General features: G+C 73.6%; 105 protein-coding genes (2 of these 105 only partly in view). 40 read left to right on the top strand and 65 right to left on the bottom strand.

Annotation, left to right across the window (positions count from 1 at the left end; all coding sequences use genetic code 11):
• The 4 genes in view from RF640_RS06890 to RF640_RS06875 are tightly spaced (at most 26 nt apart) and all read right to left on the bottom strand, a layout consistent with a single transcriptional unit that may run on beyond the window.
• Nucleotides 1-635: the 5' end (the start) of a sulfate adenylyltransferase subunit 1 gene (locus tag RF640_RS06890; protein WP_017833016.1), read on the bottom strand. 757 nt of this gene lie to the left of the window's left edge; only the first 635 of its 1,392 coding nucleotides appear in the window; its start codon is at nt 633-635; its stop codon lies off the left edge, out of view.
• A gap of 2 nt (nt 636-637) precedes the next feature.
• Entirely contained in the window at nt 638-1,570 is a 933-nt protein-coding gene (cysD, locus tag RF640_RS06885) for a sulfate adenylyltransferase subunit CysD (RefSeq protein ID WP_031282790.1), read from the bottom strand.
• Nucleotides 1,571-1,596: 26 nt separating this feature from the next.
• Entirely contained in the window at nt 1,597-2,364 is a 768-nt protein-coding gene (locus tag RF640_RS06880) for a phosphoadenylyl-sulfate reductase (RefSeq protein ID WP_017833014.1), read from the bottom strand.
• Complete coding sequence (locus RF640_RS06875) at nt 2,361-4,055, bottom strand: nitrite/sulfite reductase (RefSeq protein WP_017833013.1); 1,695 nt, start codon at nt 4,053-4,055, stop codon at nt 2,361-2,363. Before RF640_RS06875 ends, RF640_RS06880 begins: the two co-directional genes overlap by 4 nt.
• A 288-nt stretch (nt 4,056-4,343) precedes the next feature.
• On the opposite strand from RF640_RS06875, the gene RF640_RS06870 reads away from it, so the two are divergent.
• Together RF640_RS06870 and RF640_RS06865 are read left to right on the top strand one after the other, a co-directional pair.
• Nucleotides 4,344-5,813, top strand: a complete 1,470-nt coding sequence (locus tag RF640_RS06870) for an NCS2 family permease (RefSeq protein ID WP_017833012.1) — start codon at nt 4,344-4,346, stop codon at nt 5,811-5,813.
• Nucleotides 5,810-6,199, top strand: a complete 390-nt coding sequence (locus RF640_RS06865) for a YchJ family protein (protein WP_368827232.1) — start codon at nt 5,810-5,812, stop codon at nt 6,197-6,199. Before RF640_RS06870 ends, RF640_RS06865 begins: the two co-directional genes overlap by 4 nt.
• 10 nt (nt 6,200-6,209) lie before the next feature.
• Here RF640_RS06865 and RF640_RS06860 read toward each other — a convergent pair whose 3' ends face one another.
• The 3 genes from RF640_RS06860 to RF640_RS06850 all read right to left on the bottom strand — a co-directional run bounded on the left by RF640_RS06860 (nt 6,210) and on the right by RF640_RS06850 (nt 8,606).
• Complete coding sequence (locus tag RF640_RS06860; protein ID WP_017833010.1) at nt 6,210-6,575, bottom strand: VOC family protein; 366 nt, start codon at nt 6,573-6,575, stop codon at nt 6,210-6,212.
• Between the two features lie 9 nt (nt 6,576-6,584).
• The gene (locus RF640_RS06855; protein ID WP_017833009.1) at nt 6,585-7,469 is read right to left on the bottom strand and encodes an SDR family oxidoreductase; all 885 of its coding nucleotides are present in this window, start codon (nt 7,467-7,469) and stop codon (nt 6,585-6,587) included.
• A 111-nt stretch (nt 7,470-7,580) separates the two neighbouring features.
• A complete protein-coding gene (locus RF640_RS06850; RefSeq protein WP_095649955.1) occupies nt 7,581-8,606 on the bottom strand; it encodes an AraC family transcriptional regulator in 1,026 nt (341 codons plus the stop codon).
• A gap of 69 nt (nt 8,607-8,675) precedes the next feature.
• Between RF640_RS06850 and RF640_RS06845 the strand changes: the two genes are divergently transcribed.
• Complete coding sequence (locus RF640_RS06845; RefSeq protein WP_052132842.1) at nt 8,676-10,223, top strand: NAD(P)/FAD-dependent oxidoreductase; 1,548 nt, start codon at nt 8,676-8,678, stop codon at nt 10,221-10,223.
• The gene (locus RF640_RS06840; RefSeq protein ID WP_081994315.1) at nt 10,220-11,155 is read left to right on the top strand and encodes an alpha/beta fold hydrolase; all 936 of its coding nucleotides are present in this window, start codon (nt 10,220-10,222) and stop codon (nt 11,153-11,155) included. Before RF640_RS06845 ends, RF640_RS06840 begins: the two co-directional genes overlap by 4 nt.
• 152 nt (nt 11,156-11,307) lie before the next feature.
• Here the strand turns inward: RF640_RS06840 and RF640_RS06835 are convergent, their stop codons facing one another.
• Nucleotides 11,308-12,183: a helix-turn-helix domain-containing protein gene (locus RF640_RS06835; RefSeq protein WP_095649856.1), complete on the bottom strand. Its 876-nt coding sequence runs from the start codon at nt 12,181-12,183 to the stop codon at nt 11,308-11,310.
• Between the two features lie 193 nt (nt 12,184-12,376).
• On the opposite strand from RF640_RS06835, the gene RF640_RS06830 reads away from it, so the two are divergent.
• Entirely contained in the window at nt 12,377-13,399 is a 1,023-nt protein-coding gene (locus tag RF640_RS06830) for a zinc-dependent alcohol dehydrogenase family protein (protein WP_206539732.1), read from the top strand.
• A 58-nt stretch (nt 13,400-13,457) separates the two neighbouring features.
• Here the strand turns inward: RF640_RS06830 and RF640_RS06825 are convergent, their stop codons facing one another.
• From RF640_RS06825 to RF640_RS06800, 6 genes are all read right to left on the bottom strand, one after another.
• Nucleotides 13,458-13,754, bottom strand: a complete 297-nt coding sequence (locus RF640_RS06825) for a DUF1801 domain-containing protein (protein WP_206539731.1) — start codon at nt 13,752-13,754, stop codon at nt 13,458-13,460.
• A 134-nt stretch (nt 13,755-13,888) separates the two neighbouring features.
• Nucleotides 13,889-14,788, bottom strand: coding sequence for a macrolide 2'-phosphotransferase (locus tag RF640_RS06820; protein WP_368827226.1), 900 nt, complete (start codon nt 14,786-14,788; stop codon nt 13,889-13,891).
• Entirely contained in the window at nt 14,778-15,677 is a 900-nt protein-coding gene (locus RF640_RS06815; RefSeq protein WP_368827224.1) for a spermidine synthase, read from the bottom strand. The genes RF640_RS06820 and RF640_RS06815 overlap by 11 nt, the downstream gene beginning before the upstream one ends.
• Nucleotides 15,674-16,141: an N-acetyltransferase family protein gene (locus RF640_RS06810; RefSeq protein ID WP_368827313.1), complete on the bottom strand. Its 468-nt coding sequence runs from the start codon at nt 16,139-16,141 to the stop codon at nt 15,674-15,676. The genes RF640_RS06815 and RF640_RS06810 overlap by 4 nt, the downstream gene beginning before the upstream one ends.
• 71 nt (nt 16,142-16,212) lie before the next feature.
• On the bottom strand, nt 16,213-16,530 hold the full coding sequence (locus RF640_RS06805; RefSeq protein WP_133408913.1) for a thiamine-binding protein: 318 nt from the start codon (nt 16,528-16,530) through the stop codon (nt 16,213-16,215).
• Between the two features lie 132 nt (nt 16,531-16,662).
• The gene (locus tag RF640_RS06800; protein ID WP_035925495.1) at nt 16,663-17,232 is read right to left on the bottom strand and encodes a rhodanese-like domain-containing protein; all 570 of its coding nucleotides are present in this window, start codon (nt 17,230-17,232) and stop codon (nt 16,663-16,665) included.
• A gap of 122 nt (nt 17,233-17,354) precedes the next feature.
• On the opposite strand from RF640_RS06800, the gene RF640_RS06795 reads away from it, so the two are divergent.
• The 4 genes from RF640_RS06795 to RF640_RS06780 all read left to right on the top strand — a co-directional run bounded on the left by RF640_RS06795 (nt 17,355) and on the right by RF640_RS06780 (nt 21,659).
• Nucleotides 17,355-17,612, top strand: a complete 258-nt coding sequence (locus RF640_RS06795; protein WP_017832999.1) for a metal-sensitive transcriptional regulator — start codon at nt 17,355-17,357, stop codon at nt 17,610-17,612.
• A gap of 81 nt (nt 17,613-17,693) precedes the next feature.
• On the top strand, nt 17,694-19,787 hold the full coding sequence (pta, locus tag RF640_RS06790; protein WP_035925493.1) for a phosphate acetyltransferase: 2,094 nt from the start codon (nt 17,694-17,696) through the stop codon (nt 19,785-19,787).
• A gap of 67 nt (nt 19,788-19,854) precedes the next feature.
• Nucleotides 19,855-21,012, top strand: coding sequence for an acetate/propionate family kinase (locus tag RF640_RS06785; RefSeq protein ID WP_095649858.1), 1,158 nt, complete (start codon nt 19,855-19,857; stop codon nt 21,010-21,012).
• Between the two features lie 143 nt (nt 21,013-21,155).
• On the top strand, nt 21,156-21,659 hold the full coding sequence (locus tag RF640_RS06780) for a hypothetical protein (RefSeq protein ID WP_017832996.1): 504 nt from the start codon (nt 21,156-21,158) through the stop codon (nt 21,657-21,659).
• Nucleotides 21,660-21,690: 31 nt separating this feature from the next.
• Here the strand turns inward: RF640_RS06780 and RF640_RS06775 are convergent, their stop codons facing one another.
• From RF640_RS06775 to RF640_RS06765, 3 genes are read right to left on the bottom strand one after another with little or no spacing between them, the layout of a single operon-like run.
• Complete coding sequence (locus RF640_RS06775; RefSeq protein ID WP_095649860.1) at nt 21,691-22,152, bottom strand: MarR family winged helix-turn-helix transcriptional regulator; 462 nt, start codon at nt 22,150-22,152, stop codon at nt 21,691-21,693.
• Nucleotides 22,149-22,844, bottom strand: coding sequence for a CE1759 family FMN reductase (locus RF640_RS06770; protein ID WP_336649552.1), 696 nt, complete (start codon nt 22,842-22,844; stop codon nt 22,149-22,151). The genes RF640_RS06775 and RF640_RS06770 overlap by 4 nt, the downstream gene beginning before the upstream one ends.
• Nucleotides 22,841-24,028: an LLM class flavin-dependent oxidoreductase gene (locus tag RF640_RS06765; RefSeq protein ID WP_035925487.1), complete on the bottom strand. Its 1,188-nt coding sequence runs from the start codon at nt 24,026-24,028 to the stop codon at nt 22,841-22,843. The genes RF640_RS06770 and RF640_RS06765 overlap by 4 nt, the downstream gene beginning before the upstream one ends.
• 126 nt (nt 24,029-24,154) lie before the next feature.
• On the opposite strand from RF640_RS06765, the gene RF640_RS06760 reads away from it, so the two are divergent.
• Nucleotides 24,155-26,569, top strand: a complete 2,415-nt coding sequence (locus RF640_RS06760) for a TIM-barrel domain-containing protein (RefSeq protein ID WP_368827220.1) — start codon at nt 24,155-24,157, stop codon at nt 26,567-26,569.
• A gap of 70 nt (nt 26,570-26,639) precedes the next feature.
• Here the strand turns inward: RF640_RS06760 and RF640_RS06755 are convergent, their stop codons facing one another.
• A complete protein-coding gene (locus RF640_RS06755) occupies nt 26,640-27,197 on the bottom strand; it encodes a hypothetical protein (protein WP_368827218.1) in 558 nt (185 codons plus the stop codon).
• Nucleotides 27,198-27,323: 126 nt separating this feature from the next.
• Between RF640_RS06755 and RF640_RS06750 the strand changes: the two genes are divergently transcribed.
• The 3 genes from RF640_RS06750 (at nt 27,324) to RF640_RS06740 (ending at nt 29,333) form a co-directional block, all read left to right on the top strand.
• Nucleotides 27,324-27,788, top strand: coding sequence for an OsmC family protein (locus tag RF640_RS06750; protein ID WP_336649549.1), 465 nt, complete (start codon nt 27,324-27,326; stop codon nt 27,786-27,788).
• A gap of 155 nt (nt 27,789-27,943) precedes the next feature.
• A complete protein-coding gene (gene ppk2 / locus RF640_RS06745; protein ID WP_035925478.1) occupies nt 27,944-28,879 on the top strand; it encodes a polyphosphate kinase 2 in 936 nt (311 codons plus the stop codon).
• A gap of 10 nt (nt 28,880-28,889) precedes the next feature.
• Complete coding sequence (locus tag RF640_RS06740) at nt 28,890-29,333, top strand: anthrone oxygenase family protein (RefSeq protein ID WP_336649548.1); 444 nt, start codon at nt 28,890-28,892, stop codon at nt 29,331-29,333.
• 48 nt (nt 29,334-29,381) lie between these two features.
• Here the strand turns inward: RF640_RS06740 and ppc are convergent, their stop codons facing one another.
• Nucleotides 29,382-32,198, bottom strand: a complete 2,817-nt coding sequence (gene ppc / locus RF640_RS06735) for a phosphoenolpyruvate carboxylase (protein ID WP_368827215.1) — start codon at nt 32,196-32,198, stop codon at nt 29,382-29,384.
• Nucleotides 32,199-32,423: 225 nt separating this feature from the next.
• Between ppc and RF640_RS06730 the strand changes: the two genes are divergently transcribed.
• Complete coding sequence (locus RF640_RS06730) at nt 32,424-32,954, top strand: hypothetical protein (RefSeq protein ID WP_176337306.1); 531 nt, start codon at nt 32,424-32,426, stop codon at nt 32,952-32,954.
• A gap of 42 nt (nt 32,955-32,996) precedes the next feature.
• On the opposite strand, the gene RF640_RS06725 is transcribed toward RF640_RS06730, so the two are convergent.
• A complete protein-coding gene (locus tag RF640_RS06725) occupies nt 32,997-33,500 on the bottom strand; it encodes a phosphoribosyltransferase (RefSeq protein ID WP_017832986.1) in 504 nt (167 codons plus the stop codon).
• A 124-nt stretch (nt 33,501-33,624) separates the two neighbouring features.
• On the opposite strand from RF640_RS06725, the gene RF640_RS06720 reads away from it, so the two are divergent.
• Together RF640_RS06720 and RF640_RS06715 are read left to right on the top strand one after the other, a co-directional pair.
• Nucleotides 33,625-34,200: a cysteine hydrolase family protein gene (locus RF640_RS06720; RefSeq protein ID WP_035925476.1), complete on the top strand. Its 576-nt coding sequence runs from the start codon at nt 33,625-33,627 to the stop codon at nt 34,198-34,200.
• A gap of 158 nt (nt 34,201-34,358) precedes the next feature.
• Nucleotides 34,359-36,311, top strand: a complete 1,953-nt coding sequence (locus RF640_RS06715; protein ID WP_368827212.1) for a hypothetical protein — start codon at nt 34,359-34,361, stop codon at nt 36,309-36,311.
• 123 nt (nt 36,312-36,434) lie between these two features.
• On the opposite strand, the gene RF640_RS06710 is transcribed toward RF640_RS06715, so the two are convergent.
• The 6 genes from RF640_RS06710 to RF640_RS06685 all read right to left on the bottom strand — a co-directional run bounded on the left by RF640_RS06710 (nt 36,435) and on the right by RF640_RS06685 (nt 42,416).
• Nucleotides 36,435-37,151, bottom strand: coding sequence for a cation diffusion facilitator family transporter (locus RF640_RS06710; RefSeq protein WP_035925669.1), 717 nt, complete (start codon nt 37,149-37,151; stop codon nt 36,435-36,437).
• Entirely contained in the window at nt 37,148-37,480 is a 333-nt protein-coding gene (locus RF640_RS06705; protein WP_176337302.1) for a helix-turn-helix transcriptional regulator, read from the bottom strand. Before RF640_RS06705 ends, RF640_RS06710 begins: the two co-directional genes overlap by 4 nt.
• Before the next feature lie 41 nt (nt 37,481-37,521).
• The gene (locus RF640_RS06700; RefSeq protein ID WP_176337301.1) at nt 37,522-39,204 is read right to left on the bottom strand and encodes a heme peroxidase family protein; all 1,683 of its coding nucleotides are present in this window, start codon (nt 39,202-39,204) and stop codon (nt 37,522-37,524) included.
• A gap of 165 nt (nt 39,205-39,369) precedes the next feature.
• Nucleotides 39,370-39,909, bottom strand: coding sequence for a signal peptidase I (gene lepB / locus RF640_RS06695; RefSeq protein WP_368827209.1), 540 nt, complete (start codon nt 39,907-39,909; stop codon nt 39,370-39,372).
• A 69-nt stretch (nt 39,910-39,978) separates the two neighbouring features.
• A complete protein-coding gene (locus tag RF640_RS06690; protein WP_368827207.1) occupies nt 39,979-41,829 on the bottom strand; it encodes a multicopper oxidase family protein in 1,851 nt (616 codons plus the stop codon).
• Between the two features lie 35 nt (nt 41,830-41,864).
• Nucleotides 41,865-42,416, bottom strand: coding sequence for a hypothetical protein (locus RF640_RS06685; RefSeq protein WP_368827205.1), 552 nt, complete (start codon nt 42,414-42,416; stop codon nt 41,865-41,867).
• 331 nt (nt 42,417-42,747) lie between these two features.
• On the opposite strand from RF640_RS06685, the gene RF640_RS06680 reads away from it, so the two are divergent.
• The 3 genes from RF640_RS06680 to RF640_RS06670 all read left to right on the top strand — a co-directional run bounded on the left by RF640_RS06680 (nt 42,748) and on the right by RF640_RS06670 (nt 45,919).
• The gene (locus RF640_RS06680) at nt 42,748-43,707 is read left to right on the top strand and encodes a BTAD domain-containing putative transcriptional regulator (protein ID WP_176475250.1); all 960 of its coding nucleotides are present in this window, start codon (nt 42,748-42,750) and stop codon (nt 43,705-43,707) included.
• Nucleotides 43,708-43,865: 158 nt separating this feature from the next.
• Entirely contained in the window at nt 43,866-44,531 is a 666-nt protein-coding gene (locus tag RF640_RS06675) for a response regulator (RefSeq protein ID WP_368827203.1), read from the top strand.
• Nucleotides 44,528-45,919 carry a sensor histidine kinase gene (locus tag RF640_RS06670; protein ID WP_368827201.1) on the top strand — a complete coding sequence of 464 codons (1,392 nt, stop codon included), beginning with the start codon at nt 44,528-44,530 and terminating at the stop codon, nt 45,917-45,919. Before RF640_RS06675 ends, RF640_RS06670 begins: the two co-directional genes overlap by 4 nt.
• A gap of 29 nt (nt 45,920-45,948) precedes the next feature.
• On the opposite strand, the gene RF640_RS06665 is transcribed toward RF640_RS06670, so the two are convergent.
• From RF640_RS06665 to RF640_RS06640, 6 genes are all read right to left on the bottom strand, one after another.
• Nucleotides 45,949-47,001 carry an LLM class flavin-dependent oxidoreductase gene (locus RF640_RS06665; RefSeq protein WP_035925458.1) on the bottom strand — a complete coding sequence of 351 codons (1,053 nt, stop codon included), beginning with the start codon at nt 46,999-47,001 and terminating at the stop codon, nt 45,949-45,951.
• A gap of 91 nt (nt 47,002-47,092) precedes the next feature.
• Nucleotides 47,093-47,794 carry a hypothetical protein gene (locus RF640_RS06660; RefSeq protein WP_368827198.1) on the bottom strand — a complete coding sequence of 234 codons (702 nt, stop codon included), beginning with the start codon at nt 47,792-47,794 and terminating at the stop codon, nt 47,093-47,095.
• 162 nt (nt 47,795-47,956) lie between these two features.
• Nucleotides 47,957-49,807, bottom strand: a complete 1,851-nt coding sequence (gene ggt, locus RF640_RS06655; protein ID WP_368827196.1) for a gamma-glutamyltransferase — start codon at nt 49,805-49,807, stop codon at nt 47,957-47,959.
• A gap of 45 nt (nt 49,808-49,852) precedes the next feature.
• Nucleotides 49,853-53,383 carry a proline dehydrogenase family protein gene (locus tag RF640_RS06650; protein ID WP_368827194.1) on the bottom strand — a complete coding sequence of 1,177 codons (3,531 nt, stop codon included), beginning with the start codon at nt 53,381-53,383 and terminating at the stop codon, nt 49,853-49,855.
• Nucleotides 53,384-53,514: 131 nt separating this feature from the next.
• Complete coding sequence (locus RF640_RS06645; RefSeq protein ID WP_035925446.1) at nt 53,515-53,988, bottom strand: DUF2867 domain-containing protein; 474 nt, start codon at nt 53,986-53,988, stop codon at nt 53,515-53,517.
• A 54-nt stretch (nt 53,989-54,042) separates the two neighbouring features.
• Nucleotides 54,043-54,441 carry an NUDIX hydrolase gene (locus RF640_RS06640; protein ID WP_251356289.1) on the bottom strand — a complete coding sequence of 133 codons (399 nt, stop codon included), beginning with the start codon at nt 54,439-54,441 and terminating at the stop codon, nt 54,043-54,045.
• 155 nt (nt 54,442-54,596) lie between these two features.
• Here RF640_RS06640 and RF640_RS06635 point away from each other — a divergent pair, with 155 nt between their 5' ends.
• Nucleotides 54,597-55,670, top strand: a complete 1,074-nt coding sequence (locus tag RF640_RS06635; protein WP_017832976.1) for a low specificity L-threonine aldolase — start codon at nt 54,597-54,599, stop codon at nt 55,668-55,670.
• An 83-nt stretch (nt 55,671-55,753) separates the two neighbouring features.
• On the opposite strand, the gene RF640_RS06630 is transcribed toward RF640_RS06635, so the two are convergent.
• Nucleotides 55,754-56,377 (bottom strand): TetR/AcrR family transcriptional regulator, encoded by a 624-nt coding sequence (locus RF640_RS06630; protein WP_368827191.1) that lies wholly within the window; start codon nt 56,375-56,377, stop codon nt 55,754-55,756.
• Between the two features lie 239 nt (nt 56,378-56,616).
• On the opposite strand from RF640_RS06630, the gene RF640_RS06625 reads away from it, so the two are divergent.
• Nucleotides 56,617-57,330, top strand: a complete 714-nt coding sequence (locus RF640_RS06625; RefSeq protein ID WP_368827189.1) for a DUF899 domain-containing protein — start codon at nt 56,617-56,619, stop codon at nt 57,328-57,330.
• Between the two features lie 8 nt (nt 57,331-57,338).
• On the opposite strand, the gene RF640_RS06620 is transcribed toward RF640_RS06625, so the two are convergent.
• The 5 genes from RF640_RS06620 to eat all read right to left on the bottom strand — a co-directional run bounded on the left by RF640_RS06620 (nt 57,339) and on the right by eat (nt 63,251).
• Nucleotides 57,339-58,115, bottom strand: coding sequence for a 3-oxoacyl-ACP reductase (locus RF640_RS06620; protein WP_284563174.1), 777 nt, complete (start codon nt 58,113-58,115; stop codon nt 57,339-57,341).
• 82 nt (nt 58,116-58,197) lie between these two features.
• A complete protein-coding gene (locus tag RF640_RS06615; RefSeq protein WP_368827187.1) occupies nt 58,198-59,559 on the bottom strand; it encodes an aldehyde dehydrogenase in 1,362 nt (453 codons plus the stop codon).
• On the bottom strand, nt 59,556-60,386 hold the full coding sequence (locus RF640_RS06610; RefSeq protein ID WP_017832970.1) for a gamma-glutamyl-gamma-aminobutyrate hydrolase family protein: 831 nt from the start codon (nt 60,384-60,386) through the stop codon (nt 59,556-59,558). Before RF640_RS06610 ends, RF640_RS06615 begins: the two co-directional genes overlap by 4 nt.
• A complete protein-coding gene (locus RF640_RS06605; RefSeq protein ID WP_017832968.1) occupies nt 60,367-61,749 on the bottom strand; it encodes a glutamine synthetase family protein in 1,383 nt (460 codons plus the stop codon). Before RF640_RS06605 ends, RF640_RS06610 begins: the two co-directional genes overlap by 20 nt.
• A gap of 71 nt (nt 61,750-61,820) precedes the next feature.
• Nucleotides 61,821-63,251, bottom strand: coding sequence for an ethanolamine permease (eat, locus tag RF640_RS06600; protein ID WP_144836404.1), 1,431 nt, complete (start codon nt 63,249-63,251; stop codon nt 61,821-61,823).
• A 181-nt stretch (nt 63,252-63,432) separates the two neighbouring features.
• Here eat and RF640_RS06595 point away from each other — a divergent pair, with 181 nt between their 5' ends.
• Nucleotides 63,433-63,573 carry a hypothetical protein gene (locus RF640_RS06595; protein WP_186374918.1) on the top strand — a complete coding sequence of 47 codons (141 nt, stop codon included), beginning with the start codon at nt 63,433-63,435 and terminating at the stop codon, nt 63,571-63,573.
• A gap of 170 nt (nt 63,574-63,743) precedes the next feature.
• Nucleotides 63,744-64,502, top strand: a complete 759-nt coding sequence (locus RF640_RS06590) for a FadR/GntR family transcriptional regulator (RefSeq protein ID WP_017832965.1) — start codon at nt 63,744-63,746, stop codon at nt 64,500-64,502.
• A 178-nt stretch (nt 64,503-64,680) separates the two neighbouring features.
• Here the strand turns inward: RF640_RS06590 and RF640_RS06585 are convergent, their stop codons facing one another.
• Entirely contained in the window at nt 64,681-66,129 is a 1,449-nt protein-coding gene (locus RF640_RS06585) for an OFA family MFS transporter (protein WP_368827184.1), read from the bottom strand.
• A 170-nt stretch (nt 66,130-66,299) separates the two neighbouring features.
• Nucleotides 66,300-68,603 carry a glycosyltransferase gene (locus RF640_RS06580; protein ID WP_368827182.1) on the bottom strand — a complete coding sequence of 768 codons (2,304 nt, stop codon included), beginning with the start codon at nt 68,601-68,603 and terminating at the stop codon, nt 66,300-66,302.
• Nucleotides 68,604-68,988: 385 nt separating this feature from the next.
• On the opposite strand from RF640_RS06580, the gene RF640_RS06575 reads away from it, so the two are divergent.
• Nucleotides 68,989-69,639: a LuxR C-terminal-related transcriptional regulator gene (locus tag RF640_RS06575; protein WP_109269226.1), complete on the top strand. Its 651-nt coding sequence runs from the start codon at nt 68,989-68,991 to the stop codon at nt 69,637-69,639.
• A 382-nt stretch (nt 69,640-70,021) separates the two neighbouring features.
• Nucleotides 70,022-71,443: an FAD-binding oxidoreductase gene (locus RF640_RS06570; protein ID WP_368827180.1), complete on the top strand. Its 1,422-nt coding sequence runs from the start codon at nt 70,022-70,024 to the stop codon at nt 71,441-71,443.
• A gap of 9 nt (nt 71,444-71,452) precedes the next feature.
• On the opposite strand, the gene RF640_RS06565 is transcribed toward RF640_RS06570, so the two are convergent.
• Genes RF640_RS06565 through RF640_RS06555 form a run of 3 tightly spaced genes read right to left on the bottom strand, consistent with a single transcriptional unit; the run spans nt 71,453 to nt 74,549 of the window.
• A complete protein-coding gene (locus RF640_RS06565) occupies nt 71,453-71,764 on the bottom strand; it encodes an AzlD domain-containing protein (protein ID WP_035925411.1) in 312 nt (103 codons plus the stop codon).
• Nucleotides 71,761-72,495, bottom strand: a complete 735-nt coding sequence (locus RF640_RS06560; RefSeq protein WP_109221832.1) for an AzlC family ABC transporter permease — start codon at nt 72,493-72,495, stop codon at nt 71,761-71,763. Before RF640_RS06560 ends, RF640_RS06565 begins: the two co-directional genes overlap by 4 nt.
• The gene (locus RF640_RS06555) at nt 72,492-74,549 is read right to left on the bottom strand and encodes a glycoside hydrolase family 15 protein (protein ID WP_229586907.1); all 2,058 of its coding nucleotides are present in this window, start codon (nt 74,547-74,549) and stop codon (nt 72,492-72,494) included. Before RF640_RS06555 ends, RF640_RS06560 begins: the two co-directional genes overlap by 4 nt.
• A gap of 98 nt (nt 74,550-74,647) precedes the next feature.
• Here RF640_RS06555 and RF640_RS06550 point away from each other — a divergent pair, with 98 nt between their 5' ends.
• From RF640_RS06550 to RF640_RS06540, 3 genes are all read left to right on the top strand, one after another.
• Nucleotides 74,648-74,959 carry a metal-sensitive transcriptional regulator gene (locus RF640_RS06550; RefSeq protein ID WP_017832956.1) on the top strand — a complete coding sequence of 104 codons (312 nt, stop codon included), beginning with the start codon at nt 74,648-74,650 and terminating at the stop codon, nt 74,957-74,959.
• 44 nt (nt 74,960-75,003) lie between these two features.
• Complete coding sequence (locus tag RF640_RS06545) at nt 75,004-75,213, top strand: heavy-metal-associated domain-containing protein (RefSeq protein ID WP_017832955.1); 210 nt, start codon at nt 75,004-75,006, stop codon at nt 75,211-75,213.
• Nucleotides 75,214-75,280: 67 nt separating this feature from the next.
• A complete protein-coding gene (locus RF640_RS06540; protein WP_242630446.1) occupies nt 75,281-77,503 on the top strand; it encodes a cation-translocating P-type ATPase in 2,223 nt (740 codons plus the stop codon).
• An 83-nt stretch (nt 77,504-77,586) separates the two neighbouring features.
• On the opposite strand, the gene RF640_RS06535 is transcribed toward RF640_RS06540, so the two are convergent.
• The 4 genes from RF640_RS06535 to RF640_RS06520 form a co-directional block, all read right to left on the bottom strand.
• Entirely contained in the window at nt 77,587-77,778 is a 192-nt protein-coding gene (locus tag RF640_RS06535; protein WP_017832953.1) for a hypothetical protein, read from the bottom strand.
• 219 nt (nt 77,779-77,997) lie between these two features.
• Nucleotides 77,998-78,447, bottom strand: coding sequence for a hypothetical protein (locus RF640_RS06530; RefSeq protein ID WP_017832952.1), 450 nt, complete (start codon nt 78,445-78,447; stop codon nt 77,998-78,000).
• Between the two features lie 61 nt (nt 78,448-78,508).
• The gene (locus tag RF640_RS06525; protein WP_017832951.1) at nt 78,509-79,099 is read right to left on the bottom strand and encodes a DUF308 domain-containing protein; all 591 of its coding nucleotides are present in this window, start codon (nt 79,097-79,099) and stop codon (nt 78,509-78,511) included.
• A gap of 67 nt (nt 79,100-79,166) precedes the next feature.
• Nucleotides 79,167-80,717, bottom strand: a complete 1,551-nt coding sequence (locus RF640_RS06520) for a PLP-dependent aminotransferase family protein (RefSeq protein ID WP_368827176.1) — start codon at nt 80,715-80,717, stop codon at nt 79,167-79,169.
• Between the two features lie 94 nt (nt 80,718-80,811).
• Between RF640_RS06520 and pdxS the strand changes: the two genes are divergently transcribed.
• Together pdxS and pdxT are read left to right on the top strand one after the other, a co-directional pair.
• A complete protein-coding gene (pdxS, locus tag RF640_RS06515) occupies nt 80,812-81,777 on the top strand; it encodes a pyridoxal 5'-phosphate synthase lyase subunit PdxS (protein ID WP_368827174.1) in 966 nt (321 codons plus the stop codon).
• On the top strand, nt 81,771-82,376 hold the full coding sequence (gene pdxT / locus RF640_RS06510; protein WP_211309910.1) for a pyridoxal 5'-phosphate synthase glutaminase subunit PdxT: 606 nt from the start codon (nt 81,771-81,773) through the stop codon (nt 82,374-82,376). Before pdxS ends, pdxT begins: the two co-directional genes overlap by 7 nt.
• Nucleotides 82,377-82,401: 25 nt before the next feature.
• Here the strand turns inward: pdxT and RF640_RS06505 are convergent, their stop codons facing one another.
• The 6 genes from RF640_RS06505 to RF640_RS06480 form a co-directional block, all read right to left on the bottom strand.
• Nucleotides 82,402-83,286 (bottom strand): YgcG family protein, encoded by an 885-nt coding sequence (locus RF640_RS06505; protein ID WP_368827172.1) that lies wholly within the window; start codon nt 83,284-83,286, stop codon nt 82,402-82,404.
• A gap of 135 nt (nt 83,287-83,421) precedes the next feature.
• Nucleotides 83,422-84,315: a universal stress protein gene (locus tag RF640_RS06500; RefSeq protein WP_109243035.1), complete on the bottom strand. Its 894-nt coding sequence runs from the start codon at nt 84,313-84,315 to the stop codon at nt 83,422-83,424.
• A gap of 39 nt (nt 84,316-84,354) precedes the next feature.
• Complete coding sequence (locus RF640_RS06495) at nt 84,355-85,347, bottom strand: universal stress protein (RefSeq protein ID WP_031282733.1); 993 nt, start codon at nt 85,345-85,347, stop codon at nt 84,355-84,357.
• Between the two features lie 50 nt (nt 85,348-85,397).
• The gene (locus tag RF640_RS06490; protein WP_368827169.1) at nt 85,398-86,750 is read right to left on the bottom strand and encodes an MATE family efflux transporter; all 1,353 of its coding nucleotides are present in this window, start codon (nt 86,748-86,750) and stop codon (nt 85,398-85,400) included.
• A gap of 75 nt (nt 86,751-86,825) precedes the next feature.
• Nucleotides 86,826-88,283 carry a benzaldehyde dehydrogenase gene (locus RF640_RS06485; protein ID WP_017832943.1) on the bottom strand — a complete coding sequence of 486 codons (1,458 nt, stop codon included), beginning with the start codon at nt 88,281-88,283 and terminating at the stop codon, nt 86,826-86,828.
• A gap of 127 nt (nt 88,284-88,410) precedes the next feature.
• Complete coding sequence (locus RF640_RS06480) at nt 88,411-88,788, bottom strand: RNA-binding S4 domain-containing protein (protein ID WP_109269219.1); 378 nt, start codon at nt 88,786-88,788, stop codon at nt 88,411-88,413.
• A 291-nt stretch (nt 88,789-89,079) separates the two neighbouring features.
• Between RF640_RS06480 and RF640_RS06475 the strand changes: the two genes are divergently transcribed.
• Entirely contained in the window at nt 89,080-89,910 is an 831-nt protein-coding gene (locus RF640_RS06475) for an ABC transporter substrate-binding protein (protein WP_368827166.1), read from the top strand.
• A 148-nt stretch (nt 89,911-90,058) separates the two neighbouring features.
• Complete coding sequence (locus RF640_RS06470) at nt 90,059-92,038, top strand: M13 family metallopeptidase (protein WP_368827164.1); 1,980 nt, start codon at nt 90,059-90,061, stop codon at nt 92,036-92,038.
• Nucleotides 92,039-92,048: 10 nt separating this feature from the next.
• Here the strand turns inward: RF640_RS06470 and RF640_RS06465 are convergent, their stop codons facing one another.
• The 3 genes from RF640_RS06465 to RF640_RS06455 are packed head-to-tail and all read right to left on the bottom strand — an operon-like array spanning nt 92,049 to nt 95,874.
• Nucleotides 92,049-93,569 carry an APC family permease gene (locus RF640_RS06465; RefSeq protein WP_035925380.1) on the bottom strand — a complete coding sequence of 507 codons (1,521 nt, stop codon included), beginning with the start codon at nt 93,567-93,569 and terminating at the stop codon, nt 92,049-92,051.
• A gap of 2 nt (nt 93,570-93,571) precedes the next feature.
• On the bottom strand, nt 93,572-94,441 hold the full coding sequence (locus tag RF640_RS06460; protein WP_109244272.1) for a universal stress protein: 870 nt from the start codon (nt 94,439-94,441) through the stop codon (nt 93,572-93,574).
• The gene (locus tag RF640_RS06455) at nt 94,438-95,874 is read right to left on the bottom strand and encodes an NAD(P)/FAD-dependent oxidoreductase (RefSeq protein ID WP_172604394.1); all 1,437 of its coding nucleotides are present in this window, start codon (nt 95,872-95,874) and stop codon (nt 94,438-94,440) included. Before RF640_RS06455 ends, RF640_RS06460 begins: the two co-directional genes overlap by 4 nt.
• A gap of 110 nt (nt 95,875-95,984) precedes the next feature.
• Here RF640_RS06455 and RF640_RS06450 point away from each other — a divergent pair, with 110 nt between their 5' ends.
• Nucleotides 95,985-96,731: a TetR/AcrR family transcriptional regulator gene (locus RF640_RS06450; protein WP_232035244.1), complete on the top strand. Its 747-nt coding sequence runs from the start codon at nt 95,985-95,987 to the stop codon at nt 96,729-96,731.
• A gap of 17 nt (nt 96,732-96,748) precedes the next feature.
• Here RF640_RS06450 and RF640_RS06445 read toward each other — a convergent pair whose 3' ends face one another.
• The 3 genes from RF640_RS06445 to RF640_RS06435 all read right to left on the bottom strand — a co-directional run bounded on the left by RF640_RS06445 (nt 96,749) and on the right by RF640_RS06435 (nt 99,661).
• Complete coding sequence (locus RF640_RS06445; protein ID WP_368827161.1) at nt 96,749-98,182, bottom strand: aminobutyraldehyde dehydrogenase; 1,434 nt, start codon at nt 98,180-98,182, stop codon at nt 96,749-96,751.
• A gap of 162 nt (nt 98,183-98,344) precedes the next feature.
• Nucleotides 98,345-98,572 carry a sulfurtransferase TusA family protein gene (locus RF640_RS06440; protein WP_017833997.1) on the bottom strand — a complete coding sequence of 76 codons (228 nt, stop codon included), beginning with the start codon at nt 98,570-98,572 and terminating at the stop codon, nt 98,345-98,347.
• 33 nt (nt 98,573-98,605) lie between these two features.
• Nucleotides 98,606-99,661: a YeeE/YedE family protein gene (locus RF640_RS06435; RefSeq protein WP_368827159.1), complete on the bottom strand. Its 1,056-nt coding sequence runs from the start codon at nt 99,659-99,661 to the stop codon at nt 98,606-98,608.
• A 141-nt stretch (nt 99,662-99,802) separates the two neighbouring features.
• Here RF640_RS06435 and RF640_RS06430 point away from each other — a divergent pair, with 141 nt between their 5' ends.
• Nucleotides 99,803-100,300, top strand: coding sequence for a DUF427 domain-containing protein (locus tag RF640_RS06430; RefSeq protein WP_368827157.1), 498 nt, complete (start codon nt 99,803-99,805; stop codon nt 100,298-100,300).
• Here RF640_RS06430 and RF640_RS06425 read toward each other — a convergent pair.
• From RF640_RS06425 to RF640_RS06415, 3 genes are read right to left on the bottom strand one after another with little or no spacing between them, the layout of a single operon-like run.
• Nucleotides 100,269-101,687 carry an MFS transporter gene (locus RF640_RS06425; protein ID WP_220183428.1) on the bottom strand — a complete coding sequence of 473 codons (1,419 nt, stop codon included), beginning with the start codon at nt 101,685-101,687 and terminating at the stop codon, nt 100,269-100,271. The genes RF640_RS06430 and RF640_RS06425 overlap by 32 nt on opposite strands.
• A 10-nt stretch (nt 101,688-101,697) precedes the next feature.
• Nucleotides 101,698-102,702, bottom strand: a complete 1,005-nt coding sequence (locus tag RF640_RS06420; protein ID WP_284563158.1) for a PDR/VanB family oxidoreductase — start codon at nt 102,700-102,702, stop codon at nt 101,698-101,700.
• A 9-nt stretch (nt 102,703-102,711) separates the two neighbouring features.
• Nucleotides 102,712-103,827, bottom strand: coding sequence for an aromatic ring-hydroxylating dioxygenase subunit alpha (locus RF640_RS06415; protein ID WP_035925360.1), 1,116 nt, complete (start codon nt 103,825-103,827; stop codon nt 102,712-102,714).
• A gap of 174 nt (nt 103,828-104,001) precedes the next feature.
• On the opposite strand from RF640_RS06415, the gene RF640_RS06410 reads away from it, so the two are divergent.
• The 6 genes from RF640_RS06410 to RF640_RS06385 all read left to right on the top strand — a co-directional run bounded on the left by RF640_RS06410 (nt 104,002) and on the right by RF640_RS06385 (nt 109,691).
• On the top strand, nt 104,002-104,616 hold the full coding sequence (locus RF640_RS06410; protein WP_368827154.1) for a PadR family transcriptional regulator: 615 nt from the start codon (nt 104,002-104,004) through the stop codon (nt 104,614-104,616).
• 177 nt (nt 104,617-104,793) lie between these two features.
• Entirely contained in the window at nt 104,794-105,753 is a 960-nt protein-coding gene (locus tag RF640_RS06405; protein ID WP_095649907.1) for a hypothetical protein, read from the top strand.
• An 83-nt stretch (nt 105,754-105,836) separates the two neighbouring features.
• Nucleotides 105,837-106,889 (top strand): zinc-dependent alcohol dehydrogenase family protein, encoded by a 1,053-nt coding sequence (locus RF640_RS06400; protein WP_017834005.1) that lies wholly within the window; start codon nt 105,837-105,839, stop codon nt 106,887-106,889.
• Nucleotides 106,890-106,921: 32 nt separating this feature from the next.
• A complete protein-coding gene (locus tag RF640_RS06395) occupies nt 106,922-107,425 on the top strand; it encodes a hypothetical protein (RefSeq protein ID WP_146202080.1) in 504 nt (167 codons plus the stop codon).
• 115 nt (nt 107,426-107,540) lie between these two features.
• On the top strand, nt 107,541-107,729 hold the full coding sequence (locus RF640_RS06390; RefSeq protein ID WP_035925348.1) for a CsbD family protein: 189 nt from the start codon (nt 107,541-107,543) through the stop codon (nt 107,727-107,729).
• A 294-nt stretch (nt 107,730-108,023) separates the two neighbouring features.
• Nucleotides 108,024-109,691, top strand: a complete 1,668-nt coding sequence (locus RF640_RS06385; protein ID WP_109221843.1) for an NERD domain-containing protein — start codon at nt 108,024-108,026, stop codon at nt 109,689-109,691.
• Nucleotides 109,692-109,719: 28 nt separating this feature from the next.
• On the opposite strand, the gene RF640_RS06380 is transcribed toward RF640_RS06385, so the two are convergent.
• From RF640_RS06380 to RF640_RS06370, 3 genes are all read right to left on the bottom strand, one after another.
• Nucleotides 109,720-110,109: a CBS domain-containing protein gene (locus RF640_RS06380; protein WP_109221844.1), complete on the bottom strand. Its 390-nt coding sequence runs from the start codon at nt 110,107-110,109 to the stop codon at nt 109,720-109,722.
• 73 nt (nt 110,110-110,182) lie between these two features.
• Nucleotides 110,183-110,536 (bottom strand): transcriptional regulator, encoded by a 354-nt coding sequence (locus tag RF640_RS06375; protein WP_109221845.1) that lies wholly within the window; start codon nt 110,534-110,536, stop codon nt 110,183-110,185.
• Nucleotides 110,533-111,330: the 3' portion of a DUF1538 domain-containing protein gene (locus tag RF640_RS06370; RefSeq protein WP_109221846.1), read on the bottom strand. The gene runs 684 nt beyond the window's last position; only the last 798 of its 1,482 coding nucleotides appear in the window; its start codon lies beyond the right edge, outside the window — the gene reads right to left on this strand; the stop codon is at nt 110,533-110,535. Before RF640_RS06370 ends, RF640_RS06375 begins: the two co-directional genes overlap by 4 nt.

Raw genomic sequence — 111,330 nt, 5'->3', positions numbered from 1 at the left:
ACGTTGTCGCCCTCGAGGGCGGAGACGGGCACCACGTGCACGTCCTCGACACCCAGCCGGGCGGCGATGCCCGTGGCGTCCGCCGCGACCCGGTCGAAGACCTCCTGATCGTAGTCGACGAGGTCGATCTTGTTCACGGCGACCACCACGTGCGGCACGCGCAGCAGGGACACGACGGCCAGGTGCCGCCGGGTCTGCTCGACCACGCCGTGCCGGGCGTCCACGAGGAGCACGACGGCGTCGGCCGTCGAGGCGCCCGTGACGGTGTTCTTCGTGTACTGCACGTGGCCGGGGCAGTCCGCGAGGATGAAGGAGCGGCGGTCCGTGGCGAAGTAGCGGTAGGCCACGTCGATCGTGATCCCCTGCTCCCGCTCGGCGCGCAGGCCGTCGGTGAGCAGGGCGAGGTCGAGCCGGCCCGTGCCGCCGCCGAAGCCGCGCTCGGCGGAGGTCCGGCCCACGGCCTCGAGCTGGTCGGCGAGGATCGCCTTGGCGTCGTGCAGCAGCCGGCCCACCAGGGTGGACTTGCCGTCGTCGACGGAGCCGGCGGTCGCGAAGCGGAACAGCGAGCCGGGATCGATCGTGGGGACGTGCTCGGCCGCGGGGGCGTGCCCGGTCACGGTGCTGGGGGAAGTCATGTCTAGAAGTACCCGTCCTTCTTGCGGTCCTCCATGGCGGCCTCGGAGATCCTGTCGTCCGCGCGGGTGGCCCCGCGCTCGGTGAGCGTGGACACGGCGACCTCGGCCACCACGTCGGCCACGGTGCGCGCCCCGGAGAGCACGGCGCCGGTGCAGGACATGTCCCCCACGGTGCGGTAGCGCACGGTCTGCCGCTCCACGGCCTCGGCCCCGGCCGGCGCCGAGAACTCGCCCACGGCCATCCACATCCCGTCCCGGCGGAAGACGTCCCGCTCGTGGGCGTAGTAGATGGGCGGCAGCTCGATGTTCTCGCGCTCGATGTAGCGCCAGATGTCCAGCTCGGTCCAGTTGCTGATCGGGAACGCCCGCACGTGCTGGCCGGGGGTGTGCCGGCCGTTGTAGAGGTTCCACAGCTCGGGGCGCTGGTTGCGCGGGTCCCACTGGCCGAACTCGTCGCGCAGGGACAGGATCCGCTCCTTCGCGCGGGCCTTGTCCTCGTCGCGGCGGCCGCCGCCGAACACGGCGTCGAACCGGTGCTCCGCGATGGCGTCCAGCAGCGGGAGGGTCTGCAGCGGGTTGCGGGTGCCGTCGGCGCGCTCGAGCAGCCGGCCGTCGTCGAGGTAGTCCTGCACGCTCGCCACGACCAGCCGCAGGCCGAGCCGCTCCACGGTGCGGTCCCGGAACTCCAGCACCTCCGGGAAGTTGTGGCCCGTGTCCACGTGCAGCACGGGGAAGGGGATCCGGCCGGGCCAGAAGGCCTTGGCGGCCAGGTGCAGCATGACCACCGAGTCCTTGCCGCCGGAGAACAGCATGGCCGGGCGGTCGAACTCCGCCACGACCTCGCGCAGGATGTGGATGGACTCGGCCTCGAGCGCGTCGAGGCTGCTGTGCACGCCGGCCTCCGCGGGGGCCGGGGCGGTGGTGGGGGTGGTCACGTTCGCCTCCGTCGTGGTGGGTGCGCTCACAGGTGGATACCGCACTCGATCTTGTCCTGGCCGGCCCAGCGGCCCGCGCGCGGGTCCTCGCCCGGGGCGGTGGGCCGCGTGCAGGGGGCGCAGCCGATGGAGAGGTAGCCCTCCGCCATCAGCGGGTTCGTCGGCACGCCGTGGTCCTGCGACCACTCGACGAGGTCGTCGAGGCTCCAGCGCACCATGGGGTTGACCTTGACGAGCTTGTGGGTCTCGTCGAAGGTCACCATCGGGGCGTTGGTGCGGGTCCAGGACTCGTCCCGGCGCACGCCGGTGAACCACACCTCGTAGCCCTCCAGGGACTTCTTGAGCGGAGCCACCTTGCGGATCGCGCAGCACAGGCCGGGGTCGCGGGCGAAGAGGTCCTTGCCGTGCTTCTCGTCCTGCTCGGCCACGGTCAGCTCCGGAAGGGCGTCGACCACGGTGATGTCGAGCATGTGCGCCACGGCGTCCCGGGTGCCGATGGTCTCCGGGAAGTGGTAGCCGGTCTCGAGGAACAGCACGTCCACGCCGGGCAGCTGCTCGGCGACGAGGGCCGGGAGCACGGCGTCGGCCATCGAGCAGGCCACGGTGACGCTGCGCAGGTCGAAGTTCTCCGCGACCCAGCGGATGGCCTCCTCCGTGGAGGCCTCCCCCTCGGCCGGGACCCGGCCCTCGGCGTCGAGCTCCGCGTGCAGGGCCGCGGCGCCGGCCGCCGCGAGGTCGCGCAGCTGCTGCTCGTCCCGCAGCGCGGGGCGGGTGCCCGTGTCCGTGCCGGTCATGCCAGTTCACTCTCCTCGACCCGGTGGGTCCACTCGGCAAAGCTCTCGTCCTCGGTGCGCTGGGCCAGGAAGCGCCGGACCAGCCGCTCCACGTAGTCGGCGAGGTCGTCCTGGAACACCTTCAGCCCGCGCACGGTCCGGCCCAGGCCGGCCTCCGCACGGTCGTCCGCGGCGAGCCCGCCGCCCAGGTGGACCTGGTAGCCGGGCTTCTGCCCGCCGTCCTCGGTGGGCAGAAGCTGGCCCTTGAGCCCGATGTCCGCGGTCTGGATGCGGGCGCACGAGTTGGGGCAGCCGTTGACGTGCATCGAGATGGGGTGGGGCAGCTCCACGCCGTCGAGCCGCCGCTCGAGCTCGTCGATGGTGTCCGAGGCGGTCTGCTTGGTCTCGACGATCGCGAGCTTGCAGTACTCGATGCCGGTGCACGCCACGGTCGAGCGGCGGAACGCGGAGGGCCGCGCCTGCAGGTCCAGGGCGTCGAGGTCGGCGACGGCGTTCTCGACGTCGGCCTCCTCGATGTCGAGCAGCACGAGCTTCTGGTGCGGGGTGGTGCGCAGCCGGTCGGAGCCGTACTTCGCCATCACGTCGGCGAGGGCCAGCAGCTTCGCCCCGGAGACGCGGCCCACGCGCGGGGCCACGCCGATGTAGAACCGGCCGTCCTTCTGCCGGTGCACGCCGATGTGGTCGCCGGGGACGGCCGCCTTCTCCGGCGCGGGGCCGTCCGCGAGCGCGTAGCCGAGGTACTCGTCCTGGAGCACCTGCCGGAACTTCTCCGGGCCCCAGTCCTGGACCAGGAACTTCAGCCGGGCGCGGTTGCGCAGCCGCCGGTAGCCGTAGTCGCGGAAGATGCTCGTGACGCCCTTCCACACCTCGGGGGCCTGCTCCTCGGTCACGAACGCGCCGAGGCGCTTGCCGAGGAACGGCACCACGGACAGGGCGCCGCCGACCCACAGGTCGTAGCCGGGGCCGAGCTCGGGGTGGACCACGCCCACGAGGGCGCAGTCGTTGATCTCGTGCACCACGTCCAGGGACGGGTGGCCGGTGATCGCGGTCTTGTACTTGCGCGGCAGGTTGGAGAACTCCGGGGAGCCGATCCAGGTGGACTTGATCCGCTCGATCACCGGGGTGGGGTCGATGATCTCGTCCTCGGCGATCCCGGCGAGCGGGGAGCCCAGGATCACGCGTGGCACGTCCCCGCAGGCCTCGACGGTGTCCAGTCCCGCGTCCTCGAGCCGGCGCCAGATCTCGGGGACGTCCTCCACCCGGATCCAGTGGTACTGGATGTTCTGCCGGTCCGTGATGTCGGCCGAGTCCCGCGCGAAGTCCGCGGAGATCTGCCCGAGCACCCGCAGCTGCTCGCGGGTCAGGGCCCCGCCGTCGAGCCGGACGCGCATCATGAAGTACTCGTCCTCGATCTCGGCGTCGGACAGCGAGCCCGTCCGCCCGCCGTCGATGCCCGGCCGGCGCTGGGTGTAGAGGCCCCACCAGCGGAAGCGCCCGTGCAGGTCCTGGGGGTCGATCGAGGCGAAGCCGTGCTTCGAGTAGACCTCCTCGATCCGGGTGCGCACGTTGAGCCCGTCGTCGGCCTGCTTGAAGACCTCGTTGGGGTTCAGGGGGTCCCGGCCGTCGACCTTCCACTGCCCCTCGGCCTTCGGCTTCCGGGCAGCGCGGGGCGCGCGCGTCGTCTGTGTCATGCGCTCGATTGTTCGCGCGTCCCGCCGGACAGTCACGCCGGTCGTCACAAACCGCCACGAACCGTCGTGACGGGACACAGGGGTGGACACGGGGCCCGGCGTGTGCAAGGACACCGGGCCCGCGGCCCGGCGTCGTCCCGGCGGCGTCCCGTCCCGGCGGGGACGGGCCCCGGCGCGCCCGGACGCGGGGAGGTAGTGTCGTCCCGGTGGCACGCCGGTGCCGCCGTCAGCCCGGGAGCGTCCCCTGTGGAGTCGTGCTCCCTCCCGTCGAGTGCCTGAAGGACCGCCATGGCATCCTCCGCTTCCGTCTCCACCGAGACCCCCTCCGGTCCGCCGCGCAACGGCCTGGACCGCTTCTTCAAGATCAGCGAGCGCGGCTCCTCGGTGGCGAGCGAGGTCCGCGGCGGCGTGGCGACGTTCATCGCGATGAGCTACATCGTGGTCCTCAACCCGCTGATCCTCGGCTACGGCCCGGACGGCGCCGGCAACATCCTGGGCGGTGAGCGGGTCGCGGCCGTGACGGCGCTCGTCGCCGGGGTGCTGACCATCCTCATGGGCGTCGTGGCCCGCGCGCCCTTCGCGATCGCCACGGGCCTGGGCGTCAACGCGTTCCTCGCCGTGACGATCGTGACCACCCCGCAGCTCACGTGGCCCCAGGTGATGGGGCTGGTCGTGTGGGCGGGCCTGATCATGTTCGTCCTGGTGCTCACCGGCTTCCGCACCGCCGTGTTCAACGCCGTGCCGGCGTCCCTGAAGACCGCCATCGTGGTGGGGATCGGCCTGTTCATCGCCCTGATCGGCTTCGTGAACGCCGGCTTCGTGCGCCGCATCCCGGACGCCGCCGGCACCACCGTGCCCGTGCAGCTCGGCGACGGCGGGACGCTGCTGGGCTGGCCCATGCTCACGTTCGTGGTCGGCCTGCTCCTGACCGTGGCCCTCATCGTCCGCAACGTCCGCGGCGCGATCCTGATCGCCGTGGTCGCCACCACGATCCTCGCCCACGTGCTCGAGGCGGTCGTCCCGTCCGGCTCCTCCGTGGACGCCCCCACCGGGTGGTCGCTCGTCGTGCCCGCCGCCCCCACCTCCTTCGTGGCGCTGCCGGACCTCTCCCTCGTGGGCTCGGCCGCCCCGCTCGAGGCGTTCCGGAGCCTCGGGGCGCTCGCCGCGGCGCTGCTGATCTTCACGATCCTGCTCTCCATCTTCTTCGACGCGATGGGCACGATGGTCGGGCTCTCCCAGCAGGCCGGGCTCGTGGGCCGCAACGGGCAGATCCAGAACGTGGACAAGATCCTGCTGGTGGACGCCGCCGGCGCGATCGCCGGCGGCGCGGGCTCCGTGTCCTCCAACCAGATCTTCGTGGAGTCCTCCACCGGCATCGCCGACGGCGCCCGCACCGGCCTGGCCAACGTGGTCACCGGCGTGCTGTTCCTGCTCGCCATGTTCATCACCCCGCTGGTCAACGTGGTGCCGTTCGAGGCCGTGGCCCCGGCCATGGTCGTGGTGGGCTTCCTCATGGCCAAGCAGGTCGTGCGCATCGAGTGGGACGACTGGGGCCTGTCCGTGCCGTCCTTCCTGACGTTCGCCGTCATGCCGTTCACCTACTCGATCGCGGACGGCATCGGCGCGGGCTTCGTCTCCTACGTCTTCATCCGCCTCGTGCAGGGCCGCGGCAAGGAGGTCCACCCGCTCATGTACGTGGTGGCGGCGGCCTTCGTGGTGTTCTTCGGCAAGGGCGTGGTCGAGGGCTGGATGGCGTGATCGACGACGACGCCCGCTGCCCCTGCGGCACCGGGGACACCTACGGCGCCTGCTGCGGGCGCTTCCACGGCAGCCGCCCGGCGCCCACGGCCGAGCTGCTGATGCGCTCGCGGTTCAGCGCCTTAGCCGCCGGGGACGATGCCTATCTGCTGGCCACGTGGCACCCGGGCACGCGCCCGGCGTCCGTGGACCTGGACCCCGCGCTGCGCTGGACCCGGCTCGACGTCCACGGGGTGACGGGCGGCGGCCCCTTCGACGACGAGGGGTGGGTGGACTTCACCGCGCACCGGCGCGGCCCGCACGGGGCCCGGGGGGCCCAGCGGGAGAACTCCCGGTTCCGGCGCGAGGACGGCCGGTGGTACTACGTGGACGGCGTGCTCGCCTGAGCCCGCCGGCTCAGTCCTCCTCGAGGTCGGAGAGCACGCAGAACTCGTTGCCCTCCGGGTCGGCCAGCACCACCCAGGTCACCTCGGGCCCCTGGCCCACGTCCACGCGGCGGGCGCCGATGGACTCCAGGCGGGCGACCTCGGAGTCCCGGTCGGTGTCCACGGCGCGCAGGTCGAGGTGCAGCCGGTTCTTGACGGTCCGGGGCTCGGGGACGACCACGAAGTCGAGGTGCGGGCCGCTGCCCTCCGCGGGCACGATGCCCACGAACCCCTCGGCCTCCGCGTGGACGACGTAGCCCAGGGCGGCGCACCAGAAGCGGGCGAGGGTCTCGGGATCGCGGCAGTCGACGACGACGGCGGACAGGGTGCTGGTCATGCGCTCAGCCTAGGCCCGGCGCCGCCGCCCGGGAAGACGCCGCAGGACCCGGGGCGCATGCTTCAGGACCCGGGGCGCGTGCCGCAGGACCGGCCAGTAGGAGCCCGGGAGGACTCGCGCCACGAGGTCCGGCAGCACGGCGCTGGGCGCCACGAGCAGCCGGTTCCGGCGCCGCTCCACCGCCCCCAGGATGTCGGCGGCCGCACGCTCCGCCGGATAGCTGAGCAGCGCCGCGAAGTCCTCCCGGTCCTTCCGCGCCCGCTCCTCCGACACCCCGGCCGGGGTGCGGGCGGTCTCGGCGATCCTGGTCCGGACCCCGCCCGGGTGCACCACGGTGACCCCCACCCGGCCCGCCAGCTCGTGGCGCAGGCCCTCGGAGAACCCGCGCAGGGCGTACTTGCTCGCGGAGTACGCCACCTGCCCGGGCGGGGCGATGAGGCCGAACAGGCTGGAGAGGTTGACCAGGTGGCTGCCGGGGGCGGCGAGCAGGGCGGGCAGCAGCTCGCGGGTGAGCACCACCGGCGCCCGGAAGTTGATGTCCATGAGCCAGTCGAACTCCTCGGCGGAGACCTGCTCGAAGGTCCCGCCCAGGCCCACCCCCGCGTTGTTGACCAGCAGGTCGATCCGCGGGTGCTCGGCCCGGATCCGCTCGGCCACGCCCGGCAGCGCGGACAGCTCGGCGAGGTCGGCCACGACCGTGCGCACCGGCAGGTCCGGGTGCCCCGCGCGGATCGCCCCGGCGACGGTCTCGAGTCCCGCGGCGTCCCGGTCGAGGAGCACCAGGTGGGTGCCGCGGGCGGCGAGGCCGTGGGCCAGCTGCTCGCCGATGCCGGAGGCGGCGCCGGTGAGCACCGCGGTGGCGCCGGCGAAGCGGAAGGGTGCGGACGGGGACACGGGCTGCTCCTGGGGTCGGGGTCGTGGATCGGGGCCTGCTGTCCAGTGTGCGGGCGGGCACCGGTCACCGCTTGACCCACCGCGACAGGAAGTTGACGCGCGGCGACACCGTCAGCCGACCGGGACGCCCCGGCGGCGGACGTCCCGCGGCGGGGCACCCCACCAGCGGCGGGCGCACCGGGTGAGCGCCGAGGACTCCGAGAGCCCCACGAGCCCGGCGATCTGGCCGAGGGGGACGTCGGTGGTGGTGAGCCAGCGCAGGGCCGCGCTGCGCCGGGTCTCGTCCAGGACGGCGCCGAAGGTGGTGCCCTCCTCGGCGAGCCGGCGCTGCAGGGTGCGGGGGTGCAGGTCCAGCACCCGGGCCACGGCCTCGATCTCCGGGGACGCGGTGCCGAGCAGCTGCACCAGCACGCCCCGGACCCGGGGCGCCCACGCGGAGCCGGGCCCGGGGAGCTGGGTGTCGAGGAAGGCGAGCGCCACCTGCCGGACCCCGGCGTCCCCGTGCAGCGGGCGGGCGAGCGTGCTGGTGGGGATCCGCAGGAGGACGTCGGGGCGGCCGGTGCGCACGGGTGCCCCGAAGAACTCCTCGTAGACCCGCAGCGGCGCCGCCGGCCGGTGGGCCAGCTCGACCGTGCGCAGCCCGTAGCGGCCCCCCACCAGGGAGCTCAGGGCCCGGTGCAGCAGGCCCAGGCCCAGGTCGGTGCCCTGCGGGCTGCCGCGCCCGGGGTCCCGGGCGGTCGCGGCGGAGCCGCCGTAGCGCACCGCCGTCACCCCGCGGGCCCCGTAGGGGTCCGGCACCAGCGCCAGCTCGAGGGACGGGGCGTGGACGAAGAGGTAGCGGGAGGTGCACTCGAGGGCGTCGCGCACCGTCTCCGAGTGGCGGGCGGCGAGCGCGAGCGGGCCGAGCACGCCCGGGTCCTGCCGGGCGGCGACCCGCAGCCCCAGGTCGGGGCAGTCCAGCTCCCGGGCGGCGGTCTCCAGCACCCGCGCGACGGCCCGCTCGGGGACCAGGAGGTCGTCGGTGTCCAGGGCCGACCGGGGCAGGCCGGCGGCGTCGGCCAGGGCCTCGGCGTTCCCGCCGAGCTCCGCGACCGCGGCGCGGAAGCCGCGCAGACCTGCGGACCGGATGACCGTCATGTCGCCCAGGGTCAAGCAATCGTCGCGCAGCGTCAAGTCCTGGCGGGCGCGCCGGGCGATCCTGGAAGCATGCGAGCACCTTCCACCGCCAGCGAGCCGCCCCGCGAGATCCCCGGCGGCACCGACCACCGGGACGTCGTCGTCGTCGGAGCCGGCCTGTCCGGCATCGGCGCGGCCTACCGCCTGCAGACCGAGCGCCCCGAGCTGTCCTACGCCGTGCTGGAGGCCCGGGACGACCTCGGCGGGACCTGGGACCTGTTCCGCTACCCGGGCGTGCGCTCCGACTCGGACATGTTCACGCTCGGCTACTCCTTCAAGCCGTGGCGGGACCCGCAGGCGCTCGCGGACGGCCCGTCGATCCTCGCGTACATCCACGAGACGGCGGAGGAGTTCGGCATCGACCGGCACCTCCGCCTCCGCACCCGGGTGGTCTCGGCCGACTGGTCCGGCGCCGAGCAGCGCTGGAGCCTGGGCCTCGAGGTGCGGGACGAGGACGGCGCCGTCCACCGGCGCAGCATGACGTGCTCGTTCCTGTACTCGTGCGCCGGCTACTACGACTACGACCGCGGCCACGACGCCGCGCTGCCCGGCCTGGAGGACTTCGGCGGCCGGGTGGTGCACCCGCAGTTCTGGCCCGAGGACCTGGACTGGACGGGCCGGCGCGTGCTGGTGGTCGGCAGCGGCGCCACCGCCGTGACCCTCGTGCCGGCCATGGCGCGGACCGCCGCGGGCGTGACCATGCTGCAGCGCTCCCCCACGTGGATCAGCGCCGTGCCCGGCCGGGACCGGCGGGCCGACGCGCTGCGCCGGCTCCTGCCCGCGGGGCTCGCCCACCGGGTCATCCGCGCCAAGAACATCCTGTTCAGCATGGCCGTGTACCAGTTCTGCCGCCGCCGCCCGGCCGCGGCCCGGGCGTTCTTCACATCCCGGGCCGCGCGCATCCTCGGCTCCGAGGAGCTCGTGGCCGAGCACTTCACCCCGTCCTACGACCCCTGGGACCAGCGGTTGTGCGCCGTTCCGGACGCGGACCTGTTCAAGGCGCTGAAGCGGGGGCGGGCCGAGGTGGTCACCGGCACGATCGACACGTTCGTGCCCGAAGGGGTCCGGCTGAGCGGGGGCCGGGTCCTCGAGGCCGACCTCGTGGTCACCGCCACGGGTCTGCGGCTGCTCCCCTTCGGCGGGATCGTCCTGACCGTGGACGGGACGCCGGTGGAGCTCGCCGAGCAGTTCGTGTGGAACGGGGCGATGCTGACCGGCGTGCCGAACTTCGCGCTGTGCATCGGCTACACCAACGCGTCCTGGACCCTGCGCGCGGACCTCACCCACCGGCTGGTGTGCAGGGTGCTGCGGCACCTGGAGCGCCACGACGCCGGGGCCGTGGTGCCGCGCGCCCCCCGGGGCATGGCCGAGCAGCCGCTGCTGGACCTCAGCTCCGGCTACGTCCGGCGCGCGATCGGCGCCTTCCCGCGCCAGGGCGACCGGCACCCGTGGCGGGTGCGGCAGAACTACCTGCTGGACTCCGCGACCACCCTGCGCACCCCGCTGTCCCGCACCCTCGACCTGATCCCCCGCACCGCGGCCCGCCGCGGCGCCCGCCCGCAGGAGACCCACGCATGACCGACCGACACGCGCCCGTCCCCGCCGCAGACTCCCCCGCCGGCACCCCGGAGGCCACGACGACGACGGTGGAGGTCGCCGGCCGGCCCGTGCGCATCCGCCGCTCCGGGCCCGCGCAGGCGCCGCCGGTCGTGCTGCTGCACGGCATCGGCCGGAGCCTCGAGGACTGGTCGGCCGCCCACGACCTGCTGGCGCGGGACCACTGCGTGCTGAGCATGGACCTCCCCGGCTTCGGGCTCACCCCCGCCGGCGCGGACCGGCCGGGGCTCGGGACGTTCGCCCGCGCCGTGGTCGGCGTGCTCGACGCGCTCGGCGAGCAGCGGCCGGTGCACCTCATGGGCAACTCCCTGGGCGGCGCCGTGGCCATGACCGTGGCCGCCGAGCATCCCGGGCGGGTCGCGGGGCTGCTGCTCGCCAACAGCGCCGGGTTCGGCCGGGAGGCCAACGTCTCCCCCCTGCCCATGGTGTGGGCGGGGCTGTCCCGGCTGCCCGTGGTGGGCCGCCGGTTCCGGCCGCTGGCGCGGGCCGCCGCGGTGCGGTCGAACCAGAACTGCTTCTTCGACCCGGCCCTGGCCACCCCGGAGCTGCTGCGGCACGCGGCGCGGGTGGGCGCCCAGCCGGACTTCCGGGCCACGTTCCTGGGCACCTACCGGAGCATCGGGCTGCCGGTGATCGGCGTCCTGCCCGGCTGGCGGAGGGCCCTGCTGGAGAAGGTGCGGGCAACGGGCCTGCCCGTGCTCGTGGTGTGGGGCGAGGCCGACGCCGTGCTGCCGGCCCACCACGCCGAGGCCGCGGCCGCCGCCCTGCCCGGCGCCCGGCTGCACGTCTTCCCGGACACCGGGCACATGCCGCAGATCGAGCGCACCCAGGAGCTGGTGGAGCTGGCCCGGGAGTTCGTGGCGTCGGTCGAGGCCTCGCGCGCCTCCCGCTGATCCCCGAGCCCACCGGAACGCCGCCGCGGGGTCGCCTCCGCGCCCAGCACACGCGGCGGGTCGCGTTCCGACGTTCAGCGCGGCATGTTCTCGCCGATGGCGACCCCTCGACCGACAGGGGCGCGACGACGGGTGGGCGCCGCAGCCGCGGATCAGCGCTCGGGGACGGCGGCGTGCCGGTCGGCCGCCCAGGATCCGAGCAGCCGGAGCCGCTCGGCCGAGGGCGAGCCCGGTTCGGCGGTGTAGATCATGAGGACCTGCCCGGGCTCGGCGGTGACGGCCAGCTCCTCGTAGGCCAGCGTCAGCTCCCCCACCACCGGGTGGCGGAAGCGCTTGGTGCCGGTGCCGTGGGTGCGCACGTCGTGGGCGGCCCACAGGGTGCGGAAGGTCTCGCTGCGGGTGGACAGCTCCCCGACCAGGTCCTGCATCGCCCGGTCGTGCGGGTCGCGGCCGGCCTCGGCGCGCATGATCGCCACGCACATGCTCGCGAACACCTCCCAGTCCGGGTAGAACTCCCGGGAGGCCGGATCCAGGAACTGGAACCGGGCCAGGTTGGGGGTGCGTCCGCCGTCCCCGAGCAGCGGGGCGTAGAAGGCGCGCCCCAGGGCGTTGGTGGCCAGCAGGTCCTGGTGCTGGTTCCGCACGAACGCCACCCCGCCGGTGATCGCCTCGAGCGCCCACTGAAGACCCGGCCGGGAGCTCGCCTGCCGCGACGCCCGGCGGCGCGGGCGCCGTGCGGCGGACACGCCGTCGGCCGCCCGCGCCAGGTCGAGCAGGTGCGCTCGCTCGGTCTCGTCCAGGCGCAGGGCGGCGGCGACCGCCTCCAGGACCGAGGCCGAGGCCCCGGCGACCGCCCCGCGCTCGAGCTTGGCGTAGTACTCCACGCTCACCCCGGCCAGGGCCGCCACCTCGGAGCGGCGCAGCCCCGGCACCCGGCGGTTGCCCCCGGCCGGCAGACCGGCCTGGGCCGGGGTGAGCTTGGCCCGGCGCGAGACGAGGAAGTCGCGGACCTCGGTGCGGTTGTCCATCCCGCCAGGATAGGGCGCGGCCGGAGCCGGAGGGGTGCCCTGCCGGTACACCCCCCGGCAGGGCCTTCCCCGCGGCGGGAGCCGGGGGTTGACTGGGCATCATGCCCCGTTCTGCGCAACGGCCCTCCGGCCGGCGCAGCTCTTGCCCGACCGTCCGCACGACGGACCACCGCACCAGAAGGAGGACACCACCATGCGTGGAGTCATCATGCACGCCCCCGGCGACGTCCGGGTCGAGGACCGCCCGGACCCGGAGATCGTCGAGCCCACGGACGCGATCGTCCGGCTGAGCGCGACCTGCATCTGCGGCTCCGACCTGTGGCCCTACCGCGGCGTCGAGGACGTCGACCACACCCTGATGGGCCACGAGTACGTCGGGGTGGTCGAGGAGATCGGCGCCGAGGTCAAAACCCTGAAGGTCGGCGACTTCGTCGTCGGGTCCTTCGTCATCTCCGACAACACCTGCGAGATCTGCCGGGCCGGGTTCCAGTCCAAGTGCGTCCACGCCGAGTTCGTCGCCGGCACCATCGGCACCCAGGCGCAGAAGGCCCGCATCCCGCACGCCGACGGCACCCTCGTGGCCACCCCGGGACAGCCGGACCCCGAGCTGATCCCCTCGCTGCTGGCCGCCTCCGACGTGCTGGGCACCGGCTGGTTCGCCGCCGTGGCCGCCGAGGCCGGACCCGGCAAGACCGTCGCGGTCGTCGGCGACGGCGCCGTCGGGCTCATGGCGGTCCTCGCGGCCAGGGAGCTCGGGGCGGAGCGCATCATCGCGATGTCCCGGCACCCGCGGCGCCAGGAGCTCGCCCGCTTCTACGGCGCCACCGACATCGTCGAGGAGCGCGGCGAGGAGGGCGTGGCAAGGATCAAGGAGCTCACCAATGGGCTCGGCGCGCACTCGGTGATCGAGGCCGTGGGCACCCAGGAGTCCTTCATGCAGGCCGTGGGCGCCACCCGCGGCGGCGGCCACCTGGGCTACGTGGGCGTCAACCACGACGTGCAGATCCCCGGCATCCAGCTGTTCTTCGCCGGCATCCACACCCTCGGCGGGCCCGCCCCGGTGCGCCGGTTCCTGCCCGAGCTGATCCAGCTCATCTGGGACCGGAAGATCGACCCCGGCAAGGTCTTCGACCTCACCCTGCCCCTGGAGCAGGCCGCCGAGGGCTACCGGGCCATGGACGAACGCCGCGCCACCAAGGTCCTGCTCACCCTCTGAGCCCCGGGGCGTCGGCGCTCCGCGCCGGCGGGCCGCGCGCGGAGCGCCGACGGCGCCGTCAGCCCACCGACCTCCGGACGAGCTCGCCGATCGCCGCCTCCCCGGCCTCGCTCAGCTCGGTCAGGGCGTAGGACGTCGGCCACAGGCCCCCGGCGTCGTCGAGGTGCGCCTCCGTGCTGAAGCCGAACGTGGAGCAGCGCTCCTTGTCCTGGTGGCCGCTGCGGAAGAAGCACACCACCTTCCCGGACCGTGCCCAGGCAGGCTGGTCGTACCAGAGCTTCGGCGCCAGCTCGGGGGCGGCCGCGGTGACGACGGCGTGCACGCGCTCGGCCAGCTCCCGGTCCGGCGGCGCCATCCCGGCGATCGCGGGGACAGGTGTGCTTCCACGCCAGCCGCCACGACGGCCCGGAGTCCGTCCGGCAGGGCCCGGCCGGACGGACGAGCCGCAGACAGGGCCTGCGGACGTGCCGGCGGTGGAGCGTGGCGGCCTCAGGGGCGCAGCTGTGCGGCGGCGGCCTCGCGGTGGCCCGGTTCCCCGGACGCCAGGGCGAAGAGGGCGTAGTTGAGGGGTCCTGCGGCCACGAGGGCCTCGCAGCGGTCGGCGAGGCGGGGTTCGTGGCGGCCGGTGAGCTCCTCGTAGGCGCGGACGGTCGCCGCGAAGGACTCGGGCGGGGCGATGAGGTGCTGGTACATGAGGTCCAGGGCCGGGTCGCCGACGCCGGCCGTCGTCCAGTCCAGGACGGACAGGATGCGGCTGCTGTCGTCGAGCAGCAGGTGGGCGGGGTAGAGCTCGCCGTGCGTGAGGACGGTGCGGCGCGGCCACAGCCCGTCGTCGTCGAGCCAGGCCCGCCACCGGGCCGCGAGCTCCGCGGCGACGTCGAACTCCCCGAGCACCCGCTCGAGGTCGGCCGCCCACCGCCGGCGCACCTGCTCGGGGGTCTCGGCGGAAACACCCGCCGCCGCGGCGGCGGCGGGGCCGAGGCGGTGGAGGGACGCGACGACCTCCGCCAGGGACCGGGCGTGCTCCGGGGAGGCGGTGTCGTAGTGCCAGACCGGCTGCCCCGCGGCGTCGAGGGTGAGACCGGGCCGGCCGGGCAGCAGCGGATAGGCGACGAGCTCCGGGCCCGCGATCCGCCAGTCGGGCACCGCGACCGGGAGCCGCGGGCGCACGAAGTCCAGGATCCGCAGCTCGTCGGCCACCTTCGCCGCGACGTCGGGGCGGCGCGGGATCCGCAGCACCCACTGCTCGCCGGTCCCGGAGGCGGCGGCGAACGCCACCCGGTAGTCCAGACCCGCCTCCTCGAACCGGACGGTCCCCTGTTCCAGGTCCAGGCCGTGCCGCCGGGCGAGGCCGCGCACGTCCTGCTCGGTCGCGGGCTCAGGCGCCATCGCGCGCCCCCTCGGCGACCGGGTCGTGGCGCGGCGGGGTGCCGCCCACGAAGGAGCGCACCCACGCCTCGTCCTTGTACTGGGCGGGCACCGCGCCGCCGAGCAGCTCCCGGCCGAGCGCGGCCGCCCCGGGCGAGCCCTCCAGCGGCAGCGGGGCGGAGGAGGCGGCCAGCACGATGTTGCCGTAGCGGCGGCCCTTGAGCATCGCCGGGTCCGCCACGGCGGCGACGTGCTCGAACACCTCGGACAGCGCGGCGAGCTCGGCGCGCGCCCCGGCGAGGTCCCGGGTGTCGCCGCAGTTGAGCACGTACAGCCCGCCCGGGGCGAGGACGCGCCGGACGTGCCGGGCGAACTCCACCGTGGTGAGCGGCTCGGGGGTCACGGCGCCGGCGAAGACGTCGCGGACCACGACGTCCCGGGTGGCCGGGCTCAGCGACTCCGTGACGGCCCGGGCCTCGCCCACCCGGATCCGCAGCAGCGGGGCGCGCGGGAGGTCGAACCACTCCCGGACCAGCTCGGCGAGCCGTCCGTCGAGCTCGACGACGACCTGCCGCGCCGCCGGGTGCGCGTGGGCGAGGTAGCGGGCGAGCGAGCAGGCGCCGCCGCCGAGGTGCAGCACCCGCAGCCGCTCCGGGTCCGGGGAGGCGGCGAGGTGGGCGTCCACGACCGCGGCGATCCAGCGCATGTACTCGAAGTCGAGCCGCTCGGGGTGCTCCGGGTCCACGTGGGAGGAGGGGACGCCGTTGACGTGCAGCACCCACGAGCCGGGGGCGTAGGCGTCCGGGACGAGCTCGGCGGTGCCGGTCGAGATCTCGTAGCTCCCGGCCGCGGGGCCGGTGGGTCCGGCGGGTGCGGGCGCCGGGCGCGAGCGGCGGGACGCCCGGCTCACGCGGTCCCCGTCCGGAGCATGCGGTGCATGTGCTGCCCTGCCCAGGGCCCGCCGGCGGGGTAGGACTCGGCCAGGGCCCGGAAGCCGTGCCTGGCGTAGAAGCGCTCCGCGCGGGCGTTGCCGTCCATGATCCACAGGTACGCGTCCGCGGAGCCGATCGCGGCCTCCTGCAGGGCGGCGCCGAGGCCCGTGCCGTGGGCGGCCCGCAGCACGTAGAGCTGGAACAGCTGCAGCGGGACGAGCGGGGCGGGCACCCCGGCCCGCCCCTCCCACGCGGCGGGGGCCGGACCGGCGGAGACCAGCCCGAGGGCGGCCCCGTCGTCGTCGACCGCGAGGAGGGTGCGCACGTCCGGGTCGGTGAGGAGGGCGAGGTCGTAGCCGGCGGTGCGCTCGGCCGCGGCCTGCTGCCGGTCGGCGAAGGCGTCCCCGAAGAGCGGGCGGTAGGTCTCGTCGAGGCAGCGCAGGTGCAGGGCGGACCAGGCCCCGGCGTCGGACGGTCCGGCGGTCCGCAGCCGGACCGCCGCGGGGGCAGCGCTCAGGACTCTATGGCCTGCCGCTGGATCGCGGCCTCGAGGCGCTCGACCTTGCCCTGCAGCTCGCCGGTGCGGCCGGGGCGGATGTCGGCCTTGAGCACGAGGGAGACCCGGGGCCCGTAGCGGCCCACGGCCTCGGTGGCGCGCTTGACGACGTCCATGACCTCGTCCCACTCGCCCTCGATCGTGGTGAACATGGCGTCGGTCTCGTGCGGCAGTCCGGACTCGCGGACCACGCGGACGGCGGCGGCGACGGCGTCGTGGACGGAACCGCTCGGGTTCTCGCCGCCGGACGGGGAGACGGAGAAGGCAACCAGCATGCCCCCATCCTCCCACCCGGCGGCGTCCGGGTGAACCCCGGGGACGACGCCGGCCCCGCCGCCACGCGAACGGCGTGGCGGCGGGGCCGGCGGATCAGTCTGCGGGGCCGACCCGGCGGATCACTGGACGGATCACTGGGCGGTGAGCTGCTCCAGCACGGCGTCCTTGGAGGGATCCTTGGCACCCTGGTTCCAGGGCATCTTCGAGAGCACGTTGGCCATGGCGCAGGTGTTGGACAGCGCGGAGTACGCGAGCCCGCCGCCGACGCCCGCGGCGACGGCGCGCAGCTTCGGGGAGACCAGCTGCCCGCCCACCACGCTCGCCAGCACGAGCGAGCCGGCGACCATGCGGACCTGACGGTCCATGGCCCAGGTCGAGGCGCCGCGGACGACCGCGCCGCCGGCCTTCTCGAAGTCGTCGACGGTGCCGTCGACGACGTAGGTGTTCTCGGTGCCGGCCGAGGAGAGGATGTCCTGAGCGCGGGTGGCCCGGGCGCCGGAGCGGCAGATCAGGGCGACCTTGCCGCCGAGGGCCGCGGCGATGTCCTGCGCGTGGTCGGCCACGAGGTCGACGGGGACGTTGTAGGCGCCGTCGATGTGCTCGGCGGCGAACTCGGCGGCGGAGCGCACGTCGAGGACGGCGACCTCCTCTCCGGACTCGATCCAGGACTTCAGCTCGGCGGGGGCGACTTTCGAGGTCATGCGGCAGTTCCTTCCGGGTGACGGTGGGTGTGACTCCATGATGCACTATACCCCCCTGGGTATGCAAGATCCCCCAGGGGGTATAGAATCGTCGGAGCAACCACCACACCCAGGAGCGCCCCGTGCAACTCGACCCCCAGGACCTCACCCCCACCATCAACCGGCTCAAGCGGGCCCAGGGCCAGCTCGGCGCCGTCATCCGCATGCTCGAGGAGAGCCGCGAGTGCAAGGACGTGGTGACGCAGCTCTCCGCGGTCTCCCGCGCCCTCGACAAGGCCGGCTTCTCCATCATCGCCACGGGCCTGGACCAGTGCCTGCGCTCGGAGGACCCGAGCCTGGACAAGGCCGAGCTGGAGAAGATGTTCCTCTCCCTCGCCTGAGCGGCCCCGCACCCGGCCCTCCGGCGGGTGGGCCCTAGACTGGGCACGGACCCAGCCCGACCGTCGGAGGACCCCGCCACCATGACCCAAGGCATCTACGTCAGCGCCATGACGCCGCAGTCCGGCAAGTCGCTCGTGGCCCTCGGCCTGGCCGACTCGCTGTTCCGCAAGACGGACCGCCTGGGCTACTTCCGGCCCGTCCACCTCGGGGAGACCCCGGCGGAGGACCCGATGGTGCAGCTGATGAAGCGCAACTTCGACCTCCCGGACGAGCGCTGCCGCGGCGGCATCTCCCTGGCGCGCACCCGGGAGCTGCTCGCCGCGGGGGACCACGACGAGCTCGACGCGATGGCCGTGACCGTCTACGGCGAGATGGCCCGGCACTGCGACGTGATCGTGGTGGACGGCACCGACCTCCTGGCGCACAACGCGGCCACCGCCGAGTTCGACATGAACGCCCGGATGGCCAACAACCTGGGCGCCTCCGTGCTGGCCGTGATCGGCGCCGACGAGTCCGAGAGCCCCGAGGACGTGCTCAACGCGGTCGAGGTCACCCGGGCCGAGCTGAACCAGGTGCGGTGCGACATCTTCGCGGTCATCGTCAACCGCGCCCGCCCCGACTGGGTGGAGCAGATCGAGCACAACGCCGCCCGCGGCGTGCGGGGCCTGCCCGTGTACGTCATCGCCGAGAACGAGGCGGTGGCCGCGCCGACCGTCGCGGAGCTGCGGGACCGGCACGGGTTCGGGGACGGCCCGTCCGCGGTCTCCCTGGACCGGGACGTCAAGGGCGTGAAGATCGCCGCGATGACCGTGGGCCACTACCTCGAGCAGCTCGCCGACGGCGACTTCGTCATCACGCCGGGGGACCGCTCCGACATCGTCGTCGCGTCCCTGGCCTCCGCCCTCTCCCCCGCCCTGCCCGTCCCCTCCGGGATGCTGCTCACGGGCGGCTTCGAGACCGAGGGGCGGATCCGGGAGCTCACCGCCGCGGCGCCGTTCCCCGTGCTGACCACCGGGCTGGACACCTACCGGGCCGCCCGGGAGGTGTCCCGGACCCGGGGCACCCTCTCCGGGGCGCACCCGCGCAAGGTCGCGGCCGCGCTCGGTGAGTGGGCCCGGCGGGTGGACGGCGAGGAGCTCGTGAGCCGGCTCGACCTGCCGCGCCCGGCCAAGCGCACGCCCCTGCGCTTCCTGCACGAGCTCGTCGAGACGGCCCGGGCGGACCGGAAGAACATCGTGCTGCCCGAGGGCGAGGACCCCCGCATCCTGCGGGCCGCCGAGATGATCCACCGCCGCAACTTCTGCGACCTCACGGTCCTGGGCGACCCCGGGCGGATCGCCCAGCTGTGCCAGACGGAGGGCATCAACCTCGACTTCGCCGAGGACGGGCTGACCCTCGTGGACTTCGAGCACGACGACGCGCTGCGCGAGAAGTACGCCGGGGAGTACGTGCGGCTGCGCGCCCACAAGGGCGTGCAGCCGGAGACGGCACTGGAGCGGATGCTCGACGGCTCCTACTTCGGCACCATGATGGTGCAGATGGGGGACGTGGACGGCATGGTCTCCGGCGCCGCGCACACCACCGCCAACACGATCCGCCCCGCCCTGGAGTTCGTGAAGACCTCCGAGGGCGTGAGGATCGTCTCCTCCGTGTTCTTCATGCTCCTCGAGGACCGCGTCCTGGTCTACGGCGACTGCGCCGTGAACCCCAACCCGGACGCCCAGCAGCTCGCGGACATCGCGCTCGCCTCCGCCCGCACCGCCCGCCAGTTCGGGGTGGAGCCCAGGGTGGCGATGCTGTCCTACTCGACCGGCGGGTCCGGCTCCGGCGAGGACGTGGACAAGGTCCGGACGGCCACCGAGATCGTGCGCGGCGCGGACCCGGGGCTCGAGGTGGAGGGCCCCATCCAGTACGACGCCGCGGTGGACGCCTCGATCGCGGCCTCCAAGCTGCCCGGTTCCGCCGTGGCCGGCCGGGCGACCGTGTTCGTCTTCCCGGACCTCAACACCGGCAACAACACCTACAAGGCCGTCCAGCAGTCGGCCGGCGCCGTGGCCGTGGGCCCGGTGCTGCAGGGGCTGCGCAAGCCCGTCAACGACCTCTCGCGCGGGTGCACCGTGGACGACATCGTCAACACGGTCGCGATCACCGCGATCCAGGCGCAGGGCATGTGACCCACCGGCCCACCGCTCGCACCGTCCCCGTCCCCATGCCCGTCGCCACAGCCCCAGGGAGTCCTCCATGCTCGTGCTCGTCGTCAACTGCGGCTCGTCCTCGCTCAAGTACCAGGTCCGGGAGCTCGAGGCCGGTGCGGACGGCGGGACGGTGCTGGCCTCCGGGCTGATCGAGAACATCGGCAGCTCGCGGATCGCGGACCACACGCAGGCGCTCGAGCTGCTCGCGGAGCGGCTCGAGACCGAGCTGGAGGGGCGCACGATCGACGCCGCGGGCCACCGCGTGGTCCACGGCGGCGAGCGCTTCTCCGCGCCGGTGCTCGCGACCAACGAGATCATCCGCGACATCGAGCGGCTGGTCCCGCTGGCTCCCCTGCACAACCCCGCCGCCGTCCTGGGCCTGCGGGCCGTCCAGAAGACGTGGCCGCACCTGCCGCAGATCTGCGTGTTCGACACCGCGTTCCACCGCACCATGCCCGAGCACGTGTGGCGCTACGCCGTGCCGGAGGAGTTCTACGAGCGGTGGGGGATCCGCCGCTACGGGTTCCACGGCACGTCCCACGACTGGGTGACGGGTCAGGCGGCGCAGTTCCTGGGCGTCCCGCGCGAACGGTTCAGCTGCGTGGTGGCGCACCTGGGCAACGGCGCGTCGGTGACGGCGGTCAAGGACGGCGCCTCCTACGACACGTCGATGGGCTACACCCCCCTGGCGGGCCTGGTCATGGGCACCCGCACCGGGGACCTGGACCCGTCCGTGGTCACGGCCGTCCTGCGCCGGGACCCCGGGATGACCCCCGAGCGACTCGACGCCGTGCTCAACAAGGAGTCCGGTCTGCGGGCGATCGCCGGCGACCACGACATGCGCGCCGTCCAGGAGGCCGCCGACCGCGGCGACGAGCGCGCCGAGCTGGCCCTGGAGATGGCCGCCCACCGCCTGGCGAAGTACGTGGGCGGCTACCACGTGGCCGTGGACGGCGCGCAGGCGCTGGTCTTCACGGCCGGGATCGGGGAGAACGCCTCGGCCTTCCGCGCCCGCGTCTGCGGGCGGCTGGGCGCCCTCGGGGTCGTGCTCGACGACGACGCCAACGCCGCCCGCTCGCGGGAGGTCCGCCGGATCTCCGCGCCGGGATCCGCACTGGAGGTCCTCGTGGTGCCCACCGACGAGGAGCAGGCGATCGCGGCGGCGACCGCGGCGCTCGTCGCGGCCGGGACCTCCCCCGCCTGAGCGGATCCGGGCGTCACGCTCCGCCGCACCGGGGCCATGGGGCCGCCAGGTGTTCGCGAATGCGATTCCAGCGGATAGGTTCGGTGCTGGGCCCTGCGCAGGGCCCTCCCCGTGTCAGGCCCGTGCGTCAGGAGGCACCGACGATGTCCCAGCAGCCCCACCAGCCCCGGGGCCACGGCGGCCCGCCGCCGCCCGGCGCTCCTCCCGACGCGAGGGCCCGCCCGCCCCGGCCCCCGGTGACGGCCGATCTGCGGCTGCTGCTCCGGCTCACCGTGGCGTCCTTCGTGGTCGCGGTCCTCGGCAGCGCGGTGGGGTACCTGGCGGCGCCCGAGCAGTACACCGGCCTGCCCGCAGGGGCGTTCGGGACGGTCGTCCTCGCCATCTCGCTCCTGTTCGGCCTCGGGTTCACCGCCGGGCTCTACGCCCTGGTGTACTTCCCGCTGCGCGAGCAGCGGCAGTGGGCGTGGATCCTCGGCATCGTCTTCGCGTCCATGGCGCTCCTGACCACCGTGGCCAACGCCGTGCTGCTGCTCGTGGTCCCGGCGGGCACGTCGATCGGGCTCGTGACGGGCGCGCTCAAGGCCGTCGTGGACGTGGCCTGGCTCGTGGTGGCCGCCCGGCCGGGCGTGCGGGCGGCACTGCGCTGAGCTCGCGGACCGGGACGCCGCAGCCCCGTCCTCAGGCCAGACGGCGGGCCAGCCGGTCCATGACGGCGGCCAGCCGGTCGGCGTCGTCGCCCTCGAGCGCACGGAGGAACAGCTCCTCGACGTCGCGGGCGTGGGCGGGCCGCAGGCGCCGGAAGGCGCGCAGCCCCTCCTCCGTGAGCTCGGCCTCGAGGCCTCGCGCGTCCTCGGCGCAGCGCCGGCGCCGCACCCAGCCGCGCTTCTCCAGCACGCCGATCTGGTAGCTGAGCCGGCTCGGGGAGAAGACCAGCCGCTGGGCCAGCTCCCCCATCCGCAGCCGGTGGTCCTCGGCGTTGCGCAGCAGCAGGAGCACCTGGTAGTCCATGAGCGAGCAGCCGTGCTCCTTGAGCCGCGCCTCGATCTCCGTGGTCAGCCGGGCGGTGGTCTCGAAGAACAGCTGCCACACGTCCCACGGGCGGGCCGCGGGCTCCGGCGCGGCCGCCGGGCGGCCGGTCACCGGCCGGCCCGGGCGAGCAGGTCCGCGAAGTCGGGGACCCCTTCGAACCCGCCGCCCCGCTCGGACCCGGCTGCGCCCGCCGGGACCTCGCCGGCCGCCCGTCCGGCCGGCTGCGCTCCCGGCGCGATCGAGCGCGCCAGCTGCGCGCCGGCCCGCCGGATGCGCGACTCGAGCGATCCGCCGGCCCAGTCCTCGGTGGCGGCGTAGACCCCCAGGGGCAGCACCAGCGCCTTGAGGTGGGTGAACAGGGGGCGCATGGCGGTGTCGAGCATCAGGGAGTGGCGTGCCGTGCCCCCGGTCGCGGCCACCAGCACGGGCACGTCCTCCAGCGCGGCGTCGTCGACGAGGTCGAAGAAGGACTTGAACAGCCCCGAGTAGGAGGCCTTGTACGTCGGGGTGGCCGCGATCAGGGCGTCCGCCCCGGCGACCGTGTCCAGGGCGGTCCGCAGCTCCGGACCGGGGAAGCCGGTGAGCAGGTGGTCGGCGACGGCGTGGGCCAGCGGGCGCAGGTCCACGCGCTCGATCCGCACCGGCGTCCCGGCCAGTCCGTCCCGGGCGGCCTCGGCGAGCCGGTCGGCCAGCAGCGAGGTGGAGGACGCGTCGGACATCCCCGCCGACACCACGGCCACGGTGAGCGGGCGCGCCGCGGCGGGGTCCGGCGTCGTCGTCGTGGTGATGTTCCGGGAGCTCATCGGTGGGCCTTCTCCGTGGTCCGCCCCGTGGTCGGCTCCGCGGCCTGCGCGGCGCGGGCCCGCCCGGCGGGCGAGTCCTCGGCGCCGCCGGGCACCGGGTCCTGGCCGGCGCGGTGGCGTTCCAGCAGCGAGGCGTGGGTCGGGGCCTCCGGCACGTGGGCGGGCTTGAGCGCGGCGAACTCCTTGCGCAGCACCGGCACGACCTCCTCGCCCAGCAGGTCGAGCTGCTCCAGGACGGTCTTGAGCGGCAGGCCGGCGTGGTCCATCAGGAACAGCTGGCGCTGGTAGTCGCCCGCGTAGTCGCGGAACCCGAGGGTCTTCTCGATGACCTGCTGCGGGGAGCCGACGGTCAGCGGCGTCTGCGTGGTGAAGTCCTCCAGGGACGGCCCGTGCCCGTAGACGGGGGCGTTGTCGAAGTAGGGGCGGAACTCCCGCACGGCGTCCTGGGAGTTCCGGCGCATGAACACCTGGCCGCCGAGGCCCACGATGGCCTGGTCGGCCGAGCCGTGGCCGTAGTGCTCGAAGCGCGTCCGGTAGAACTCCACCATCCGCCGGGTGTGCTCGGCGGGCCAGAAGATGTTGTTGTGGAAGAACCCGTCGCCGTAGTAGGCGGCCTGCTCCGGGATCTCGGGGGAGCGGATCGAGCCGTGCCACACGAAGGGGGCCACGCCGTCGAGCGGGCGCGGGGTCGAGGTGAAGCCCTGCAGGGCGCCGCGGAACCGGCCCTGCCAGTTGACCACGTCCTCCCGCCACAGCCGGTGGAGCAGGCTGTAGTGCTCGATCGCCAGCGGGATGCCCTGGCGGATGTCCTGGCCGAACCACGGATAGACCGGGCCGGTGTTGCCCCGCCCCATGGTGAGGTCCACGCGGCCGTCGGTCAGGTGCTGCAGGTAGGCGTAGTCCTCCGCGATGCGCACCGGGTCGGTGGTGGTGATCAGGGTGGTGGCCGTGGACAGCTGCAGCCGCTCGGTCTGCGCCGCGATGCTCGCCAGCAGGACGGGCGGGTTCCCCGGCGCCACGAACGGCGGGTTGTGGTGCTGGCCCGTGGCGAAGACGTCCAGGCCCACCTCCTCCGCCTTCTTCGCGATCTCGACGGTGGCCTTGATCCGCTCGTGCTCGGTGGGGGTGCGTCCCGTGGTGGGGTCCTCGGTGACGTCCCCGATGGTGAAGATGCCGAACTGCATGTGGTCCTCCTGCTCCGCGGCGGCGTCCGGCCGGACGGCCCGCCCTGTTCTTTCAAATTTGAACTACTACCGTCAAGCGGCGCCCGTCCCGGATTATTCCCGCCCCGGTCCGCCTAGGGTGGACGCATGCCCCTCCCCCACTTCCGTCCCACCGGCGCCGGCACCGCGGACCCGGGCGCCGTCGTCGCCGGCGAGCACTACCGCATCAGCATGCTGAGCCCCGGGCTGCTGCGCCTGGAGTACAGTCCCGCCGGCCGCTTCGAGGACCGTCCGTCCGCGTTCGCCGTCGACCGCCGGTTCCCGGTGCCGGACTTCCGGGTGCGGCGCACGGCGGCCGGGCTGGAGCTGAGCACGGAGCGGATCCACCTCAGCTACGACGAGCGGGCCTTCAGCCCGACGGGACTGTCCGCGCAGATCCGCGGCGGCGTGACCAGCTACCACAGCGTGTGGCGCTACGGCGTACCCGCCCCCACCCTGGGCGGGACCGCGCGCACCCTCGACGAGGCCGACGGCCCGATCCCGCTCGAGCCGGGCATCACGTCCCGCGAGGGCTTCGGGGTGATCGACGACTCCGCCTCGGTGCTGCTCACGGACGACGGCTGGTACGCGCCGCGCGCGCCCGAGGAGGGCGCCGTGGACCTCTACCTCTTCGGCTGGGGCCACGACCACCGGCAGGCACTGCGCGACCTCTACGCCCTGTCCGGGCCGCAGCCCGTCCTGCCGCGCTGGGCGCTCGGCAACTGGTGGAGCCGGTACCACGCCTACGACGAGGCCGAGTACCGGGAGCTGGTCGCCGAGTTCGACCGGCGCCGCCTGCCGTTCTCCGTGCTGGTGGTGGACATGGACTGGCACCTCACGGACGAGCACGTGGAGCGCCGGCACGGCTCGGGCTGGACGGGCTACACCTGGAACCGGGAGCTGTTCCCGGACCCGCGGGCCTTCCTCGCGTGGGCGCACGAGCACGGCTACCGGGTCACGCTCAACCTGCACCCGGCCGACGGGGTGCGCTCCTTCGAGGACGCGCACCCCGCGATGCTCGAGGCCCTGGGGCGCGAGCCGGGCTCGGAGGAGCCCGTGGCCTTCGACGTCACCGACCGGGACTTCGTGGCCGCGTACTTCGAGGTCCTGCACCGCGGCCTGGAGGCCGACGGCGTGGACTTCTGGTGGGTCGACTGGCAGTCCGGGCCGCACTCGCGGCTGCCCGGGGTGGACCCCCTGTGGGTGCTCAACCACTACCACTTCCTGGACTCGGGCGCGGACGGGTCCCGCCCGCTGACGCTCTCCCGCTACGCCGGGCCCGGCAGCCACCGCTACCCGGTCGGCTTCTCCGGCGACACCGTCATCTCCTGGGCCTCGCTGGCGTTCCAGCCGTACTTCACGGCGACCGCGGCGAACATCGGCTTCGGCTGGTGGAGCCACGACATCGGCGGGCACGTCTTCGGCGCCCGCGACGACGAGCTGGCCACCCGCTGGCTGCAGTTCGGGGTGTTCTCCCCGATCCTGCGCCTGCACTCGGGCGACAACGACTTCATCGCCAAGGAGCCGTGGCGCTACCGCTCCCCCTACGCGGAGGCCATGGAGCGCGGCCTCCGGCTGCGGCACCGGCTGGTCCCCTACCTGCACACCGCCAACCGGGCCGCCGCCGTGGAGGGCGTCCCCCTGGTCCGGCCCCTGTACCACGAGCACCCGGAGGCGGAGCAGGCCTACCGGTACGGCCACCAGTACCTGTTCGGGCCCGAGCTGATGGTCGCCCCGGTCACCTCCCCCGCGGACCCGGTGGTCACCCGCGCGGCCGTGCCGGTGTGGTTGCCGGAGGGGTCCTGGACGGACCTGTTCACGGGCACCGTCTACGACGGCGGGCGGGAGCTCGTGCTGCACCGGGGCCTCGACGACGTGCCCGTCCTGGCCCGCGCCGGCGCGATCGTGCCCCTCGCGGGGTCCGACGACGACGCCGCGCCGGGCCCCGGCAATCCCGGGGAGCTGGAGGTCCTGGTGGTCGCCGGCGCCTCGCACCGCACCGTCCTGGACGAGGACGACGACAGCGGCGACGGCCTCGACCCGGCCCGCTGGGCGCGCACCCCGCTCGCCCTCGACGCAGCCGCCGGGGAGTTCACGATCGGCCCGGCACACGGCCACCTCGACTGCCTGCCGGCGGCGCGCGCCTGGACCCTCACCTTCATCGGCCTCGAGGAGCCGGCGGAGCCGACCGTGACCGTGGACGGGAGGACCGTCCCGGCCCGCACCGACCGGCGGGGGAACGGCGTGCGCGGGCACCGCACCTCGGTCACCGTCGAGGGGGTCGCCCCCGGGGCGCAGATCGTGGTGCGGTCGGCGGGACTGGGCGCCGTGGCCGCCCAGGATCCCGCGGACCGCGTCTTCGACCTGCTCAACGACGCCCAGATCGGCTACGAGGTCAAGCGGCGGGTGCACGAGGCCGTGCGGCGCGATCCCGTGGGGGCGCTCGGGCAGGCACCCGCCCTGGGCGTGGAGGGGCCGCTGCTCAGCGCGCTCACCGAGCTGGTGCTGGCGACGCGGTCCTGACCCCTGGTCGCCGGAGGTCGACCCGTCGTGGCGTGCTCCACGGACCCGGTCACCGCCCGCGGTGGAGAGCTCACGCGGGGCAGGGGCCGTCCTCGTCCAGACCGAGCTCGACGACGAGGATGGGCAGCCTCAGCCGTTCCGCGGTGAAGGACACCACGCGGGCGTGCGGGATGCCCTTCTCCCGGACGAAGCGGCAGGCGACCAGTCCGTGGTCACGGTTCTGGCCGATCATGAGCACCCAGTTCCGGCCCGCGGCGTCCAGCGCGTGCGCCTGGCGCTCCAGGTCCCTCCCGGCCGGGTCCTTCTCGGTGTTGCGCCGGGCGAAACGGGCCGCGTAGGCCCTCATGTCCTCCTCGGTGCGCAGCACCCCGGCGGCGACCCGCCGCGCGTCCTGGACCCTCAGCACGGGCGCGATCTGCTCCTCGCGGATCTCGCCGGCCCGGTCCCCTGCCTCCTCGTCGGCGGAGCGGCGGGCGGCGTGGATGATGCGCTCGATCCGGCGCAGACGGGCGTCGTCCTGGTGCAGCCGGCGGTAGTCGGCGATCAGCGCCTCGAGCTCGGCGTCCAGGTGGCTCCGCTCGGGCTCCTCGGGCTCGCGGCCGTCGTGCGCCGGTCGTGATGGGGACAAGCCGGCCTCCTGGGCGCTGGACGGTGACGTTCCCACGTCAACGGCGACGGCCGCAGCGCCTATTCCGCCGGCCCCCGGGGGCGGTGCCGGGACCGCCGACGCGAGCGGGGTTGGCATCATGGGTGCATGAGTGAGATCAACGACCCCGCCCCGCGTTCCGTCGAGCTGACCCGCACCGCCACCGGCCACTACACCGCCCGCAACGCCGAGGGGGCCGAGATCGCCTTCGGCCGCGGTGAGGGCCTGCTGTCCCCCGTGGAGCTCCTGCTGGCCGCCATCGCCGGGTGCTCGGCCATCGACGTGGACGTCGCGACCTCCCGCAGCTCGGAGCCCTCGGAGTTCCGCGTCGAGGCGACCGGACAGAAGATCCTCGAGGAGAACGGGGCGAACCGCCTGGAGGACCTGCACCTCTCCTTCCACCTCGCGTTCCCCGACGACGCCGCCGGCCGCAAGGCCGCCGGCATGGTCCAACGCCTCGTCACCCTGTCCCACGACAAGTACTGCACGGTCTCGCGGACGGTGGAGCACGGCACCGCCGTCGGCCACGACGTCAGCGTCGACATCGACGGTGCCGCGGGCGAGCCCCTGTAGCCGACCGCACGGGGTTCTGCACGGTCGGCCCCGGGCGGGGCAGGAGGACCGAGCCCCTGGTGTTCACCGGGCGGTCATGTGCCCGCCGTCCGGGCGGGTCAGGATGAGCACGCCTACACTGCGCTCAAGAGACCCTGACCGGAGAGGAACGGCCGATGCCCGACGGAAAACGGCAGTGGATGCCCGCCGACCAGTGGGCCGTGCGGGAGAACCTGCGGGAGTTCATCGACCACCTCACGCAGATGGGCTACACCGTGCCCCACGGGCACGAGGAGGACCCGGACCTCATCGACCCGGGGGGCTCGGCCGTGGAGACCTGGCGGGAGGACCACCCCTACGACGAGCTGATGGGCCGGGAGGAGTACGAGCTGGAGAAGTACAAGCTCCAGATCGAGCTGCTGAAGTTCCAGTACTGGGGCCAGGACCACGACCTCCAGCACGTCATCGTGTTCGAGGGCCGGGACGCCGCCGGCAAGGGCGGGACGATCAAGCGGTTCACCGAGTACCTCAACCCGCGCGCCGCCCGGGTCGTGGCCCTGACCAAGCCCTCGGACCGCGAGGCCGGGCAGTGGTACTTCCAGCGCTACATCCGCCACCTGCCCACCGCCGGGGAGATGGTGCTCTTCGACCGCTCCTGGTACAACCGGGCGGTGGTGGAACCCGTGATGGGCTTCTGCACCCCGCAGGACTACGCGTGGTTCATGGACCAGGCCCCGGTGTTCGAGAAGATGCTCGTGGACTCCGGCATCCACCTCACCAAGCTCTGGTTCTCCGTGACCCAGCAGGAGCAGCGGACCCGGTTCGCGATCCGTCAGATCGACCCCGTGCGCCGGTGGAAGCTGTCCCCGCAGGACCTCGCCTCCCTGGACCGGTGGGAGGACTACACCGAGGCGAAGGAGGAGATGTTCCTGCGCACGGACACCGACCACGCCCCGTGGACCACGGTGAAGTCCAACGACAAGAAGCGGGCGAGGATCAACGCGCTGCGCTTCTTCCTGGACCAGTTCGACTACGAGGACAAGGACCCGTCCGTGGTCCACCCGGCCGATCCGCTGATCGTGCGCCGCGGCCGCGACGCCGTCGGCGACTGAGTCCCGCGGCGTGGAGACGTGGCCGGCGCTGGTCGCCGGGATCGGCTCGGGACTGGTCGGCGGGTTCTACCTGGCGTTCTCCCTGGTGGTGATGCCGGCGCTGCGGCGCCTTCCCGGCGGTGCGGCGGCCTCGGCGATGATCGCCGTCAACCGGGCCGCGGTGCGGGCGCCGTTCCTGGTGCTGTTCTTCGGCACCGCCCTGGCCTGTCTGGTCGTGGTCGGCACGAGCGTCTCCGCACCCGGCGGGCCGCTGCGCGTGCTGGGTGCGCTGGCGTCCCTGGCGGGCTGGGTCCTGACCGTGGCGGTCAACGTCCCGCTCAACGCCCGGCTGGCCGGCACCGATCGCCGGACCGTGGTGTGGTCCGCCTACGCGCGGCCGTGGACGCGGGCCAACCACCTCCGGGCGGGACTGTCCGTGCTCGGCGCCGTCGCCCTGTTGCTCCCCCTCCCCTGATCCGGGTCCGGGCGGCCGCGTCCCCCGCGCCGCCGCCCGGCCCGGCGGTCAGCCGGTGTTGCGCAGGCCGGCGGCCACCCCGTTGATGGTGATGAGCAGGGCCCGCTGCAGGCCCTCGTCGACCTCCCGGCCCTCGGCGTCCTGCTCCCGGATCCGGCGGAGCAGCTCCACCTGCAGGTAGGAGATGGGGTCGAGGTACTGGTCCCGCACCTCGAGCGTCTGCTTCAGGGTGGGGTTGCCGTCCAGCAGCTCCGCCTGCCCGGTGAGCCGGGCGAGCTCGTCGAGGGTGAGCTCGTACTCGCGGCGGATCACCTCGAACACGTGCTGGAGCCGCTCGGGCACCAGGGCCCGGACGTAGTGGGCGGCGATCTCCAGGTCGGTCTTCGCCACGGTCATCTCCACGTTGGAGATCACGGAGCGGAAGAAGTGCCAGCGCTCCAGCATGGTGCGCAGGTCCCCCTCCATCCTCGCCTCGCGGGCGGCGCGCAGGCCCGAGCCCACCCCGAACCAGCCGGGCACGATCTGCCGGGACTGCGTCCAGCCGAAGACCCACGGGATGGCCCGCAGCCCGGACAGGCCCTTGTCCGACGACGGGCGCTTGGCCGGGCGGGAGCCGATGTTCAGCGCGCCCAGCTGCTCCACCGGGGTGGCGGACAGGAAGTACTCCGGCAGGTCGGGGTCCTCGACCAGGCCCGTGTAGGAGGCGAAGGCGGCGTCGCTGACCACGTCCATGACCTCGCCCCACCGGTCCAGCTCCTCCTCGGTGGAGCGCGGGTCCTGGTGCAGCGCCGTGGCGCGCAGCACGGCGGCCAGGGACAGCTCGAGGTTCTCCCGGGCCAGGGCGGGGAGGGAGAACTTGTCGCTGATCACCTCGCCCTGCTCGGTGAACTTGATCTCGCCGGCGAGGACGCCGCTGGGCTGGGCGAGGATCGCGTCGTGGGTGGGACCGCCGCCGCGGCCCACGGAGCCGCCGCGGCCGTGGAAGAGCCGCAGCCGCACCCCGTGCCGGGCGGCGACGTCGCGCAGCCGGCGCTCGGTCCGGTGGATCTCCCACCGGCTGGTCATCACCCCGGACTCCTTGTTGGAGTCGGAGTAGCCGAGCATGACCTCCTGGATGTTCCCGCGCGCCGCGACCACCCGCCGGTAGGCCGGGTCGGAGAGCAGCTCGTCGATGACCTCCGCGGAGCGGCGCAGCTCCCCGACGGTCTCCAGCAGCGGCGCGAAGCCGAGGGTGGCGCGGTCCTGCTCGCCGGTGAGGTCCACCAGCCCGGCCTCGCGGGCCAGGATCACGGGGGCCAGGATGTCGTCCGCGTCGCGGGTCATGGACACGATGTAGGTCTCGACGATCTCCTCGCCGTAGGTCTCCTGGGCCCGGGCGATCTCCCGGAAGACCGCGAACGTCCGGTCCGCGTCGCCGTCGAGGTGCACGGCGCCCGTGGACAGCCCCGGCGGAGCGAGCGGGCGGCGGCCGGCGAGCTCCCCGGCGAGCACCGCGGCGCGCGCGCCCCGGTCCATGTCCGCGTACGGCTGGTCCAGCTCGCCCAGCCGGTCGAGCAGCTGCCCCACGGCCTCGTGGTGGGCGTCGGCGTGCTCGCGGACGTCCAGGGTGGCCAGGCCCAGGCCGAAGCCGGCGATGGTGCGGGTCGCCGCGGCGAGCGAGCCGTCGGCGGCGAGCGCGCCCGCGTGGTGCCGCAGCGAGCGGGCCACCACGTCGAGGTCGGCCACGAGCTCCGCGGTGGTCCGGTAGTCCCGGCCCGGCTCGTGGACGGTCTCCTCCGCGAACCGGCGGCGGGTGTTGATCAGCTTGGCCTTGATGCAGGTGAGCTTGAGCCGGTACGGCTCCTGCGCGTTGAGCTCCAGGACCCGCGGGTCCAGGCCGGGCAGGTGGGCCACGTCCCGCTCCACGGACTCGCGGAGCTCGGGGTCGACCTCGACGATGGCGGTGGAGGGGGACAGCCGGGAGACCAGCACGTCCAGGAAGCTCAGGGCGATGTCCACGGCGGCCTGCCCCTGCAGCTGGAGGACCCGGCGGGTCATCTCGGGGGTGACGTTGGGGTTGCCGTCCCGGTCCCCGCCGATCCAGGACCCGAAGCGCAGCGGCGGGGGGCCGGCCGGCAGGTGCACGTCGTGCTGCGAGAGCTGGTCCTCGAGGTCCGCGAGCAGCACGGGCATGGTCTCGGTGAGGACCTCCCGCAGGTAGTACAGGGCGTTGCGGGCCTCGTCGAGCGGGGTGGGGCGGTTCTGGCGCAGCTCGTCGGTCTGCCACAGGAGCTCGATCAGCTCGGCGAGGCGCCGGTCCTGGCTGCGGCGCGCGGCGGAGCCCTCGGCGGTCTCGCGGGCCAGGATGTCGGAGAGGTGCCGGATCTTCGTCAGCACGGAGCGCCTGGAGGCCTCGGTGGGGTGCGCCGTGAACACCGGCCGGACGTCCAGGCTGCCCACCGCCTCGCGCAGGGCGTCGGGACCGGCCTCGGCGGCGACGTCGGCGACCGCCGCGGCGAGCCACCCCTCGTCCTCGGGGCGGCGGCCGAGCACGCGCACGCGGTGCACCTGCTCGGCGGCGTTGGCCAGGTGGAAGTAGTGGGCGAAGGCCCGCACCAGGTCCGTCGCCCGGTCCAGGGGCAGGGAGCCGAGCAGGTCGCGGACCTGGCCCGCGGCGTCGTCGGCCCCGGAGGCCTTGGCGTCCTTCGCGTCCTTGGTGAGCCGGCGGACCTGCTCGACCAGCTCCAGCAGCTCCTCGCCGCGCTGACGGGCCAGGGTCTCCCCCAGCAGGGTCGTGATGCGGCGGACGTCCGCACGCAGCGGGGCGTCGATCACCTCGGCGCGGTGGCGGTCGGGGGCGGCGGTCCGGTCGTGCTGAGTCGTCATGTCGCGGCTGCTCCTGGCTGGTCGGTCGTCACGGGTGCGCGCACGACCGACGAGCGGTCGCGCCGTCGGTGCCTACCGTGCCAGCCTACCCCGGGTGATCCACGTCGCACGGGCCGCCCCGGGGAGGCCCCGCGTGGACCCTCTCCTGGAAACCCGTGCCGGCCGGGGCAGGGAGCGGTAGGTTCGGCGGTGAGCACACCTCGCGCGCGCCAGGAGGCACAGGCCATGAGCCAGCACCCGCACGGTCCCGGCGGCCCGCACCGTCCGGGCGGCGGGCCGCCCCCGCGGCTCCCCGGCGGACCGGGTCCCGGCACGGTCCCGCCCGGGCCGCCGATGACGGCCCGGCTGCGCCTGCTGCTGCGGCTCACCCTGCTCTCGTTCGCGGTCAACGTGGCGGACACGTTCGTGCAGGCGGTCGCGGGCCCCAGCGCCCAGCTCCCCGGTATGGAGGACCTGGTGCGGGTGCCGGGGCTCCCCGGCGCCGGGCTGTCCGCCGCGCTGGCGCTCCTCGGCGTGGTGCTGACGACGGCCCTCTACTCGCTGGTCTGGTTCCCGCTGCGCGAGCAGCTGCAGTGGGGCTGGATCCTCGGCATCGTCTTCTGCTCCCTGGCCGTGCTCGGCGACCTCTTCGACCTGGCGGTGTTCCTCCTGGGCGGGCACCTGCTGCCCGGGCTCAGCACCACCGTCCTGGTCGCGGTCAACGTCGTGTGGCTCGTCGTGGCCGGCCACCCCGGGGTGCGGGCGGCGCTGCGCTGACCGGATGAGGAGCGGCCCGGGCGGGACGCGGCCCGGGGGCGGTCAGGCGCCGGCGGTGACGGGTGGGGCGGCCGACCAGGGGAAGACGATCCAGTCGTCGGTGGCCTTCCACAGGTAGTCGGGCCGGATCACGGAGCGGGGCTTGCCGTAGATGACGGCGGAGCGCGCCTCCGCGCCCAGGCCGCGCAGCAGCTCCAGCACCAGGGCGAGGGTCCGCCCGGAGTCCGCCACGTCGTCGACGACGAGCAGCTTCCGGCCCGCGATGGACTCGGTGTCCAGCATCGGGGCGAGCAGCACGGGGTCCGGCAGGGTCTGGTGGACGTCGGTGTAGAACTCCACGTTGATCGCGTCCGAGAGCTTGACCCCCATCGCGTAGGACAGCGCACCGGCCGGGAGCAGACCGCCGCGGGCCACCGCGATGATGATGTCCGGCAGGAAACCGCTGTCCACGACGCTCTGGGCGAGCTCCTGGGTCGCTTCGCCGAAGCGTTCCCACGTGAGGATCTCCTTGCCCTCGAGCTCGAGGGCGTCCGCGTGATAGGCCATGCGCCTCAGGCTACCGGAGCCCCGGAACGGGTGGAGCCGCGCGCCCGAAGGTAGTAAGTTCACTGATCGGATCGTTGTCCACCGGAGCCCCCCGCGGGGCTCCCCCCGCACCGGAGAGGACGCCATGCCCCAGCACCCGGCGCAGGGCCGCACCGCCCTGCTCGTCATCGACATGCAGAACTCGTATTTCGACTTCCCCGAGCTCGAGGAGCAGCGGGAGCCCGTGACGGAGAAGGTCAACGAGCTGATCCGGGCGGCCCGCGACGGCGGCTGCCCGATCGTGCTGATCCGCACCCAGCACGAGCGGGACGGCTCCACGTGGACCGTCAACATGCACGACGACGGGCAGGGCTTCGCGTTCCCCGGCACGGAGCAGTCCGAGTACGTGGCCGGTCTCGACACCGAGGGCGGGACGGGGCTGGTCAAGACCCGGGACAGCGCGTTCTTCGACACGGACCTCGCGGCCCGGCTGCGCAACCTGGGCGCCACCCACCTGATGCTCTGCGGGATCTCCACGCACAGCTGCGTGGCCCAGACCGCGATCGACGCGTTCGCCCACGACTTCCGGGCCGCGGTGGCCCGGGACGCCGTGGCCTCCGAGAACTCGGAGCTCTCCCGCGCGCTGCTGGCGTTCCTCGAGGACGAGATGCGCCAGGACATCCTGCACCAGGACGACGCCGTGGCCCGGCTGCGGAGCTGAGCGCAGTCCCTCCTCCGGGCCCGTCATGACGTCGTGCGTCGAGCCCTCCCCCCTCCCGTTCCGTGGCGGCCCCGGCCCGGGCCCGGTGCCACAGGGTTTTCTCAAGTGCGCTTTTGCATATTCGCGCTATCAGCACCGCCGCTACTTGAGGAGACATCATGAGCACCTCCACCGGGCCCCGCGAACTGCTGCGGGACCCGCCACAGCACCCCCGCGGCCGCCGCACGGTCGCCGCCGCCGCCGCGCTCCTGCTCGGCGCCACCGGCATCAGCGCCTCGACCGCCGCCACCGAGGTCGTCCAGCGCAACCCGGGCGGCCTGACCGCCGTGGGACCCGTGAACACCGAGCACGGGTTCCCGGCCTGGTACGAGGACAGCAGCAAGGTCCGCACAGAACTGTGCCTGGACGGCGACAACCCGCTGTGCGCCTTCCCGCCGGGGGACGTCCCCGATCCGCTGAAGCCCATCTCCTTCCCGGACAACTTCCCCGGCGAGGCCTTCTACATGCTCGCCGGCTCCGAGGTCCAGATCCCCGGCGGTGGGGACGCAGTCCTCACCCTCGCCCTGGAAGCCGCCTTCGCCAACGAGAACCCGGTCCCGGGGGACCAGGTCGTCTTCTCCCGCCAGCGCATCGACGTGGACGACGCCGCGCCCAACACCACCCTGACCTTCCAGCACCCCTACGGCACCGTGACGGTCGACACCGACGAGCGGGGCCGCGGGCGCCTGGTGGAGGACGTCTCCCCCGCCATCGGCAACTTCCAGACACCGCTCAAGGGGGACCTCGGACCGTTCCTGAAGTGGGACGCCGGGGCTCCCGAGGGCTACCTGGGCAACCCCGACGTGGAGCACACCGTGACGGGCAGCCCGCTCGGCACGAACTTCTTCGAGGTGAAGACCTCGGACGGCGCCACCGCCCGCAACGACCAGTTCTCCGTGATGGGCAAGATCTCCACCAACACGGGCGTGCAGGCCGACCGGGCCGTCGTCGGCGGAGGCCACCTCGACGTCTTCGCCACCAGCCGCGGGGACCAGCTCGAGGTGGTCGGCCAGGACGGGGTCTTCGCGACCACGCCCATGGAGAAGGACGAGGGCGACTCGGAGCGCGCCTACGCCCGCATCGCGTACACGGGCGCCGCTCCGGCGACCGTGACGGTCCGGAACCTCGGGGACAAGCCCGTCAGCAGCGCCGAGGTCGCCGTCACCGACGTCTCGGTCGCCACGGCCGCGACCTACGACGGCACCGCCCTGACCGTCGAGGCGACGTCCGCCTCCGGGACCGCCCCGGAGGTCGCCGGCTTCGGGAAGCTCACCGCCACCGGCACCGCGAACGTCTACAAGGGCTCGTTCCCCACGCTCGCTCCCCCGGTCGAGGCCACGGTCTCCACCTCCGGGACGAGCCGGACCACCGTGCCCGTGGTCGTCACCGGCGGGGACGCCACCCCGGTCGGCGAGGCCCCGATCGATCCCGCCCCGGATCCCGGTCCCGTCACGGAGGGCACCACCCCGGACAATCCCGACGTCGTGCAGCCCGCGGCCACCGCGGCCGTCGCGGCCCTGCCCGGCTCGGTGGCCCGGGGGATGGCCACGGAGCTGGACGGCAGCGGGTCCACGAACGCGGCCTCCTACGAGTGGACGCAGGTCAGCGGGCCGCAGGTGACGTTCAGCAGCAAGACCGTGGCCAAGCCGAAGGTGGTGGTGCCGTTCTTCACCACGGTCTCCGCCACGGCGCCCGCGGCCGCGGACCAGGACCCGGTCCTCCAGCTGGTGGTCAAGAACGCCGCCGGGGTCGCGAGCGCCCCCGCGACGATCACCCTGAAGAGCGACGACGTGGTGACCGTCGCGGCGGCCTCGCGCCACCGGGTCGGCAAGGAGCTGCGGCTCACCGGCACGGCGCTCGTGCCCGGTGCACCGTCCCTGCTGAACCCGGCGACCTCGGTGAACATCTACAACACGACCTCGGGCACGCCGATCAAGGTCGGCTCCGCCCCGGTGGACTCGCTCGGCAACTGGGAGTACCGGGCCAAGCCCGGCCCGGGCCAGCGCATCTCGAGCGTGCTCGTGCAGTCCACGCGCGGCGGAGAGGCGAGGGGGGTGGTGGGCACCGGATGAGCATCTGAGACAGCGCTCCCTCCAGCCGGCCCGTGCTCCGACCCCCTCGGCGCACGGGCCGGCCCCTGGGTGCGCTCCCGCCCGGACGGGGCCGGCCGCCCGCAGGGACCGGCGGCCGAGGGGTCAGGGGGCGCAGCAGGAGCAGCCGGGGCCGCACGGGCCGGCGCACCCGTCGCCGTCCTCGTCGTCACCGACGAGCACCGCCGCCGGGGTGCAGCAGGCGTCCCCCCGCCAGGCCTCCAGCCCCTCCTTCACGGCGAACCCGGCGATGACCAGGGCCGCCAGCGGGTCGGCCCAGGACCAGCCCAAGGTGCTGTTGAGCAGCAGTCCGACCAGCAGCACGGCCGAAAGGTAGCTGCAGATCAGGGTCTGCTTGGAGTCGGCCACCGCCGACGCGGAGCCCAGCTCCCGGCCGGTGCGCCGCTCGAACCAGGACAGCAGCGGCATGATCACCAGGCTCACGGCGGCCAGTCCGATGCCGACCGGGGAGTGCTCGGGCTCGGCGGCCCCGAGCAGGCTGCGCAGCGCATCGACGGTGACGAAGGCGGCCAGGCCGAAGAAGGAGAACGCGATCACCCGCAGGGCCACCTTCTCCCGGCGGTGCGGGTCGGGAGCGGCGAACTGCCAGGCGACCGCCGCAGCCGAGAGGACCTCGACGACGGAGTCCAGCCCGAAGCCGATCAGCGCGGCGGAGGAGGCGATGGTGCCGGCGGTCAGGGCGACCACGGCCTCGAGGACGTTGTAGGTGATGGTGCCGGCCACGATCAGGCGCACCCGCCGGTGCAGGACCGCCCGGCGTGCCGAGGTGAGGGGGCCCGGTCCCAGAGTGCGGGAGCTCATGCGCAGGTGCATCCGGCCGGGGAGCAGCAGGTGGGGTCCACGGTCACCACCAGCTCCAGCAGGTCCCCCAGCGCCGGGCCGAGGCGAGGATCGGCCAGCCGGTACCAGGTGCTGCGCCCCTCGGCGGAGGCCGTCACCAGCCCGCATCCGCGCAGGCAGGCGAGCTGGTTGGACATCACCTGCTTGGACACGCCCAGGGCCTGGGCCAGCTCCGAGGGGCGGCCCGGGGCGTGGCGCAGGGCCAGCAGGATCTGGAGGCGCGTCTCGTCGGAGAGGGCGGCACCCAGCCGGGACAGCGCCGAGGTGTGGGTGGGGGCGACGAAGGACATGCCCTCACGGTACACGCTTCCGTGTACTCACAGCAGGCGGGTCAGGCGCCCCCGGGGTCCTCGTCCTCGGGGTGCTCGTCCTCGAGGTCCTCCTCCTCCGGCAGCTCGACCTCCGGGTCCTCGTCCTCGTCGCCGACCGGCATGTTCTCGAGGGCACCGGCCATCTCGAGGAAGTCGCCGCACTCGAACGGTGTCCTCGCAGGCGCCCATCCGGTCCGGGCGTTGAGGAACGAGGAGCGGTCCAGGGAGAGGATGCCGAGGACGACCTCCGCGATGATCCTCCCGCCGACGGGGCCCAGCGTCCTGCCGCCGAGCAGCTCCGCCTCCTTCAGGATGTAGTACCAGAGCGGTGCCCGGCCCTTCCAGCCGGGGTCCGTGAGCCCGAGCCTGTCGTTGGGGATCGGTGCCACACCCATGGCCTTGGCGACGTCCTGGCCGGCCGGCAGGCCGAGCCGCTTGCCCCGCACCAGGTTCCGGTGGGCCAGGGAGAGGATGGCGCCGTCGACGTGCTGCACCACGGTCGGCGGGAGCTCGTTGAGCGGGAGCGCCAGCTTGGTGTCGATCAGCCGCGTCATGTTGCGGTCGTCCGGCTCGCTCATCCCGGGGACGTCGAAGAAGTAGTTCCAGTCGGCCCGTGCGATGGTCGGCAGCGGGCGGGACCCGCGGAGGTCGTTCGCGGGGTGCCCGAAGAAGGGAATGGTGACCGCGTCGTGCATCTCGTACTCGGCGCGGATCATGCTGTGGCCGAACCGGTAGGCGGCCACCGAGTACTCGATGGGCATCATGGGCCGGGTGGGATTGCCGGGTTTGTAGAACTTGCAGTCCACCCCGGTCGGTCCGCCCCTGCGCGGCTTGAGCATGCCGGCCACCAGCCCCCTGCCCACCATGCGGGGCAGGAAGTCGTGCACGATCAGCCACTGGTAGTGCCACCGGGTCATCTGCTGCGCCTGCTGGAACGTCATGCCCTCGTCCACGAACCTGTTGTGCAGCTGCAGGAAGGTGAGGTGGAACTGGGCGACGATCAGGTTCTCGTCGTTGCGGTGGTCCCCGATGATCGCGGTGCCGTCCGCGTTGCGCGGCAGGTCCGGGAAACCGTCGTGGTTCCGCCCGATGCGCATCCGGCGCCGATCGGCCGGGTCGTAGAGCTGGGGGTCGGCGGCCGGCCCCCTGCCGTAGACGGAGCCCAGCTCGAAGAAGGGGGTGTCGAAGTTGGTGAGTCCCTTCGGGTCCAGCTCCTGCTGCGGCATGGGCGTCTTGTCGAGCGTCATGTCGTGGTCGATGAACTGCCCCAGATAGGCGTAGCCGGCAGGAATGTCCGGGTTGTCGAACCCGTCGTTGCTCAGCGAGACGTCGGCCAGCGGCGGGGTGCGGTCGACCATCTGCTGCGCGAGGTCCGCCAGCAGGTCGTCGCTCGGGGCGAAGGCCGGGAGCTTCTTGAACATGACCCCGAAGCGTCCCTCCTTGGTCCGCCCCGCGGTGACCGCGATGTCGGAGCCCCGCGGCGCCCCCGTACCGTGGCCCGACCGGGTCGCGCTCAGCACGCGAGCCGCAGCGGGAGCCGTGGGCGCGGGGACTTTGGGTGTGGGCGCCTTGGGCGCGGCATGGGCCTGCCCCGTGACCGGCAGCGCGGCCAGGCCGGCCATCACGCCGGTGAGGACGCCTCTGCGCGAGACGCCCTCCGCCGCCGTCTCCTCCGGCACGCGGATCCTCTTCGTGGTCTTCATCGGATGCCCTTCTCCCCCAGTTGGTGCATGTGCAAACAGACAACGGTGCGGGTCTTGGAAATACCTTGCGGATGCCCCGTTCATGACATGGAGGAGCGGGCCCGGGACGAGGGCAGTGGCGAGTCCCGGGCCCGCTGGTGCGGTTGCCGTCGAGCGGCGGCGGGCTCAGGGCCGGGGCAGCAGGACCGTGGCTTCCAGGTCCTCTGCGGGAACGGTGCCGAAGTGCCGGGAGTCGACCGACACGCCCCGGTTGTCGCCCATGACGAAGACGTGTCCGTCGGGGACGGTGACCGGGCCGAAGTAGGTGCCGTCGATCCGGCTGTGGTCGACGAACGGCTCGTCGACCGTCCTGCCGTCGACGACGAGGAGGGAGTCCTCGATCGCCACGGTCTGTCCGCCGGTGGCCACCACCCGCTTCACGGTCATGCTGCCGTCGTCGGGGTGGGGGAAGACGACCGCGGTGCCCGCGGACACCGCGGCGGGATCGGGATCGGGCTTCAGCAGCAGCGCCACGCTCTTCTGCCCCATGGTGGGCTCCATGCTGTCCGAGGCGACGACCACGGGTTCGATCAACCAGACCCGGGTGGCCAGGACCAGGGCCTGGCCCAGCAGCACCGCCCAGACCGTCCGCGGCCCGATGGGCCGGTGACGTGTCCGGTCCGGCTTCTGCCGGGTCGGGACGGGGGCCGGTCTCAGCTGCACCATGTCAGCTCATCCTCTCTTCTCGGGACAGCGGGTCCGCTGCGCCCGTGCGGCTGGTACGACAGGTCCACGTCATCTGCCGGCACGCGGACCCTTGGTCTGCGACTTCTTCCCGGACTTCTTGGTGGGTGTGGGCGACGGCGAAGGCGACATGGACGGCGACGGCGAGGCGGACGGCGACGGCGACGACGTGGCCGACGGCGAGACTGACGGCGTGGGCGAGGCCGACGGCGAGGGGGAAGGAGTGGTACTGCTCGTTCCCGCCGGCACCGCCGGGTCCGCCGTCATCGGATCGTTGGGGTCCGGGTCCGCCGACTCGCCGACCTGGTACTGCGCCATCATGTCGTGGTCCTCGTGGACGAGGTTGTGGCAGTGCACCATGTACCGGCCCTTGTGGGGTCCGAACTTCATGAGCAGCCGGACGGTCTCCCCCTCGCCCACGTAGACGGTGTCCTTCGGCCCCTTCTCGTAGGCGAACGGAGCCCGGCCGTTGCGTCCGATGATCTTGAAGTCGATGAGGTGGATGTGCATGGGGTGGAACCACCCGCCCGAGGAGTTCTCGAACTCCCAGATCTCCGTGGCCCCCAGCTCGACCTCCGCCATCACCTTGCGGTAGTTGCTGGCGATCACGTCCGCCCACGTCTCCCCGTCGATCGTCCAGGTGCTGTCGTCGCGCTTCACCCGGAAGTGTCGTCTCCTCGTCGACTGGCTCTCCTGCAGATCCATCACCTCGCTGCCGACGAGAGCGGTGGGAATCCGGTTCCAGGTGGGGTCGGACGTGTCCACGGGCTCGTCCACGACGTCGAAGGCCATGATCTTGTTCGTGAAGTCGTAGTCGACGTTGTTGTCGTTGGACAGGTTCTGCAGTTCGATCCGCTGTCCCGTCCTGTACTTGCTGAAGTCGACCAGGAACTCGTAGCGCTCGGCGCCGGCGTGCCGGTACTCGCGAACAGGCTGGGCGGTGGGCATCAGCCCGCCGTCCGTGGCGACCATGACGAGCGGGTCCCCCGTGCTGAGCCTGGGCCGGAAGGACCGGGAGATGCAGCAGTTGAGGAAACGGAACCGGTAGACCCGCTTCTGCACCTTCATGACGGGCCAGGGCCTGCCGTTCACGAGGATGACGTCCCCCCACAGCCCCGACCGGCTGTTGTCGTCGTAGCCGAGGGCTCCGTTGGCGGCGAACATCGCGTCGGAGACGGTGAGTGCGACGTCGTACTTCCCCCGCGGCAGGAGCCGCTCCGAGTTGGCGTCGTGCATGTGGTACTGCCCCGCCAGCCCCGAATAGGCGTTGAGCGCGGTGTGGTGGACCCCGTGGTCGTGGTACCACAGGGTCCTGCCGCCTTGGAAGTTCGGGTACTTGTACGTCTTCTGGAACCCCGGGCGCGTGATGTCGCTGGCATAGCCGTCGTACTGGGGCAGCGACGCGGAACCGTGCAGGTGGGTGGACGTGTCCAGGCTGTGACCGTCCAGGGCGTGCTGGCGCGGCAGCTTGTTGACCACGGTCAGCTCGACCTTCGTGCCCTGGTAGACGTCGATCGTAGGGCCCGGGAAGATGCCGTTGTAGCCGAGAATGGGCGTCAGGAGACCCGCCTTCGGCAGGATCTGGGCCGAGGCGGCCTGCTCCGTGACCGTGTAGTACTTGATGGGCTTCCCGTCGACGGGATCGATCGTGGGCCGGCCGAGCGGGTCGTCAGCAGCGAGAACGGGCGCCTGGGCGAACTCGGTCCGGAACGGCCTGGGCATCAGGGAGTCGGCGAGCGCGCTCGCCGACTTGGCGTTGACCGCTGTCGTCGGCACGCCCAGAGCCGCCCCTGCGACTCCCAGCCCGCCCAGCAGCAGGACGTTTCTTCTCGAGACGGCCATGATGTTGCTCCCCCTTGGATCGGGACCGTTGCGCTCCGCGCGGTCCCGCGTTCTGGTCATGACATGTGGTGGAACGACCGGGTCGTTCCGTGCGGTCAGCGTCCTCTGCCGCCGCTGTGGTGTTCGGCACCCATCGAGAGGCGCACGTCGCCGGCTCCGGCGAGAGTCAGTTCGAGGGCTTTGTCGGGCACCTCGAAGACCAGCTCCGCCTGCACGGTCTCGTTCTGCGCGAGCGGAGCCTCGGAGGGCGACGCCCAGACCACCTGCGACGTGCGGCCCCCGAGCCGTTCCACCACGTAGTCGTCGGCGTCGAAGTCCAGACCTTCGGACTCCATCGCGGTGAGCTCCAGCAGGACGATCACCAGGTGGGTGCCGCTCGGAACGTCTCCGCTGAGCTCCGCCGGCACGTCCCGTCCCTCCTGGGCGACGAACTGCGTGTACGGCATGACCCCGTTGAGACGCGCGAGCCCTCCGGGCACGGACCCGGAGGCTCCGAGCATGGTGCCCGGCTCTTTCTTCGCCGAGAGGGCACCGTGCGCCAGCACCAGGAGGACCGCCAGCAGGAACAGCGCCGGCGGCATCCAGCGGTGGCGTCCCCGCCGGGCCGGCGGGGTGTCGATGACGGCTGTTGATTCCTGAGTGGTCATGACCCCACGGTCGGCACGGAACCTTGGAGAAACGTTGCGGTGCGGACCGATCACCTCCGCACGTCGTCAGCTCGGGGGACAGTCGCCCCGTGTTCATGACGTTCCATGTCGCAGACCGGTGCCGGTGAAGGCTGCGGTCGGGCCCGTCCGGCCCTCGGGGCGGGCTGCTTCCAGGCGGTCGAGGCCCGGACTCCCGGGGGCCGGCGCCCTGTGCGCCGGTCGTTCCCTTTGGCACACCCCTCAGATGGGGGGTGCCCCACCCCCCATCCGGTGCTGTTGGCCGAGGGGGACCGCCCGCCACAGTGGAGGCACTTCGGGGGGAGTGATCACGATGGATGTTTCTACTGTCGACGTTCGAACCGCAGCCGGTGCCACGGGGGCCAGGCTGTCGGTGCAGGTCATCGGTCCGTTGGTGGTCCGGTGCGGGAGCCGGACCCTGACGTCCAAGGAGCTGGGGGGTCCCCGGCAGCGGCGGATCCTCGAGATCCTCCTCCTGCACCTGGGGACACGGGTGTCGAAGCAACGACTCGTCGATCTGCTGTGGGGGGACGACGCACCCGCGGCGGCTTCCGCGAACCTGGAGAGCTACGTCAGCGTTCTGCGCCGGCACCTCCAGCCCGGGCAGGGCAGGAACGGTCCGCTGAGGACCACGAACGGCGGCTACGTCATCGACGCCGCCCTGGTGGATCTGGACCTGCCCCGCTTCGAGCGGCTGCTGGAGACTGCGATGCGCTCCTCCGCCCGCGAGGCGGATCTGCTGCTGCACCGCGCGCTGGGCATGGCCTCGGGCTCCCTGCTGGAGGACGAGCAGGACTGCGAGTGGATCGAGTCCCAGCGCAGCGCCTTCGCGGCTCGAGTGACCGAGGCCCGTGTGCTGCTGGCCGAGGCAGACCTCGAGCTGGGCCGCTGCGAGGAAGCCGTGGCCCAGGCCCGGAAGGTGGTCGCGGCCGACCCGTTGAACGAACGAGCCTGGACCGTGCTCGTGCTCGGGCTCGAAGGGGCTGGGCGCTCGGTCGAGGGCCTGCAGGCCTACGAGCAGTGCCGGTGGACCCTGGACCAGGAGCTGGGATGCGCTCCGTCCGGGGTGCTGCAGTTGGCCTACACCCGCATGCTGCAGGCCACGGCCGCCACCGGCGACGAGCTGGGCCAGGCCCTGACGGCCCTGCTGGTGCTCCACAGCCGGGCCGGCGACCCCGACTGGGTCCCTGGCGCCCGCGTCCCGCTCGCCCGGCAGGAGGCGGTCTCGGTGCTCCAGGCCTTCCTGGGCCGCAGCCTGAGCACGGCCGCATAGGGGGTGGAGGCATGAGCTGGTGCAGCCGACGGCGTTCACGAACCGAATGCCCCCTTGTCAACCCCCAAACAGATGACACCCGCCCGCTTGGTGTCCATGATTTGCAATCGGCATACTACCCACACGTAGTACAGGGGTTGCCGGGGGGCTGGTCCGAGATGGACGCTGACATTGCGGAGGGGCGCGCGGCGCGCACCTCGATCCTGGTGGTGGACGACCACACCACGTTCGCGGAGCTGCTGACCGGCGCGCTGGGCCAGGAGCCGGACCTGTGCAGCGTCGGCGTGGCCGACGACGTCGAGTCGAGCGTCCGCCTGTGCGCGGCGCTGCGGCCCGATGTGGTGGTCATGGACTACCACCTCGCCGGCGGCAACGGGGTGACCGCCTCCGCCCGGATCCTCCGGGACCGGCCGGGGACACGGATCGTCATGCTCACCGGTGACCCCACCCAGCACGTGCTGGAGGCCGCCGCGAGCACCGGGATCTGCGCGTTCCTGCCGAAGGACGGCTCGCTCGCGACCCTGCTGGAGACCATCCGCAGCGCCCGCTGCGGCACGATGGCGGTCCACCCCCCACTGCTCGCGACCACGGATCCGGCCCGCCGGCCGGACCCCGGGGTGCCGGCGCTCACCCGGCGCGAGCTGCAGGTCCTGCGCCTGATGGCCGAGGGGCACAGCGTGGGCGCGAACGCACGACTGCTGAACATCACCCCGAACACCTGCCGCGGCTACGTGAAGACGATCCTCGTCAAGCTTGGGGCCCACTCCCAGCTGGAGGCGGTCGCCGTGGCCTCGAGGCTCGGCCTGCTGACGGTCCGGTCATGAGACGCCTGCTCTCGCACGTGGGCCGCGCCGACCCGGGGGCTGCGGTCGTCTTCGACGACTGGCCGCTGCCCCCGCCGGCCCCGCCGACCGACCGGTCCGAGGTGCGGGCCGCCGTTCGCAGGTTCCTGCTCACGGGACTCGTGGTGCTGCTCGTCGCCGCCGTGCCCACCACCTGGTGGATCCGGGCCGTCGCCGAGGAGCACGCCGTGCAGCACGTCCTGCGCGTCACCCAGCGGCTGGCCACCCACGCCGTGGCGCCCCTGATCACCGACGACCTGCTCGCGGGCGACGCGGCCGCCACGGCCCAGCTGGACGTGCGGATGCAGCCCTGGCTCGACGACGGGACCATCCACCGGATCAAGATCTGGGACGAGGAGGGCACGATCGTCTACTCCGACGAGCACGCCCTCGTGGGGCAGAACTACGGCCCGCCCCCGTGGGACGAGGACCTCGTGGCCCGGGGCGAGGGGGTCGCCACCATCGAGCACCAGCAGGCGGCGGAGAACTCCCACGAGTCCGGCGCGGGGCAGCTGGTCGAGGTCTACGTGGGGTTCGTCCCCGCCGGCGGCGAGCAGCTGGTCCTCGAGGCGTACTACGACGACTCGATCGTGCGGGACGAGCAGCGCTCGGTGCTCATGGGCATGGCGCCGGCGCTGCTGCTGACGCTGGCGCTGTTCCAGCTGGCGCAGCTCGCCCCGGCGGTGGGTCTGGCCCGCCGGATCCAGGACCACCGGACGGCCCGCGCACAGCTGCTCCAGCACGCCGTGGACGCCGCCGAGCTGGAGCGGGTGCGGGTCGCCCGGGACCTGCACGACGACGTGATCCAGGACCTGGCCGGCCTGTCCTACTCCCTGGAGGCCCAGGAGATGACGGCTGACGTCCCGGAGCAGCGCAGCGCGCTGGGCCGGTCCCGGACGATCCTGCAGGGCAGCCTCCGCACCCTGCGCGGGATCACCACCGCCCTGTACTCCCCGGACCTGCTCACCCTGGGACTGCCGAAGGCCCTGGCCCGGCTCGCGGACCCGCTGGCCCAGCGGGGGATCGACACGTCCGTGCAGATCGGTCCCGCGGTGTTCCTCACCCCGGAGCAGGAGGGCATGTTCCTGAAGGTGGCGCGGGAGGCGTTCGCGAACATCTCCAAGCACGCCCACGCGTCCACTGTGAGCCTGCGCCTCGGCGTGGAGCACGGCGCCACGGTGCTGACGATCAGCGACGACGGCACCGGCTTCGACGACTCCCGGGGCTCCCCCGAGGGCCATCTGGGCCTGCGGATCATGCGGGACATCGCCGACGCCGCGGGGGCCGCGCTCGAGGTCCGGTCGCAGCCGGGCGTCGGGACCACGGTGCTGGTCACCCTGCCCCACGACGCGGTCACGACGCGGCTCTGAGCGGCCCGCCCCGGCCAGCCGGGGCGGGGCTACGCGGCGGTGCCCGCGGGCAGGTCGGCGGTCATGTCCTCGACGTAGCGGCGCACCTCGGTGCCGAAGAGCTCGATGCTGCGCCGCATCCGGGCGTGGTCCAGGGTGCCCACCGCGTACTTGAGGTCGAAGCGCGAGGCGCCGAGCGCCGCCGAGGACCGGACGATCTTGCGGGCGACCGTCTCCGGGGAGCCCACGAAGTAGGCGCCCTCCGGCCCGCACATCGCGTCGAACTCCGCGCGGGTCAGCGGGCCCCAGCCGCGCTCCCTGCCGATCCGGGCGTGCGTGTACGCCTGGTGCGGGAAGAACTCCTCGCGGGCCTGCTCGTCGGTCTCCGCGACGTAGCCCGGGGAGTGGAAGGCCACCGGCTGCGGCTCCTTCTCGAAGTGCTCGAGGGCCTGGCGGTAGTAGTCGGCGAAGGGCGCGAAGGCCGAGGGGCTGCCGCCGATGATCGCGAAGATGACGGGCAGCCCGTAGTGGGCGGCGCGGACCACCGAGTTGGGCGAGCCGCCCACGGCGATCCACGTGCGCAGCGCGCCGGCCTCGGTCTTGGGGTAGACCTCCAAGCCCTGGATGGGCGCGCGCAGCCGGCCCTGCCAGTCGATCCGGCCCTCGGTGCGGAGCCGGTCGAACAGCTGCAGCTTCTCCTCGAACAGCGCCTCGTACTCGTCCAGCGGGTAGCCGAACAGCGGGAAGGACTCGGTGAAGGAGCCGCGGCCCAGGATGACGTCGGCGCGGCCGGAGGAGAGGGCGTCCACGGTGGCGAAGCGCTGGTAGACCCGCACCGGGTCGTCGGAGCTGAGCACGGTCACCGCGGAGCCCAGGCGGATCCGCTCCGTGACCGTGGCGATGCCGGCGAGCACCGTCTCGGGCGAGGAGACCGCGAAGTCCTCCCGGTGGTGCTCGCCGATGCCGAAGAAGTCCAGTCCCACCTGGTCGGCCAGCACCGCCTCGGCCACGACGTTGCGGATCACCTGAGCCCCGCCGAGCATCCGCCCGTCCGGCCCGGGGTAGAGGTCGCCGAAGGTGTTCAGGCCGAGCTGGATGGTCATGCGGGGCTCCTCGTCGCAGATTTTGTGGATACATCCATAAAAGTCGTCGGCGGGCCGGCTTATTCCGGTGCCGCTGCGGCCGGGGTCCGGCTCAGCGGGTGAGCCACTCCCAGGCGGTGTGCTTCTCGGGGCCGGGGACGCCGCTGACGATCCACGCGATGTCGTCCGTGGAGAGCGGGAACGGGGGCTCCCCCTCCTGGTCGGCGGGCTCCAGCTCGTCCACGTGCTCGAGGCTCCACAGCTCGGCGAACACCTGGGTGGGGCCGCGCCGGTCCACCAGCCGCTCGCGGACCTCCTCGGCGAGCTCGTCCAGGTGGTCCTGCAGGAACCCGGCGAGCTCCGCCGCGAACCCCTCCGCCCCCTCCTCCGCGGGGTCGATCTCCCACGTCTGCCGCACGACCGCCAGGGCCTCGTCGTCGCCCAGGGGGGCGCCGTCCCGGCGGGGGTCGGGCGCCCCCGCGGGGGCCGGCTCGCCGGCGGCGACGGCCAGGAAGCGCTCCTGGAGGACGAACAGCGCGGCGACAGTCATCAGGTCGTGCACCCGCCGGCCGACGGCGTCGTCGTCCTCCGGCCCGGCGGCCGCGCCGTCGGCATCCCCGCCGGCGAGGCCCTCCCAGGCGTGGCGCACCCAGGCGCGGACGCGGTCGGGCTCGCCCGAGCGGATCGAGGACGGGCGGATCGAGGACGGGCGCCACCCGGCCGTGGCCGCCCGCCACCGGTCGTCCAGGGCGGGGTCCCCCGGCACGACGGGCTCGGAGGGGCCGGGACGGTCGGCGGGCGGGTGGCTGAACACGGTGCGGCTCCTGGGTCGGACGGACGTGGCGCGGGACGCGCGGTCCGGACCCAGCCTAGGACGTGTCCCGGCGGTCCCCGGGCCCCGTCCGGAGCGGACGGGGCCCGGGGCCTCGGTGACAGGTCAGCGACAGGTCAGCGGCCGGTCAACAACAGGGCGGCATCACGGCTCGGGGTGCACCACCATGGCGGAGCCGCCGTAGCCGCGCTCGGTCTCGGCCGCCGCCTCGAAGCGGCCGTCGCCGAGGAACCGGATGGCGGAGGCGTTGCCGATCCAGCGGCGCGGGGGCGGGACCAGCTCGTGACCCAGGTCGCTCAGCTGACGGCCGACCTCGGACTCGGCCAGGCCGAGGTCCACCTCCTCGGCCCCGTTGCGGGAGCTCAGCCGGGGCGCGGCCACGGCGTCGACGAGGTCGAGGTCCCGGTCGATGTGCCCGGTGAGGATCTGCGCCACCGTGGTGATGATCGTGGCGCCGCCGGGGGTGCCCACCGACATCCACGGCTCCCCGTCCCGGAGCACGATCGTGGGGCTCATCGACGAGCGGGGCCGCTTGCCCGGGCCGGGCAGGTTCGGGTCCGGCACGCCCTCGGTGACGGGCGCGAAGTTGAAGTCGGTCAGCTCGTTGTTGAGCAGGAACCCGTGGTCCGGGACCGTGATCCCGGAGCCGCCGGTCTGCTCGATGGTGAGGGTGTAGGAGACCACGTCGCCCCACCGGTCGGCCACGTTGAGGTGGGTGGTCGAGACGCCGCCCACGGGCTCGGGCTGACGGGCCCCGGCCGTCCCGCAGGCGGCGTAGTCCCCGTCCGGCTCGCCGAAGGGGATCGGCCGCTCCTGGGCCGCGGCGGGGTCGAAGAGGCAGGCGCGCTCGTCGGCGAACTCCTGGCTCATGAGCTCCTCGACGGGCACGCCCTCCACGTCCCCGATCCACCGGTTGCGGTCGGCGAAGGCGGTCGCCGTGGCCTCCGAGAAGCGGTGCAGGTACTGGGTCCCGGAGACTTCGTCGAGACCCGTCCCGGTGCGCTCGTCGTAGGCCTCCAGGAGGTTCAGGGTCTCGGCCACCGTGATGCCGCCGGAGCTGGGCAGGCCCATGCCGTAGACCTCCAGGCCGCGGTACTCGGTGGAGACAGGGTCCTTGAGCAGGGCCTCGTAGGACCCCAGGTCCTCGAGGGTCAGCTCCCCGGGGAGCACCTCCACCCCCTCGGCGGTGGTGGGCTCCCGGCTCGCGTCGACGACCGCCGCCCCGATCGACCCGTCGTAGAAGGCGCCGGTGCCCTCGTGCCGAATGGTGCGGTAGGTGCGGGCGAGGTCGGGGTTGCGGAACACGGTGCCGACCGCGGGCGCCTCGCCGTCGCGCAGGAACAGCTCCGCGGTCTCGGGGAACCTCCCGAAGCGCTCGGCGTTCTGGGCGGTCTGCTCCTGGAAGTTCTCGTCCACCACGAAGCCGCGGGCGGCGATCCGCTCCGCGGGCCGCAGCAGCCGGTGGAGGTCCATCGTGCCGAACTCCTCGGCCGCGGTCTCCCACGTGGCCAGGGTGCCGGGCACGCCCACGGACTTCCCGGAGCTGACCACGGTGGCGAAGTCGAGGGGCTCGCCGTCCTCGCCCAGGAACTCGTCCTCCGTGAACGTGGCCGGGGCCGTCTCGCGCCCGTCGACCGTGCGGACCTCGCCGGTCTCCGCGCTGTAGTGCACGAAGAACCCGCCGCCGCCGATGCCCGCGGAGTACGGCTCGGTGACGCCCAGGGCCGCGGCCGCGGCCACGGCGGCGTCGGCGGCGTTGCCGCCCCGCTCGAGCACGTCGATGCCGACCTGGCTCGCGAGCGGGTCCACGGAGGAGACCGCGCCGCCGCCGCCGGTCATGACGGGGACCTTCGGCAGCTCGGCGGTGACGGGCGAGCCCCGGCCCCCGTGCTGCCGGTCGTCGTGCGCGACGGCCGCAGAGCCGCCGAGAACGGTGCCGGAGACGCCGAGCGCTCCGGCCAGACCCAGTGCGAGGTACCTCAGGGATGCGCGCATGGGCTCAGCCTCGCACCGGCGCCTCGTCCCCACCAGGGGCGACGCCTACATTTCGACCGGTGGCGCCGGGGTGCCCAGGCCCGGCGAGGACGCGATCAGCCGGCGCACCACCGTCTCGGCGTCCGTCGAGGGGTTCCCGAAGCGGTGCATCGTCACGGACACGGCCTGCTCCGCGAGCAGCGGGAGCATCTCCACGCGGGAGGCGCCGACCACCGGCCCGGTGAGCAGCGCGACCTCGGGCCGCTCGGCGAGCGCCTCGGCCAGGCCCGGCGCGGTGCCCACCACCCGGATCCGTCCGGCCCCGCTCGGATCGGACCAGTCGGCGGCGACGCGGGCGAAGGCCTCGTCACCGCAGGGGTCCAGCACCGAGCGGAAGAGCTCCTGCACCTGCGCGGGGACCTCCCCCGCGGGGACGAGGACCACGCGGGCGCCGGAGCGCACCGCGGCCAGCCCCACCCGGATCACGTCCGTGAGCGGGGCGTCCTCGGCCGCGCGCACGACGACGTCGCGCGGGCGGTAGCGGAACAGGTTGGCCTCGGACTGCAGGCCGGTGGGGTCGTGGGCGCGGCCGAACTCCCCGTCCCACCACGCCTGGTCCTGCTCGGCGCAGGCCGTCAGCCAGGCGGCGTCCGAATCGGGCACGAGGGGGCGGAGCTCCGCGAGGTGGTGGGCGACGGACGCGGAGAGCTCGGTGCCGGCCTGCTCGGAGGGGGCCTCCGCGAAAGGAGCCTTCTGCCACGAGCCGAGCTGGACCAGGTAGTTCGGTCCGCCGGCCTTGGCGCCCAGGCCCACCGAGGACCGCTTCCAGCCGCCGAAGGGCTGGCGCTGGACGATCGCCCCGGTGATGCCGCGGTTGACGTAGAGGTTGCCGGCCGTGACGAGCTCCACCCACGTGCTGACCTCGTCGGGGTCCAGGGAGTGCAGCCCGGCGGTCAGCCCGTACTCGACCGCGTTCTGCAGCTCGATCGCCTCCTGCAGGTCCGCGGCCTCCATCAGCCCCAGGACGGGGCCGAAGCACTCGGTGCGGTGGAAGAAGGAGCCGGGGGCCACCCCCGTCCTGATCCCGGGCCGCCACAGCCGCCCGGTGTCGTCGAGCTGCCGCGGCTCGAGCAGCCACTGCTCCCCCGGGTCGAGGCGGGTCAGGGCGCGGTGCAGCTTCTCACCGGGCTCGGCGATCACCGGGCCCACCGAGGCCTGCAGGTTCTGCGGCCAGTCCACGACCATCGAGGACGCGGCGTCCAGCAGCTGCCGGCGGAACCGCTCGGACCGCGCCACGCTGCCCACGAGGATCCCGAGGGAGGCCGCCGAGCACTTCTGCCCGGCGTGGCCGAACGCGCTGGTCACGAGGTCCCACACGGCCCGGTCCCGGTCCGCGCTGGGCGTGATGACCAGGGCGTTCTTGCCCGAGGTCTCCGCGGTCATCGGCCGCCCCGCCCGCCAGGACTGGAAGAGCCGGGCCGTCTCGTAGGCGCCGGTGAGGACGATGCGGTCCACCCCGGGGTGGGAGACGAGGGCCTGCCCCACCTCCCCCTCCACGGAGTCGACGAGCTGGAGCACGTCCCGCGGCACGCCGGCCTCCCACAGCGCCTCGACCACGGCGGCCGAGCAGCGCCGGGCCTCCGGGGCGGGCTTGTGCAGCACGGCGGCGCCGGCGGCCAGGGCCGCGACCGTGGAGCCGGTGGGGATCGCCAGCGGGAAGTTCCACGGCGGGGTGACCAGCACGAGCCGGTCCGGGACGAACCGGGCGCCGTCCACGGTCTCGAGCTCGAGGGCGCGGCGGGCGTACCAGCGGCAGAAGTCGATCGCCTCCGAGACCTCCGGGTCCGACTGGCCCAGGGTCTTGCCCGCCTCCGCGCCGGCCACCGCCAGCAGGTGCCCGCGGCGGGCGGCCAGGACGTCGGCCGCCCGGTTGAGGATCTCCGCCCGCTCGCGGGCGCCGCGGCCGTGCCATCCCTCGGCGGCGTCCCGTCCCGTGCGCACGAGCCGCTCGACGTCCTGCGCGCCGACGGGGTCGGGCACGGCCAGGGCCTCGTACCAGGAGCGGTCCGGAATCCGGGCCGCGATCCCGTCCGCCCACGCCTGGTTCGCGGGGACCGAGACGTCGGTGTCCGGCTCGTTGCGGAAGGGCTCCTCCAGCGGCAGGTGCGCGGACCCGGCGTCGGGCGCGGTGCGGTCCTGGGCGCGGGCGGGGGCCGGGGCGGTGTCCTGCCGCGGGTCCAGCGCCTCGAGGGCGGCCCGGAAGCGCTGCTCCTCCCGTGCGAAGACCTCGTTGTCCGGGGCCAGCTCGAAGATCCCGGACATGAAGTTCTCGTGCGAGGCGTTCTCCTCGAGCCGGCGCACGAGGTAGGACACGGCCACGTCGAACTCGGCCGGGCGCACGGCGGGCACGTAGAGCAGCAGCTGCCCGACGTCGGCGCTCACGGCCCTCGCCTGCTCGACCGCCATGCCCTGGAGCATCTCGAACTCGATCCGCTCCGTCACGCCGCGGCGCTCGGCGAGCAGGTGGGCGAAGGCGATGTCGAAGAGGTTGTGCCCGGCCACCCCCAGCCGCAGCCCCGTCATCCGGCCGGGCACGAACAGCCAGTCGAGGACCCGCTTGTAGTTGGTGTCGGTCTCCTGCTTGCTGCTCCACGTGGCCAGGGGCCAGCCGTGGAGCTCGGCGTCCACGCGCTCCATGGGGAGGTTCGCGCCCTTCACGAGCCGCACCTTGATCCCCGCGCCCCCGGCCTCGACCCGCGCGGCGGACCACACCGAGAGCCGCCGCACCACCGCGAGCGCGTCCGGCAGGTAGGCCTGGACCACGATCCCCGCCTCGAGACCCCGCAGCTCCGGGTGCTCCAGGAGACGGGTGAACACCTCGGTGGTCAGGTGCAGGTCGGAGTAGACCTCCATGTCGAGGTTGATGAACTTGCTCCCGGCCGGGGCCTGGGCGGCGGCCCGGTAGACGGGCAGCAGCCGCTCGACGACCTTCGCCACGGTCCCCTCGAAGCCCCAGTGGGACAGCTGCGGGACCACGGAGGAGACCTTGACGGACACGTAGTCGACGTCGTCCCGGTCCAGCAGCGCCGCGGCGTCGGCGAGGTGCTTGTCCGCCTCCTCCACGCCGAGGACCTCCTCGCCCAGCAGGTTGATGTTGAGCCGGTGGCCCTGGGCCGTCAGCTTCTTCACGGCCTGCCCGAACGGCCGGGGGCGGGCATCGACGATCATGTGGCCCACGAGCTGGCGGAGCCGGGTGCGGGCGGCGGGGACGACCACCTGCGGCGCCGAGGCCGAGAGCGCGGCCCCGAGCCGGATCTGGGCGCGGTCCGCCGCGGACATGGTGCGGGGCACGATCTCGGCGAGCGCGTGCAGGGCCCGCCCGGCGGCCCGCACGTCCTCGGTGCGCACCACCCGGTCCACGAAGCCGACGGTGAACTCGAGCCCGTGCGGGTCCTGGAGGACGGTGGCGAGCCGGTCGGCGGCGCCGTCGCGGTGCCGGCGGCCCTCGGCGGCGCGCACGAGCCACTCGCGGACCAGGGCGACGGCCTCGTCGGCCAGGGCGCGGGAGTCGGGGACGGACGGGGCGTCGGCGGTCATGGCGGCACTCTCCTGGAGGCTCCGCCCGGCAGCGGTGCCGAGGCACTCCCCCGGCCGCCGGCCGCGTCCACCGGGCGTCACGGTGGCCGGTGAGTCCACGCTACGGCCGGAGCGGCCGGGGCGGAAGAGCCCTAACCGCCCGCCTGCCGCAGGATGTCCGTGGCGAGCCGGCCCAGGACGGCCTTGTGCGGGGCGAGCATGGCGTACCAGTAGGCCCGGCCGGCCGGGCCCGCGGGGCGGAACACCGTAGTCTGGCGGTAGACGAGAGTGCCGTCGGGTCCCGGTTCCAGGCAGATGTCCAGCCAGGCGTCCCCCGGCATCCGCACGACGGACCGCAGCCGCAGCCGCCGCGGCGGCTCGAGGGCCTCGACCGTCCACCAGTCCAGGCGCTCCCCGGCCGCCAGGCGGTCCGGGTGCTCGCGGTGGCGCAGCCGCCCGGGCGGGAGGTTCAGCCGGTTGGCCGTGGCGCGGGCGGCCCAGAGGCGGTCGGTGCTGTACCAGCCGCGCTCGCCGCCGATGCCCTCGACGACCGCCCAGACCGCGTCCCGGTCCGCCGTGGTGGTGCGCTCCACGGTGTCGACGTAGAAACCCCGCGTCTGTGCCATGCCCCTATCCAAGCACGCGCTCCGGGCCCGGACGAGAGGCCGGGCCCGCGGGTCTCAGGCCGGGCGGATCCCGAACCGTGCGAGGTGCTCCAGCAGGCCGTCGGTGGTCTCGAGCCCCGGCAGCTCCTCCGGGGCCACCCAGCGCACGGCGTCGGCGTCGTCGCCGGGGCGCAGCACACCGCCGAGGTAGGTCGCGGCGACGTCGTGCACCTCGTACACGAGGCCCGGTCCCCCGGGGACGTGCACCACCCCCAGCTCGCGCTCCGCGCGGACCCGGGCGCCGGTCTCCTCGAAGGCCTCCCGGACGGCGGCCTCGGCCACGGTCTCGCCCGGCTCCAGCTTCCCGCCCGGCACGCTCCAGCGCCCGCGCTGGGGCTCCCGGCCCCGGCGGACCAGCAGCAGCCGGCCGTCCTCCCCGACGACCACCGCCGCGGCGGCCCGGACGATGCGCATGCCCCGAGCCTACCGACGGCCCGGGCCGGGCGGCCCCGGGCGGGGCCCGGACCGGACTGCCCCGGGCCCGGTGCGGGTCCGGACTGCCCCGGCGGGGGCGCGAGTAGAGTGCGAGTGCCGCCCGGCACACCGCCGATCCACCGGAAGGGCCACCCGTGACCGACTCCGTCCTGTCCCGCCTGCACGACCCCGCCCGGAAGGGCTTCGCCAGCGACAACCACGCGGGCGTCCACCCCGAGGTGCTCCAGGCCCTGGCGACCGCCAACGGCGGGCACGTGGGGGCCTACGGCGCGGACCCCTACACCGAGGCGCTGCAGGACGTGGTCCGCCGGCACTTCGGCGAGCAGGCGGAGTGCTATCCCCTGTTCAACGGCACGGGGGCGAACGTCGTGGCGCTCGCGGCGATGACCGACCGCTGGGACGCCGCGATCTGCACCGCCACGGCCCACGCGCACGTGGACGAGTGCGGCGCCCCCGAGAAGGTCGCGGGCGTGAAGATGCTGGCGGTGCCCACCCCGGACGGGAAGCTCACCCCGGAGCTGATCGACCGGGAGGCGCACGGCTTCGGCTTCGAGCACCACGCCCAGCCCCGCGTCGTCACCGTCACCCAGTCCACCGAGCTCGGCACGGTCTACACGCCCGAGGAGCTGCAGGCGGTCTGCGAGCACGCGCACGGCCTGGGCCTGACGGTCCACCTGGACGGCGCCCGCCTCGCCAACGCCGCCGCGGCCCTGGACGTCCCGCTGCGGGCGCTGACCACCGACGCGGGCGTGGACGTGGTCTCGTGGGGCGGGACCAAGAACGGTCTGATGGGCGCGGAGGCCGTCGTGGTGCTCACCCCGGACGCCGTGCGCCAGCCCCGGTTCGTGCGCAAGCTCTCGACCCAGCTGGCCTCGAAGATGCGCTTCGTGTCCGCGCAGCTGCTGGCCCTGCACACGGGGGACCTGTGGCTCGAGGCGGCCCGCCGCGCCAATGCGATGGCCGGGCGGCTGGCGGCCGGGATCGCGGAGGTCCCCGGCGCCCGGGTGACGCAGACCCCCCAGGCCAATGCGGTCTTCGCGGTGCTCCCGGCCGGGACCACCGCCCGGCTGCAGGAGCGCTGGCCGTTCTACGTGTGGGACCCGGCCGTCGGCGAGGTCCGCCTGATGTGCTCGTGGGACACCACCGAGGAGGACGTGGACGGGTTCGTGGCGGCGCTGCGGGAGGACCTGGTCGCCGCCGCCCGCTGACCGGGCGCCGCTCGCGCGACCGCGGGGTGCCGCCGCCCGGGCTCCTGGGAAACGGCGCAGGTCCCGCGGCACGGGCCCGGCCGTCAGGCGATCCCGGTGATGATGTCGTCCACGACCCGCTCCGCCCACCGGTCGACCCGCTCGGGACTCTGCCCGCGCAGGGGGCCGTGGACCACGAGCTCCGCGAAGCCGTGCACGGCGCTCCAGCAGGCCCACTCCGCGCCGTCCCGCCGCTCGCGCGAGAGCGCGCCTGCCTCGACCATGCCGTCGAGCTCCTCCACCAGCAGCGCGAACGGCGGCGGCAGGCGGTCGTGGGGGTCGTGGAGCACGTCGCCCGGCCCGCCGCCCGGTCCGAAGAAGGCCGTCGCGAACCACCCCGGCTCGGCCACGGCGAAGGCGATGTAGCCGAGCCCCACCCCGCGGAGCCGGAGCCGCGCCCGGTCCTGCGGATCGAGGTCCCCCGCCACGGGCATCCGCGCCCGCATCCGCTCGGCCATCCGGTCCTGGATCTCGTGCGCGACCGCCGCCAGGAGGGCCTGCCGGTCGGCGAAGTGCCGGTACGCGGCGTTCGGCGAGACGCCCGCCTGACGGGTGACGTCACGCAGCCCCAGGGCCGCCGCACCGCGGGCCCGCGTCGCGGCGAGGCCGGCGTCGACCAGGGCTCTGCGGAGATCACCGTGGTGGTAGGAATCCCGTGTGCGCGGCACCCTTGACCTCTCTTTCCATCGATGTGTACGGTGTACACACTCTACTGGTCCACGGTGCCGCGGGACGACGGCGCACCCTCTGGGCACGGACGGAGGAGTCCCGGCATGCGGACCCTGGTCATCACCGAGAACGTCACTCTCGACGGCGCGATCGAGATGCTCGACGCGCGGTCGTTCGGGTCCGGGGTCGACTGCGCCGCCCACCAGCCGGCCTGAGGCCGGACCGAGGAGGATCTGCCATGACCAGCACAGGACGGCCCCGTGTCGTCGACCAGGAGACCTGGCAGCGGGAGCTCGACGCGCTGCGCGTCCGGGAGAAGGCCGCCACCCGGGAGCTGGACGCGATCGCGGCGCGGCGCCGCCGACTGCCCATGGTGGAGCTGCCGGACTACACGCTGGAGGGCGAGGACGGGCCGGTCCGTCTCGTCGACGTCTTCGCCGGGAGGCGGCAGCTCATCACCTACCACCACATGTGGTTCCCCGGCGAGACCTGGCAGTGCGGAGGGTGCGCGAGCTTCACCTCGCAGTTCACCCGCCTGGACTTCCTCGACCGCTACGACGCCCGGTTCGTGGTCGTCACCCAGGGCCCGATCGACGAGGCGCTCGCCTACCGCCGTCGCGTCGGCAACCGCATGACCTGGTACTCCACCGCCGGCAGCCCGTTCGGCGCCGACGTCGGGGCTCCTCCGGGCGGAGAGTTCGCCCTGAACGTGTTCTTCCGGGACGGGGACACCGTCCACCGCACCTGGCACAGCAGCGGCCGCGGTGTCGAGCAGGTCAGCCACACCTTCCCGCTCATCGACCTGCTGCCCTGGGGGCGCCAGGAGGAGTGGCAGGACTCCCCCGAGGGCTGGCCGCAGTCGCCCACCTTCAGCGGGTGGCTCGGCTCCGAGGAGGTCGCCGCCCTCTACGGCGAGGAACCCGTGAACCGCCCTGCCGCCCCCGCCGACTGACCACTGGGTCACACCGGGGTGACGTAGGCCCCGGCGATCCCCCCGTCCACCAGGAACGTGGCGGCGTTGACGAACGAGGCGTCGTCGCTGGCCAGGAAGGCGACCGCCGCGGCGATCTCCTCCGGCTCCGCGAACCGCCCGGCCGGCACGTGCACGAGCCGGCGCTGGGCCTGCTCGGGGTCCGCGGCGAACAGCTCCTGCAGCAGCGGCGTGTTGACCGGGCCCGGGCACAGCGCGTTGACCCGGATCCCCTCCCGGGCGAACTGCACGCCCAGCTCCCGGCTCATCGAGAGCACGCCGCCCTTCGAGGCGCTGTAGGAGATCTGCGAGGTGGCCGCGCCCATGACGGCCACGAAGGACGCGGTGTTGATGATCGAGCCCCTCCCCTGCTCGCGCATGTACGGGATGGCGTGCTTGCAGCAGTGGAAGACGCTGGTGAGGTTGACCTCCTGCACCCTGCGCCACGCGTCGATCCCGGTGTCCAGGATGGAGCCGTCGTCGGTCGGGTTGATCCCGGCGTTGTTGAAGGCGACGTCCACCGACCCGTAGGCCTCGTAGGTCGCCGCGTAGAGGGCGATCACGTCGGCCTCGTCCGCCACGTCGGTGCGCACGAACAGCCCCCCGACCTCCTCGGCGGCCGCCTCCCCGGCCGCGGGGTTCAGGTCCGCGACGACGACGTGCGCGCCCTCGGCGGCGAGGCGGCGGGCCGCGGCGAGACCGATGCCGCTGCCCCCTCCCGTGATGACGGCGCTGCGGCCGACCAGACGGCGGGCGTTGACCTCCATGGGTCCTCCTTCGGTGGTGGGGGTTCGGTGGTGGGGGTTCGGTGGTGGGGGTTCCCCCGGGACGGGTGGTGGAACGGCGGCGTCAGTCGGTGGCCAGGAACACGTTCTTGGTCTCGGTGAACGCCTGCGGGGCGTCCGGGCCGAGCTCCCGGCCGAAGCCGGACTGCTTGAAGCCGCCGAAGGGCGTCCAGTAGCGCACCGAGGCGTGCGAGTTGACGGAGAGGTTCCCGGCCTCGACGGCGCGGGACACCCGCAGCGCGCGGCCGACGTCCCGGGTCCAGATCGACCCGGAGAGCCCGTACTCGGTGTCGTTGGCGATCCGGACGGCGTCCGCCTCGTCCTCGAACGGCACCACGGCGAGCACGGGGCCGAAGATCTCCTCCCGGAACACCCGGGAGTCCGGGGACGGGGTGAGCACGGTCGGCGGGAACCACCAGCCGGGGCCCTCGGGGGCGGTCCCGCGGAAGGCGACCCGGGCGTCGTCGTCGGCGAGGAAGCCGGCCACGGAGTCACGGTGCGCGGCGGAGACCAGCGGGCCCATCCGCGTGCCCTCGTCCCACGGGTCCCCGCAGGCGAAGTCCCGCACGGCTGGCTCCAGCAGCTCCAGGAACCTCTCCAGCACGGAGCGCTGGACCAGCACGCGGGAGCGGGCGCAGCAGTCCTGGCCCGCGTTGTCGAGGGCGCCGGCGGGGGCGGACGCGGCGGCCTGCTCCAGGTCGGCGTCCGCGAAGACGATGTTGGAGTTCTTCCCGCCCAGCTCGAGGGTCAGGCGCTTGACCTGCTCCGCGCAGCCGGCCATGATCCGCCGGCCCACCTCGGTGGAGCCGGTGAACACGACCTTGCGGACGGCGGGGTGGGTCACGAAGCGCTCCCCCACCACCGAGCCCCTGCCCGGCAGTACGGTGAGCACGCCCTCGGGCAGACCCGCCTCCAGCGCCAGCTCCCCGAGCCGGATCGCGGTCAGCGGGGTGAGCTCGGCCGGCTTGAGCACCACCGTGTTGCCGGCGGCGAGCGCCGGGGCGAAGCCCCACGCGGCGATCGGCATGGGGAAGTTCCAGGGCACGATCACGCCCACCACGCCCAGGGGCTCGTGGAAGGTGAGGTTGACCCCGCCCTGGACGGGGATCTGCCGCCCCGAGAGCCGCTCGGGCGCCCCGGAGTAGTAGGTCAGCACGTCCCGGACGTTGCCCGCCTCCCAGCGGGCGTTGCCGATGGTGTGCCCCGCGTTGCGGACCTCCAGGGCCGCGAGGTGCTCGAGGTCGGCGTCCACCGCGTCGGCGAAGCGGCGCAGCAGCCGGGCGCGGTCGGCGGGGGCGACGGTCCGCCAGGTCTCGAAGGCCCGCCGGACCCGTTCGATCGCCGCGTCCGTCTGCTCCAGGGAGGTCAGCTCGACGGTGCCGACGACCTCCTCCGTGGCGGGGTCGATGATCTGCGTGGTGGTCATGGGATGCGGGTGTCCTCTCGCTGTGGAGCGTGCTCTGCCCGGCCGGTCCCCCCGGGGCTGTCGTGCCGGGCGCTGTACTGCCGGGCGCGGTCCTGCGCGTAGCCGTGGGCCACGCGGACGAACCCCTCGAAGAGCCGGGAGTCCTTCCGGTTCTCCTCGGGGTGGAACTGGACGCCGAGCGTCCAGCCGCCCTCGGTGGTCTCCACGGCCTCGACCGTCCCGTCCTCGGCGCGGGCGGTCACCACCAGGCCCTCGGCCACCGTCTCCAGGGCCTGGTGGTGGTAGCACGGGGACCACGCCGTCTCGCCCAGCAGCTCGCGGCAGCGGCTGCCCGGCTCGGTGGCGAACTCGACCTCGCCGTACCGGCCCGGTCCGGGCTGGTAGCGCGCGGCGTTCGCGTTGACGTCCGGCAGGTGCTGGATCAGCGTGCCGCCGAGCGCCACGTTGAGGATCTGGGCGCCGCGGCAGATCGCGAACAGGGGCACCCCGCGCTCCAGGGCCGCCCGGGTCAGGGCGAGGTCGTGCTCGTCGCGGGAGGGCTGGGACGAGGTCAGCTCGTGCCGGTCGGCGCCGTAGAACCGCGGGTCCACGTCCACGCCGCCGATGACGACCAGCCCGTCCACGAGCTCGAGCACCCCCGGGTCCGTGCCCACCGGGGGCAGCAGCAGGGGCGTGCCCCCGGCCGCCGCGACGGCCTCCACATAGGCGCCCGGGACGATCGCCGCCACGGAGCTCCAGACCCCCCAGGAGCCCTCCTGGTAGTAGGTGGTCAGGGCGATCCGCGGCCGGTACCCGGCGCCGCCCGGCTCAGAGGCGCTCGAAGCCACGGCGCAGCTCCCAGTCGGTGACGGCGGCCTCGAAGGCCGCCAGCTCCACGTCGGCGTAGTGCACGTAGTGCTCGACGACGTCTTCGCCGAACAGCTCCCGCGCGAGCTCCGAGCCGGCCAGCAGGTCCCTGGCCTCGCGCATGGTCGAGGGCACCACGGGAGCGTCGGACTCGTAGGCGTTGCCCTCGGTCATCGGCTCCAGCTCGAGCTCCTGCTCCACGCCGTGCAGCCCAGAGGCGAGCATCGCGGCCAGCGCCAGGTACGGGTTCACGTCCCCGCCGGGGAGCCGGTTCTCCATCCGGGCGGACTGCCCGCTGCCCACGAGGCGCACGGCGCAGGACCGGTTGTCCACGCCCCAGGCCACCGAGGTGGGGGCGAAGCTGCCCTCGACGAAGCGCTTGTACGAGTTGATGGTGGGGGCGTAGAACAGCGTGAACTCGCGCATGGTCCGCAGCACCCCGGCGATGAAGTGCTCGTAGGTGCGGGACCGGGCGTTCCGCTCGCGGTCCCAGAAGACCAGTTCGCCGTCCGGCCCGCGCAGGGACATGTGGATGTGGCAGGAGCTGCCCTCGCGCTCGTTGGGCTTGGCCATGAAGGTGATGGACTTCCCCTGCTGGTGGGCGATCTGCTTCGAGGCCAGCTTGTAGACCACGTGGTTGTCCGCGGTGACCATGCCCTCGTCGTAGCGGAACGCGATCTCGTGCTGGCCCAGGTTGCACTCGCCCTTCGCGGACTCCACGGTCAGCCCGGCCGCGTACATGGCGTTGCGGATCTCCCGCAGCAGCGGCTCGACCCGCTGGGAGCCCAGCACGGAGTAGTCCACGTTGTACTGGTTGGCCGGGACCAGGTTCCGGTAGCCGGCGTCCCAGGCGTCCTCGTAGCTCGTGTTGTAGACGCAGAACTCCAGCTCGGTGCCGGTGACCATGGTGAAGCCCATGTCCCGGGCGCGGTCGAGCTGGCGGCGCAGCATGGACCGCGGGGACATCGGGATGGGCTGTCCGCCGTGGCCGGTGAGGTCGCACTGGATGAGGACCTGGCCGGGGTTGTGCGGCATCAGCCGGATCGTGTCGAGGTCCATGGCGAACTCCATGTCCCCGTAGCCCGAGGACCAGCTGCTGATCGAGTACCCGCCCACCGTGTTCATCTCGGTGTCCACGGCCAGCAGGTAGTTGCAGCCCTCGGCGCCCTCGTCGAGCACCGAGTCGAGGAAGAACTGCGCGTGGTTGAGCTTGCCCTGGAGCCGGCCCTGCATGTCGGTGAAGGCCAGGACCACGGTGTCCACGAGCCCGTCGGCCACGTGCTGCCGCAGCTGCTCGACGGTGAGCATCCGGTCGTTGCGCGGGTGCTGGGGAGTCTCGGTCATGGGTCCGGTCCTTCGTCGCTGGGATCGCTGGGGTGCTGGGGTCGCTGGGCGGGGAGTCGGGCGGAACGGGGTCAGTGCAGGTCCGCCTCGGCGGTGCGGATCTGCGCGAACTCCTCCTCGGGGGCGTGGCCCACGAGGCGGTGGCGGCTGTAGAACCAGTAGTAGGCGAGGAAGACGACGAACACGAGGGCCGTGATGGACGCGGCGAGCACGTCGACCAGGAACGTGGCGACCACGGCCACGAGCGCCAGGACCAGGGCGATGCCGGTGGTGACCACGCCGCCCGGGGTGCGGTAGCCGCGCGGGAGGTCCGGCTCGCGCAGCCGCAGCACGATGTGGGAGAGGTTCAGCAGCACGTAGGAGACGGTGGCGCCGAAGACCGCGATGTTGATGAGCAGTCCGCCGTCGCCCGTCACGGCCGCGAGCACGAAGCCCACGGTGCCGGGCACGATGAGGGCGACCCACGGGGTCCGGCGCTTGCCGGTCAGCGAGAGGAACCGGGGCAGGTACCCCGCCCGGGAGAGCGCGAACAGCTGCCGGGAGTACGCGAACATGATGGAGAAGAAGCTCGCGACCAGCCCGGCCAGGCCCGCGTAGTTGACGATGTCCGCCATGACGCTGTCCGCCCCGGCGACCGTGCGGATGGCCTCCGGCAGCGGGTTGTCCGAGGTGCTCATCGCCTCCGACCCGGCCGCCCCGGGCACCAGGATCAGCATGAGCGCGCCGGAGACCAGCAGGAAGGCCATGGCCACGATGATCCCGCGCGGCATGTCCCGGCGGGGGTCGGCGGTCTCCTCGGCGGCCAGCGGCACGCCCTCGATCGCCAGGAAGAACCAGATCCCGTAGACCAGGGCGGCCATCGCCCCCGCGTAGCCCATGGGCAGGAACGAGCTCGCCCCCACGGCGTCGTTCGGGACGATGTCGAAGAGGTTGGCGGCGTCGAAGTGCGGCACGAGCGCGACGACGGTCACTCCCAGCGCGAGGACCGCGACCACGGTGATCCCGAACATCAGCTTCAGCGCCTCGCCCACCCCGTACATGTGGATGCCCATGAACACCAGGTAGGTCACCAGGTACACGGGCCAGGAGTTGGTGATCCCGAACAGGCCCAGCGCCTCGATGTAGCCGCCGATGAACGTGGCGATCGCCGCCGGGGCCACGGCGTACTCGATGAGCACGGCCATCCCGGTGGCGAAGCCGCCGAGGGGGCCGAGGGCCCGGCGGGCGAACCCGTACCCGGCGCCGGCCGTGGGGAGGGTCGAGGAGAGCTCGGCGAGGCCGAAGACCATGCAGGTGTACATGAGGCCCATGAGCACGAAGGCGATGAGCAGCCCGCCCCACCCGCCCTCGGAGAGCCCGATGTTCCAGCCGGAGAAGTCCCCGGAGATGACGTAGGCGATGCCCAGGCCCGCGAGCAGGACCCACCCGGCGGCGCCGGAGCGGAGCTGGCGGTGCTGGAAGTACTCGTCGGTGCGGGTGGGCTGTGCTGGGGATTCGGGCATGGGACGATCCCTCCGGGATTCCACAAAGGTCTGAAAACAGACGTTTGGCGCGAGTGGTCACAGTCTGTGGGCTGCCCCGTGCCCCGTCAAGACCCCGCGGCGCACGGCCGGGCGGCCGCCGGGCCGGGCACGGACCGCGTCGCGGTGGAGCCGGCCCCCCGGATGCCGCAGAATGGTGGGCATGAACCAGACCACGTCCTCAGCCGCTGACCGCCCCGGCCGCGCCCGCTCCTGGGCCCTCATCGCCATCACGGCGGGCTTCCTCGTCTCCGCCGCCCTGATCATCGCGGTGGGCGTGGTCGCCATCGACCTCACCCACTAGGACCTCGGCCAGCCGTCCCGGCCGGAGGCAGCGGCGCGCCGTCCGGACCGGGCGGCGCGCCGCTGCTGCTCGTGGCCCCGTCCGGCGCGGAGGGCGGGGTCCCGCCGGAGGCGGTCCCCGGGGACCGTGACACCATGGGCGCACGTCGCACCGCAGGGAGGAGCGCCACCGTGAGCGATCCCGTCCAGCACCCCCGCATCCGGCCCGTGCGCCAGGGCAACGCCTTCGAGGAGGCCGTGGAGCGGATCCTCGACTCGATCCGGCTCGGCCTGTTCCGCCGGGGCGAGCGGCTCCCGCCCGAGCGGGAGACCGCGGCGATGCTCGGCATCTCGCGCGCCACGCTCCGGGAGGCCCTGCACGAGCTCCAGGTCGCCGGGGTCCTGGAGGTGGTCCGGGGCCGGTACGGCGGGACCTTCGTGACCGGTCGCACCGCCCTGCCGGACGAGGCCCTCCCCCCGGTGGACCCCGCGGACGTCGAGGACGTGCTCGTGTTCCGCGCCGTGGTCGAGCCCGCCGCGGCGGAGCTGGCCGCGGCGGCGTCCCTCAGTGCGGCCGCCCGGGAGCACCTGCTCGCGTGCCTGCGGCAGGTCGAGGAGAGCGCCCCGGAGGACTACCGCCCCGCCGACGCACGCTTCCACATCGCGGTGGCCGAGCTGGGCGGCTGTCCCAGCCTGGTCCGCGCCGTCGCGGAGGTGCGCTCGCGGGCCAGCGACCTGCTGGACCGGATCCCCGTCCTGCCGGTCAACCTCGAGCACTCCGACCGCCAGCACCGCGAGCTCACCGACGCCGTCCTGGCCGGCGACGCCCCCGCCGCCCGGGCCGCCTCCCTCGCCCATCTGGAGGGCACGGCCGCGCTGCTGCGCGGTTTCCTCGGGCACGCCGGGCAGTCCGACGACGACGCCCCCGGGGACGACCGCGGCCCGGTGTGACCCGCCGCCCGAGCAGCGGCCCGGTCAGGACGCGCCCGGCCCGTCAGCCGGTCGTTCAGCCGGTCGTTCAGCCGGTCAGACGAACAGCGCGGTCACCCGCGTGAGGGTCATCGTCACTCCGTAGGCGAGCGGGACCCCGACGAGGACCCAGCCCAGTGCCAGTCGTGCACGGCTCATGTCATGCCTCCTTCGGGGAGAGCTCGGTGTCGGACGTGCGCGAGGACTCGGTGCCGGCCTTCCCGGAGGCCTCGGCGCCGGACGCCGCGGTCCGGCGCTCGGGCTCGTGGTACTTGGCGTCCACGGGCTTGACCAGGAGGTTGGCGACGAAGCCGACGACCAGCAGGCCGACCATGGTCAGCAGCGCCGGCTGGTACGCCTGCGCTGTGAGCTCCCCGGGGGTGCCCTGGGCGTCGAGGAACGCGTTGACGATGAGGGGTCCAGCGATGCCCGCGGCGGCCCACGCCGTGAGCAGGCGGCCGTGGATGGCCCCCACCTGGAAGGTCCCGAAGAGGTCCCGCAGATAGGCCGGCACCGTGGCGAAGCCGCCGCCGTAGAACGAGATGATGACGAAGGCCAGCAGCACGAACAGCAGCGTGGAGGTCGAGCCGAACAGCGCCAGCACGGTGTAGAGGACCGCCCCGACACCGAGGTAGACCATGTAGATGCGCTTGCGGCCCAGCACGTCCGAGGTGGTGGACCACACGAAGCGCCCGCCCATGTTGCCGATGGACAGCAGGCCCACGAAGCCGCCGGCCACGGCCGCCGTCACGAGGGAGGCGCCGTCCGCCTGGCGGAAGAAGTCCTGGATCATGGGGGCGGCCTGCTCGAGGATGCCGATGCCGGCGGTCACGTTGCAGAACAGCACGATCCACACCAGCCAGAACTGCCGGGTGCGGATCGCGTTGCGGGCCGAGACGTGGTTCTTGGTGACGAGGGCCTTCGACTCGACCTTCGAGGGCTCGAACCCCTCGGGCTTCCAGTCCTCCGCGGGAACCTTGATGGTGAACGCGCCGAAGAGCATGTAGGCGAGGTAGACGACCGCGAGGGTCAGGAACAGCTTGCCGACGGCCTCCCCGCTCGCCACCCAGCCCTCGGTGCCGGAGTTCGGGTCGTAGAAGTTGAGCAGGGCCGCGGAGAGGGGGCTGGCGATCAGCGCGCCGCCGCCGAAGCCCATGATCGCCATGCCCGTGGCGAGGCCGGGGCGGTCGGGGAACCACTTGATCAGCGTGGAGACGGGCGAGATGTAGCCGATGCCCAGGCCGATGCCGCCGATGACGCCGTAGCCCAGGTAGACGAGCCAGAGCTGCTCGGTGAAGATGCCGAGCGCGCCGACCAGGAACCCGCCGGACCACAGCAGCGCCGCGGTGAACATGGCCCTGCGCGGCCCGCCGGTGTCCACCCACGTGCCGAAGACGGCGGCGGACAGGCCCAGCATGACGATGGCGATGGAGAAGATGATGCCGATCTGGGTCAGGCTCGCGTCGAAGTGCGCCACCAGCGCGTTCTTGTACACGCTGGTGGCGTAGGCCTGACCGATGCACAGGTGCACCGCGAGGGCGGCCGGCGGTATGAGCCAGCGGTTGAATCCCGGTGGTGCCACCGAGTGCTGCCGATCAAGCCATCCCATGCCCCGACTCCTCATCTGGTGCGGACACTGCGCGAAGGGCGCGTCCGGGACGGAATTCGCACGTCCCGGACGCGCCCAAGGGTGAAGCATGTCACACGGACGGGAGAACTGGAAAGCAACCTGCCGACCGGCCGCGCCGGAGCGGGCCGGAGCGGGCCGGAGCGGGCCGCTCATCCTCCGCGCAGGGCCCGCCACGCACGCCGCCAGAAGGCGAGGAAGCCCTTCTCCGCCACGACCTGCTCGAGCCGTTCGATCTGCCGGGTCTGGGCGCGGACCACTTCCAGGAGCTCGTGCGCGAGCTCCTCGGCGGCGTCCAGCCTCCGGTGCAGGGCGCCGGCCTCCTCCGCCGCGGCCCGCCGCAGGTAGAGCGGCAGGCCGATCCCGTGCTCCGCGCTCCACTGCCTGAGATGGCGCTCGCGCACCGCCGCCTCGCCCCGCGCCAAGGCGCGCCCGTCGGTCCGGTCCCGCCGGGCGGTCGGGCGCGCGGGGAGCAGGCCCACGGTGAACGTCTCCAGGAAGCGGATCACGAACTCCCAGCGCTCCGCGGCGCCGATGGTCTCGTCGTAGTCGCCCAGCACCCCGTGCACCGCGCGCCGGTACAGGAACGGCGCGTCGACCGCGGTGCGGTCGCCGTCCAGCACGTCGGTGAGGGTGAGGGCCTCCCGGTCCGTCGGCACGAGATTCCGTCCCGGCCGACCGGCCGGTACGTCTCGGCCGGTCCCGGGCGGATTCTCAGTCGGCACCACGACCCCGTCGTCGGTCACGAGGGGATCCTCGAGGTGCGCCACGGCGCGCTGCAGGAGCTCGGGCGGCCAGGGCTCCGAGCCGTCGTGCAGGACGACGAGTTCAGACTCCCCTGCCCGCAGCCCACGGTTGGCGGCCGCCGCGGCACCGAGGGCCCTGCGGTGGTGGAGGACCGTCGCGCGCCCCGCGAGCTCGTCCCGGCGCGGCGCCAGGACCGCGTCCACCTCGGCGGGGTTCCCGCCGTCGTCCACGAGGACCAGTCGCCAGTCGGTGAACGTCTGCGCCAGGAGGTCGTCGACGGCCCGGCCCAGGCGCGCCGGGGCGCCGTGGTGCCGCAGCAGGACCGCGACGGTGGGCCGTTCGGGCGGCACCGTGGGAACGGTGTACCGGCGGCGGAGGGCACGCACCACCGGGGCACCGACCCCGCGCGGCGCCGCCACCGTTCCTACCGCGGGCCGGGGCTCCTGACCGCGGAGCGCCCCGGCCACGTCGTCCCACCACCGGGCCGCCGCTTCCCGGACCGCCGGCTCGGCGTCCGCCAGCGCGGCGCGCACCGCCCCCCGGTGCTCCACGGCCTCCGCCGCCCACTGCTGGAGGGCCGCACGGGTGTCCCACGCCACGTCGCCGGGGGTGAGCAGCGCCGCCAGGGGAACGACGGCACCTTCCAGCCCCCAGCGGCTCAGCACGCCGTTCATGTCGTCCATGGAATATTTGTCCGGACCCACCGGGAGGACGACGGCCCGTGCCGCGAGGCCGAGGGCCGCACCGCGGGAGCAGGTGGTCAGGACCCAGTCCGCCCGGAGCGCCTCCGTGCCGGCCTCTCCCGGAGCCGCGCGCACCCGGTGGACGTCGCCCGGAAGCAGCGCGGCCACGTCCGCCGCGAACTCCTCGTCGGCCGGGGCGCCGCCGCATGCCAGGAGCGTGACCGCTGCGCCCGTCCGGTGCACCAGCGCGTCCAGCAGGGCGGCGAGCACGGGGGCGAGCCGCTCCGGCGGGAAGGGACCGGCCGGCCGCCGCACTGCGGCGAGGATCCGCGGCGGCCCCGCCGGCGCCCCCGGCTCCTCCGCCGACCCGCCCAGCTCGTCCTGCCGCTCGGCCCGTCCGTCCGGATCCGCCGACTCCGCGGCCGGCCCCTCCCACTCCTCCTGCGCCCGCCCGGCCGGGGAGCTCCACTCTCCTGGGCGACGTGTCGGCCCGTCCTGCTCGAGCGGCCGGGCCGGGGCGGCGGGACGCGGGAGGAGGAGCGCGTCCTCCCAGCCGACGCGCAGGCCGGGGTGCTCGGGGCACAGCCGGCGGGCCACCGCCAGGGACGTCCCGTCCCGCAGCCCCACGAGGGAGGCGAGCGGGAGGAGCCGGCGCACGATCTCCTCCGGGACGGCATCGGGGTCGAGGGCCAGGCCGGTGACGACGACCGGCCGGCCCGCCGCCGCAGCGGCCCTCGCCCGGTCGAGCCAGAGGAGCAGCCCGGTGTCGCCCACGGGAGCATCCGCCCCGAGACCGGCCAGCAGGAGCGCCTCCGCCTCGGACCGCGGTGCGGGATCGCCGCCTGCGGGCCCGTGCTCCCGGAAGCCCTCCTCCCCTGCGGTCGTGAGCACCGGGTCCGCCCCCGGATCGAGGAGCCGGGGGGCGAGGCCGCGCAGGGAGAGCTCCTCGAGGATTCCGCGGAGCTCGCGAGCCGCTCCCGGCCGGAGTCCCTGCCCGCCCGATCCCGGAAGAACGTCGGTGTGCATGACGGTACGGACCTTTCCTCGACCGGTGCGGGCTCCCCCATTCTTCCAGCCGCACCGCTTCCGCCGGCCCCGGCCCCGGCACGGCCCGTCGGGCGGCGTGCGGTGTGCGAAGTTGCAGGTCCGCACGGAATCGCCTTGCCCGCGCGCGGGCGGGTCCGCCACTGTGGAGGAACACACTGCACCATCTCCGCCGGCGGCGACCGCCCGGAGGACCCCCTGCCCCGATGGCCCCCGCCACACCGCCCTGTATTCCACAAAGGACATATGGGCGTTCGGCGCCGGTCCCGCCGCAGGACACGGCCCTCCCGCTGCCGGAGCGGACCGGCGATCCCCGGCCGCGGAGATCCCGCCCACCTCACAGCGGGAGACGTCGAGGAGCCCCACCATGTTGAACGCCGCCGTGATCAGCCCCCAGCCCATGACGCGCATCGCGATGCAGCGCGAGGCCCTCGAGCACCCCGAGCACGGCGTGCGCGTGAGCGCGGTGGCGGGCAGCGTCCCGGAGTTCCTGGCCGAGAACCCGGCCGAGGAGATGGTGGTCCTGCTGAGCCTGAACACCCTGGACGGCCGCAACCTCGTGCAGAACGTCACGGACCTCACCGCGCAGGAGCACACCGTGGTGGTGCTGGTGCCGCCGGACGACCTCGCCCGGGTCCGGTCCGCCTTCACCTGCGGGGCGGCCGGTGCCGTGGGCAAGTGGGAGCCCATCCGGACCGTCTTCCGCACCATGCGGCTCTCCCGGCAGCTGGGCCACTTCGTGAGCGACGTGCTCCAGTCGGCTCTGGCCGAGCTGCCCAGCAGAGCTCCCGCGAAGCTCTCCGCCCGGGAGCGCCAGGTGCTCGCGCTCTACGTGGACGGACTCCAGGAGCAGGAGGTGGCCGCGCTGCTGGAGATCGCCGAGTCCACGGTGGAGGAGCACCTCAAGCGGATCCGCCGCAAGTACGCCGCGGTGGAGCGGCCGGCCCGCACCAAGCTCGAGCTCTACAAGCGGGCCATCGAGGACGGGATCATTCCCCCGGTGCTGCCGCTCGCCTGAGCACCGGATCGGACGTTCCCCGCGTCCACGGGCCGTCCCGTCCGGCCCACGCCCGTCCGGCCGACGCCCGTCCGACCCACGCCCGTCCGACCCACGCCCGGCCGAACGGTGTCCGGCCAGGTGCGCCCGGACCGTTGTGCCCGGACCGTTGTGCGGGGGCCGTTGTGCGGGGCAGGGGACGCTCCTACCCTGGAGACAGCACCACTGCGCGCCGTTCCGCATCCCCCCGCACCGGAACTCCAGCCCCGGCGGGGCCGAGCGCCCGGACCGCTCCGAGTCCGCCCGTGACCCTTCCGGCATCGCCGACGACGGTCCGCGCACCGCCGTCGAGCACGAGCACCAGCCCGGGGGCGCGCGCCCCCGCCCACAGGAAGCCAGCCCCATGAATGCCGTGGACCGCGGGGAGCACGACCAGGAGATCGCCCGAGAGCTCGAGAGGCTGCGCACCCATCTCACCGGGACGCTGGTCGAGCCCGACGACCCGCTCTACGACGAGGCGAGACGGGTCTGGAACGGCATGGTCGACGTGCGGCCCCGCGCGGTCGTGCAGGCCGGCGCGGTGTCCGACATCGACCCGGTGCTGGCCGCCGCGCAGCACACGGACCTGCCGCTGGCGGTCCGCGGCGGCGGGCACAACGGGGCCGGCCACGGCACGGTGGAGGGCGGGCTCGTCCTGGACCTCGGCGCGCTGCGGCGGGTCGAGGTGGACCCGGGGACCCGGCGCGTGACCGTGGAGCCGGGCGCCACCCTGGCCGACGTCGACCGCGCGACCGTCCCCCACGGTCTCGCGGTACCCCTCGGCGTGGTGAGCGCCACCGGGGTCGCGGGCCTGACCGTGGGCGGGGGCGTCGGCTGGCTGACGCGCAGCAACGGCCTGAGCCTCGACAACCTCGTGGACGCCGAGGTGATCACCGGGACCCGGGAGCACCTGCACGCCAACGCGGAGCACAACCCTGACCTGTTCTGGGGGATCCGCGGCGGCGGGGGGAACTTCGGCGTCGTGACCTCCTTCACGTTCCAGGCCAGGGAGCTGCCCGCCTCCGTCCTGGGCGGGAACCTGTTCTACCGGCACGAGCACTGGCGCGCGGCCCTGCAGGCCTTCGCCCGCTGGACCGACGACCTGCCGGACGAGATGAACGGCATCGTCTCGATCCTCCGGCTGCCGCCCAGCTTCGGGATGGGCGACGAGCCCTGGCTGATCATCGGCTTCGCCTGGATGTCGCCCGACCACGCCGAGGGCCTGCGCCTGGTCGACCGGCTGCGGGCCGACGCCCCGCCGGACGAGGAGGAGGTCGGCCCGGTGCAGTGGACCGAGTGGCAGACGGCCATGGACGAGCTCTTCCCGAAGGGGGCCCGCGGCTACTGGAAGAACGCCTCGTTCTCCCGTCTGGACGACGAGGTGGTCGACGCCCTGCTCGGCGCCGCCTCGGAGATCACCTGGTTCGGCACGGGCATCGACATCCACCACATGGAAGGGTTCTTCGGGCGCGTGCCCGCCGGCGCCACCGCCTTCCCCAACCGGTCCGCGCGCTACTGGCTCAACGTCTACGGCTACTGGCCGGACGCCGCCGACGACGCCCGCCTCACGGCGTTCGCCCGGAAGGCCCACGCCGCCGTGGAACCGTTCGCCGACGCCGGCCTCTACGTGAACTTCCTCGGTGCCGAGCACGGCCCCGTCACGCCCGAGGCCGCGCGGCAGGCCTACGGGGAGCGGACGCACCGGCGTCTCGTCGAGCTGAAGAACCGCTACGACCCGGGCAACCTGTTCCGGCTCAACCACAACATCCTGCCGAGCGTCGCCTGACGCGAGGCGTCAGGGCGCGCCGAGCAGCCGGAGCACGGCCGCCGCGACCGCCCCCAGCACCACCACCAGCAGGAACGGGGCCCGCAGCATCAGGGCCGTTCCCGCCACGAGCAGCGCGCCCAGCCGGGCGTCCAGCACCAGCTCCTGGCCGGAGCCGAACGCGTTCATGACCACGAGCGCGGCGAGCAGACCCACGGTGACGGTGCCGGCCATGCGCCCGACGCGCGGGTCGTCCAGCACCCGGTCCGGCACGAGGTAGCCGACGAGCTTCAGGGCGTAGGCGAGCGCGCACGCCCCGAGCACCCAGAACCACATGCTCACGCCTCCGCCCCCTCGGCGCCGGGGCCGGACGCCGCGCCGGACGGGGCCGGCCCGGGACCGCGGGAGCGGCCCAGGAACGCGGCGACCACGGCGGCCACGAGGATCGGCAGGCCCGCCGGCAGCACCGGGATCGTCAGGGCCGTGACGAGGCCGCAGACCACCGCGACCGCCACGGGCTCCCGGGCGCTCAGCCGCGGCCACAGCAGGCCCAGGAACGCGGCCACCGCGGCGCCGTCCAGGCCCCACCGCGCGGGATCGCCGAGGGCGTTGCCCAGCAGGGCGCCCAGCACGGTGAACAGGTTCCAGAGCGCGAACACGCCCAGGCCCGCGGTCCAGAAGCCCCGCCGCTCCTCGACGGGGTGCACCTGGGAGGACGCGGCCGCGTTGGACTCGTCGATGGTCACGTGCGCGGCGAGGAGCCGGCGCCAGCCCCGCGGGCGGACGAGGGCGTTCATGCTCATCCCGTAGACGGCGTTGCGGATCCCGAGCAGCGTGGCGGCGCCCAGCGCCGAGGCCCCGGCCCCTCCGCCCGAGACCACGCCGATGAAGGCGAACTGGGAGCCGCCCGTGAACATGAGCGCGGACAGGGCGACGGTCTGCCAGAAGGTCAGTCCCGCCGCCACGGACAGGGCGCCGAAGGAGATGCCGTACAGCCCGGTGGCCACGGACACGGACAGCCCGATCCGGACCGCCGGCGAGGACCGCCAGTCGACCGGAGCCGCGTGGCTCACGAGGCGCCTCCGGGAACGGCGGAGACCCCGCCCGTGCCCGCCTCGGCCGCAGCCGGGGTCTCGGCCGGGCTCTCGTGCGGCGCCGCCGGGGCGCGGCGCCCCTGGGCGGCGTCGAGGGCGTCCAGGGCCTGGACGAGGGCGAGGTGGGTGAAGGTCTGCGGGAAGTTGCCGGTCATCCGCCGCTGCTCGGGCGACCACTCGGTGGAGAGCAGCCCGAGGTCGTTGGCGCGGGACAGCACGGAGTCCACGAGCTTCCGGGCGCTGTCCGTGCGGCCCGAGCGCGCGTACTGGGCGGCGAGCCACAGGGACGCGCCGAGGTGCGGGTTGTCCTGGCCGGGGAAGCCGTCCACCCCGATGACCCCGGCGTACGCGTCGGGGTCATCGGGGTCCACCGGGCCCAGGACGTTGCGGTAGCGGTGGATGAGCCCGCTGGGGTGCCGCAGCTCCTCCTCGATCCGCCGCACGGTGCCGAGCATCCGCTCGTCGTCGTAGGCCACGAACCCCACCTGCGGCAGCTGGAGCAGGGAGGCGTCCACGGTCTTCGCCCCGTAGTACTGCACGAAGGAGCCGACCTCGGGGTCGTAGCCGCTGGTCCAGATCTCCTCCGCGAGGGCGTCCCGCAGCTGCTCCCACAGCTGCGCGTCGCCGGGCAGGCCGTGCACGCGCACGGCGTCCACGCCGCACTGGAGCGCCGCCCACATCAGCACGCGCGAGTGCGTGTAGTACTGCCGTTCGCCGCGCATCTCCCAGAGGCCCTGGTCCGTGACCTCGTAGTTCTCCACGACCGAGCGGAGCATCGCCTGCTGCAGGGGCCAGGAGAGGTGGTCCTCCACGGCGCCGCGCCGGCGGAGCTTCTCGAACACCACCATGACGTGCCCCACGGCGTCCGACTGGTGCTGGCCCGCGGCGCCGTTGCCCTCGCGGACCGGCCGGGAGCGCTCGTAGCCGGGCAGGTCGAGCTGGTGCTCGCGCCCGCGGCGCTCCCCCGCGACCCCGTAGATGTTCTGCAGGTCGTGCGGGTCGCCCGCCACGGCGCGCAGGAGCCAGTTGCGCAGCTGGGCGGCCTCGCGGTCGTGGTCGTGGTCGAGCATGACCTCGAGGGCCATCGCGGCGTCCCGCAGCCAGGCGAAGCGGTGGTCCCAGTTGCGCTCCCCTCCCACCACGTCCGGCAGGGACGTGGTGGGGGCGGCCACGAGCCCGCCCGTCTCCTGGTGCATCAGCGCCCGCACCACGAGCAGCGAGCGCCGGACCACGTCCGAGCGCCGGGCCACGGCGTGGCCGCGGACCGGGACGATGTGCACGGGCTCGTCCTCCCCGACGGCCGGCGGGGAGTACAGCCCGGACCAGTCCTGCCACAGCTCCACGGTCCGGGTGAGCTGCTCGTTGACGTCGACCGGCGCCGGGGGCGTGCGGTGGGACGGGAAGTGCGTGAGGACGAAGTCCCGTGCCTGGCCGGCGGAGACGGTGAAGGTCCCGCGGTGGCGGCGCTCGTCGTCGTCGTCCGTGGACTCGGGGAGGGGCTCACCGCGCAGGACGAGGGCGTCCGGGCCGGCCATGGCCACGAGCATGGGGGGCGCGGGGTCGCCGCCGCCGGGGTCCTCCTCCCCCTCGAAGCGGCTGACCCAGGGGACCACGGCGCCGTAGCCGAAGCGCACCCGCAGCTCGTGGTACATCTCGACCTCGCCGGTGAGGCCCTCGACGCGGCGGACCACGTCCGTGCGGGAGGTCAGCGGGAGGAAGTCGGTCACGCGCACGGACCCCGAGTCGGTGACCCACACGGTCTGCAGCACGAACGTGTTCTCCACGTAGAACCGCTCGGCGACCTGGGCGCCGCTGTCCTCCTCGTCGAGGACCTCGCCGTCGGCCCCCTCCGCGACCGTGCACGCGGGGGCGAGCAGCCACCGCCCGTGGTCGGGCTCCCCCAGCAGGGCGCCGAAGACCGAGGGGGAGTCGAACCGGGGCGCACACAGCCAGTCGATGGACCCGGTGCGGGAGACGAGCGGACCCGTGCGCATGTTCGAGAGCAGGGCGTAGTCCTCGATCAGTGAAGCCATGCCTCAAGATTGGCACATCGCCGGGCCGCGGCGGACCGGCCGCTTGAGCTATACCCCCAAGGGGTATACAGTGGCTGCAGGACGACCGAGGAGGACCCATGACCCAGACCCCGCCGCACGGGTACACCCAGGACAAGGACGCGTACCTCAAGCGCCTGCGGCGCATCGAGGGCCAGGTCCGGGGCATCCACCGGATGGTCGAGGAGGACAAGTACTGCATCGACGTCCTCACCCAGATCTCCGCGATCCAGTCAGCCCTCAAGGCCGTGAGCCTGGGCCTGCTGGACGAGCACCTGAGCCACTGCGTCGTGGGCGCCGTCGAGGCCGCCCAGGAGTCCGGGGACGTCACGAGTGTCGACGACAAGCTCCAGGAGGCGTCCGCGGCCATCGCGCGCCTGCTCAAGAGCTGACCCACCCCGCTGAACCACCCCACCGAAACCCCGAGGAGCCCATCGTGCAGACCACCGTCAACGTTTCCGGAATGACCTGCGGCCACTGCGTCAGGTCCGTCACCGAGGAGCTCACCGAGCTGGAGGGCGTCGAGTCCGTCGACGTCGACCTCGTGGCCGGCGGGGTCTCCCCCGTGGTCGTGACGTCCACCCGCGAGCTGTCGGCGGCCGAGATCGAGGAGGCCGTCGAGGAAGCGGGGTACACCGTTGCCTGAGACCCGCACGCCCGTCCCCACCGAGGTCGCCGGGCATCTGCGCACCCTCGAGCTCGAGATCACGGGCATGACGTGCTCCTCGTGCGTCAGCCGGGTCGAGAAGAAGCTGGGCCGGCTCGACGGCGTCGACGCCTCCGTCAACCTCGCCCTCGAGACCGCCACCGTCCACGTCCCCGCGGGCGTGAGCGACCAGCAGGTCGTCGAGACGGTCGAGAAGGCCGGGTACGGGGCCGTCCTCAAGAACGCGCCCGGGGGCGACGACGCCGGCGGCCCGGACGGCTCCGACGCCATGGCCCGGGTCGCCGGGCGCGAGGCGTCCTCGCTGCGCTCGCCCGAGTCCCTGCGCCGGCGCCTCCTCGTGGCGGCCGCGCTCTCCCTCCCGGTGTTCGTGATCTCGATGCTGCCCGGCTTCCAGTTCCCGCACTGGGGCTGGGTGGTCGCGGCCCTGAGCCTGCCGGTCGTGACGTGGGCCGCGTGGCCGTTCCACCGCTCGGCGGCGGTCAACGCCCGGCACCTGACCTCCACCATGGACACCCTCGTGTCCCTGGGCGTGTCCGCCGCGTACCTGTTCTCGCTGTGGAACCTGCTGCGCGAGCCCGGCATGACGGCCGGCGCGATGCTCGGCCACGCGATGGACATGAGCGGGCACCAGCTCTACTTCGAGACCGGCGCCCTGGTCACCGCATTCCTGCTGCTGGGCCGCTACCTGGAGGCCCGGGCGAAGGCCCGCTCCGGCGAGGCGCTGCGCGCGCTGCTGGAGCTCGGCGCAAAGGACGCGGTGGTCCTGCGGGACGGCGTGGAGACGAGCGTGCCCGCGGAGCAGCTGCGCCCGGGGGACCTGGTCGTCGTGCGCCCCGGCGAGAAGATCGCCGCCGACGGCGTGGTCGTGGACGGCCGCTCGGCCGTGGACACGTCCCTGCTCACCGGCGAGTCCCTCCCGGTGGAGGTGGAGGTCGGCGACACCGTCACCGGCGCCACGATCAACACCAACGGCCGGCTGCTGGTCGAGGCGACCCGCGTGGGCGCCGACACCACCCTGGCCCAGATGGGCCGGATGGTGTCCCGGGCGCAGGCGAGCAAGGCCCCCGTGGCACGGCTGGCCGACCGGATCTCCGGGGTCTTCGTCCCGGTCGTCCTGGTGATCGCCCTCGCCACGCTGGCCGGCTGGCTCCTGCTGACCGGGGACGTGAACGCGTCCTTCGTGGCCGCGGTCTCCGTGCTCGTGATCGCCTGCCCCTGCGCCCTCGGCCTGGCCACCCCCACGGCCCTGCTCACCGGCACGGGGCGCGGCGCGCAGCTGGGCATCCTGATCAAGGGCGCCGAGGTGCTCGAGGACACCCGCACCGTGGACACCGTGGTGCTGGACAAGACGGGCACCGTCACGAGCGGGCAGCTCTCCGTGGCGGCCGTGACGCCCGTGTCCGGGTACTCCCGGGACCAGGTGCTGGACCTCGCGGCCACCGTGGAGCAGCACTCCGAGCACCCCATCGCGCGGGCGGTCGCCGCGGCCACCCCGCACCGGTTCCCGGTCTCCGGGTTCGTCTCGGCCCCCGGCGGCGGCGTCCGCGCGCACGTGGCGGACGGGATGCACTCCCGCTCGGTGGTGGTCGGGCGCACCACGTGGCTGTCCGAGAACGGCGTGCGCCTGGACGGCGCCCAGCTCGACGCGCTGCGCCGCGCCCAGGAGGGCGGGTTCACCACGATCCTCGTGGCCGTCGACGGGGCCCTCGTCGGCTTCGTCGACCTGCGCGACACCGTCAAGGACGACGCCCGCGAGGCGGTCGCCCGGCTCAAGGAGCTGGGCCTGCGGCCCATGCTGCTGACCGGCGACAACGAGCCCGTGGCCCGGGCCGTCGCCGCGGAGGCGGGCATCGCCGCCGAGGACGTCGTGGCCGACGTCAGCCCGGAGGGCAAGGTCGCGGTGGTCCGCGATCTCCAGGACGACGGCCGCGTGGTCGCCATGGTGGGCGACGGGGTCAACGACGCCGCGGCCCTGGCGCAGGCCGACCTCGGGATCGCGATGGGCGCCGGCACGGACGCGGCGATCGAGGCCGCGGACATCACGGTGGTGCGCAGCGACGTCGGGTCGGTGCCCACGGCCATCGCCCTGTCCCGCCGGACCCTGTCGATCATCAAGTCGAACCTGTTCTGGGCCTTCGCCTACAACACGGTGGCCATCCCCGTGGCCGCCGCGGGGCTGCTCAACCCCGTGATCGCGGGTGCCGCCATGGCCTTCAGCTCCGTGTTCGTGGTGCTGAACTCGCTGCGGCTGCGGAGCTTCGGCCGCTGAGCCCGCCGGACGCGACGACGCCCCGGGAAGGACCATCGGCCCTTCCCGGGGCGTCGTGCGTTGTGTCAGGCGCTGGTCCGGGGTCAGACGGAGCCCGGGTCGACCGGGCTCTCCTCGTTCTCCTCGAGCTCGGGCACCTCGGACTTGTGGTCCTCCTGGGCCACGTCCGTGGGGTCCTCGTCGGCGCCGTCCTCCTGCTGGTCGGCCATCCGCTGCTGGACCTTGCGCTCGAACTCCTCGTCGCCCTCGGTGGGCGGTTCCGGCTGCTGGCTCATGCTGGTTCCCGTCGTCCGGTCTCGAGCAGGGCGCGGGTTCGGGCCCTGCTGCTCAGGTGCCGTCCCAATCTACCCAGCGCCCGGCCGGACGCGACAGGGCTGTCCGCCGGAGCGGGCCCCTCCCGGGAGCGGGCGCGGAGCGCGCAGGGCCCCGGAACGAGCGGGACCCCCGGGCGAGCGGGGTCCGGCTCGTTCGGGGGCCTCAGGCGGGCGGGATGCTCAGGCGCGCGGGGCGGGGCCGTCGTCGTCCGGGCCGTCCGCCGGGGCGGAGCCGTCGGCGGGGCGGCGGCCGAGGAGGTCCTCGCCCTCGGTGTCGGGCCGGACGCGCTGGCCGAACTCGGCCTCGCCGGGGGGCCGCGCGGCGGCCTGCCGCCGGGCCCGGGCCTCGGCGTAGAGCTTGGCCGAGGAGCGGTTGACGCCCGTGCCCGCGCCGAGGTGGGGGTCGTTGGGCTTCTCGACGATCATCAGCGTGGCGCTGATCACGAGCGTCACGATGAACGCGATGCCGGCGGCGATGAAGGCGAGGTCCAGGCGCAGGGCGTTGTCCGTGCCGCCGCTGGCGAAGATGCCCACGGCGACGAACGCGATCGCCGCGAGCACGGCGGACAGGATCAGGGGGCCCTTGACGTCGGCCCGGAAGCCGCCTCTCGAGCCCTTGCGCTGTGCCACTGGTCCTCCTCGTGAGCTGATGTCCCCGGCGGGGCCGGGGCCTGCCGTGCGGTAGCCCAGTCTACGCGGTCCCGGCGGGGGCCCGTCCCCGGCGGTCCTCGTGCCGGAGCGTGAGGGCGGCCAGCAGGTGGGTGACGCCGATGACCACCGCGGCGGCCCCCACCACCCCGAAGAGCGCCTTGGGGCCGAGGTCCACCACGAGCACGAGACCGGTGGCGGCGAGGACCGTGACCAGCCCGGCGATGGTCCAGTCGCGGCCCAGCGGGAAGGTCGTGCGGAACTTCAGCCCGAGCGCCAGCTCCGTGAGCCCGGCCAGGCCCATGATGGACGCCGCGTAGACCACGAGCCACGCGGGGGTGTCGGCGCCCAGGATCGTGAAGACCCCGCCCAGGAGGTACAGCACGCCGTAGGACTGCGGGATCTGCCGGGTGGGGCCCATGTCCACGTGGTCGTTGCCGTTGAGGCGCAGCTGCAGGAGCACGCTCGCCGCGCCCGTGAGCACGAGGTACAGCCCCACGCCCCAGGCCACCACGGGCAGCGTCGGCTCCTGCCAGAACACGGTCACGGCGCCGAACACCAGCGCCACGAGCGCGCGCAGCAGCGTGGGCGCGAACAGGTCGCGGTGGATGCCGGTGCTCGGGTCGGGGTTCACGGTGCGCCTTTCGGGAGCGTGCTCGCGGGAGGACCCCGGCGGGGAGACCCCCGGGGCACCGGCCAGTCTAGCGACCGCGTGCGGGGCCGGGCGCCGAGAGCACCCGGGCCAGGACCGCGAGGGCGTCCGGCAGGGCGTCCCCCTCCGGGGCGGCACCGGTGGCGCCGAAGCCGACGACGACGCCGCGGCGGCCGCCCCCCGCGCCGTGCGCCCAGTACGAGCCCAACGCCGCCACCCGCACGCCCGCGGCCGCGGCCCGATCCACGACGTCCTGCTCCGCCAGGGGCACCTCCCCGGTGAACTCGAGGACGACGTGCAGCCCCCCGTCCATGGGCACGGCCCGCACCCCGTGGACCCCGGCGAGGGCCGCGGTGAGCAGGTCCCGCCGGCGCCGGTACTCCCGCCGCATCCGGGCGGTGTGCCGGCGCAGGCCGCCGTCGGCCAGGAAGCGGGCCATGGCGTCCTGGGCGACCGCGGAGGCCGGGTTGCCGAGGTCCGTGCGCAGCCGCAGCAGGTCCTCCCGGAGGGCGGGCGGGGCCAGCAGGTAGCCGACCCCCAGCCCGGGCGCGAGGACCTTGGTGAACGAGCCCAGCGTGGCCACGTGGCCGCCGGCGCCGAGCAGCCGGCCGGGGGCGGGGGGCTCCGGGACGGCGCCCGGGGCGTGGTCGAGGGAGGACAGCGCGGGCAGCGGCTCGCCCACGTAGCGCAGCTCGGAGTCGTAGTCGTCCTCCACGATCAGCGCGTCGTGGGCGCGCGCCCAGCCGAGCAGCTCGAGCCGGCGGGCGGCGGGCATCGACGCCCCGAGGGGGTACTGGTGGCTGGGGGTGACGATCACGGCGTCCGGGGGCCGCTCGATCTCCCACTCCCCCGGGCCGGCCCACGCCCCGGACGGCAGCCGGGCGGGGTCGAGGCCCTGGTCGTCGATCGGCACCGGCAGCACCTCGTGGCCGAGCCGCTCCGGCACCCGGCGCAGCGAGGGGTAGCCGGGGTCCTCGACGGCGACGCGCAGCCCGCGGCCCGCGTGGCCGCCGAGCACCGCGAGCAGCAGCTGGAGCCCGTCCCGCGCGCCCGCCGTGACGAAGAGGTCCTCGGGGTCCCGGACCACGCCGCGCATCAGCCGCAGGTGCTCGGCGATCTGCTCGCGCAGCGGCTCCGAGCCCTGGGGCGGGGGCGCCCCCGTGCCGGCGGCGGCCGCGGCGTCCCGCCACGCGGCGCGCCACTGCGGGGTGGCCAGCCGTCCGGTGTCGGGCCGGCCGGGCGTGAGGTCGATCATGGGCCGCTCCCGGGTCCGGCGCCGCGGCGCCGCGGCCGGGCGGGGGCCGGGCCGGGCCGCCGGGGGCTCCGTGCGGGAGCGGGCCAGGTCGGGGTGGACCACGGTGGCGCCGTTGGTCGCGTGCAGATAGCCCTCGCCGTGGAGCTGGTCGTAGGCGGTGACCACGGAGCCGCGCGAGATCCCCAGCCGGGCGGCGAGCCCGCGGGTGGAGGGCAGCGCGTCCCCCGGGCGCAGGGTCCCGGAGACCACCAGCTCCCGCAGCTGCTGGACGAGCTGGGCGGGCAGCGGCGCGGGATCGGCCCGGTCCACGCGCACGGGCAGCTCGACGTCGTGGGGGTGCCGCACGGTCCGCTCCTCTCCCTCGGAACTCCTGTGGTCCAACAGATTCTATCGATGGTGGACCTGTCGGTGGACCACTTCCGGCCGCAGGATGGACTCCATGACCGATCTGCAGACTGCCCATGCCCAGAACTCCGCCGGCGGCACCACCCGCCCCACCGCCTCGGACGCGACCCCGCTGACCGGCTCCCCGCTCGTCAAGCGCGGCCTCGCCGACATGCTCAAGGGCGGCGTCATCATGGACGTCGTCACCGCCGAGCAGGCCCGCATCGCCGAGGACGCCGGCGCCGTGGCCGTGATGGCCCTCGAGCGCGTGCCGGCCGACATCCGCGCGCAGGGCGGCGTGGCCCGCATGTCCGACCCGGACCTGATCGAGGGCATCCAGGCCGCCGTCTCCATCCCCGTCATGGCGAAGGTGCGCATCGGCCACTTCGTGGAGGCGCAGGTGCTCGAGCACCTGAAGGTCGACTACATCGACGAGTCCGAGGTCCTCTCCCCCGCCGACTACGTCAACCACATCGACAAGCAGCGCTTCACCGTCCCGTTCGTGTGCGGGGCCACCAACCTGGGCGAGGCCCTGCGCCGGCTCGCCGAGGGCGCCGCGATGATCCGCTCCAAGGGCGAGGCCGGCACCGGCGACGTCTCCGAGGCCACCAAGCACATCCGCACCATCCGCGGGCAGATCGCCGAGCTGCAGGCCCTCTACCGGATCTCCCCCGACGCCCTCTACGTGAAGGCGAAGGAGCTCGCGGCCTCCTACGACATCGTCCTCGAGGTCGCCCGCACCGGGAAGCTGCCGGTCGTGCTGTTCACCGCCGGCGGCGTGGCCACCCCCGCGGACGCCGCCATGATGATGCAGCTCGGTGCCGACGGCGTGTTCGTGGGCTCCGGGATCTTCAAGTCCGGCAACCCCGCGGCCCGGGCGCAGGCCATCGTGAAGGCCACCGCCTACTTCGACGACCCCGAGAAGATCGCCGAGGCCTCCCGCGGGCTCGGCGAGGCGATGGTCGGCATCAACGTGGGCGACCTCCCGGCCCCGCACCGGCTCGCGGAGCGCGGCTGGTGAGTTCCGCGCCCCGCGTGGGCGTCCTCGCCCTCCAGGGCGGGGTCGCCGAGCACGCCGCGATGCTGCGGGAGCTGGGCGCCGAGCCCGTGCTCGTGAAGACGGCCGAGCAGCTCGCCGGGCTGGACGCGATCGTCCTGCCCGGCGGGGAGTCCTCCACCGTGGACCGGCTGCTGCGCCTGTTCGGGCTGCGGGAGCCGCTGCGGGACGCCGTGCTCGGCGGCCTGCCCACGCTGGGCACGTGCGCCGGCCTCATCCTGCTCGCGTCCGGCATCGAGGACCCCGCCCCCGGCCAGCAGACCCTCGAGGTCCTGGACGTCACCGTGGCCCGCAACGCGTTCGGACCCCAGACGGCCTCCGAGGAGGTCGTGCTCGCGTGGGGCCGCGGCGGGGACGTGGTGCGCGCGGCCTTCATCCGCGCCCCCGCGGTGACCCGCGTCGGCGAGGGCGTCGAGGTCCTCGCCCGGCACCGGGGCGAGGTGGTCGCGGTGGCGAGCGGCGCCGTCGTCGGCATCTCGTTCCACCCCGAGCTGACCGGGGAGACCACGGTGCACCGGCACCTGCTCTCCCTCGTGGCCGCCCGGCGCGGACTCCCCGCCTGAGCCGCCCCGCCCCGTGCGGGGCGGCTCAGTAGCTGCCGGACGCCCCGCCGCCGGTGAATCCGCCGCCCCCGCCGAACGAGGAGCCGCCCTGCCCGTCACCGCTCGTGCCGCCGCCCGAGCCGCCGGAGTACAGCCCCGGGTTGGCCAGGTAGAGCGGGAGCCACACGGCCGGGTTCGTGACGGCGTCCGGCTTGCGGTGGTGGTAGCGGTACGTCCGGTACGCCGCGTGCTGCTCCTCGGTGAGCCGCAGCTCCGGGTCGCGCTGCCGGGCCGCCCGCAGCTCCTCGTCGGCGATCCGGCGCCGGCGGCGGAGGTCCGCGGCGATCCACCACGCCACCAGCACGCCGACCAGGCCGAAGCCGCCCGCGACCCAGCCGAGCAGGGCCCAGTCGAAGGGCTCCCCCGGCGGCTCCCCGCCCTGCGCGTAGACGTGGATCTGCTCGACGGCCTCGCCGAGGCCCTGCGCGTAGCGCTCGTCCGCGAAGGCCGGCGCCAGCACGTCCTCCACCACGCGTTCCGCCTCGTCGTCCGAGAACCGCTCGCGCACCCCGTCCGCGGTCTCGATCCGCAGCTCCCGGTCCCCGGTGGCGGCGACCACGAGCACGCCGTTGTCCGCCCCGGCGTCGCCCACCTCCCAGGCGGTGGCGACCTCGCGGGCGTAGTCCTCGATCGACCCGGTCGCCTCCTCCACCGTGAGCACGGCGACGCGTGCCGCGTCCGTGCCGGCCCCGCGGTCCTCGATCAGGGCGTCGAGCTGCTGCTCCTGCGCGTCCGTCAGGACGCCGGCGGAGTCCAGGACGTTGGACCCGGCCGGCCGGGCGGGGACCTCCACCGGGTCCTCCGCCCCGCCCGAGCACCCGGTGAGCGCGGCGAGGGCCAGGGCGGTCGCGGCGAGTGCTCTGCGGTCCACGGTGTGCTCCCGTCCGTCCGCGGGCGCTCCGCGGGCTCGTCCCCAGGATGGCCCGCCGGCACCGCTCGGCGGATCCGCCCGTAGGAGGAGCCCCCGGTCCTGGACGGGCGGGGGCTCCTCCTGCGGGCGGACGGGTCAGCTCTTCCGGCGGGCCGGGACCACCATCACGGGGCCCTCGCCCTCCTGCAGCACGGCCTGGGAGACGGAGCCCATGAGCAGCCCGCGGAACCCGCCGTAGCCGCGGCTGCCGACCACCACGAGCTCCGCCGACCGCCCGGCCTCCACGAGCTGGTCCGCCGGCTGGCCGGAGAAGACGAACGTCTCGACGTCCAGCTCCGGGTGGTCCTCCCGGACCGACTCCGCCACCTGGTCCACGAGGGACTGTGCGGGCTCGGTGAGCTGCTCGCGCACGGCCCGGTCCAGGTCCGCGGAGCCCGTCGGCATGCTCATGGCCTCCGGCACCACGGTGACCAGCGCCAGGCCCGCGCCGTGCCGTGCGGCGTACCGCCCGGCCGCCAGGACGGCCGGGTTGTCCCGGCCGAGCCGGTCCACGCCGACCACCACGCGGCCCGCGAAGGGGCCGGTCGCCCCGCGGGCGTCCCGTGCCCGCGGGTCCCAGCGGTCCGGGAGGACGATCACGGGGCACTTCGCGTGCGCCGCCGCCGCGGCCGTGACCGATCCGAGGCGGCCCCGCACCCCGCGCCGGCCCCGGCGGCCGAGCACCAGGGACGCGGCGTCCTCCGACTCGTGCACCAGCACCCCGGCCGCGTCACCGCGCTCGACGACCGCGACCGCGGTGACGCCGGCGTCCCGGGCCCGGGTGACGGCGGCGGCGGCGACCTTGTCCGCCTCCTCCTCGATCGCCTCCAGGAACGGCCCGTAGAGACTGGGGTCCACGGCGACGGGCCGGCCCATGGAGACCACCACCCTGAGCTCGCCGGCGAGGGTGCCGGCCTCCTGGATCGCCCAGTCCAGGGCCCGTTCGCTGTTCTCGGAGCCGTCGTAGCCGACGACGATCTGTTCCGGCATGGGGTGCCGCCTCCTGGTCTCGCCGTGGGGGTGGGGTGCTCAGGGGCGGTGCGCGGGCACCACCATGACCGGGCCGGTGGCGTTCTCCAGCACCGCCTGGGAGACCGAGCCGAGCAGCAGCCCCCGGAAGCCGCCGATGCCGCGGGAGCCCACCACGACCATGTCCGCGGAGTGCGTGGCGTTCATCAGGATGCGGGCGGGCCGGCCCACGAAGATGTGGTGCTCGACCGTCAGCTCGGGGTGCTGCGCGGCGATCTCGTCGGAGATCTGGGTGAGCTTCTGGTCCGCCTCGTGGAAGTACCGGGCCTGGTTGAACTCGTCCTGGAACCAGGAGGGCGTGCCGGACAGGGCCCCGTTCACGGAGACCAGCGCCAGGGCCTTGCCGTGCTCCTGGGCGTAGGCCACGGCCTTGCCCAGCGCCGGGCTGCGGGAGCCGAGGGCGTCCAGGCCCACGACCACCCGGCCGGTGAAGTCGATCTGGTCGGCCTTGACCGGCCCGTCGGCCTCGAGCGCGAAGTCGCCCGCGCTGCCGCCGCGCCGCTCGGGGTGCCGTTCGGGGCTCCGGCTCTCGGCGGCCTCGGGGACGATGATCACCGGGCACTTCGCGTGCGCGGCGACCGCCGCGGACACCGAGCCCAGCCGGCCGCGCAGCGCGCCGCCGCGGCCGCGCTTGCCCATGACCACGAGCGCGGCCTCGCCCGACTGCTCCACGACGGCCTTGGCGGCGTCCCCGCCCGCCTCCACGACCTCGACGGGCAGCCCCGCCTGCTCCACGGTCTGCCGGGCCTCGGCCAGGTGGCCGGCGTTCTCCTTCATCACGGCCTCGGTGAACCGCATCTCGAGGCCGGGGTCCCCGACCCCGATGACCGGATAGGCGCCGAGCAGGCGCACGGTCAGGTCCTGGGCGCGGGCCTCCTCGAGGGCGCGCTCGAGCGCGTGGCGGGCCTGGTCGGATCCGTCGATGCCGACGAGCACGACGTTGTGCCCGGAGTCGGCGGTGGGCTGGTTCTCTGCGCGAGGATCACTGTTCATGTCTGCATCGTAGGTGATCCGCCCCACAACACCGGGTGTGCTCCGGGTTGTTACCGTGCGTTCCGGAGCAGCCAGGAGTCGCCGCGGGCCCGCAGCCCCAGGGTCAGGGCCCGGGCCCCCAGGTAGCCGCCGGCGTAGGCGGTCCACAGCCACACGAACCCTCCGGTCCCCGTCCCGGCGGAGTGCGCCACGAGCAGCAGCAGCGGGGCGTAGACCGCCAGGTTGAGCACTCCGGCCACCGCGAGGTAGCGGGCGTCCCCGGCCCCGATGAGCACCCCGTCCAGGACGAAGACGTACGCGGCCAGCGGCTGGCCGACCGCCACCACCAGCAGGGCCGCCGCGAACAGGGCCTGCACCGCGGGATCGGGGCTGAGCAGGAACCCCAGCCGGGTGCCGACCAGGGCCACCAGGAGGCCCGTGACCACGCCGAAGCCGAGCCCCCACAGGACCAGCCGGTTCATGAGAGCCCGGACCGCCCGCCGCTGCACGGGGTCGGTCACGTCCCGCGCCCCCATGTCCCGGCCCAGCAGCGCCTGCGCCGCGATGGCGAGGGCGTCGAGGGCGTAGGCCAGGAAGTTGAAGAACGTCATCACGAGCTGGTGCGCGGCGAGGTTCTGGGCGCCCTGTCCCGTGACCACCAGGACGGTCGCGAGGATCGCGACCCGCAGGGAGACGGTGCGCAGCATGAGCCAGGAGCCCACCGTGAGGTGCGAGCGCAGCCGGGGCCACGTGGTCGCGGGCCCCACGCCGTGCTCGCGGGCGAGCCGGCGGAGGATCCGCAGGTACGCCAGCGCCATGGCCCACTGCACGGCGCTCGTGCCGATCGCCGCGCCGGCCACCCCCAGGCCCGCCCCGTGCACGAGCAGGAGGTTGAACCCCGCGTTGGCCGCGGCCCCGACCCCGGCGATGAGCAACGGGGTCCTGGTGTCCTGGAGGCCGCGGAGCACACCGGTGGCCGCGAGCACCAGGAGCATGGCGGTCAGTCCGGGCAGGGACCAGTGCAGGTAGACGACGGCGTGCTCCAGGACCTCGCCGCGCGCGCCCATCAGCGCCAGCAGCGGCCGGCCCAGCGCCCAGCCCGCCGCGGACAGGAGCAGGCCGAACCCCGCGGCCACCCACAGCCCGTCCCGGCCCACCGCCACGGCCTCCTGGAGCCGGCCCGCCCCGAGGTGCCGGGCCACCGCAGGGGTGGTGCTGTAGGCGAGGAAGACCATGAGCCCCACGACCGTCTGCAGGACGGCCGCGGCCACGCCCACGCCGGCGAGCTGGGGGGTGCCGAGGTGGCCGACGATCGCGGAGTCCGCCAGCAGGAACAGCGGCTCGGCCACGAGCGCCCCGAAGGCGGGGACGGCCAGGGCCAGGATCTGCCGGTTGAGGCCGCGGGGGCGGGAGGTCGTCGTCACCGGTCCAGGCTACCGACGACCTCCCGCCCCCCGCGGCGCACCCCCGGACGGGACGCGGCCCGGGAGCGGCGGTGCTCAGAAGGGGTAGTGCGGGACGTCCGGGCTGATCGTGATCCACTGCGTCTCGGTGAACGCGTCGATGTTGGCGGTCGGCCCGCCGAACCGGGAGCCGGTGCCGGAGGCGCCCATGCCGCCGAAGGGGGCGTTGGCCTCGTCGGCGACCGTCATCTCGTTGATGTGGATCTTGCCGGAGCGGATCCTGTCGGCGATCTTCATGGCCTCGCCGACGTCCCCGACGATGGACACCGAGAGCCCGTACTCGGAGGCGTTGGCGAACTCCACCGCCTCCTCCGCGCTGGACACCTTCATCACGGGCGCCACCGGCCCGAAGATCTCGTCCTTCCAGGCCGTCATCTCGTGGGTCAGCTCGGAGAGCACCGTGGGCCGGTAGAACAGGCCCTCGTGGGACCCCCCGGCCACCACCCGGGCGCCGGCGATGGCGGTCTCCTGCACGATCGCGTCGATGGCCTTGAGCTGGCGCTCGTCGATGATCGGGCCGAGGTGCACGGGTCCGCCGGAGGGGTCCCCGACCACCAGGGCCTCCGCCTTCGCCGCGAGCTTGTCCACGTACTCGTCGTGCAGGTCCTCGTGCACCAGGTGGCGCCCGGTGGTCATGCAGATCTGTCCCTGGTGGAAGAAGGAGCCCATCGCCCCGACCCCCGCGGCCAGGTCCACGTCCGCGCCGGGCAGGACGATGACCACGTTGTTGCCGCCCAGCTCGAGGTGGGCGCGCTTGAGGTGCTGCGCCGCCGCGGCGCCCACGTGCCGGCCGGCGGCCGTGGACCCGGTGAAGGACACGACGTTCACGTGCGGGGCCTCGACCGTGGCGGCCCCGACGTCACCGCCGCCGGGCAGCAGCTGCAGGACGCCGGGCGGCAGCCCGGCCTCCTCGAAGACGCGCATGATGAGCGCGCCGCCGGTGACCGAGGTGCGGGGGTCCGGCTTGAGCAGCACCGCGTTGCCCAGGGCCAGGGCGGGGGCCACGGAGCGGATCGAGAGGATCAGCGGGAAGTTGAACGGCGAGATCACGGAGACCACCCCGACCGGCACCCGGCGGGACAGCGACCAGTGCGGGGCGTCGGAGGGCAGGTACTCCCCGTGCGGGTGGCTCGGCAGCGCCGAGGACTCGTAGCACTCCGCGGCCGCAACCGAGGCCTCCAGCCCGGCCTTGGGCTGGATCGCCCCGGTCTCCCGGACCACCCAGTCCATGACCTCCTCGGCGTGCTCCTCGAACAGCAGGCCGGCGCGACGCAGCACCGCGGCGCGCTCGGAGGGCTTCAGCGCCGCCCACTCCTTCTGGGCCGCTGCGGCCTTCTCGGCCGCCTCGTACACGTCCTCGGGGGAGGCGAAGCCGATCTGCCCCAGCGTCTCGTCCGTCGACGGGTTCGTGACGTCCTCGGTGCCGCCGCGGCCGTCGCGCCATCCGTTGACGTAGATCTTTCCGGTCCACACCGATGTGTCCAGCAGTGCCATGGGTCGAACTCCTCGGGTTCCGGCCGCGGGTCGGACCGCCGGACGGCGGGGTGACCCACGGCACACGTGCAGTGCGGATTATTCTGCGCCTTCCTGGGAGCGCGCACGGAACGCCGCGCGGACGCCGTCACAGCCCCCGGAGGCGGTCCATCTCCCGGCGGTCCTTCTTGGTGGGCCGCCCGGTGCCCCGGTCCCGCCGCGGGACCGCGGCGTGCAGCGCCGGGGGCGGGGGCGGGCTGTGGTCGACGTAGGCCTTCGCGGCGACGGGCGCCCCGACGCGCTTGGTCAGCAGCTGCACCACCTCCAGGACCTGTTCGTGACCGGGACGGCGCACGGTCACCCGCTGGCCGGGCCGCACCGGCTGGGCGGCCTTGACCGAGGTGCCGTCGATCTTCACGTGGCCGGCGCGGCACGCGGCCGTGGCGGCGGAGCGGGTCTTGAACACGCGCACCGCCCACAGCCACACGTCCACGCGCACGCTCGCGGGGGCCTGCGGCGCGGTCATCGCGCGCCCCGGTCGCTGCGGCGCTGGTCCTCGGTGCGGGTCATGGGGCCATTGTGCCGAATCCGCCGAGCACGGCCGACGCCGGACGGCTCCGCCGCGGCCGCCCGGGCGCGCCGCCCCGGAGGTGTCGCCCGGAGTGGGGACAATGAATTGACTACCGACCAGTGGTGTGCAACATCCCGGCAACGCGCGAACACCTACACTGAGGCACATTCACCGGCGGGCCGCGCACGGGGCACGACGCCGTGCAGCCGGCGGCGGCCCGCCACCTCCCGAGGGAAGGACAGATCCATGAAGAGCAGGTTCCACAGGGCAGCGACCCTGTCCGTGCTGGCCGTCTCCGCGCTGGCCCTGAGCGCGTGCACGAGCACCGGAGGGGGCGAGGAGGCCGCCGGCGAGGGCGAGCTGAGCCTGATCAGCTCCGGCACCCTCACGGTCTGCTCGGACATCCCCTACGCCCCGTTCGAGTACGTCGAGAACGGCGAGACCGTGGGCTTCGACATCGACCTGGTCGACCGGATCGCACAGGACCTCGGCGTGGAGTCGAACGTCATCACCACGCCCTTCGAGGCCATCGAGACGGGCTCCGCGCTGGACACCGACCAGTGCGACCTCGCCGCGTCCGGCATGACGATCACCGAGGAGCGCGAGTCGGTGATGGACTTCTCCGAGCCGTACCTCGACGACAACCTCGCCCTCCTGGTCGCGCCCGGCTCGGACATCCGTTCCGTGGCGGACATCGCGGGCAAGCGCATCGGCGTGCAGCAGGCCACCACCGGGGAGGCCTACGCCCAGGACAACGGGGCGGACGTGGTCCAGTACGAGACCTCCTCGCTGATGATCCAGGGGCTCAACACCGACGACGTCGAGGCCGCGCTCGGCAACATCTCCGTGACCGGCCCCGCGATCGAGGACAACCCCGAGCTGCAGCTGGTCGAGGAGATCGAGACCGGGGAGCAGCTGGGCCTGGCCGTCAAGACCGGCAACACGGCCCTGCTGGAGCGGGTCAACGAGACGCTGGCGGCCATGCAGGAGGACGGCTCCCTCGAGGAGCTCGAGGCCGAGTGGCTGGGCGCCGACGAGGCGGCAGGGTCCGCGAGCCCGGAGCCGGCCGCGAGCTGACCCGTCGTCGCCCCCGGTGCACGGGGGTGACGAGCAGCACGGACGCCGTGGCCCGCGCGAAGCGGGCCGCGGCGCCGTCGTCCGCAGGCTGGAGCCGGGCGGACGCCCCCGCGCCCTCCGCCCCGCCACGACGACAGGGGAAGCTCCCGTGACCACCGACTCCGGCCTCGAGCTGCAGCACGTCCATCCCGGCGTCCGACCGCAGGACGACCTGTACCGCCACGTCAACGGCGGCTGGATCGAGGCGCACGAGCTGCCGGACGACCGCGCGTTCGACGGCGCCTCCGCGATCCTCACCGACCGCAACACGCAGCGGGTGCACGAGATCGTGCAGGAGGCGCCCGCCGGGTCGCGGGTGGGGGCGCTGTACCGGTCCTTCCTCGACGAGGCGGAGATCGAGCGCCGCGGCCTGGCCGCCCTGGCCCCGGACCTCGCGGTGCTCGACGCCGCCCGGGGCCGGGAGGGACTCGCCCGCGCCTCGGCCGCCCTGCACCGCACCGGCGTGGACGGGCCGCTGTCCTTCTTCGTGGAGAACGACTCCCGGGACTCCTCCCGCTACTCCTTCTTCCTGCGTCAGGACGGGCTGTCCCTGCCCACGGACAGCTACTACACGGACCCGCAGCACGAGCGGCTGCGCACGGCGTTCACCGCCCACGTCGCGGCGATGCTCGAGCTCGCGGGCCTGCCGGCCCGCTGGGGCGTGCCCGCCCGGGACGCCGCGGCGACCGTGCTCGCCATGGAGACGCAGCTCGCCGCCGCCCACTGGGACACCGTCTCCGCACGGGACGTCGAGGAGATGTACAACCCCGTGGACGTGGCCGGCCTGGAGGCCATGGCGCCCGGCTTCCCGTGGACGGCGTGGCTCGAGGGCACCGCCCCGGAGCGCGGCGCGGGGATCTTCGACCGGGTCATCGTGCGCCAGCCCTCCTTCGTGGCGCAGCTGGGCGGGCTGTGGCAGGAGTGGTCCGAGGAGCAGATCCGGATCTGGCAGTCGTGGCGGATCGTGTCCAAGCGCGCCCCGTTCCTGCCCCGGCCGTTCGTCGAGGAGAACTTCCGCTTCTACAGCACCGCCCTGTCCGGGATCACCCGCCCCCGCGAGCGCTGGAAGCGGGCCGAGTTCCTGGTCACCCGGATCCTCGGCGACGACGTGGCGCGCGAGTACGTGGCCCGCTGGTTCCCGCCGGCGCACAAGGCCCGGGTGGAGCAGCTCGTGGCGCACCTGCTGGCCGCGTACCGGGAGCGGATCTCGCGGCTCGAGTGGATGTCGGGGGCCACCCGGGCCCGCGCCCTGGAGAAGCTGTCCACGTTCACCGTCAAGGTCGGCTACCCGGAGACCTGGCGGGACTACTCCTCCCTGGAGCCGGACCCCGAGGACCTGCTCGGCAACGTCCGGGCGGGGCTGGCGCTGGAGCACGACCGCACCGTCGGGAAGATGGGCACCCCCGTGCACCGCGGCGAGTGGTTCCTCTACCCCCACTGGGTCAACGCCTACTTCCACCCCGTGCTCAACGAGGTGGTCTTCCCCGCCGGGATCCTGCAGCCGCCGTTCTTCGACATCGAGGCCGACGACGCCGTGTGCTACGGCGCGATCGGCTCCGTGATCGGCCACGAGATCGGCCACGGCTTCGACGACCAGGGCGCCAAGTACGACGCCCGGGGCCACCTGGAGAACTGGTGGACGGACGAGGACCGGGCGGAGTTCGCCCGGCGCACCGCCGCGCTCGTCGCCCAGTACGACGGCTGCACGCCGCGCGGGCTGGACCCGGCCCGGCACCGCGTCAGCGGGGCCTTCACGGTGGGCGAGAACATCGGGGACCTGGGCGGGCTGGGGATCGCCCTGGTGGCCTACCGGATGTCCCTGGCCGAGCGGGGCCTGGACCAGGACAGCGCGCCGGTGCTCGACGGCCTGACCGGCGCGGAGCGCTTCTTCTACGCCTACGCGGCGCTGTGGCGCTCGACCGCCCGGGAGCAGGAGCTGGTCAACCGGCTGGCCACCGACCCGCACGCCCCGGACGAGTTCCGCTGCAACCGGGTGGTGCAGAACATGTTCGCGTTCCACGACACCTTCGGCACCCGCCCCGGCGACGGCCTGTGGCTGCCCCCGGAGGAGCGCGTCAACATCTGGTGAGTCGGTACGGCTAGTCCAGGACCGGCAGCTCGGTGGTCTCGAAGCGCTCCCGGAAGAAGGCCGGGTTGCGCCGGTACTGGACGAGCATCATCGCGACGCCTAGCAGCAGGATGCCCACCCCCAGGAGGAACACGAGGCCCACGCCGCCGATCTGCGACCCGGAGCCGTAGTCCGGGTCCATCGAGTCGTAGGCCGTCTGCCCGAAGAACACGAGCAGCAGGATCCCCCCGAGCAGCGGTGCGAGGAACTTGGTGAACGCGTTCTTCGGCCCCCGGAACGCCTCGCGGCGGAAGTACCAGACGCAGGCCAGGGCGGTGACCCCGTAGTAGAAGCAGACCATCATGCCGAGGGTGGTGATGGTGTCCCAGAGGACGTTCTCGGAGACCACGCGCATCACGGCGTAGAAGCCGGCGGAGATCACGGCCGCCGCGACCGTCGCGTAGCCCGGGGTCTGGAACCGCGGGGTGACCCGGGCGAACTTCCCCGGCAGCGCGCCGTAGTAGCCCATGGCCAGCATCGTGCGGGCCGGGGAGACGAACGTGGACTGCAGGGAGGCCGCCGAGGAGGACAGCACCGCGAGGGACATCAGGATCGCGAAGGGGCCCATCACGGGCCCCGCGAGGGCCGCGAAGATGTTCTCCTGGATCTCCTCGTTGCCCATCCCCAGCCCCTGGTCGGAGACCCCGGAGAACGTGAGCACCGCGAGGGCGATGGTCATGTAGAGGGCCACGATCACGAAGATGGTGGTCAGGGCGGCCCGGCCCGGGGTGGTCGCCGAGCCCTTGGTCTCCTCGTTGATGGTGAGCACCACGTCCCAGCCCCAGTAGATGAACACGGACAGGGACACGCCCGCCGCGAACGCGGAGAAGGACTCGACGCCGAACGGGTTGAACCACTCGGCGCGCACGGTCAGCCCCTCGTAGGCGGTGCCGGCGGCCACGTGGCCGAAGGCCGCGATCGAGAACCACAGGAGCACGACCGCCTGGAACGCCACGAGCACGTACTGGAACGCCTTGGTGGTCTCCATCCCGCGGTACGAGATCCAGGCGGCCAGGGCCACGAACACGAGGCACGTGGCCACGTTGACGGGCACGTTGCGCGTCAGCTCGGCGATGGCGTCGTTGCCGGTGATCTGGGCGAGGGCGAGGTAGAGGAAGTCCACGGCCACGCCGGCGAGGTTGGAGAGCACCAGGATGGTGGCGGCCAGCAGCCCCCAGCCGCCCATCCAGCCCAGCCACGGCCCGAAGGCCTTGGAGCCCCAGGTGAAGGTGGTGCCCGAGTCCGGCATGGCCCGGTTGAGCTGCTGGTAGCCGAAGGCCACGAGCAGCATGGGGATGAAGCCCACCAGGAAGATCGCCGGCAGGGAGGTGCCGACCTCCGCGGCGGTGGGGCCCAGGGCGGCGGAGAGGGTGTAGGCCGGGGCGATGCAGGAGACGCCGATGACCACGGAGCCGAGCAGCCCCACGGCGCCCTTGCTCAGGCCCTTGTCGGTGCCGGAGCGTGCCGGCGCCTCGATGTCGGAAGCGCTCATGATCAGTTCTCCTCCGTGCGGGCCGGTCGTGGGACCACGACCATCGGGACCGGGACGTGCTTGAGCAGCCGTGCTGCGGTGGTGCCCAGGAAGGTCTGCCGCCCCTGGGCGAGGCGGGACGAGCCGATGAGCAGGAGGCCGCCGGGAGCCCAGTCGACGTCCTGCGCGGCCTTCTTGAGGGTCCGCCCGGAGGCGACCCGCACGGTCACGGGCCCGGTCCGGCGGGCCTCGGCCGCTGCGGCCTCCAGGTGCTCCTCGACGCGCCGGCGGGCCTGCTCGGTGGCGCCCGGGTCCGCGGCCTCGCCCTCGAGGAACGAGAGGAGCTCCAGCTCCAGGCCGGAGCGCTCGACCGCCTCGGCGGCCTCCCGGATGACCTGGTGCGCCCCGGGGCGGGTGCCCACGGCGGCGTAGACCCGGGTCAGCGGCTCGTCCCCGGGATACCGGCGCGGGGCGAGCGCCACGGGGACCGGCGAGCTGTGCAGCAGCGCGTTCACCACCGAGCCCAGGGTGAAGCGGCCGCCGCCCGTCCCGGCGCCGACCACGATCATCGCGGCCCCCAGCTCGGTGGCGGCCTCGACCAGGCCGGTGGGCACGGACCGCGCCTCCCGCACGTGGGTGCGGGCCGTGATCCCCTCGGGCACCAGGGCGGCGGCCTCGCGCAGCCACTGGTGGGCCTGCCGGCGGAGCACGGGCGAGATGTCCCCCACCGGCGGGTAGACCTGCTGGTACGGGTCGTCCGCGCGCAGCACGAGGACGATCTCGAGCTCGGCGCCCACGTCGCGCGCGAGCGCGACGCCCAGCCGCACGGCGTCCCGGCTGCGCCGGTCGCCGCTGTAGCCGACCACGTAGCGCGGCACCCCGGCGGTGGTCATCGCTCCGCGCCCGTCAGCGAGCCGGCGCCGAGGACCTCGGCCGCGGCGAGCCGGCCCTGCCGCAGGGCGCCGTCGACGTGCTGGTAGCCCTCGGCCGCGAGGTCGGAGCAGGCCCAGCGGATCGGGCCCACCGGGGTGCGCTGGTGGGCGCCGTAGCGGTGCAGGCCGCCGAGGTCGTAGCTGGCGGCGTAGGCGCCGCGGGTCCACTCCTCGGAGCCGAAGTCGGACTCGTAGTAGACCACCGGGTGCAGGGCCTCCTCCCCCAGGTAGTGGGAGAGGGACTCGAGGATCAGTCGGCGGCGCTCCTCGGCGGGCAGGCCGAAGAGCTCGTCGGCCCGCTCGTCCGAGACGAAGCCGACCAGGGTGCCGCGCGGGTCCCCGTGGTTGGTGTTGTCGTAGACCTCCTGGGAGAGCTCGTGGGCGCCGAAGCCGGTGCCGGAGAGGCCCTTGTCCCGCCAGAAGGGCGTCTCGTAGACGGCGTGCACCTTGATCACGAGGCCCAGCGACTGGTGCTGGTGCATCTGGTGCTGCAGCCGCGGCAGGGGCGGCTCGAAGGAGATCCGGGAGTAGAGGTTGGGCGGGACGGCCACGACCACGTCCTTCGCCCGCACTGTGAGCCGGTCGGACCACACGGTCACCGGGGTGCCCGGGACGTGCTCGGCGTAGGTCCCGTCCGCGCCGGCCCAGCGGATCGTGCGCACCGGGGTGTCAAGGAAGACGACGTCCTCGCCCAGCTCTGCCGCCATGGTCTCCGAGACGGACTGCATGCCGCCGACCACGCGCCGGTCGAGGATGAAGTCCTCGTCCACGAGGTTCGAGAAGGACCCGGCGGAGGCGGCCATGAGCACGGCCTGCAGCACGGAGAACGCGTGCGCGGGCTTGGTGAGCATCCCGCCGGCCACGAAGATCCCGATGTTGCTGCAGGCGGCCTCGTCGTCGGAGTGCTGCCGCAGCCAGTGGTGGAAGGAGATGGTGTCCAGCTCCCGGGCCGCCGGGTGCGCCCACGGCTCGGTGGCGCCGATCTCGGCCACGAGCCCGTCCAGGAGCGCGATGAGCTTCTCCATCTCGGCGATCGTGGACTCCCCCGCCGGGAACATCGAGCCGGTGTAGGTGTGGCGGGTCCCGTCCGGCGCCAGGTAGACGGACTCGCCCTCGCGGTAGCGCTGGTAGGTCTCCAGGCCGAGCTCGTCGACCAGCGCCAGCAGCTCGGTCTGGTCGGGGGAGATCCACTGCCCGCCGATCTCCAGGAACGCGCCGTCCACGGTCTTCGACCAGGTGCGCCCACCCACGCGGTCACGGGCCTCGAGGACCGCCACGGTCCGCCCGGCGGCCACGAGCGTGCGGGCGGCCATGAGCCCGGCGGGGCCGGCCCCCACGACGACGACGTCGCGCTCGATCGCGGTCTCGCTGCCCAGGGTGCGTTGATCGGTCACTGTGCTCTCCTTCACACTAAAATGAATTAGGTTCATTAAATGGGTTCCGGCCCGTGCTCGTCAAGAGCCGTCACCAAGTCGTTGCACCTAGACTCAGGAGGAAGCGCCACATGCCCCGACCGCAGGAGGATCTGCTCATGGCTCCCGCCGGCCCCGCCCCTCGGCGTCGCGGTCGCCCGCGCCATCCGGTGCTCTCCGAGGAGCGGATCACGAAGGCCGCGATCAAGATCGTGGCCACCCGGGGCTACCGGCACCTGACGATGACCGAGCTCGCGCGGGAGCTGAAGGTCTCCACCTCGGCCCTGTACAACCACACGCCGTCGAAGCGCGAGGTGCTGATCCGGGTCCAGGACGCGATCAACCAGGGCATCGACTGCTCCGCCTTCGGCACCGTCCCGTGGGACCGGGCCCTCGAGAGCTGGGCGCGGTCCTACCGGGACTGCTACGCCCAGCACACGGCCATGATCCCGATCATGGCCGTCCAGCCGGTCGCCGACTCCCCGCACACCCTGCAGATGTACGAGACCGTGGCCTCCGGGCTCGCGGACGCGGGCTGGGAGCGCGCCAGCATCGTGGACGTGATCGTCTCGATCGAGTCGCTCGTCTTCGGCGCCGCGTACGACGCGACGGCGCCCGCCGACATCTTCGACCCCGGGGAGCGCGCGGACCTCGCCCCGGTGTTCGCCGCCGCCGTGCAGGCACGGCCGGCGGACGCCACCGCCGCGGCGGACGCGGCCTTCGACGCGGCCCTCACCGCCATGCTGGAGGGCTTCCGGCTGCGCCTGGCGGCCGCCCGGGACCGGGCCGGCCGGCAGGACGGATCCGCCGGTCAGGACGGATCCGCCGGTCAGGACTGAGCCCCGGCCGCGCCGGCTCAGGCGTCCAGGGCGTGCATCACGTGCTTGACCTGGGTGTACTCCTCGACCGAGTAGAGCGAGAGGTCCTTGCCGTAGCCGGAGTCCTTGAACCCGCCGTGCGGCATCTCGGAGACCAGCATGACGTGGGTGTTGACCCAGACGCACCCGAACTCGAGCTCGCGGGAGACCCGCATGGCCGTGCCGTGGTCGGTGGTCCACACGCTCGAGGCGAGGGCGTAGTCGACGTCGTTGGCCAGCTCGAGCGCCTCCTCCTCCGTGGCGAAGGGCTGCACGGTGAGCACCGGGCCGAAGGTCTCCTCCTGGACGAGGGCGTCGTCCTGGCGCACCCCGGACACCACGGTGGGCTCGAAGAAGTAGCCGGGGGAGCCCGCCACCGGCTTTCCGCCGGTGACCACGCTCGCGTGCTCGGGCAGCTCGGCGAGCTTGCGGCACACGTCCTCGAAGTGGCGGGCGTTGTTGAGCGGGCCGTAGAAGTTCTTGGACTCGTCCGGGTCGCCCGTCACGATGTCCCGGGCGGCCGCGGCGAGCAGGCGCACGAACTCGTCGTGGGCGCTGTCCTGGACCAGGACGCGCGTCACCGCGGTGCAGTCCTGGCCGGCGTTGAAGGTGCCGAACTCCACGAGCGCCTTGGCCGCGGCGGGCAGGTCGGCGTCCGCGAAGACGACCGCGGGCGCCTTGCCGCCGAGCTCCAGGTGCCCGCGCGTCAGGTTCTGCGCTGCGGCGAGGGCCACGGCGCGGCCGGCACGGACGGACCCGGTGATCGAGACCATGGCCGGGGTCCGGTGCCCGGTCATGAGCGCTCCCGTGGAGCCGTCCCCGAGCAGCACGTTGACCACGCCGGCCGGGAAGATCCCGTCGATGAGCCGGGCCAGGACGAGGGTGGACCCGGGGGTGGTGTCGGAGGGCTTGAGGACCACCGTGTTGCCGGCGGCCAGCGCGGGGCCGAGCTTCCAGATCGCCATCAGCAGCGGGTAGTTCCACGGCGTCACCTGCGCCACGACGCCGACCGGCTCGCGCCGCACGTAGGAGGTGTGCCCGCCCAGGTACTCCGCCGCGGCCTTGCCCTCGAGGGTCCGGGCGGCGCCGGCGAAGAAGCGCAGGTTGTCGGCGCCGGCGGCGACCTCCTCGTCGGCGATCATCTGCCGCGGCTGGCCGGTGTTGCGGTGCTGGGCCTCGACGAGCTCGTCGCTGTGCGCCTCGAGCGCGTCCGCGAGCCGGAGCAGCAGGAGCTGCCGCTCGCTCGGCGTGGTGCGCTTCCAGCTCCGGAACGCCGCGCGGGCGGCGGCGAAGGCCCGGTCCACGTCCGTGGCGTCGGAGACCGGGGAGACGGTGACCGTGGTGCCGGTGGTGGGGTCGACCACGTCGATCCGGCCGGTGCCGTGGGCGTCGACGAAGGCGCCGTCGACGTAGTTCTGCAGGACGTCGCTCATGGTGGTTCCTCTCTGCGGGCGAGAACGCGGTGCCTGCCACTCTAAATGATCGGTGTTCATTTTAGTAGGGTCCGGTGTGACCGGGCCCACCGACGACGACGGACCCCCGCGCCCGAGGATGCTCGGTCGCGGGGGTCCGCCGCTGCGTGGAACTCCCGGGGATCAGGCCTTCTGCACGGTGATCGACCACTCGGCCGCACCGCGCTTGCTGAACTGCGTGACGGGGTAGCCGTTCTCGGCCGCCCAGCGCGGGATAGCCTCGGTGCCCTGGGTGCAGTCGAAGTTGATGACGAGCTCGTCGCCGGCGGGCATCTCGGCCATCGCGGCCTTCGCCTCGACCACGGGGAACGGGCAGACGAGACCGTCGGTCTCGAGGATGTGCTGTGCCATGGATGGTGCCTCCTGGGACTGGGGGTCGGTGGTTCAGACGCCGGCCGGGACGCGGCCCGGGGCGGCGGACGTCTTGCGGGGGGCGATGAAGAGCTTGGCGGCCGCGCCGGTGCCGAGGATCATGACGGCGAAGCTGACCCAGCCCTGCCACTCGAACGCGGCGGTGGCGACCAGGGCGTTGCCGATGGTGCAGCCCCCGGCCCACGCCGCGCCGACGCCCATGAGGGCGCCGCCGCCGATGGAGCGGACGATGGTCTGCGCGTCGGGGACGCGGAGCTTGAACTCGCCCGAGCCCTTGGCCGCGATGAACGAGCCGATCAGGATGCCCAGGACCAGGAACACGCCCCAGTCGACGAGCTCGACGTCGCCCGTGGTCAGGTAGCTCGCGATGTTCGCGGACGGGGTGGTGATGCCGAGACCCGACTCGCGGCCGGTGGCCCAGCTGGCGGGCCAGGCGATGATCGCGATGACGCCGATGACCACGGCGGTGGCGAACGGGTTCCAGGCCTTCTCGAACAGCAGGTGGTTCAGACCGGTCCGCTCCGGCGGGAGCGTGGCCATCTTCATCCGCGGCTTGGTGAGGTGGTGGCGGGCCCACAGGCCGGTGACGGCGACGAGGACCAGCACGAGCACCCACGGGGAGACACCGAGGGTCTCGTGGATCGAGCCCTGGGTGCCGACCGTCACGCCGCGCATGGCCTCGGTGGTCCCGGCCAGCGGGCCGTACTTGGAGATGGTCGCGAACAGCGCATAGAAGATGAGCGCGAACCAGGAGCCGACGAGACCCTCGGAGGCGCGGTAGTAGGTGCCGGTGGCGCAGCCGCCGGCGAGGACGATGCCGAAGCCGAAGATGAAGCCGCCCACGATCGTGGCCAGCCACGGGAAGGCCGAGGCCTCGAGGGTGATGACGCCGAGGGCGTTCAGCACCCAGATGCCGACCGCCTGGACGGCGATGGCCACGAAGAAGGCGGACAGCCACCACGTGTTCTTCGCGATCCAGACGTCGCGGAACGCGCCGGTGACGCAGAAGCGGCCGCGCTGGAGGACGAACCCGAGGGCGGCGCCGATGAGAAGGCCTGAGATGGGCATCCCAGAACCTTATGATTTCCGGGGCAAGCACTCCAGGGTGTCGTCATGCGCCGTAGCATAGTGATGCAGCACTCACCACTGTGTGACGCCCGAAGACCGCGCCGGCCGGCGCGGACGGGCGGGCGTCCGGACGGAGCGCAGATGAGACGACCCCGGCCCGAGACCCCCGGCCCCGGCCAGGAGTCCGTGTGGGACTACCCGAGACCGCCCCGGACCGAGCCCACCCGGGAGCACGTGGAGGTGTGGCTGGGCGGTGCGCGCATCGCCTCCACCACGGCCGCGCTGCGGGTGCTCGAGACCAGCCACCCGCCCACCTACTACCTGCCCCGCGAGGCCTTCGCCGAGGGCGCCCTGGTCCCGTGCGAGGGGGGCTCGTGGTGCGAGTGGAAGGGCGCGGCGGCGTACTTCGGCGTCCGGGGCGGGACCCGCACCGCGCCGCGGGCGGCCTGGACCTACCCCTCCCCCGCGCCGGGCTTCGAGTCCCTGCGCGGGCACGTGGCGCTGATGCCCGGGATGATGGACCGGTGCCTCGTCGCCGGGGAGCAGGTGCTCCCGCAGGAGGGCGGTTTCTACGGGGGCTGGATCACCTCGCGGGTGGTCGGTCCGTTCAAGGGCGCTCCGGGGACCCGGGGCTGGTGAGCCCCGGCCGCTCACCGGCCGGTCCGGCCGCGCCCGCGGCGGACGCGGCGGCGGACTCCTCGGCGGTCTCCTCAGCGGTCTCCTCAGCGGTCTCCTCGTAGGGGCGCAGCCGGACGAGGGCCAGGGCCGCGAGGGCGACGACGACCGCCACGCCGACGTAGAGCTGCGTGGGGGTCCAGCCGGTGTCCAGCAGCGCGCCGACCGCGATGGGAGCGAGGATCGCCCCGGCCCGGCCGACCCCGATGCCCCAGCCCACGCCGGTGGTCCGGATGCCGGGCTCGTAGGTCATGGGCGCCACGGTGTAGAGCCCGGCGATGCAGCCGTTGATGAGCATGCCGACCACCACGCCGGAGGAGAACGCCAGCAGGGGCACGGACGTGGTGGTGATGAACAGCACGAGGGTCACCGCGGAGAGCACCGTGAAGGCCATCAGGGTCAGCCGTTCGTCCCACCTGGTGGTCAGCGCGCCGTAGAGCAGGGACCCGAAGGTGCCGCCCATCGTGAGCATGAGCCCGCCGACGATGCCCTGCTGCTCGGTCATCCCGGTCTCCACGAGGAGCCGGGGCGTCCAGGAGTTGGCGAAGTAGAAGCCGAACATGATGACGAAGAAGGCCGCCCACAGCAGGAGGGTCGCGGTGCGGTAGCGGCCGCTGAGCAGCAGGCCCACGCTGCTCCGCCGCTCGCCGGCGCCCGCCGGGACGGGGCCGAGCTCGACCTCCCCCTCGAGGCGCAGGCGACGGGCGATGCGGTCGAGCTTCTGCACGGCGCCCGCGGGCCGCCGGGTGCGGAGGTAGTCCACGGACTCGGGCAGCACTGCCAGCACGAGCGCGATCGCCACGAGGGTGAGCAGGCCGCCGGTGAGGAACACGGAGCGCCAGCCGAAGGCGGGGATCAGCTGGGTCGCGCCCATGCCGCCGAGGGTGGCGCCCACGCCGTAGCCCGCGGTGAAGATGCTCACGGCCATGCCGCGGTGGCGGGCGCTGGCGTACTCACTGGTGATCACCGTGGCGGAGGCGAGGATGCCGCCCACGCCCAGGCCGGTGACGACGCGCCACAGCCCGAGCTCGAGTACGGACCCGGCCGTGGTGGACAGGAACAGGCCGAGGGCGTTGACGGCGAGCGCCAGCACGAGGATCCTCCGCCGGCCGTACCGGTCCGCGAAGGGCCCGAGGACGAGGGAGCCCACGGCCATGCCGATGAGCCCGGCGCTGAGCAGCCAGCCCAGCTGGGAGCCGGAGAGCCCGAACTCCTCGGTCACGGAGGTGGCCGTGAACGCCATGGCGAGCACGTCGTAGCCGTCGAGGGCGTTGAGGAACGTGGTCACCGCGATGATGAGCCACTGGTACGACGACATCCTGGATGCGTCGATCTGGTGTCGGATGTCCATGGGGAGCCTCTCAGGGGACGTCGATGGTGAGGACGGCGGCCGGGCGCTCGCCGGGATCGGCCGCCGGTGCGGCGGAGACCACCCGCGAGACGCAGCAGCACATGGACGTGCCGGTCTGCTTCTGCCGGTCCGAGTAGAACACGTCGCGGTGGTCGATCCGCCCGGCCAGGCCGAGGACCTTGACCTGGCAGAGCCCGCACTCGCCCTTGCGGCAGTCGGACATCATGTCGAGTCCCTCCCGCTCGAGGGCCTCGAGCAGGGACTCGTCGGGGCCGACGACGGTCTCGGCGCCCAGCCGGGGGACGCGGACCACGAACGGCTCGGCCTCGAACCAGCCGCTGTTGCCGAAGGTCTCGTAGCGCAGGCCGGTCGGGTCCAGCCCGCGCTCGGCCCAGGCGCGGCGCACCGCGTCCATGAGCCGGATGGGGCCGCACATGTAGAGCTCGGCGCCCGCAGGCACGCCGGCCACGAGGGCCGGGACGTCGAGCGAGCCGCCCTCGTCGTCGATGTGCGCCTCGAGCCGGTCCCCGTGCAGGGCGGCCAGGTCGTCGAGGTAGGCCATGGCGGGCCGGGAGCGGGCAACGTAGACGAGGCGGTAGTCCGCGCCGAGCCGGCGCAGCAGCGCCGCCATCCCGGCGATCGCGGTGATGCCGATGCCGCCGGCCAGCAGGACGTAGGACGGGGCCCCCACGCGCAGCGGGAAGTTCTGCAGCGGCTGGGTGATCTCGAGGACCTGCCCGGGCTCGAGACCGTGCATGAAGATCGAGCCGCCGCGGGAGGTGGGGGTGCGGAAGACGCTGACGGCGAGCTGCGCGCCGTCAGCGTCGGCGTCGACCACGGAGTAGGAGCGCACCTGCTGCTCGCCGTGGACGAGGACGCGGACGTCCACGTGCTCGCCCGGCCGCACCGGGCAGGGCCGGTCGGGGCGCAGGACGACGCGCCGGATGCCGGCGGCGACGTCCTCGACGTCCTCGACGGCGGCGCGCTGCCAGACCTCGTGCTGGGAATCGGCCACGACCCCTCCTCAGGCCCCGGCGGGAGCGGCTGGGGCGGCGGCGGGGCGGCCCTCGGCCTCGAGCGCCCGCTCGAGGAGCCGGCGCACCCACATCCCGCCCATGTCGATGTTGAGGTTGTAGAACTCGTGCTCGGGGTTGGCGTCGATGGCCGCCTGCTGGGCCTGCAGCATGGCCTCGTCCTCACCGAACACCCCGTGCACGCCGTTGCGCAGCTGGGTGGTGATGAGCTGGCTCTCCAGGCGGTAGTTGCGCATGAAGGCCCAGAAGTAGTGGCAGGAGCGGTCCGTCTCGGGGGTGATCGTGTTCATCACGTAGCCGTTGACCCCGCGGGAGCGGTCCCCCTCGGGCGCCCCGGTGCCAGCCTCGGCCACGCCGACGTCGATGCAGATGGTGGAGGGGAAGGTGTAGTGGATGATCTGCCAGCGGTCCACCTTGCCCTCGAAGCCCGGGAACTTGTCCCGCATGTTCTTGAGCCAGAAGGGCGGGGGGTCGATGTTGCGCATCCAGCGGGTCACGGTCACGGAGCGCTCGTCGTGGGTGGTCTCGAACTCCGACTCGGAGAGCTCCTCCTGGCCGATGCTGGAGGAGTGCACGAACTCCTCGTGCGTGAGGTCCATGAGGTTGTCGAGGACGAGCTGGTAGTTGCAGGGGGCGTGGATGGTCTCGCCGTCGCCGGCCCACTCGGGGCTGTCCATCTGGTGCATGTCGGGCAGCAGGGCGGGGTCCGCCCGCGTGGGGTCGCCGAGCCAGACCCACACGTAGCGGTGGCGCTCGAGCACCGGGTAGGAGGGCACGGTGGCGGAGGGGTTCAGCGTCTCCTGGGCGGGCATCGAGGTGCACCGTCCCGCGGCGTTGTAGCGCAGCCCGTGGTACGGGCACTGGATCTCGTCGCGGCCCACCAGCTTCCCCTGGGAGAGCGGGGCGAGCCGGTGCCAGCAGGCGTCCGCCAGGGCCACGGGGCGGCCGTCCTCGGTGCGGTACAGGGCCAGCGGGCGTCCCGCCACGGTGCGGGAGAGGATGCCCTTCCCGGTGATCTCGTGGTCCCACCCGGCCACGTACCAGGCGTCGAGCGGGTGGGACAGGAGCTTGGCGGTGGAGGTGGTCCTCGTGGCGGCGACGGTCATGGTGCGGTCCTCTGCTGGGCGGTCCGGGGCGAGCACGATCCACTCACTATCTCGATAGATAGTCGTGGCGCAGGACACACAATACCTATGTCCATAGTGAGTGACAAGGGTCATGGGCCCGGCTCCCGGCTAGGCTCAGCAGGACGACCCCTGCTGCGACGGAAGGAACCGCCCGTGAGCCTCCGCTCGGCCCTGCTGGCACTGCTCTCCTCGGGGCCGCTGACGGGCTACGACGTGGTCAAGCAGTTCAGCTCCTCCGTGGGCCACGTGTGGCACGCCCCCGACTCGCAGATCTACCCGGAGCTGCGCAAGATGCACGCGGAGGGGCTGCTCAGGAGCCGGCCCGTCCCGTGGGGCTCGCGCGGGGCCACCAAGACGGAGTACTCGATCACGCCCGAGGGCGAGCGCGCCCTGCGGCAGTGGCAGGACCAGCCGCTCGGCTACGTCCGGGAGCGGGATCCCGCCCACCTGCGGGCCGCCTACTTCGAGTGGGCCTCCCCCGGCGCCGCGGCCGCGCAGCTGCACGCCCACATCGAGCACTACCGGGACCAGCGCGCGCAGGCCCTCCAGCAGATCAGGGCGCTCCAGGACCGCACGAGCCCCACGCTGGCGCGCCGGCTGGCGGCCAATCCCGAGGAGCAGTGGGAGCGGATCACCCGGTTCAAGGTCTTCGCCTACGAGGGGCAGGTGGCCCGCGCCGACCAGGAGATCGCCTGGGCCGAGCGCGGCCTGCGGCTGCTCGAGGAGCTGGGCGAGCTGGGCGGGCCCGGGGAGTCCGGCACCGTCTGAGGTCCGGCGGGCCACCGGGTCCCGGGCTGCCCGGGTCGTGGGGTCCGGGACCGCCCGGGTCGCCGCGTGACGCACCTGCGCCGCGGCCGGCACCGTTCCGGGTCCTGTTCCCGTCCGGCGCACCGGCCGGTGCGTAGGCTGGGCGGACCCCCCTGCCCCTCGGCCCCAGGACAGACCATGACCCGCTCGCCGCTGCCCCGCCCCCTCGTCCCGGCCCTGTGCGCCGCGCTCCTCCTGACCGGCTGCGCCCAGGGCGCCGGCAGCGGCTCGGCGGCGACACCGGCGGCGGACGCGTCGCCGTCGTCGGCCGCCCCCTCCCCCACCCCCGTGCCCGAGGAGCCCGCGGAGCTGATCGGCGGGGGCACCGAGGTGTTCCCCGACCGGCGGATGGTGGCCCTCTACGGCCGCCCCGGGACCCCGGCTCTGGGCGTGCTCGGGGAGCAGGGCCCCGAGGAGTCGGCCGTCCGGGCGAAGGAGCTCGCCGCCCAGTACGAGCCCTTCAGCGACGTGCCGGTGGTCCCCGCGTTCGAGATCATCGCGACCACGGCCTCCGCGGGCCCCGGCGAGGACGGGGACTACTCCGAGGAGCTCCCGGTCGAGGAGCTGCGCCCGTACGTGGAGGCCGCGGCGGAGCACGACGTCTACGTGGTGCTGGACCTCCAGCCCGGCCGGCAGGACTTCCTGAGCCAGGCGCAGCAGTACCAGGAGCTGCTCGAGCTCCCCAACGTGGGCCTGGCCCTGGACCCGGAGTGGCGGCTGGGGCCGGACCAGGTGCACATGGTGCAGATCGGCTCGGTGGACGCCGCGGAGATCAACGCGACCACGGCGTGGCTCGCCGGCCTGACCCGGGACAACGACCTGCCGCAGAAGGTGGTGGTCCTGCACCAGTTCGCGGAGTCGATGATCACGAACCGCCACCTCGTGGACGCCTCCCGTCCGGAGCTCGCGCTGGTCCTGCACGCCGACGGCCACGGCACCCCGGAGCTGAAGACGGGCACGTGGGAGCGGCTGCAGCAGGGCCTGCCGGAGGGGATCCGGATGGCGTGGAAGAACTTCTACGACGAGGACACGCCCACCTTCACGCCGGAGGAGACGTCCGCGATCGAGCCGCAGCCATGGTTCGTCTCCTACCAGTGAGCCCTGCCGGCCCGGGATCCTCGCGCCTACGATGAGGACGGGCGGCCCGGCAGCCCGCCGGACCGGCGACCGAGGAGGACCCCATGAAGGCACTCGTCTACCACGGACCGGGCCGCAAGGCCTGGGAGGAGGTCCCGGACCCGACCCTCCAGGACCCCACCGACGTCATCGCGAAGGTCGACACGACCACCATCTGCGGCACCGACCTGCACATCCTCAAGGGCGACGTCCCCGCCGTCGTCGACGGCCGGGTCCTCGGCCACGAGGCGGTCGGCACGATCACCGAGGTCGGGGACGCCGTGACCGGGCTGGAGCCCGGCGACCGGATCATCATCCCCGCGGTCACCAACTGCGGGAAGTGCTCCTACTGCAGGAACAACCAGCCCTCCCACTGCCAGACCCTGGGCGGCGTGGGATGGGTGTTCGGGCACCTCATCGACGGCACGCAGGCCGAGTACGTGCGCGTGCCGTTCGCGGAGACCTCCGTGCACAAGGTCCCGGAGGGTCTCGACGACGAGGACGTCCTGTTCCTGACCGACGCCCTGCCCACGGGCTTCGAGATCGGCATCCTCAACGGCAACACGAAGCCCGGCGACACGGTCGCGATCGTGGGCGCGGGGCCGGTGGGCCTGGGCGCGGTCATGACGGCGAACCTCTGCGGCGCCGGGCGCGTCGTCACCGTGGACCTCGACGAGAACCGGATGGACAAGGCCCTCGAGCTCGGGGCCACGGACAAGGTCAACGCCGGGGACCCGGACGCCGTCGAGCGGATCAGGGCGCTGTCCCCGGACGGCCTCGGCGTGGACGTGGCCATCGAGGCCGTGGGCGTGCCCCAGACCTTCCGGACCTGCCTGGACGTGGTCCGGCCCTACGGCACGGTGGCCAACGCCGGCGTGCACGGCAAGCCGGTGGAGCTGCCCCTGGACCGGATGTGGATCTCCAACGTCCGCATCAACATGGGGCTCGTGGACTGCCGCACCGTGGGCAGCCTGCTCAACATGGTCCGGTCCGGCCGGCTGGACGCGAAGGCGATGGCCACCCACCGCTTCACCATGTCCCAGATGGAGGAGGCCTACGAGCTGTTCGGCAACGCCGCGCAGCACCGCGCGGTGAAGGTGGTCATCACGGCGGACTGAGCCGCCGGCCCGGCGCTTGCTAGCGTGTGCCCGTGCGGACCGACAGACTCCAGAGCCCCCGGCAGCGCAGGACCATCGACCGGCTGGCCCGGTGGCTCGTCCGCGCCCACGGGACCGAGCCCGGATGGGACGCGCTCGTGCTGGACGTCCTGAGCGTGGGCCGGGACCTGCGCCTGCAGGTGCGAGAGGTCCGCGGCGACCGCACGACCTGCCGCCCCGTGGACGCCGAGGGCCTGCGCAGCACCCCGCGCCGGCTGGCCCGGGCCCTCCAGGAGGACTACGCCGACCTCGTGGACGGGTCGTGGCTGTCCGCCACGCTGATCGTCACCGTGGCCGGGCGGCGCTGGCAGCGCCCCGGCGTGGAGCTCGTGCTCAACTACGACGACGACCCCGCCCTCCCGGCGCACGCCCCGCACCCGGTCGCCGCGGAGGACTGGCGCCGGCACCTCGGGCGCTACCGGAGGATGGACCGCAGGATCCCGGCCTGGCTGCGCGAGCGCCTGACCGCGGCCGGCCTCGACGTCCCGGAGCGCTGAACGGGCGCTGTTCGCCCTGGGGGGAATGACCCCTTCCGGGGCGCCCTGCCTGTTCCCTCAGCATGCTGAGGGGTCTACGCTGGTAGCACCTGTTCACCGACCGGAGGGAGAGCCCATGGGACTCGGAGACAAGATCAGCAACGCCGCGGAGAAGGCGAGCGGCACCGCTAAGGAAAAGGTCGGCGACGCCACCGACAACCGCGACCTCCAGGCCGAGGGCCAGGCGGACAAGCTGTCCGGCAGCGCCAAGCAGGCCGGCGAGAACGTCAAGGACGCGGGCAAGAACTTCAAGGACGGAATGTAGCAGCACGGTTCAGCCGTCGAACCACCCGGAGGGCCCCGGTGTCGCAGTCGACACCGGGGCCCTTCGCCGTGCTCCGCCTCCCCCGCCGCCGCGAGGGGTCGCGTTCCGCCTCCTGCCGCCGCGAGGGGTCGCGTTCCGCCTCCTGCCGCCGCGAGGGGTCGCGTTCCGTCGGATTGCGCCGCTCGTACCGGCAGAGGCCGACCCGCCGGCACGAGGGGGTCGCGGATCGCGCCTCGTCACGCGACGGCGCACTGCCTCCCGGTTGCGATGGCACATCCTGGGTAGCCTGGGGCCATGCCGCAGACCTTCCCGGAGTCCCCGGAGTTCCCGCCCGGTTTCGAGGCGGAGCAGTGCGTCTGGGAGGCGCTGCGGGCCCAGCTCCCCGAGGACGCGGTGCTGATCTCGGGGCAGCGCATCACCGGGGACGAGGTCGAGGCGGAACTGGATCTTCTGGTGCTGTGGCCGGGTGTGGGCAACGCGGTGATCGAGGTGAAGGGCGGGGAGGTCTCGGTCCGGAACGGGCAGTGGCACCAGTCCGGCCGGGGTGGGGCGCACCGGCTGAAGCGGTCGCCGCTGGAGCAGGCCCGGTCCGGGATGCACGCCCTCCTGGACTACCTGGCGCCGCGGCTGTCCCGCGGGGGCGGGCGGACCACGTTCTTCGCGGCCCTGCCCTACACGCGCCTGCCCGGGGACTGGGACGTCCCCGACGCCCCGCGGGACCGGCTGTTCGACCGCACCGACCTGGACGGCATCGCCGGACGGCTGAACCAGGTGCTGCGCCGCAGCACACAGGCCTACCGCCCACCGGACGCGTCCACCGTGGAGCTGATCGTCAAGAACCTGCGCCGCACCCACCTGTCCCTGTGCAACGTGCAGGACCTCGCCCGGGAGCTCGAGGACTCCGGCAACCAGCTCACCCGGGAGCAGGAGCGCACCCTGTCCCTGCTGCGGTGGCAGCACCGCGCGCAGATCGCCGGAGGCGCCGGTTCCGGCAAGACCCACCTGGCCATGCTCAAGGCCCGCCGGCTGACCCGCGACGGGCACCGCACGGCGCTCGTGTGCTACTCCCGGGGACTCGCACGGTACTTCGAGCTGATGTCCCGGGCGTGGCCGGAGGAGGAGCGCCCGGCGTACATCGGGCTGTTCCACCGGCTGCCCGTCGAATGGGGTGCGGAGCCCGGCGAGGACGACGACCCCGACTACTGGGAGCACCGGCTCCCCCAGCGGCTGCGGGAGCTGGCCGCCGCCCGTCCGGACGGGGACCGGTTCGACGCGATCGTCGTGGACGAGGGACAGGACTTCGGGGAGCTGTGGTGGGAGGCGCTGGTCCAGTGCCTCGAGGACCCGGACCGGGGCGTGCTGTTCGTGTTCACCGACGAGCACCAGCGCATCTTCGACCGGGACGGGCACGCCCCCATCGACCTCAACCCGTTCCCGCTGGACGACAACCTGCGCAACACCGCCACCATCGCCCGGGCCTTCGCCCCGCTGGCCCGGGAGCCGCAGCGGTGCCGGAACGGGGAGGGCCCGGCGGTGCGGTTCGTCGACGTCGAGCCGGGGGCGGTCCTGGAGCTTGCCGACGACGCCGTGGTCGCCCTCCAGGACGAGGGGTGGGACCCGGGCCGCATCGCGCTGCTGACCACCGGAAGGCGCCACCCGGTGCAGCGGGAGATCGTGGACACGGAGGGCTTCGGCGCCTACTGGGACGGGCACTTCGCGGAGGAGGACGTCTTCTACGGGCACGTCCTGGGCTTCAAGGGCCTCGAGCGCTCGGCCGTGGTCCTGGCGGTCAACGGCTTCCAGGACATGGTCCGGGCCCAGCACATGGTCTACGTGGGCATGTCCCGCGCGAGGTCCCTGCTCGTCGTCGTCGGCCCCCGGGAGGTCGTGGAGGAGGCTGCCGGCCCGCATTTGATGGCCGCGCTCGACGCGGGCGAGGCATGGCGCCCGCCCGCGGGCTGACCCGGAGCCGCCCCTGCCGGCGGGCCGGTCAGGTCAGGTCGCTGATCAGCCGCGCCAGGATGTCGTTCATCGCCAGCAGCCCGATGAGCTCGTTGCCCTGGACCACCACCAGGCGGTTGAGCCGGAAGCGGGTCATCAGCGCCGCGGCCTGGTTCACGGACAGGTCCTCGCCGACCGTGACCACCGGCTTGACCGCGGCGTCGTAGACGTTGAGGAGATCCACGTCCCCCTCCTCCGCCACGATGGCCTGCAGCAGCTCGCTGTAGCTGAGCAGCCCGTAGCCGTCGTGGGGGTGCTGCGGCTCCACCACCAGGCTCTTGACCTGGCGGGTGCTCATGGTCGACAGCGCCTCCCGCAGGGTGCTGTAGGGGGAGATGGTGATGACGTCGCGCACCATGACGTCCTTGACGGTCAGCACGGGGTTCCTCCTGGGAATCTCGGACGGTGGGAAACTCGGACGGAGCTCGATCGGGGTTCGAACGGGCGTCGGGTCAGGCGCCCTCGCGGCGCATGTGCTCCTCGAACCGGGCGACCTGCTGCATGTCGATGCCCGTGAGGTGGTCGATGGGGATGCTGAAGGCGATGCCGCGGGAGCCGCCGCCGCCGTCGACGAGCAGGTCGTGCATCACCTTGAGGATGGGCGTGGCCAGGTGCGTGCCCACGACCATCAGGAGCACGGTCTGGGCGCCCTCGAACGTCAGGCCGAAGAAGGTGCGCTTGGTCTCGCCCCCGATGCCCTTGCCCGGGAGGATGGTCACCCCCGTGGCCCCGGCGCGCTGGGCCCGCTCGATGACGGTGTCCTCGAGCTCGTCGGGGGCGATGACCACCACGGCGGTGAACTTCATGTCGGCTCCTTCTGCAGGCGGGGGACCCTCTCCAGGATCATGGCGTACCCGAGCACCGAGATGATCGGGAAGATGGACGCGAAGGCGATCAGGCCGAAGCCGTCGATCAGCACGTCCCGGCCCTCGATCGCGCCCGCGAGCCCGATGCCGAGGGCGGTCACGAGGGGCACGGTGACCTCCGAGGTGGTGACGCCGCCGAGGTCGAAGGCGAGGGCCACGATGTGCTTCGGTGCCAGCAGGACCAGGACGATGACCACGGCGTAGGCGGCCATGATCACGTAGTGCAGCGGTGCTCCCACGAGGATGCGGTACACGCCCAGGGTGATGCCGACCGCCACGCCGACGGCCACGACGAGCCGGATGGCGGAACCGCTGATCCGGCCCGGCGAGGCCGCCTCGGCCTGCTGGCCGATGGCCACCAGGGCCGGCTCGGCCATGGTCGTGGCGAAGCCGATGAGCAGGGCGAAGAGCAGGATGAGGGCGGGCGCCCCGCGCTCGATCAGCTGCTCCGCCATGATCGTCCCGATGGGGAAGAGCCCCATCTTGAGGCCGACGACGAACGCGTACAGCCCCACGAGGACCATCACGAAGCCCACGGCGACCCGCAGCGGGTGGGCCACGCCGCGCCGCAGCACCACGTACTGGAAGAACAGGACCACGAGCACCATGGGCAGCACGTCCCGGACCATCTCCGCGAGCCCCAGCACGTGCTCCAGGGCCCAGTGCACCGGGGCGCCCCCGGACCCGGCGGCGCCGACGGCCGCGACGTCGCCGAACGTGTAGACCCAGATCCC

It is taken from the genome of Kocuria sp. CPCC 205231, assembly GCF_040980965.1.
GTDB classification, from domain to species: domain Bacteria; phylum Actinomycetota; class Actinomycetes; order Actinomycetales; family Micrococcaceae; genus Kocuria; species Kocuria rosea.
This window is presented reverse-complemented; position numbering and strand designations above follow the sequence as displayed.

What these genes read in the sequence shown, in the direction of transcription:
- RF640_RS06880 (WP_017833014.1), bottom strand. Translation starts at nt 2,364, where the DNA reads ATGACCGGCACGGACACGGGCACCCGCCCCGCGCTGCGGGACGAGCAG.
- RF640_RS06875 (WP_017833013.1), bottom strand. Translation starts at nt 4,055, where the DNA reads ATGACACAGACGACGCGCGCGCCCCGCGCTGCCCGGAAGCCGAAGGCC.
- RF640_RS06870 (WP_017833012.1), top strand. Translation starts at nt 4,344, where the DNA reads ATGGCATCCTCCGCTTCCGTCTCCACCGAGACCCCCTCCGGTCCGCCG.
- RF640_RS06860 (WP_017833010.1), bottom strand. Translation starts at nt 6,575, where the DNA reads ATGACCAGCACCCTGTCCGCCGTCGTCGTCGACTGCCGCGATCCCGAG.
- RF640_RS06850 (WP_095649955.1), bottom strand. Translation starts at nt 8,606, where the DNA reads ATGACGGTCATCCGGTCCGCAGGTCTGCGCGGCTTCCGCGCCGCGGTC.
- RF640_RS06845 (WP_052132842.1), top strand. Translation starts at nt 8,676, where the DNA reads ATGCGAGCACCTTCCACCGCCAGCGAGCCGCCCCGCGAGATCCCCGGC.
- RF640_RS06840 (WP_081994315.1), top strand. Translation starts at nt 10,220, where the DNA reads ATGACCGACCGACACGCGCCCGTCCCCGCCGCAGACTCCCCCGCCGGC.
- RF640_RS06835 (WP_095649856.1), bottom strand. Translation starts at nt 12,183, where the DNA reads ATGGACAACCGCACCGAGGTCCGCGACTTCCTCGTCTCGCGCCGGGCC.
- RF640_RS06830 (WP_206539732.1), top strand. Translation starts at nt 12,377, where the DNA reads ATGCGTGGAGTCATCATGCACGCCCCCGGCGACGTCCGGGTCGAGGAC.
- RF640_RS06825 (WP_206539731.1), bottom strand. Translation starts at nt 13,754, where the DNA reads ATGGCGCCGCCGGACCGGGAGCTGGCCGAGCGCGTGCACGCCGTCGTC.
- RF640_RS06820 (WP_368827226.1), bottom strand. Translation starts at nt 14,788, where the DNA reads ATGGCGCCTGAGCCCGCGACCGAGCAGGACGTGCGCGGCCTCGCCCGG.
- RF640_RS06805 (WP_133408913.1), bottom strand. Translation starts at nt 16,530, where the DNA reads ATGCTGGTTGCCTTCTCCGTCTCCCCGTCCGGCGGCGAGAACCCGAGC.
- RF640_RS06800 (WP_035925495.1), bottom strand. Translation starts at nt 17,232, where the DNA reads ATGACCTCGAAAGTCGCCCCCGCCGAGCTGAAGTCCTGGATCGAGTCC.
- pta (WP_035925493.1), top strand. Translation starts at nt 17,694, where the DNA reads ATGACCCAAGGCATCTACGTCAGCGCCATGACGCCGCAGTCCGGCAAG.
- RF640_RS06785 (WP_095649858.1), top strand. Translation starts at nt 19,855, where the DNA reads ATGCTCGTGCTCGTCGTCAACTGCGGCTCGTCCTCGCTCAAGTACCAG.
- RF640_RS06780 (WP_017832996.1), top strand. Translation starts at nt 21,156, where the DNA reads ATGTCCCAGCAGCCCCACCAGCCCCGGGGCCACGGCGGCCCGCCGCCG.
- RF640_RS06770 (WP_336649552.1), bottom strand. Translation starts at nt 22,844, where the DNA reads ATGAGCTCCCGGAACATCACCACGACGACGACGCCGGACCCCGCCGCG.
- RF640_RS06765 (WP_035925487.1), bottom strand. Translation starts at nt 24,028, where the DNA reads ATGCAGTTCGGCATCTTCACCATCGGGGACGTCACCGAGGACCCCACC.
- RF640_RS06760 (WP_368827220.1), top strand. Translation starts at nt 24,155, where the DNA reads ATGCCCCTCCCCCACTTCCGTCCCACCGGCGCCGGCACCGCGGACCCG.
- RF640_RS06750 (WP_336649549.1), top strand. Translation starts at nt 27,324, where the DNA reads ATGAGTGAGATCAACGACCCCGCCCCGCGTTCCGTCGAGCTGACCCGC.
- ppk2 (WP_035925478.1), top strand. Translation starts at nt 27,944, where the DNA reads ATGCCCGACGGAAAACGGCAGTGGATGCCCGCCGACCAGTGGGCCGTG.
- ppc (WP_368827215.1), bottom strand. Translation starts at nt 32,198, where the DNA reads ATGACGACTCAGCACGACCGGACCGCCGCCCCCGACCGCCACCGCGCC.
- RF640_RS06730 (WP_176337306.1), top strand. Translation starts at nt 32,424, where the DNA reads ATGAGCCAGCACCCGCACGGTCCCGGCGGCCCGCACCGTCCGGGCGGC.
- RF640_RS06725 (WP_017832986.1), bottom strand. Translation starts at nt 33,500, where the DNA reads ATGGCCTATCACGCGGACGCCCTCGAGCTCGAGGGCAAGGAGATCCTC.
- RF640_RS06720 (WP_035925476.1), top strand. Translation starts at nt 33,625, where the DNA reads ATGCCCCAGCACCCGGCGCAGGGCCGCACCGCCCTGCTCGTCATCGAC.
- RF640_RS06715 (WP_368827212.1), top strand. Translation starts at nt 34,359, where the DNA reads ATGAGCACCTCCACCGGGCCCCGCGAACTGCTGCGGGACCCGCCACAG.
- RF640_RS06710 (WP_035925669.1), bottom strand. Translation starts at nt 37,151, where the DNA reads ATGAGCTCCCGCACTCTGGGACCGGGCCCCCTCACCTCGGCACGCCGG.
- RF640_RS06705 (WP_176337302.1), bottom strand. Translation starts at nt 37,480, where the DNA reads ATGTCCTTCGTCGCCCCCACCCACACCTCGGCGCTGTCCCGGCTGGGT.
- RF640_RS06700 (WP_176337301.1), bottom strand. Translation starts at nt 39,204, where the DNA reads ATGAAGACCACGAAGAGGATCCGCGTGCCGGAGGAGACGGCGGCGGAG.
- lepB (WP_368827209.1), bottom strand. Translation starts at nt 39,909, where the DNA reads ATGGTGCAGCTGAGACCGGCCCCCGTCCCGACCCGGCAGAAGCCGGAC.
- RF640_RS06690 (WP_368827207.1), bottom strand. Translation starts at nt 41,829, where the DNA reads ATGACCAGAACGCGGGACCGCGCGGAGCGCAACGGTCCCGATCCAAGG.
- RF640_RS06685 (WP_368827205.1), bottom strand. Translation starts at nt 42,416, where the DNA reads ATGACCACTCAGGAATCAACAGCCGTCATCGACACCCCGCCGGCCCGG.
- RF640_RS06680 (WP_176475250.1), top strand. Translation starts at nt 42,748, where the DNA reads ATGGATGTTTCTACTGTCGACGTTCGAACCGCAGCCGGTGCCACGGGG.
- RF640_RS06675 (WP_368827203.1), top strand. Translation starts at nt 43,866, where the DNA reads ATGGACGCTGACATTGCGGAGGGGCGCGCGGCGCGCACCTCGATCCTG.
- RF640_RS06670 (WP_368827201.1), top strand. Translation starts at nt 44,528, where the DNA reads ATGAGACGCCTGCTCTCGCACGTGGGCCGCGCCGACCCGGGGGCTGCG.
- RF640_RS06665 (WP_035925458.1), bottom strand. Translation starts at nt 47,001, where the DNA reads ATGACCATCCAGCTCGGCCTGAACACCTTCGGCGACCTCTACCCCGGG.
- ggt (WP_368827196.1), bottom strand. Translation starts at nt 49,807, where the DNA reads ATGCGCGCATCCCTGAGGTACCTCGCACTGGGTCTGGCCGGAGCGCTC.
- RF640_RS06650 (WP_368827194.1), bottom strand. Translation starts at nt 53,383, where the DNA reads ATGACCGCCGACGCCCCGTCCGTCCCCGACTCCCGCGCCCTGGCCGAC.
- RF640_RS06645 (WP_035925446.1), bottom strand. Translation starts at nt 53,988, where the DNA reads ATGGCACAGACGCGGGGTTTCTACGTCGACACCGTGGAGCGCACCACC.
- RF640_RS06640 (WP_251356289.1), bottom strand. Translation starts at nt 54,441, where the DNA reads ATGCGCATCGTCCGGGCCGCCGCGGCGGTGGTCGTCGGGGAGGACGGC.
- RF640_RS06625 (WP_368827189.1), top strand. Translation starts at nt 56,617, where the DNA reads ATGACCAGCACAGGACGGCCCCGTGTCGTCGACCAGGAGACCTGGCAG.
- RF640_RS06620 (WP_284563174.1), bottom strand. Translation starts at nt 58,115, where the DNA reads ATGGAGGTCAACGCCCGCCGTCTGGTCGGCCGCAGCGCCGTCATCACG.
- RF640_RS06615 (WP_368827187.1), bottom strand. Translation starts at nt 59,559, where the DNA reads ATGACCACCACGCAGATCATCGACCCCGCCACGGAGGAGGTCGTCGGC.
- RF640_RS06605 (WP_017832968.1), bottom strand. Translation starts at nt 61,749, where the DNA reads ATGACCGAGACTCCCCAGCACCCGCGCAACGACCGGATGCTCACCGTC.
- eat (WP_144836404.1), bottom strand. Translation starts at nt 63,251, where the DNA reads ATGCCCGAATCCCCAGCACAGCCCACCCGCACCGACGAGTACTTCCAG.
- RF640_RS06595 (WP_186374918.1), top strand. Translation starts at nt 63,433, where the DNA reads ATGAACCAGACCACGTCCTCAGCCGCTGACCGCCCCGGCCGCGCCCGC.
- RF640_RS06585 (WP_368827184.1), bottom strand. Translation starts at nt 66,129, where the DNA reads ATGGGATGGCTTGATCGGCAGCACTCGGTGGCACCACCGGGATTCAAC.
- RF640_RS06580 (WP_368827182.1), bottom strand. Translation starts at nt 68,603, where the DNA reads ATGCACACCGACGTTCTTCCGGGATCGGGCGGGCAGGGACTCCGGCCG.
- RF640_RS06575 (WP_109269226.1), top strand. Translation starts at nt 68,989, where the DNA reads ATGTTGAACGCCGCCGTGATCAGCCCCCAGCCCATGACGCGCATCGCG.
- RF640_RS06570 (WP_368827180.1), top strand. Translation starts at nt 70,022, where the DNA reads ATGAATGCCGTGGACCGCGGGGAGCACGACCAGGAGATCGCCCGAGAG.
- RF640_RS06555 (WP_229586907.1), bottom strand. Translation starts at nt 74,549, where the DNA reads ATGGCTTCACTGATCGAGGACTACGCCCTGCTCTCGAACATGCGCACG.
- RF640_RS06550 (WP_017832956.1), top strand. Translation starts at nt 74,648, where the DNA reads ATGACCCAGACCCCGCCGCACGGGTACACCCAGGACAAGGACGCGTAC.
- RF640_RS06540 (WP_242630446.1), top strand. Translation starts at nt 75,281, where the DNA reads ATGACGTGCTCCTCGTGCGTCAGCCGGGTCGAGAAGAAGCTGGGCCGG.
- RF640_RS06535 (WP_017832953.1), bottom strand. Translation starts at nt 77,778, where the DNA reads ATGAGCCAGCAGCCGGAACCGCCCACCGAGGGCGACGAGGAGTTCGAG.
- pdxS (WP_368827174.1), top strand. Translation starts at nt 80,812, where the DNA reads ATGACCGATCTGCAGACTGCCCATGCCCAGAACTCCGCCGGCGGCACC.
- RF640_RS06500 (WP_109243035.1), bottom strand. Translation starts at nt 84,315, where the DNA reads ATGCCGGAACAGATCGTCGTCGGCTACGACGGCTCCGAGAACAGCGAA.
- RF640_RS06495 (WP_031282733.1), bottom strand. Translation starts at nt 85,347, where the DNA reads ATGAACAGTGATCCTCGCGCAGAGAACCAGCCCACCGCCGACTCCGGG.
- RF640_RS06485 (WP_017832943.1), bottom strand. Translation starts at nt 88,283, where the DNA reads ATGGCACTGCTGGACACATCGGTGTGGACCGGAAAGATCTACGTCAAC.
- RF640_RS06480 (WP_109269219.1), bottom strand. Translation starts at nt 88,788, where the DNA reads ATGACCGCGCCGCAGGCCCCCGCGAGCGTGCGCGTGGACGTGTGGCTG.
- RF640_RS06475 (WP_368827166.1), top strand. Translation starts at nt 89,080, where the DNA reads ATGAAGAGCAGGTTCCACAGGGCAGCGACCCTGTCCGTGCTGGCCGTC.
- RF640_RS06465 (WP_035925380.1), bottom strand. Translation starts at nt 93,569, where the DNA reads ATGAGCGCTTCCGACATCGAGGCGCCGGCACGCTCCGGCACCGACAAG.
- RF640_RS06460 (WP_109244272.1), bottom strand. Translation starts at nt 94,441, where the DNA reads ATGACCACCGCCGGGGTGCCGCGCTACGTGGTCGGCTACAGCGGCGAC.
- RF640_RS06450 (WP_232035244.1), top strand. Translation starts at nt 95,985, where the DNA reads ATGCCCCGACCGCAGGAGGATCTGCTCATGGCTCCCGCCGGCCCCGCC.
- RF640_RS06445 (WP_368827161.1), bottom strand. Translation starts at nt 98,182, where the DNA reads ATGAGCGACGTCCTGCAGAACTACGTCGACGGCGCCTTCGTCGACGCC.
- RF640_RS06440 (WP_017833997.1), bottom strand. Translation starts at nt 98,572, where the DNA reads ATGGCACAGCACATCCTCGAGACCGACGGTCTCGTCTGCCCGTTCCCC.
- RF640_RS06435 (WP_368827159.1), bottom strand. Translation starts at nt 99,661, where the DNA reads ATGCCCATCTCAGGCCTTCTCATCGGCGCCGCCCTCGGGTTCGTCCTC.
- RF640_RS06430 (WP_368827157.1), top strand. Translation starts at nt 99,803, where the DNA reads ATGAGACGACCCCGGCCCGAGACCCCCGGCCCCGGCCAGGAGTCCGTG.
- RF640_RS06425 (WP_220183428.1), bottom strand. Translation starts at nt 101,687, where the DNA reads ATGGACATCCGACACCAGATCGACGCATCCAGGATGTCGTCGTACCAG.
- RF640_RS06415 (WP_035925360.1), bottom strand. Translation starts at nt 103,827, where the DNA reads ATGACCGTCGCCGCCACGAGGACCACCTCCACCGCCAAGCTCCTGTCC.
- RF640_RS06405 (WP_095649907.1), top strand. Translation starts at nt 104,794, where the DNA reads ATGACCCGCTCGCCGCTGCCCCGCCCCCTCGTCCCGGCCCTGTGCGCC.
- RF640_RS06400 (WP_017834005.1), top strand. Translation starts at nt 105,837, where the DNA reads ATGAAGGCACTCGTCTACCACGGACCGGGCCGCAAGGCCTGGGAGGAG.
- RF640_RS06390 (WP_035925348.1), top strand. Translation starts at nt 107,541, where the DNA reads ATGGGACTCGGAGACAAGATCAGCAACGCCGCGGAGAAGGCGAGCGGC.
- RF640_RS06385 (WP_109221843.1), top strand. Translation starts at nt 108,024, where the DNA reads ATGCCGCAGACCTTCCCGGAGTCCCCGGAGTTCCCGCCCGGTTTCGAG.
- RF640_RS06375 (WP_109221845.1), bottom strand. Translation starts at nt 110,536, where the DNA reads ATGAAGTTCACCGCCGTGGTGGTCATCGCCCCCGACGAGCTCGAGGAC.